At 68.0% G+C, this 109,621-nt stretch carries 112 protein-coding genes, 1 tRNA gene, 1 other RNA gene and 2 pseudogenes (1 of these 116 running past the window's edge); 68 read left to right on the forward strand and 48 right to left on the reverse strand.

What is annotated here, in order from left to right; genetic code table 11:
• Positions 1-36 precede the first annotated feature (36 nt).
• The 14 genes from ASC70_RS00275 to ASC70_RS00335 all read left to right on the forward strand — a co-directional run bounded on the left by ASC70_RS00275 (position 37) and on the right by ASC70_RS00335 (position 13,053).
• A complete protein-coding gene (locus ASC70_RS00275) occupies positions 37-930 on the forward strand; it encodes a DMT family transporter (protein WP_056045217.1) in 894 nt (297 codons plus the stop codon).
• Positions 927-1,655 carry an N-acetylmuramoyl-L-alanine amidase gene (locus ASC70_RS00280; RefSeq protein ID WP_056045220.1) on the forward strand — a complete coding sequence of 243 codons (729 nt, stop codon included), beginning with the start codon at positions 927-929 and terminating at the stop codon, positions 1,653-1,655. The genes ASC70_RS00275 and ASC70_RS00280 overlap by 4 nt, the downstream gene beginning before the upstream one ends.
• Positions 1,655-2,257 carry an FMN-binding negative transcriptional regulator gene (locus ASC70_RS00285; RefSeq protein WP_056045223.1) on the forward strand — a complete coding sequence of 201 codons (603 nt, stop codon included), beginning with the start codon at positions 1,655-1,657 and terminating at the stop codon, positions 2,255-2,257. Before ASC70_RS00280 ends, ASC70_RS00285 begins: the two co-directional genes overlap by 1 nt.
• Before the next feature lie 101 nt (positions 2,258-2,358).
• Positions 2,359-2,756, forward strand: an RNA gene (rnpB, locus tag ASC70_RS02540) — RNase P RNA component class A.
• Between the two features lie 358 nt (positions 2,757-3,114).
• Positions 3,115-3,582: a division/cell wall cluster transcriptional repressor MraZ gene (locus tag ASC70_RS00290; protein WP_056045226.1), complete on the forward strand. Its 468-nt coding sequence runs from the start codon at positions 3,115-3,117 to the stop codon at positions 3,580-3,582.
• Positions 3,579-4,514, forward strand: coding sequence for a 16S rRNA (cytosine(1402)-N(4))-methyltransferase RsmH (gene rsmH, locus ASC70_RS00295; protein ID WP_056045229.1), 936 nt, complete (start codon positions 3,579-3,581; stop codon positions 4,512-4,514). Before ASC70_RS00290 ends, rsmH begins: the two co-directional genes overlap by 4 nt.
• The gene (locus ASC70_RS00300; protein ID WP_056045232.1) at positions 4,511-4,966 is read left to right on the forward strand and encodes a hypothetical protein; all 456 of its coding nucleotides are present in this window, start codon (positions 4,511-4,513) and stop codon (positions 4,964-4,966) included. The genes rsmH and ASC70_RS00300 overlap by 4 nt, the downstream gene beginning before the upstream one ends.
• Positions 4,963-6,735 carry a penicillin-binding protein 2 gene (locus ASC70_RS00305; protein ID WP_056045235.1) on the forward strand — a complete coding sequence of 591 codons (1,773 nt, stop codon included), beginning with the start codon at positions 4,963-4,965 and terminating at the stop codon, positions 6,733-6,735. The genes ASC70_RS00300 and ASC70_RS00305 overlap by 4 nt, the downstream gene beginning before the upstream one ends.
• Positions 6,732-8,192 (forward strand): UDP-N-acetylmuramoyl-L-alanyl-D-glutamate--2,6-diaminopimelate ligase, encoded by a 1,461-nt coding sequence (locus tag ASC70_RS00310; RefSeq protein WP_056045240.1) that lies wholly within the window; start codon positions 6,732-6,734, stop codon positions 8,190-8,192. The genes ASC70_RS00305 and ASC70_RS00310 overlap by 4 nt, the downstream gene beginning before the upstream one ends.
• Positions 8,185-9,573 (forward strand): UDP-N-acetylmuramoyl-tripeptide--D-alanyl-D-alanine ligase, encoded by a 1,389-nt coding sequence (gene murF / locus ASC70_RS00315; protein ID WP_056045243.1) that lies wholly within the window; start codon positions 8,185-8,187, stop codon positions 9,571-9,573. The genes ASC70_RS00310 and murF overlap by 8 nt, the downstream gene beginning before the upstream one ends.
• Positions 9,573-10,685, forward strand: coding sequence for a phospho-N-acetylmuramoyl-pentapeptide-transferase (mraY, locus tag ASC70_RS00320; protein ID WP_047412412.1), 1,113 nt, complete (start codon positions 9,573-9,575; stop codon positions 10,683-10,685). Before murF ends, mraY begins: the two co-directional genes overlap by 1 nt.
• A gap of 13 nt (positions 10,686-10,698) precedes the next feature.
• Positions 10,699-12,114, forward strand: coding sequence for a UDP-N-acetylmuramoyl-L-alanine--D-glutamate ligase (murD, locus tag ASC70_RS00325; RefSeq protein WP_056045246.1), 1,416 nt, complete (start codon positions 10,699-10,701; stop codon positions 12,112-12,114).
• A gap of 178 nt (positions 12,115-12,292) precedes the next feature.
• The gene (locus ASC70_RS00330; protein ID WP_056045249.1) at positions 12,293-12,655 is read left to right on the forward strand and encodes a DUF805 domain-containing protein; all 363 of its coding nucleotides are present in this window, start codon (positions 12,293-12,295) and stop codon (positions 12,653-12,655) included.
• A gap of 92 nt (positions 12,656-12,747) precedes the next feature.
• Positions 12,748-13,053, forward strand: coding sequence for a hypothetical protein (locus tag ASC70_RS00335; protein ID WP_056045252.1), 306 nt, complete (start codon positions 12,748-12,750; stop codon positions 13,051-13,053).
• Between the two features lie 111 nt (positions 13,054-13,164).
• On the opposite strand, the gene ASC70_RS00340 is transcribed toward ASC70_RS00335, so the two are convergent.
• Positions 13,165-14,181, reverse strand: coding sequence for a sensor histidine kinase (locus tag ASC70_RS00340; RefSeq protein WP_056045254.1), 1,017 nt, complete (start codon positions 14,179-14,181; stop codon positions 13,165-13,167).
• Positions 14,182-14,315: 134 nt separating this feature from the next.
• Here ASC70_RS00340 and ASC70_RS00345 point away from each other — a divergent pair, with 134 nt between their 5' ends.
• Complete coding sequence (locus ASC70_RS00345) at positions 14,316-14,747, forward strand: thioredoxin domain-containing protein (protein ID WP_056045257.1); 432 nt, start codon at positions 14,316-14,318, stop codon at positions 14,745-14,747.
• Here the strand turns inward: ASC70_RS00345 and ASC70_RS00350 are convergent.
• Positions 14,744-15,628 (reverse strand): LysR family transcriptional regulator, encoded by an 885-nt coding sequence (locus ASC70_RS00350; RefSeq protein ID WP_056045260.1) that lies wholly within the window; start codon positions 15,626-15,628, stop codon positions 14,744-14,746. The two genes, ASC70_RS00345 and ASC70_RS00350, sit on opposite strands and share 4 nt — an antisense overlap.
• Positions 15,629-15,747: 119 nt before the next feature.
• Here ASC70_RS00350 and speB point away from each other — a divergent pair, with 119 nt between their 5' ends.
• Positions 15,748-16,566 (forward strand): agmatinase, encoded by an 819-nt coding sequence (gene speB / locus ASC70_RS00355; protein ID WP_056045266.1) that lies wholly within the window; start codon positions 15,748-15,750, stop codon positions 16,564-16,566.
• Here speB and ASC70_RS25770 read toward each other — a convergent pair.
• On the reverse strand, positions 16,563-16,694 hold the full coding sequence (locus ASC70_RS25770; protein ID WP_255354998.1) for a hypothetical protein: 132 nt from the start codon (positions 16,692-16,694) through the stop codon (positions 16,563-16,565). The genes speB and ASC70_RS25770 overlap by 4 nt on opposite strands.
• Before the next feature lies 1 nt (position 16,695).
• Positions 16,696-17,055, reverse strand: coding sequence for a DUF6481 family protein (locus tag ASC70_RS00360; RefSeq protein WP_056045269.1), 360 nt, complete (start codon positions 17,053-17,055; stop codon positions 16,696-16,698).
• Positions 17,056-17,294: 239 nt separating this feature from the next.
• Between ASC70_RS00360 and ASC70_RS00365 the strand changes: the two genes are divergently transcribed.
• The 3 genes from ASC70_RS00365 (at position 17,295) to murG (ending at position 19,940) form a co-directional block, all read left to right on the forward strand.
• A complete protein-coding gene (locus tag ASC70_RS00365; RefSeq protein ID WP_056046163.1) occupies positions 17,295-17,570 on the forward strand; it encodes a hypothetical protein in 276 nt (91 codons plus the stop codon).
• A 110-nt stretch (positions 17,571-17,680) separates the two neighbouring features.
• Positions 17,681-18,853, forward strand: a complete 1,173-nt coding sequence (gene ftsW / locus ASC70_RS00370; protein WP_047412435.1) for a putative lipid II flippase FtsW — start codon at positions 17,681-17,683, stop codon at positions 18,851-18,853.
• Between the two features lies 1 nt (position 18,854).
• Positions 18,855-19,940 carry an undecaprenyldiphospho-muramoylpentapeptide beta-N-acetylglucosaminyltransferase gene (murG, locus tag ASC70_RS00375; protein WP_056045273.1) on the forward strand — a complete coding sequence of 362 codons (1,086 nt, stop codon included), beginning with the start codon at positions 18,855-18,857 and terminating at the stop codon, positions 19,938-19,940.
• A 2-nt stretch (positions 19,941-19,942) separates the two neighbouring features.
• Here murG and ASC70_RS00380 read toward each other — a convergent pair whose 3' ends face one another.
• Positions 19,943-20,587: a DUF4145 domain-containing protein gene (locus tag ASC70_RS00380; protein ID WP_056045276.1), complete on the reverse strand. Its 645-nt coding sequence runs from the start codon at positions 20,585-20,587 to the stop codon at positions 19,943-19,945.
• A 328-nt stretch (positions 20,588-20,915) separates the two neighbouring features.
• On the opposite strand from ASC70_RS00380, the gene ASC70_RS00385 reads away from it, so the two are divergent.
• Positions 20,916-21,254, forward strand: coding sequence for a hypothetical protein (locus tag ASC70_RS00385; RefSeq protein ID WP_056045279.1), 339 nt, complete (start codon positions 20,916-20,918; stop codon positions 21,252-21,254).
• A gap of 34 nt (positions 21,255-21,288) precedes the next feature.
• On the opposite strand, the gene ASC70_RS00390 is transcribed toward ASC70_RS00385, so the two are convergent.
• From ASC70_RS00390 to ASC70_RS00405, 4 genes are all read right to left on the reverse strand, one after another.
• The gene (locus ASC70_RS00390) at positions 21,289-21,615 is read right to left on the reverse strand and encodes a type II toxin-antitoxin system RelE/ParE family toxin (protein ID WP_056045282.1); all 327 of its coding nucleotides are present in this window, start codon (positions 21,613-21,615) and stop codon (positions 21,289-21,291) included.
• Complete coding sequence (locus ASC70_RS00395) at positions 21,612-21,845, reverse strand: hypothetical protein (RefSeq protein ID WP_056045285.1); 234 nt, start codon at positions 21,843-21,845, stop codon at positions 21,612-21,614. Before ASC70_RS00395 ends, ASC70_RS00390 begins: the two co-directional genes overlap by 4 nt.
• A 158-nt stretch (positions 21,846-22,003) precedes the next feature.
• Positions 22,004-22,291 carry a hypothetical protein gene (locus ASC70_RS00400; protein WP_056045287.1) on the reverse strand — a complete coding sequence of 96 codons (288 nt, stop codon included), beginning with the start codon at positions 22,289-22,291 and terminating at the stop codon, positions 22,004-22,006.
• 110 nt (positions 22,292-22,401) lie between these two features.
• Positions 22,402-22,923, reverse strand: a complete 522-nt coding sequence (locus ASC70_RS00405) for a hypothetical protein (protein ID WP_056045289.1) — start codon at positions 22,921-22,923, stop codon at positions 22,402-22,404.
• Here ASC70_RS00405 and murC point away from each other — a divergent pair.
• The 4 genes from murC (at position 22,922) to ASC70_RS00425 (ending at position 27,139) form a co-directional block, all read left to right on the forward strand.
• Positions 22,922-24,340 carry a UDP-N-acetylmuramate--L-alanine ligase gene (murC, locus tag ASC70_RS00410; protein ID WP_056045291.1) on the forward strand — a complete coding sequence of 473 codons (1,419 nt, stop codon included), beginning with the start codon at positions 22,922-22,924 and terminating at the stop codon, positions 24,338-24,340. The two genes, ASC70_RS00405 and murC, sit on opposite strands and share 2 nt — an antisense overlap.
• Entirely contained in the window at positions 24,337-24,612 is a 276-nt protein-coding gene (locus ASC70_RS00415) for a hypothetical protein (RefSeq protein ID WP_056045292.1), read from the forward strand. Before murC ends, ASC70_RS00415 begins: the two co-directional genes overlap by 4 nt.
• Positions 24,613-24,621: 9 nt before the next feature.
• Positions 24,622-25,524: a UDP-N-acetylmuramate dehydrogenase gene (gene murB / locus ASC70_RS00420; RefSeq protein WP_056045293.1), complete on the forward strand. Its 903-nt coding sequence runs from the start codon at positions 24,622-24,624 to the stop codon at positions 25,522-25,524.
• 214 nt (positions 25,525-25,738) lie between these two features.
• The gene (locus ASC70_RS00425) at positions 25,739-27,139 is read left to right on the forward strand and encodes a M20/M25/M40 family metallo-hydrolase (protein WP_056045294.1); all 1,401 of its coding nucleotides are present in this window, start codon (positions 25,739-25,741) and stop codon (positions 27,137-27,139) included.
• 3 nt (positions 27,140-27,142) lie between these two features.
• Here the strand turns inward: ASC70_RS00425 and ASC70_RS25370 are convergent.
• Positions 27,143-27,284: pseudogene (locus tag ASC70_RS25370) on the reverse strand (hypothetical protein); the annotation flags it as partial.
• A gap of 60 nt (positions 27,285-27,344) precedes the next feature.
• Between ASC70_RS25370 and ASC70_RS00430 the strand changes: the two are divergent.
• The 5 genes and pseudogenes from ASC70_RS00430 to ftsZ all read left to right on the forward strand — a co-directional run bounded on the left by ASC70_RS00430 (position 27,345) and on the right by ftsZ (position 32,411).
• Positions 27,345-28,301 (forward strand): D-alanine--D-alanine ligase, encoded by a 957-nt coding sequence (locus tag ASC70_RS00430; protein WP_047412462.1) that lies wholly within the window; start codon positions 27,345-27,347, stop codon positions 28,299-28,301.
• On the forward strand, positions 28,270-29,178 hold the full coding sequence (gene ftsQ, locus ASC70_RS00435; RefSeq protein ID WP_056045299.1) for a cell division protein FtsQ: 909 nt from the start codon (positions 28,270-28,272) through the stop codon (positions 29,176-29,178). The genes ASC70_RS00430 and ftsQ overlap by 32 nt, the downstream gene beginning before the upstream one ends.
• A 28-nt stretch (positions 29,179-29,206) precedes the next feature.
• Positions 29,207-30,532 carry a cell division protein FtsA gene (ftsA, locus tag ASC70_RS00440; RefSeq protein WP_047412469.1) on the forward strand — a complete coding sequence of 442 codons (1,326 nt, stop codon included), beginning with the start codon at positions 29,207-29,209 and terminating at the stop codon, positions 30,530-30,532.
• Positions 30,533-30,774: 242 nt separating this feature from the next.
• Positions 30,775-30,841 (forward strand): annotated as a pseudogene (locus ASC70_RS25220) (hypothetical protein).
• 34 nt (positions 30,842-30,875) lie between these two features.
• Complete coding sequence (gene ftsZ, locus ASC70_RS00445; protein WP_056045303.1) at positions 30,876-32,411, forward strand: cell division protein FtsZ; 1,536 nt, start codon at positions 30,876-30,878, stop codon at positions 32,409-32,411.
• An 83-nt stretch (positions 32,412-32,494) separates the two neighbouring features.
• Here ftsZ and ASC70_RS00450 read toward each other — a convergent pair whose 3' ends face one another.
• On the reverse strand, positions 32,495-34,192 hold the full coding sequence (locus tag ASC70_RS00450) for an ATP-binding protein (protein WP_056045307.1): 1,698 nt from the start codon (positions 34,190-34,192) through the stop codon (positions 32,495-32,497).
• Between the two features lie 4 nt (positions 34,193-34,196).
• Positions 34,197-35,717, reverse strand: a complete 1,521-nt coding sequence (locus ASC70_RS00455; RefSeq protein WP_056045310.1) for an ATPase domain-containing protein — start codon at positions 35,715-35,717, stop codon at positions 34,197-34,199.
• Between the two features lie 260 nt (positions 35,718-35,977).
• On the opposite strand from ASC70_RS00455, the gene ASC70_RS00460 reads away from it, so the two are divergent.
• The 6 genes from ASC70_RS00460 to ASC70_RS00485 all read left to right on the forward strand — a co-directional run bounded on the left by ASC70_RS00460 (position 35,978) and on the right by ASC70_RS00485 (position 41,695).
• Entirely contained in the window at positions 35,978-36,448 is a 471-nt protein-coding gene (locus ASC70_RS00460) for an Lrp/AsnC family transcriptional regulator (protein WP_047412480.1), read from the forward strand.
• Positions 36,449-36,580: 132 nt separating this feature from the next.
• The gene (locus ASC70_RS00465; protein ID WP_056045313.1) at positions 36,581-37,768 is read left to right on the forward strand and encodes an amino acid aminotransferase; all 1,188 of its coding nucleotides are present in this window, start codon (positions 36,581-36,583) and stop codon (positions 37,766-37,768) included.
• Positions 37,765-38,838: a 4-hydroxyphenylpyruvate dioxygenase gene (hppD, locus tag ASC70_RS00470; RefSeq protein WP_056045316.1), complete on the forward strand. Its 1,074-nt coding sequence runs from the start codon at positions 37,765-37,767 to the stop codon at positions 38,836-38,838. The genes ASC70_RS00465 and hppD overlap by 4 nt, the downstream gene beginning before the upstream one ends.
• A gap of 165 nt (positions 38,839-39,003) precedes the next feature.
• Positions 39,004-40,275, forward strand: a complete 1,272-nt coding sequence (gene hmgA / locus ASC70_RS00475) for a homogentisate 1,2-dioxygenase (protein ID WP_082539786.1) — start codon at positions 39,004-39,006, stop codon at positions 40,273-40,275.
• Positions 40,276-40,301: 26 nt separating this feature from the next.
• Positions 40,302-41,309 (forward strand): fumarylacetoacetate hydrolase family protein, encoded by a 1,008-nt coding sequence (locus tag ASC70_RS00480; protein ID WP_056045321.1) that lies wholly within the window; start codon positions 40,302-40,304, stop codon positions 41,307-41,309.
• On the forward strand, positions 41,306-41,695 hold the full coding sequence (locus ASC70_RS00485) for a Rieske (2Fe-2S) protein (RefSeq protein ID WP_056045325.1): 390 nt from the start codon (positions 41,306-41,308) through the stop codon (positions 41,693-41,695). Before ASC70_RS00480 ends, ASC70_RS00485 begins: the two co-directional genes overlap by 4 nt.
• A gap of 411 nt (positions 41,696-42,106) precedes the next feature.
• On the opposite strand, the gene ASC70_RS00490 is transcribed toward ASC70_RS00485, so the two are convergent.
• From ASC70_RS00490 to ASC70_RS00510, 5 genes are all read right to left on the reverse strand, one after another.
• Entirely contained in the window at positions 42,107-42,502 is a 396-nt protein-coding gene (locus ASC70_RS00490; RefSeq protein WP_056045328.1) for an Ohr family peroxiredoxin, read from the reverse strand.
• 124 nt (positions 42,503-42,626) lie between these two features.
• The gene (locus ASC70_RS00495; protein ID WP_056045331.1) at positions 42,627-43,214 is read right to left on the reverse strand and encodes a cation transporter; all 588 of its coding nucleotides are present in this window, start codon (positions 43,212-43,214) and stop codon (positions 42,627-42,629) included.
• Positions 43,215-43,531: 317 nt separating this feature from the next.
• Positions 43,532-44,023 carry a RidA family protein gene (locus tag ASC70_RS00500; RefSeq protein WP_056045334.1) on the reverse strand — a complete coding sequence of 164 codons (492 nt, stop codon included), beginning with the start codon at positions 44,021-44,023 and terminating at the stop codon, positions 43,532-43,534.
• 42 nt (positions 44,024-44,065) lie between these two features.
• Entirely contained in the window at positions 44,066-44,458 is a 393-nt protein-coding gene (locus ASC70_RS00505) for a cytochrome c (protein ID WP_056046165.1), read from the reverse strand.
• A 75-nt stretch (positions 44,459-44,533) separates the two neighbouring features.
• On the reverse strand, positions 44,534-46,135 hold the full coding sequence (locus ASC70_RS00510; protein ID WP_056045336.1) for a flavin monoamine oxidase family protein: 1,602 nt from the start codon (positions 46,133-46,135) through the stop codon (positions 44,534-44,536).
• 271 nt (positions 46,136-46,406) lie between these two features.
• On the opposite strand from ASC70_RS00510, the gene ASC70_RS00515 reads away from it, so the two are divergent.
• Positions 46,407-46,958 carry a GNAT family N-acetyltransferase gene (locus ASC70_RS00515; protein ID WP_056045339.1) on the forward strand — a complete coding sequence of 184 codons (552 nt, stop codon included), beginning with the start codon at positions 46,407-46,409 and terminating at the stop codon, positions 46,956-46,958.
• Positions 46,959-47,171: 213 nt separating this feature from the next.
• Here the strand turns inward: ASC70_RS00515 and ASC70_RS00520 are convergent, their stop codons facing one another.
• Both ASC70_RS00520 and ASC70_RS00525 read right to left on the reverse strand, forming a co-directional pair.
• Complete coding sequence (locus ASC70_RS00520) at positions 47,172-49,697, reverse strand: TonB-dependent siderophore receptor (RefSeq protein WP_056045341.1); 2,526 nt, start codon at positions 49,695-49,697, stop codon at positions 47,172-47,174.
• A gap of 308 nt (positions 49,698-50,005) precedes the next feature.
• A complete protein-coding gene (locus ASC70_RS00525) occupies positions 50,006-50,356 on the reverse strand; it encodes a hypothetical protein (RefSeq protein ID WP_047412510.1) in 351 nt (116 codons plus the stop codon).
• Between the two features lie 99 nt (positions 50,357-50,455).
• On the opposite strand from ASC70_RS00525, the gene ASC70_RS00530 reads away from it, so the two are divergent.
• The 6 genes from ASC70_RS00530 (at position 50,456) to ASC70_RS00555 (ending at position 58,628) form a co-directional block, all read left to right on the forward strand.
• The gene (locus ASC70_RS00530) at positions 50,456-51,439 is read left to right on the forward strand and encodes a YafY family protein (protein WP_056045344.1); all 984 of its coding nucleotides are present in this window, start codon (positions 50,456-50,458) and stop codon (positions 51,437-51,439) included.
• A gap of 9 nt (positions 51,440-51,448) precedes the next feature.
• Positions 51,449-52,270, forward strand: a complete 822-nt coding sequence (gene rlmJ, locus ASC70_RS00535) for a 23S rRNA (adenine(2030)-N(6))-methyltransferase RlmJ (RefSeq protein ID WP_056045347.1) — start codon at positions 51,449-51,451, stop codon at positions 52,268-52,270.
• Position 52,271: 1 nt separating this feature from the next.
• Positions 52,272-53,555, forward strand: coding sequence for a chromate efflux transporter (gene chrA / locus ASC70_RS00540; protein WP_056045350.1), 1,284 nt, complete (start codon positions 52,272-52,274; stop codon positions 53,553-53,555).
• 90 nt (positions 53,556-53,645) lie between these two features.
• Positions 53,646-54,404 (forward strand): phasin PhaH, encoded by a 759-nt coding sequence (phaH, locus tag ASC70_RS00545; RefSeq protein ID WP_056045354.1) that lies wholly within the window; start codon positions 53,646-53,648, stop codon positions 54,402-54,404.
• Positions 54,405-54,732: 328 nt separating this feature from the next.
• On the forward strand, positions 54,733-57,762 hold the full coding sequence (locus tag ASC70_RS00550; protein ID WP_082539658.1) for a TonB-dependent siderophore receptor: 3,030 nt from the start codon (positions 54,733-54,735) through the stop codon (positions 57,760-57,762).
• Between the two features lie 80 nt (positions 57,763-57,842).
• Positions 57,843-58,628: a hypothetical protein gene (locus ASC70_RS00555; protein WP_056045357.1), complete on the forward strand. Its 786-nt coding sequence runs from the start codon at positions 57,843-57,845 to the stop codon at positions 58,626-58,628.
• A gap of 165 nt (positions 58,629-58,793) precedes the next feature.
• On the opposite strand, the gene ASC70_RS00560 is transcribed toward ASC70_RS00555, so the two are convergent.
• The gene (locus ASC70_RS00560) at positions 58,794-59,699 is read right to left on the reverse strand and encodes a 5'-methylthioadenosine/S-adenosylhomocysteine nucleosidase (protein ID WP_056045359.1); all 906 of its coding nucleotides are present in this window, start codon (positions 59,697-59,699) and stop codon (positions 58,794-58,796) included.
• 158 nt (positions 59,700-59,857) lie between these two features.
• Here ASC70_RS00560 and ASC70_RS00565 point away from each other — a divergent pair, with 158 nt between their 5' ends.
• Positions 59,858-61,918 (forward strand): ATP-binding protein, encoded by a 2,061-nt coding sequence (locus tag ASC70_RS00565; protein ID WP_056045361.1) that lies wholly within the window; start codon positions 59,858-59,860, stop codon positions 61,916-61,918.
• 94 nt (positions 61,919-62,012) lie between these two features.
• A complete protein-coding gene (locus ASC70_RS00570; protein ID WP_052196955.1) occupies positions 62,013-62,390 on the forward strand; it encodes a response regulator in 378 nt (125 codons plus the stop codon).
• A gap of 2 nt (positions 62,391-62,392) precedes the next feature.
• Here the strand turns inward: ASC70_RS00570 and ASC70_RS00575 are convergent, their stop codons facing one another.
• The 7 genes from ASC70_RS00575 to ASC70_RS00605 all read right to left on the reverse strand — a co-directional run bounded on the left by ASC70_RS00575 (position 62,393) and on the right by ASC70_RS00605 (position 68,599).
• A complete protein-coding gene (locus ASC70_RS00575; RefSeq protein ID WP_056045365.1) occupies positions 62,393-63,022 on the reverse strand; it encodes a hypothetical protein in 630 nt (209 codons plus the stop codon).
• A gap of 32 nt (positions 63,023-63,054) precedes the next feature.
• On the reverse strand, positions 63,055-64,332 hold the full coding sequence (locus ASC70_RS00580; RefSeq protein WP_056045368.1) for an amidohydrolase family protein: 1,278 nt from the start codon (positions 64,330-64,332) through the stop codon (positions 63,055-63,057).
• A 47-nt stretch (positions 64,333-64,379) separates the two neighbouring features.
• Positions 64,380-64,817, reverse strand: coding sequence for an acetyltransferase (locus ASC70_RS00585; protein WP_056045370.1), 438 nt, complete (start codon positions 64,815-64,817; stop codon positions 64,380-64,382).
• Between the two features lie 9 nt (positions 64,818-64,826).
• On the reverse strand, positions 64,827-65,663 hold the full coding sequence (locus tag ASC70_RS00590; RefSeq protein WP_056046167.1) for a helix-turn-helix domain-containing protein: 837 nt from the start codon (positions 65,661-65,663) through the stop codon (positions 64,827-64,829).
• A gap of 172 nt (positions 65,664-65,835) precedes the next feature.
• On the reverse strand, positions 65,836-67,332 hold the full coding sequence (locus tag ASC70_RS00595; RefSeq protein WP_056045373.1) for a phosphomannomutase/phosphoglucomutase: 1,497 nt from the start codon (positions 67,330-67,332) through the stop codon (positions 65,836-65,838).
• A gap of 98 nt (positions 67,333-67,430) precedes the next feature.
• Positions 67,431-68,387 carry an SIS domain-containing protein gene (locus tag ASC70_RS00600; protein WP_056045375.1) on the reverse strand — a complete coding sequence of 319 codons (957 nt, stop codon included), beginning with the start codon at positions 68,385-68,387 and terminating at the stop codon, positions 67,431-67,433.
• A complete protein-coding gene (locus tag ASC70_RS00605) occupies positions 68,384-68,599 on the reverse strand; it encodes a hypothetical protein (RefSeq protein ID WP_082009423.1) in 216 nt (71 codons plus the stop codon). Before ASC70_RS00605 ends, ASC70_RS00600 begins: the two co-directional genes overlap by 4 nt.
• 158 nt (positions 68,600-68,757) lie before the next feature.
• Between ASC70_RS00605 and gpmA the strand changes: the two genes are divergently transcribed.
• From gpmA to ASC70_RS00620, 3 genes are all read left to right on the forward strand, one after another.
• On the forward strand, positions 68,758-69,471 hold the full coding sequence (gene gpmA / locus ASC70_RS00610) for a 2,3-diphosphoglycerate-dependent phosphoglycerate mutase (RefSeq protein ID WP_056045378.1): 714 nt from the start codon (positions 68,758-68,760) through the stop codon (positions 69,469-69,471).
• Between the two features lie 94 nt (positions 69,472-69,565).
• The gene (locus ASC70_RS00615; RefSeq protein WP_056045379.1) at positions 69,566-70,825 is read left to right on the forward strand and encodes a pentapeptide repeat-containing protein; all 1,260 of its coding nucleotides are present in this window, start codon (positions 69,566-69,568) and stop codon (positions 70,823-70,825) included.
• 100 nt (positions 70,826-70,925) lie between these two features.
• Positions 70,926-72,191: a pentapeptide repeat-containing protein gene (locus ASC70_RS00620; RefSeq protein WP_047412555.1), complete on the forward strand. Its 1,266-nt coding sequence runs from the start codon at positions 70,926-70,928 to the stop codon at positions 72,189-72,191.
• A gap of 75 nt (positions 72,192-72,266) precedes the next feature.
• Here the strand turns inward: ASC70_RS00620 and ASC70_RS00625 are convergent, their stop codons facing one another.
• Positions 72,267-72,725 (reverse strand): Hsp20 family protein, encoded by a 459-nt coding sequence (locus ASC70_RS00625; protein WP_047412560.1) that lies wholly within the window; start codon positions 72,723-72,725, stop codon positions 72,267-72,269.
• A gap of 243 nt (positions 72,726-72,968) precedes the next feature.
• On the opposite strand from ASC70_RS00625, the gene ASC70_RS00630 reads away from it, so the two are divergent.
• The 5 genes from ASC70_RS00630 (at position 72,969) to ASC70_RS00650 (ending at position 76,828) form a co-directional block, all read left to right on the forward strand.
• On the forward strand, positions 72,969-73,811 hold the full coding sequence (locus tag ASC70_RS00630) for a class I SAM-dependent methyltransferase (RefSeq protein ID WP_056045382.1): 843 nt from the start codon (positions 72,969-72,971) through the stop codon (positions 73,809-73,811).
• Positions 73,812-73,886: 75 nt separating this feature from the next.
• Positions 73,887-74,780 (forward strand): class I SAM-dependent methyltransferase, encoded by an 894-nt coding sequence (locus tag ASC70_RS00635; RefSeq protein WP_056045384.1) that lies wholly within the window; start codon positions 73,887-73,889, stop codon positions 74,778-74,780.
• Entirely contained in the window at positions 74,777-75,424 is a 648-nt protein-coding gene (locus tag ASC70_RS00640) for a hypothetical protein (protein ID WP_056045386.1), read from the forward strand. The genes ASC70_RS00635 and ASC70_RS00640 overlap by 4 nt, the downstream gene beginning before the upstream one ends.
• 89 nt (positions 75,425-75,513) lie before the next feature.
• On the forward strand, positions 75,514-75,822 hold the full coding sequence (locus ASC70_RS00645) for an SCP2 sterol-binding domain-containing protein (protein ID WP_056045390.1): 309 nt from the start codon (positions 75,514-75,516) through the stop codon (positions 75,820-75,822).
• 7 nt (positions 75,823-75,829) lie between these two features.
• Positions 75,830-76,828 (forward strand): alpha/beta fold hydrolase, encoded by a 999-nt coding sequence (locus tag ASC70_RS00650; RefSeq protein ID WP_056045392.1) that lies wholly within the window; start codon positions 75,830-75,832, stop codon positions 76,826-76,828.
• Here the strand turns inward: ASC70_RS00650 and hisN are convergent.
• Positions 76,803-77,639 (reverse strand): histidinol-phosphatase, encoded by an 837-nt coding sequence (hisN, locus tag ASC70_RS00655; RefSeq protein ID WP_056045395.1) that lies wholly within the window; start codon positions 77,637-77,639, stop codon positions 76,803-76,805. The genes ASC70_RS00650 and hisN overlap by 26 nt on opposite strands.
• Before the next feature lie 46 nt (positions 77,640-77,685).
• A complete protein-coding gene (locus ASC70_RS00660) occupies positions 77,686-78,084 on the reverse strand; it encodes a helix-turn-helix domain-containing protein (RefSeq protein ID WP_047412577.1) in 399 nt (132 codons plus the stop codon).
• Positions 78,085-78,203: 119 nt separating this feature from the next.
• On the opposite strand from ASC70_RS00660, the gene ASC70_RS00665 reads away from it, so the two are divergent.
• Positions 78,204-79,145 (forward strand): lysophospholipid acyltransferase family protein, encoded by a 942-nt coding sequence (locus ASC70_RS00665; protein ID WP_056045397.1) that lies wholly within the window; start codon positions 78,204-78,206, stop codon positions 79,143-79,145.
• On the opposite strand, the gene ASC70_RS00670 is transcribed toward ASC70_RS00665, so the two are convergent.
• The 5 genes from ASC70_RS00670 to ASC70_RS00690 all read right to left on the reverse strand — a co-directional run bounded on the left by ASC70_RS00670 (position 79,142) and on the right by ASC70_RS00690 (position 83,023).
• Positions 79,142-79,660 (reverse strand): response regulator, encoded by a 519-nt coding sequence (locus ASC70_RS00670; RefSeq protein ID WP_047412582.1) that lies wholly within the window; start codon positions 79,658-79,660, stop codon positions 79,142-79,144. The two genes, ASC70_RS00665 and ASC70_RS00670, sit on opposite strands and share 4 nt — an antisense overlap.
• A 135-nt stretch (positions 79,661-79,795) precedes the next feature.
• Positions 79,796-80,653, reverse strand: coding sequence for a M23 family metallopeptidase (locus tag ASC70_RS00675; protein ID WP_056045402.1), 858 nt, complete (start codon positions 80,651-80,653; stop codon positions 79,796-79,798).
• The gene (locus tag ASC70_RS00680) at positions 80,638-80,853 is read right to left on the reverse strand and encodes a DUF2093 domain-containing protein (RefSeq protein ID WP_047412588.1); all 216 of its coding nucleotides are present in this window, start codon (positions 80,851-80,853) and stop codon (positions 80,638-80,640) included. Before ASC70_RS00680 ends, ASC70_RS00675 begins: the two co-directional genes overlap by 16 nt.
• Positions 80,854-80,881: 28 nt before the next feature.
• Positions 80,882-82,411 carry an exodeoxyribonuclease VII large subunit gene (gene xseA / locus ASC70_RS00685; RefSeq protein ID WP_056045405.1) on the reverse strand — a complete coding sequence of 510 codons (1,530 nt, stop codon included), beginning with the start codon at positions 82,409-82,411 and terminating at the stop codon, positions 80,882-80,884.
• Between the two features lie 93 nt (positions 82,412-82,504).
• Positions 82,505-83,023, reverse strand: coding sequence for a GcrA family cell cycle regulator (locus ASC70_RS00690; protein WP_056045407.1), 519 nt, complete (start codon positions 83,021-83,023; stop codon positions 82,505-82,507).
• 238 nt (positions 83,024-83,261) lie between these two features.
• Between ASC70_RS00690 and ASC70_RS00695 the strand changes: the two genes are divergently transcribed.
• From ASC70_RS00695 to ASC70_RS00710, 4 genes are all read left to right on the forward strand, one after another.
• Complete coding sequence (locus ASC70_RS00695; RefSeq protein WP_056045411.1) at positions 83,262-84,083, forward strand: ABC transporter permease; 822 nt, start codon at positions 83,262-83,264, stop codon at positions 84,081-84,083.
• Positions 84,084-84,252: 169 nt separating this feature from the next.
• The gene (locus ASC70_RS00700; RefSeq protein ID WP_056045415.1) at positions 84,253-85,467 is read left to right on the forward strand and encodes an aspartate aminotransferase family protein; all 1,215 of its coding nucleotides are present in this window, start codon (positions 84,253-84,255) and stop codon (positions 85,465-85,467) included.
• A 62-nt stretch (positions 85,468-85,529) separates the two neighbouring features.
• Positions 85,530-86,465 (forward strand): ornithine carbamoyltransferase, encoded by a 936-nt coding sequence (gene argF, locus ASC70_RS00705; RefSeq protein ID WP_056045418.1) that lies wholly within the window; start codon positions 85,530-85,532, stop codon positions 86,463-86,465.
• 197 nt (positions 86,466-86,662) lie between these two features.
• Positions 86,663-87,574 (forward strand): Hsp33 family molecular chaperone, encoded by a 912-nt coding sequence (locus tag ASC70_RS00710; RefSeq protein ID WP_056045421.1) that lies wholly within the window; start codon positions 86,663-86,665, stop codon positions 87,572-87,574.
• A gap of 43 nt (positions 87,575-87,617) precedes the next feature.
• On the opposite strand, the gene ASC70_RS00715 is transcribed toward ASC70_RS00710, so the two are convergent.
• The 7 genes from ASC70_RS00715 to metZ form a co-directional block, all read right to left on the reverse strand.
• The gene (locus ASC70_RS00715) at positions 87,618-88,469 is read right to left on the reverse strand and encodes a DUF4347 domain-containing protein (protein ID WP_056045423.1); all 852 of its coding nucleotides are present in this window, start codon (positions 88,467-88,469) and stop codon (positions 87,618-87,620) included.
• Positions 88,470-88,584: 115 nt separating this feature from the next.
• Positions 88,585-89,244 (reverse strand): hypothetical protein, encoded by a 660-nt coding sequence (locus tag ASC70_RS00720; protein ID WP_056045426.1) that lies wholly within the window; start codon positions 89,242-89,244, stop codon positions 88,585-88,587.
• A gap of 170 nt (positions 89,245-89,414) precedes the next feature.
• Positions 89,415-89,747: a helix-turn-helix domain-containing protein gene (locus tag ASC70_RS00725; protein ID WP_082539659.1), complete on the reverse strand. Its 333-nt coding sequence runs from the start codon at positions 89,745-89,747 to the stop codon at positions 89,415-89,417.
• Positions 89,748-89,963: 216 nt separating this feature from the next.
• On the reverse strand, positions 89,964-90,617 hold the full coding sequence (locus ASC70_RS00730) for a hypothetical protein (RefSeq protein ID WP_056045433.1): 654 nt from the start codon (positions 90,615-90,617) through the stop codon (positions 89,964-89,966).
• Positions 90,618-90,819: 202 nt separating this feature from the next.
• The gene (locus ASC70_RS00735; protein WP_235519191.1) at positions 90,820-91,266 is read right to left on the reverse strand and encodes a hypothetical protein; all 447 of its coding nucleotides are present in this window, start codon (positions 91,264-91,266) and stop codon (positions 90,820-90,822) included.
• Positions 91,267-91,329: 63 nt separating this feature from the next.
• On the reverse strand, positions 91,330-91,794 hold the full coding sequence (gene apaG / locus ASC70_RS00740) for a Co2+/Mg2+ efflux protein ApaG (protein WP_047412615.1): 465 nt from the start codon (positions 91,792-91,794) through the stop codon (positions 91,330-91,332).
• Positions 91,775-92,959, reverse strand: coding sequence for an O-succinylhomoserine sulfhydrylase (metZ, locus tag ASC70_RS00745; RefSeq protein WP_056045438.1), 1,185 nt, complete (start codon positions 92,957-92,959; stop codon positions 91,775-91,777). The genes apaG and metZ overlap by 20 nt, the downstream gene beginning before the upstream one ends.
• A gap of 176 nt (positions 92,960-93,135) precedes the next feature.
• On the opposite strand from metZ, the gene ASC70_RS00750 reads away from it, so the two are divergent.
• The 8 genes from ASC70_RS00750 (at position 93,136) to ASC70_RS00785 (ending at position 99,361) form a co-directional block, all read left to right on the forward strand.
• Positions 93,136-94,155: a 2'-deoxycytidine 5'-triphosphate deaminase gene (locus tag ASC70_RS00750; RefSeq protein ID WP_047412619.1), complete on the forward strand. Its 1,020-nt coding sequence runs from the start codon at positions 93,136-93,138 to the stop codon at positions 94,153-94,155.
• A 326-nt stretch (positions 94,156-94,481) separates the two neighbouring features.
• Positions 94,482-95,360 carry a TraB/GumN family protein gene (locus ASC70_RS00755; protein WP_235519192.1) on the forward strand — a complete coding sequence of 293 codons (879 nt, stop codon included), beginning with the start codon at positions 94,482-94,484 and terminating at the stop codon, positions 95,358-95,360.
• Between the two features lie 147 nt (positions 95,361-95,507).
• Positions 95,508-95,810, forward strand: a complete 303-nt coding sequence (locus ASC70_RS00760) for a hypothetical protein (protein WP_056045448.1) — start codon at positions 95,508-95,510, stop codon at positions 95,808-95,810.
• A gap of 126 nt (positions 95,811-95,936) precedes the next feature.
• Positions 95,937-96,521 carry a hypothetical protein gene (locus ASC70_RS00765; protein WP_056045451.1) on the forward strand — a complete coding sequence of 195 codons (585 nt, stop codon included), beginning with the start codon at positions 95,937-95,939 and terminating at the stop codon, positions 96,519-96,521.
• Positions 96,518-96,712 carry a helix-turn-helix transcriptional regulator gene (locus ASC70_RS00770; protein ID WP_056045453.1) on the forward strand — a complete coding sequence of 65 codons (195 nt, stop codon included), beginning with the start codon at positions 96,518-96,520 and terminating at the stop codon, positions 96,710-96,712. Before ASC70_RS00765 ends, ASC70_RS00770 begins: the two co-directional genes overlap by 4 nt.
• Before the next feature lie 27 nt (positions 96,713-96,739).
• Positions 96,740-97,417, forward strand: a complete 678-nt coding sequence (locus ASC70_RS00775) for a hypothetical protein (protein WP_056045455.1) — start codon at positions 96,740-96,742, stop codon at positions 97,415-97,417.
• Positions 97,418-97,501: 84 nt separating this feature from the next.
• Positions 97,502-98,392 carry an alpha/beta fold hydrolase gene (locus ASC70_RS00780; RefSeq protein ID WP_056045458.1) on the forward strand — a complete coding sequence of 297 codons (891 nt, stop codon included), beginning with the start codon at positions 97,502-97,504 and terminating at the stop codon, positions 98,390-98,392.
• Positions 98,393-98,470: 78 nt separating this feature from the next.
• Entirely contained in the window at positions 98,471-99,361 is an 891-nt protein-coding gene (locus ASC70_RS00785; protein WP_056045461.1) for a TraB/GumN family protein, read from the forward strand.
• Between the two features lie 125 nt (positions 99,362-99,486).
• Here the strand turns inward: ASC70_RS00785 and ASC70_RS00790 are convergent, their stop codons facing one another.
• Together ASC70_RS00790 and ASC70_RS00795 are read right to left on the reverse strand one after the other, a co-directional pair.
• Positions 99,487-100,092, reverse strand: coding sequence for an HD domain-containing protein (locus ASC70_RS00790; protein ID WP_056045462.1), 606 nt, complete (start codon positions 100,090-100,092; stop codon positions 99,487-99,489).
• 83 nt (positions 100,093-100,175) lie between these two features.
• Positions 100,176-100,250, reverse strand: a tRNA-Gly gene (locus ASC70_RS00795).
• Positions 100,251-100,375: 125 nt separating this feature from the next.
• Here ASC70_RS00795 and ASC70_RS00800 point away from each other — a divergent pair.
• Positions 100,376-102,358 carry a S9 family peptidase gene (locus tag ASC70_RS00800; RefSeq protein ID WP_082539660.1) on the forward strand — a complete coding sequence of 661 codons (1,983 nt, stop codon included), beginning with the start codon at positions 100,376-100,378 and terminating at the stop codon, positions 102,356-102,358.
• 181 nt (positions 102,359-102,539) lie between these two features.
• Here the strand turns inward: ASC70_RS00800 and ASC70_RS00805 are convergent, their stop codons facing one another.
• Positions 102,540-103,598, reverse strand: a complete 1,059-nt coding sequence (locus ASC70_RS00805) for a S41 family peptidase (RefSeq protein ID WP_056045465.1) — start codon at positions 103,596-103,598, stop codon at positions 102,540-102,542.
• A gap of 105 nt (positions 103,599-103,703) precedes the next feature.
• Between ASC70_RS00805 and ASC70_RS00810 the strand changes: the two genes are divergently transcribed.
• Positions 103,704-104,309: a winged helix-turn-helix domain-containing protein gene (locus tag ASC70_RS00810; protein WP_052196960.1), complete on the forward strand. Its 606-nt coding sequence runs from the start codon at positions 103,704-103,706 to the stop codon at positions 104,307-104,309.
• A gap of 10 nt (positions 104,310-104,319) precedes the next feature.
• On the opposite strand, the gene ASC70_RS00815 is transcribed toward ASC70_RS00810, so the two are convergent.
• Positions 104,320-106,182, reverse strand: coding sequence for a glycoside hydrolase family 9 protein (locus ASC70_RS00815; RefSeq protein WP_056045468.1), 1,863 nt, complete (start codon positions 106,180-106,182; stop codon positions 104,320-104,322).
• Between the two features lie 172 nt (positions 106,183-106,354).
• Here ASC70_RS00815 and ASC70_RS00820 point away from each other — a divergent pair, with 172 nt between their 5' ends.
• Positions 106,355-107,911 carry a DUF885 family protein gene (locus tag ASC70_RS00820; protein WP_056045469.1) on the forward strand — a complete coding sequence of 519 codons (1,557 nt, stop codon included), beginning with the start codon at positions 106,355-106,357 and terminating at the stop codon, positions 107,909-107,911.
• 58 nt (positions 107,912-107,969) lie between these two features.
• Here ASC70_RS00820 and ASC70_RS00825 read toward each other — a convergent pair whose 3' ends face one another.
• Positions 107,970-108,317, reverse strand: coding sequence for a calcium-binding protein (locus tag ASC70_RS00825; protein ID WP_056045472.1), 348 nt, complete (start codon positions 108,315-108,317; stop codon positions 107,970-107,972).
• Positions 108,318-108,441: 124 nt separating this feature from the next.
• Positions 108,442-109,621: the 3' portion of a TonB-dependent receptor gene (locus ASC70_RS00830; protein ID WP_056045475.1), read on the reverse strand. Its footprint extends 1,718 nt past the window's final position; 1,180 of the gene's 2,898 nt are visible here — the last part of the coding sequence; its start codon lies off the right edge, out of view; the stop codon is at positions 108,442-108,444.

Raw genomic sequence — 109,621 nt, forward strand, 5'->3', positions numbered from 1 at the left:
TGCGGACGGAAGAGGCGGGGGCTTAAGCGGTATTTCATGTCCCTTCGCGACTTCGGCGTCCTGGTCCTCGTCTGCCTGGTCTGGGCCAGCAACAACATCATCTCGAAGATCGTGGTCGCCCACTGGGGCGTGCCGCCGCTGTTCTACGCGGCGGTGCGCTTCTCGCTGGTCGCCCTGGCGACGCTGCCGTGGCTGCTGCCGGCCCCGAAGCCGACCTGGCGGATCGTGGTGGTGGCGCTGCTGATGGGGGCGGGCAACTTCGCCCTGCTATTCATGGGCTTCAAGACCGCCTCGCCATCGGCCGCCTCGGTGGTGATTCAGCTGGGCGTGCCGTTCACGACGCTGCTGTCGGTGCTGATGCTGGGCGAGACCATCCGCTGGCGGCGGGGCCTGGGCATGGCCCTGACCCTGGCCGGCGCGGTGACGGTGATGTGGAGCCCGCACGGCCTGGAGCTGTCGCCCGGTCTCTGGCTGATCGTCGCGGCCGCCTTCGCCGGGTCGCTGGGGGCGGTGATGATGAAGCAGGTCGAGGGCGTCAAGCCCTTACAGTTCCAAGCCTGGGTCGGCTTCTGCTCGCTCTGGCCGCTGGCGGCGATGAGCGCCGCGATCGAGCCGGGCCAGGTCGCGGCGGGGATCCACGCCGGCTGGCCGTTCGTGGCGGCGGTGGTGTTCTCGGCCCTGGTGGTTTCGGTCGTGGCCCATACGGCCTATTACGGGCTGATCCAGCGCTACGAGGCCAACCTGATCGCTCCGCTTACCCTGCTGACGCCGCTGTTCACCATCGGCCTGGGCGTCATGGTCACCCACGACCATTTCGACCTGCGGATGGGGGTCGGCGCCGGCCTGGCCTTGACCGGCGTTCTGATCATCGCGCTTCGGCGGAATCAGGTCATGCCGTTGCTGATGTCGATCCGGAACCGCGCCCAATGAGCGTCACCATCATCGAGGCCCCGTCGCCCAATTTCGACGCCCGCAAGGCGGTCCCGGACATGGTGGTGCTCCACTATACGGGCATGGAGACGGGAGAGGCCGCCGTCGAGCGGTTGCGCGATCCGGAAGCCAAGGTCTCGGCCCACTACTGCGTCGAAGAGGACGGCCGCATCTTCCGCCTCGTGCCGGAAGAGCGCCGGGCCTGGCACGCGGGCGCCGCCTTCTGGAAGGGCGTCAAGGACATCAACTCGGCCTCGATCGGCATTGAGATCGTCAATCCCGGCCACGAGTTCGGCTACCGGCCGTTCCCCGAGGCCCAGATCGCCGCGGTGATCAACCTGTTGGCCGACGTGCGCTCGCGCTGGATGATCCCCGACAGCCGCATCCTCGGCCATTCCGACGTCGCTCCGGCCCGCAAGATCGATCCGGGCGAGCTGTTCCCGTGGAAGCGCCTGGCGCAGAGCGGTCATGGCCTGTGGATCGAGCCGGCCCCGTCGCCCGGCGCGCCGCTGGGCCAGGGCGAGGAGGGGACCGGGGTCTTCGCCCTGCAGGCGGGCCTGACGCGCCTCGGCTTCGACTGCGCCCCCACCGGCAAGTACGACGAGTGGACCGCCACGGTCGTCTCGGCCTTCCAGCGTCACTGGCTGCAGAGCCGCTTCGATGGCATCGCCGACGGCGAGACCCGGGCGCGCCTCGTGGGCCTGCTGCGCGCGGCGGCCGACTGATGCACCCGGCCCAGGCCTTTCGGGTCGAGGACCGCGCGACCCTGCGGGATTTCATCAGCGCCCACCCGTTCGTGACCCTGGCCGCCAGCGTCGGCGGCCGGCCGATCCTGGCCCAGGCGCCGGTGGTGATCCGCGACCTGGACGGCGAGCTGGCCCTGGACTTCCACCTGTCGCGCGGCAACGCCTTGACGCCGCACCTGGTGCGAGGCTTCCGCGCCGTGATGCTGGCGACCGGCCCCGACGCCTATGTCAGCCCCGGCTGGTACGAAAGCGCCGACCAGGTCCCGACCTGGAACTACCTGTCGGTCGAAGCCGAGGGTTCGGTCGCGCCGCTGGACGAGGCGGAGCTGGTCGCCCTGCTGGACGACCTCTCGGCCCAGGAGGAGGCGCGTCTCCTTCCGAAGAAGCCCTGGACCCGTGGCAAGATGAGCGACGGCCGTTTCGAGGCCATGCTGCGCGGGATCGCCGGCGGGCGGCTGTTCGTCGAACGGCTGGAGGGGACGTTCAAGCTCTCGCAGAACAAGAGCGACGCCGATCGGCTGGGCGCGGTGAAAGGGCTGGGGGATCATCCGATTGCGGGGATGATGCAAAACCTCCCTTAAATCCGACCTCCCCGGAAAGGCCGGGGAGATCGGATGTTTATTGACGTTTCAACAGCGGGTTGTTGACGTTTCAACATCACCCCTTCAAACACCGTCCCGGACCAGATGGTCGGGCGGTCGCGGTCTTCGCAAGAAGGTCGAGGAAAGTCCGGGCTCCACGGTGACAAGGCGGTGGGTAACGCCCACCGGGAGTGATCCCAGGGATAGCGCCACAGAAAGCAAACCTCCTCCCTACGGGGCGGGAAGGGTGAAAGGGTGGGGTAAGAGCCCACCGCGGACCTGGCGACAGGGACGGCATGGCAAGCCCCGCCTGGAGCAAGACCGAATAGGGACCCCGCGCCGGCCTAGCGTCGGATAGGCCGTCACTGGCCGAGAGGGTCCGGGTAGGTCGCGAGAGCCGTCCAGCAATGGCCGGCCAAGAGGAATGATCGTCGCCGTCTCGCCCTTCTTCGGATCGGGAGAGGCGGAACAGAACCCGGCTTACAGACTGTCTGGTCTCTCTAGCTCCTCCCCCGCGATGCGGGGGAGGTGGCCCAGAGGGCCGGAGGGGGCAAGCTGGGCATGGGCCGCATTAGCTCCCTCAGTCGCTCCGTGACAGCTCCCCCGCATCACGGGGGAGCATCTTACTTTCCCACACCCAATGACGCCAACCGCCGCTCCGCTCGGGCTCCATTCAATCAGTTCTGTGTATGTTCTGTGGATTAACTATCACGCCCAGTGAAGAAGGGGTGCGACACCTTTGAAATCTCGATGAAACGGGCTTTGGTGTCATTGTCTCCCAGTTCATCCCATGTTAACCCAATTTGCGTCGGGGCGGGCTTAGCCGACCGACGTGGGTCTGGCGGGGTTCGGCTTTCGTGTTTCTCTCGACGTTCGAGAAACAGCTCGACAGCAAGCGGCGCATCGTTGTGCCGCAGGAATTCCGCGCGGCGGTCTCCGGCCTGTTCGACGGGATCTTCTGCTTCCCCGCGATCGAGGCCGATTGTCTGGAAGCTGGCGGAAAAGCCTTGTTCGACCGTTATTTGGACGTGATCGAGGAGCTGCCGTTCGGCGATCCGACGCGCTCGGCCCTGGAGGTCAGCATCCTGGGCGGCATGGCCAAGCTGTCGTTTGATACAGCTGGTCGCATTACGCTTCCCGACCAGCTGTGCGAAATGTGCGGTCTCACGGATTGGGTGACCGTCGTCGGTATGGGTGAGCGTTTTCAGATCTGGTCGCGCGAGGCCTTTCAGGCCCATCGCGCGGCGCAACGTGACCTGGCCCGGGAAGGCCTGGCGGCTCTGCGCACCCAGCAGCGCGCAGCCAAGCTGGGGAGCGCGTCGTGAGCGAAGCGCCGCACGTCTCGGTCCTGCTGGACGAAGTGGTCCAGGCCCTGGGCGCCAAGCCGGGCGAGACGATCATCGACGGAACCTTCGGCGCGGGCGGCTATACCCGCGCGATCCTGGCGACCGGCGCGACCGTCGTGGGTTTCGACCGCGATCCCACCGTTCAGCGCTTCGCCGAGGGTCTGCCGGCGGACCGCTTCCGCCTGATCCAGGACCGCTTCTCCCAGATGGCCGAGCACTTCGAGCCGCGGTCGGTCGACGGCGTGGTGCTGGATATCGGCGTGTCGTCCATGCAGCTGGACGAGGCCGAGCGCGGTTTCTCGTTCATGCGCGACGGCCCGCTGGACATGCGGATGAGCGACACCGGCCCGACCGCCGCCGACCTGGTCAACGAGCTGGACCACACCGAGCTGGCCCGCATCCTCTACGTCTATGGCGAGGAGCATGCCTCTCGCCGCATCGCCAGCTTCATCGTCAGGCGCCGCGAGGAGCGCAAGTTCGAGCGCACCCTGGACCTGGCTCACGTGATCGAGCGCGCGCTCGGCGGTCGCAAGGGCGCCAAGGTCCACCCGGCCACGCGCTCGTTCCAGGGGCTGCGCATCGCGGTCAATGACGAGCTGGGCGAGCTGGAGGCCGGCCTCGCCGCGGCCGAGCGCATCCTGAAGCCGGGCGGTCGTCTCGCAGTGGTCACGTTCCACTCGTTGGAAGACCGTATCGTCAAGAATTACCTGGCCGAGCGGGCCGGGCGCACGCCGGGCGGCTCGCGCCACCTGCCGCAAGCGCCCGCCGGCGCGCCCGCCAGCTTCCAGCTGATCGCCAACAAGGCCATCGCCCCGGGCGAGGCCGAGCTGGCCGTCAATCCCCGCGCGCGCTCGTCGAAGCTGCGCGCCGCCGTGCGCACCGAGGCGCCGGTCTGGGAGGCCGCGGCATGAGCGTCGCCGGCGTCTTCAACCGCCGCGTCCGTGGCTTCCGGGTCGTCGAGGTCGTGGGCCTTTGCATACTGATCAGCCTGGTCACCAGCGTCTATCTGGCCAAGACCTTCGCCGGCAGCGAGCGCCAGGAGATCGGCCGCATCGAGCAGGAGATCCAGGACGAGGCCGTCCGCAAGCGCCTGCTGGAGGCCGAGGTCGCCCACCTGGAGCAGCCGCGTCGCATCGAGCAGTTGGCGCAGATGATGCAGCTGAAGCCGATCGCGCCGGACCACGAGATCACCGAGGACGCGCTGATCGACGTCGCCCGTCGCCGTGAACTGCCGCGCGCTCCGGTCGCCGCCGTCCCGGTCGCGCCCGAGGCCCTGGCCACCGACGCGCCCGAGGCCCTGCCGGACGACGCTTCGGTCCCTCCGCCTCCGCCCCCTCCACCGCCGCAAGGGGGGCTGGAATGAGCCTCTCGAACCTGGGTCCGAACGGCTTCCAGCCCGCCGCCTGGCGCTGGCTGATCGAGCGGGTCTGGCGGCTGGAGCACGCGTTCGAGCGCTCGCGCGCCGCCGCCAAGCCCGAAGACGACACCCGCATCCGCATCTTCCTGGTGATGGCCTTCTTCAGCCTGTGCTTCGTCGGCGTGGCGCTGGGGGCGGGGTGGGCGGCGCTGTTCTCCCACGCGGGGCAGGGCACGGGCTATGCCCAGGGCGCGGACGGCGCGCGCGGCGACGTGGTCGACCGCAACGGCAAGCTGCTGGCCGTCGACCTGGCCCACTACGCCCTCTACATCGACCCGCGCGAGGTCTGGGACGGCAAGGAAACCCGCGTGGCGCTGGGCAAGGCCCTGCCGCAGGTGCCGGGCAAGCGCCTGGACAAGGCCGTGTTCGGCGACCACCGCGCCTTCGTGCTGGGCGGCCTGACCCCCGATGAAAAGGACGCGATCTTCAACCTCGGCCTGCCCGGCGTGTCGTTCGAGGAGCAGGAGCGACGCATGTATCCGCTGGGCGCGACGGCCGCGCACCTGATCGGCTTCGTCGACAGCGGCGGCAAGGGCCTGGCCGGCGCCGAACGCGCCCTGGACGATCCGATCCGCAAGGCCGCCGGCCTGGACGGCGGCGCGCCGACCCAGCTGTCGATCGACGTGCGCGTGCAGGCCGCTCTCGAGGACGAGCTGCGCAAGGCCGCCCAGGAGTTCACCCCGAAGGGCGCCGTGGGCCTGGTCACCAACGTCCACACCGGCGAGATCCTGGGCCTGGCCAGCTATCCCGACTACGACGCCAACAAGGCCGGCGACGCGACCGACGACCAGCGCCTGAACCGCGCCGCCGCCGCGGTCTACGAGATGGGCTCGACCTTCAAGGCCTTCACCGTGGCCATTGGCCTGGACACGGGCGTCGCTACCGCCTCCTCGACCTTCGATGCGCGCGAGCCGTTCAAGCTGGGCTACCGCACCATTCACGACTATCACGCGGCCAAGGCGATCCTGACCCTGGTCGAGGTGTTCAAGCACTCGTCGAACATCGGCACGGCCATGCTGGCCGAGCGGATCGGCGGCGAGCGCCTCAGCCAGTACTTCACCAATCTGGGCCTGACCAAGCCGGCCAAGGTCGAGCTGCCGGAGTCGGCGCGGCCCCTGACCCCGCGCAAGTGGGACCAGGACGCGGTGGCCTCCACCTCGTTCGGCCACGGCATGAACATCAGCCCGCTGGCCCTGGCCCAGGCGATGAACGCCATCGTGAACGGCGGCGAGCTGCTGCCCCTGACCATCAAGAAGATGCCGCCGGGCGTGCGTCCCGAAGGAAAGCAGGTGCTCTCGGAGAACACCTCGATGGAGATGCTGAAGATCATGCGCGCCAACGTCGTGCCCGGCGAGGGCGGCAGCGGCGGCAAGGCCGACGTGCCCGGCCTTTCGGTCGGCGGCAAGACCGGCACCGGCGAGAAGTACGACCCCTCGATCCGCGGCTACAACCACCAGCGCCAGGTTTCGTCGTTCGCGGCGGTGTTCCCGACCGACGGCGCGCTGGAGGCCGATCGCTACTTCGTGCTGATCCTGCTGGACGAGCCGCACGGCACGGCCAAGACCTTCGGCTTCTCGACCGGCGGCTGGGTCGCCGCGCCGGCCGCGGGCCGGGTGATCGAACGCATCGCGCCCTTCCTGGGCGTTCAACGCAAGACCGAGCTGGTGACCATCGCCAGCCCATCCAAGCCGGCTGCTCCGGAGGCGGGACTATGACCAGGCGTCTGTCGGAACTGTTCAACCGTCCGTTCGCCAGCGACCCGCTGATCGCCGGCGTCACCGCCGACAGCCGCAAGGTCACGGCTGGCTGGCTGTTCGCCGCCCTGCCGGGCACCAAGGTCGACGGCCGCGACTTCGCGCCGGGCGCGGTGTCCAAGGGCGCCGCCGCCGTCCTGGCCCCCGAGGACGGGCTGGAGGGCCTGGGCGTGCCGGTGGTCCGTTCCGAGGACGCCCGCCGCGCCTACGCCCTGGCCTCGGCCGCCTTCTGGGGCAAGCAGCCCGCCATGTGCGTGGCCGTCACCGGCACCAACGGCAAGACCTCGGTCGCCGGCTTCGCTCGCCAGATCTTCGCCCGCCTGGGTCACAAGGCCGCCAGCATGGGCACCCTGGGTGTGGTGGTCAGCGAAGCCGGCCAGCCCGACCAGCAGCTGACCCCGCCCGGCCTGACTACGCCGGACGCCGGCGACGTGGCCGAGATGGTCGCGCGCCTCGCCGAGATGGGCGTCACTCACCTGGCCCTGGAGGCCAGCTCGCACGGCGTCGACCAGCGCCGCGTCGACGGGGTCAAGTTGCACGCCGCCGGCTTCACCAACTTCACCCAGGACCACCTCGACTATCACGGCTCGATGGAGGCCTATCGCGCGGCCAAGCTGCGCCTGTTCGACACCCTGACGCCGACCGGCGGCACGGCGGTGCTGAACGCCGACAGCGAGGCCTTCCCGAACTTCGCCGCCGCCGCCGTCACTTCGGGCCAGAGCGTGTTCTCGGTGGGCGAGGACGGCCAGGGCCTGCGCCTGGTCACCCGCACCCCGACGCCGGAAGGCCAGCGCCTGCTGATCGAGGCACAAGGCGTCGCCTACGACATTGGCCTGCCGCTGGCCGGGGCCTTCCAGGCCTCGAACGTGCTGGTCGCGGCCGGCCTGTGCATCGCCGCCGGCGAGGACGTCGCCAAGGTGCTGAAGGCGCTGGAGACCCTGGAAGGCGCGGCCGGCCGTCTGCAGCGCGTCGGCCGTGGCCAACGCGGCGGCGAGGCCTATGTCGACTACGCCCATACGCCCGACGGGCTGGAGACGGTGCTGGAAGCCCTGCGCCCGCACACGGCCGGCAAGCTGATCGCCGTGTTCGGGGCCGGCGGCGACCGCGATCGCGGCAAGCGTCCCCTGATGGGCGCCATCGCCGCGCGCCTGGCGGACGTCGCCATCGTCACCGACGACAATCCGCGCTCGGAGGATCCCGCCTCGATCCGCGCCGCCATCCTGGACGCCGCGCCCGGCGCGCGCGAGATCGGCGACCGTCGCGCCGCCATCCGCGCCGGCGTCGAGCTGCTGCGCGAGGGCGACGTCCTCGTGATCGCCGGCAAGGGCCACGAGCAGGGCCAGGTCGTCGCCGGCGTCGTCCACCCGTTCGACGACGTGGCCGAGACCCTCGAAGCGTTGGAGGGCGTGGATGCCTGAAGCGCTGTGGACCGCTGACGAGATCGCGAAAGCCGTTGGCGGCGAGGTCGCCGGCGACTTCACCGTGACAGGCGTCTCGATCGACACCCGCTCGGTGGAGCCGGGCGACCTGTTCGTGCCGCTGGTCGGCGCGCGCGACGGGCATGAGTTCGTGCCGCAGGCCGTGGCGAGCGGCGCGACCGGCGTTCTGGCCGCCAAGGCTGTCGACGCTCCGGCCGTGATGGTCGCGGACACCTTCAAGGCGCTGGAAGCGCTCGGCGTCGCCGCTCGCGAGCGCGCGCCGCAGTGCAAGCGCGGGGCGGTGACCGGCTCGGTCGGCAAGACCAGCGTCACCCGCGCCGTCGAGGCGGGCCTGCGCTTGGCGGGCAAGGCCCACGCCTCGGTGAAGTCTTACAACAACCACATCGGCGTGCCCCTGACCCTGGCGCGGATGCCGCGCGACACCCAGCGCGCCGTGTTCGAGGTCGGCATGAACCACGCCGACGAGATCACCCCGCTCAGCCAGTTCGTCCGCCCGCACGCCGTGGTCATCACCACGGTCGGGCCGGTGCACCTCGAGAACTTCGCCGACGGCGAGGAGGGCGTCGCCCGCGCCAAGGCCGAGATCTTCGCGGGGCTGGAGCCGGGTGGCGTCGCGGTGCTGAACGCCGACAATCGCTGGTTCGACCTGCTGAAGGCCGGGGCCGAGAAGGCCGGCGCGCTGGTCTGGAGCTTCGGCGAGGCCGAAGGCGCGACCGCGCGCCTGACCGGGTTCGCCGTGGACGGCGAGGGCGCCACCGTCTCGGTCGATCTGCGCGGCGAAGCCCTCAGCTTCCCGATCCGCCAGACTGGCGTCCACTGGGGTCCCAACAGCCTCTGCGTCCTGCTGATGCTGGAAGCCCTGGACGTGCCGCGCGAGACCGCGTTGGCGGCCCTGGCGGCTTTCGCGCCGATCGAGGGGCGCGGGGCCGAGAAGACGGTCCGCATCGACGGCGGCGCCTTCACCCTGGTCGACGAGAGCTACAACGCCAACCCAGTCTCGATGCAGGCCGCGCTGAAGACCCTGGGGGCGCGCAAGGTCGCCGGCCGCCGGGTCGCGGTGCTGACCGACATGCTCGAATTGGGCGAGGGCAGTAGCCGTTTTCACGCCGAGCTTGCAGAGCCGATCGCGCGTGCAAACGTTGACGTGGTGTTTCTCGCAGGCGTCCACATGAAATCACTGTGGGAGGCGCTTCCGCCGACTCGGCGGGGCGGCTACGCGGAAGTTACCGAAAAGTTAACGACGGCGCTGGCGGGGGCGATCAAGCCCGGCGACGTGGTGATGGTGAAGGGGTCGAACGGCTCCAGGGCCGGCGTTCTCGCCGGCGCCTTGGCCGCGCTCGACCTTGGGGAACAGGGCTGATGCTGTACTTCCTGTACGAATGGCTGGCGCGCACGCAAGAGCACGTCCCGGCGCTGAACCTCTTGAAATACCTGACCTTCCGGTCGGGCATGGCCATGCTGACCGCCTATGTCGTCGCCGTGGCCATGGGCTCGCGCTTCATCCGCTGGATGAAGGCCAAGCAGGGCAAGGGCCAGCCGATCCGCACCGACGGCATCGCCCGCCACGTCACCGAGAAGGCCGGCACGCCCACCATGGGCGGCTTCATGATTCTGGCCGGCCTGTTCGTCGGCGCCCTGCTGTGGGCGGACCTGCGCAACATCCACGTCTGGGTCGTGCTGCTGGTCACCGGCAGCTACGGCGTGCTGGGCTTCATGGACGACTACGCCAAGGTCACCAAGCAAACCACGGCCGGCCTCTCCAGCGTCCAGAAGCTGATCGCCCAGTTCATCGTGGCCATCGCCGCCACCGTGATCCTGATCCTGTTCGCGCCCAAGTCGCCGATGACGCCGGGCATGGAGACCAGCGTGGTCTTCCCGATCTTCAAGGCGCTGGTGGTCAATCTGGGCTGGTTCTACGTCGTCTTCGCGGCCGTCACGATCGCCGGCTTCTCCAACGCCGTGAACCTGACGGACGGCCTGGACGGCCTGGCCATCGTGCCGGTGATGTTCGCCGCCTCGACCTTCGGCCTGATCGCCTACCTGGTGGGCAACTACAAGTTCGCCGACTATCTGAACCTGCACTTCGCGCCGGGTGTCGGCGAGCTGGCGGTGCTGTGCGGCGCGATCATCGGCGGCGGCATGGGCTTCCTCTGGTACAACGCCCCGCCGGCCAAGATCTTCATGGGCGACACCGGTTCGCTGGCCCTGGGCGGCGCGCTGGGCGCGATCGCCGTCTGCGCCAAGCACGAGCTGGTCTTGGGCATCGTCGGCGGCCTGTTCGTGGCCGAGGCGCTGAGCGTCATGATCCAGGTCGCCTACTTCAAGAAGACCGGCAAGCGGGTCTTCCTGATGGCGCCGATCCACCACCATTTCGAGAAGCTGGGCTGGGCTGAATCCACCGTCGTGATCCGGTTCTGGATCGTGGCGATGATGCTGTCCTTCGTCGGCCTCGCCACCCTGAAGCTGCGTTAGGAGACCCCGGAAGATGATCCCCGTCCGCGGATTCGAGGACAAGACCGTCGCGGTGTTCGGCCTGGGCCGGACCGGACTGACGGCCGCGCGCGCCTTGATCGCGGGAGGGGCCAGGGTCGCCCTGTGGGACGAGAAGCCGGCCAGTCGCGAGGCCGCCGCCGCCGAGGGCTTCCCCGTCGTGGACCTGGAAGCCGCCGACTGGACTCAGTTCGCGGCCCTGATGTTGTCGCCGGGCGTGCCGCTGACCCATCCCAAGCCGCACTGGACCGTCGACAAGGCCAAGGCGGCCGGCGTCGAGATCCTGGGCGACGTCGAGCTGTTCGCCCGCACGGTCAACGCCGCGCCGATCCACAAGCGCCCGAAGATCATCGCCATCACCGGCACCAACGGCAAGTCGACCACGACCGCCCTGATCGGCCATCTCTGCGCCTCGGCCGGTCGCGACACCCGGATCGGCGGCAATATCGGCCAGGGGGTCCTCGGCCTGGAGGACATGCACGGCGGCGCGGTCTATGTGCTGGAGCTGTCGTCGTACCAGCTGGACCTGACCTCCAGCCTGCACCCCGACGCGGTGGTGCTGCTGAACATCTCGCCCGACCACCTGGACCGCCACGGCGGCATGGACGGCTATATCGCCGCCAAGCGCCGGATCTTCCTGAACCAGGGCAAGGGCGACACGGCGATCATCGGGGTCGACGACGCCTGGTGCCAGCAGATCTGCACCGAGATCACCGCCGCCAACCGCCGGACCATCTGGCCGATCAGCGCCGGCAAGGCCATGGGCCGGGGCGTCTATGCTCTGCAGGGCGTGCTGTACGACGCCACCGGCGAGCGGGTCGTCGAGGTCGCCGACCTGCTTCGGGCCCGCAGCCTGCCCGGCCGCCACAACTGGCAGAACGCCGCCGCCGCCTACGCGGCCGCGCGGGCCATCGGCATTCCCATCCACGACGCGGTCGACGGCCTGATGAGCTTCCCGGGCCTGGCCCACCGGATGGAGACGGTCGGCAAGCTGGGCCGGGTCCGCTTCGTCAATGACAGCAAGGCCACCAACGCCGACGCCGCCCGCCAGGCGATGTCATCCTATCCCAAGTTCTACTGGATCGCCGGCGGCGTCGCCAAGGCTGGCGGCATCGAGGATCTCAAGGACCTCTTCCCACGCATCGCCAAGGCCTATCTGATCGGCGAGGCGGCCCAGCCGTTCTCCTGGACCCTGGCCGGCAAGGCCGAGGTCTCGCTGAGCGTCACCTTGGAGAAGGCCGTCCAACAAGCCTATGCCGACGCAGCCGCCAGCGGCGAGGACGCCATCGTCCTGCTCTCGCCCGCCTGCGCCTCGTTCGACCAGTTCAGCGATTTCGAGGCCCGGGGCGAGGCGTTCCGCGCGGCGGTGAACGGGCTGGCGGTGAGCGGCGGCAAGGTGGCGGTGGCTTAGAATCGCCCATCTCGCGAGGGTCGGTTTCCGGCGCGAGCGTCAATTTCTGGACCCGACCTAGGCGGGCATTGGTGTTGTGGCTCTCGCCACCCGTTGAAATGTCTCTACCACTACGGGAAGCGTGGCTATATGCATGCGCAAACGTTGCGGAGGGGGAATGGGGTTTCTACGCGGACGAATGAACCGTGCGACCTACTGGTGCTGCATCGCGTTCATGGCGGCAGTGGTTGGTGCTCTCTATGTCTTCGGTGGAATGCAGCCTCGCGTCAGCGAGGTCGTCCTCGTACTGCTGGCGGTTCCTCGCTTGCATGACATCGATCGATCTGGATGGATTGCTGTCGGCGTCTTTGCTTTGGAGATCACGATAGTTCTCGCGCTCTCGGTATGGCTTGATGATGAAGAGCTTGTTCTTGAAGGTCTCGGGTTTGTGGCACTGGCAATAGCTATGCTTCTCATCTGGCTCGGCCTCATCCCCGGCGATCAGTATGGAAATCGCTACGGAGAGGCGCCCAGGCCAGGCGTTTCGTTTGGTAGACGCTAACAGCTGGTGGAAGGCCGTCTAAGTCCGCTAACCACCCGTTGCGGAAATTGGTGGCCCGTGCTGCCTTCGCCTCCCTAGGGAGAGTAGTCAGCATGCATCGATATTCCTCCTTTGCAGGCCTGCGCAACGTCATCGTACAACTGCCGCCGAGCTTCAACTTTCCCTTGTTAGAGCCCATGCGAGACCCGATGCGTAATCTTGGCGCCTGGGGAGCGGTCATTCTCGCGCCCGTGGGCTTCGGCATGCTGCTCACTGCGCTGGGCGGCAAACGCCAGACGTCGCGACAATGGGCCGATGAAGTCGGCGTCGATCTCGCGACCTGGTGCGCGTTGGGAGGCATCTTCTTGGTCGGCGGTCTGGCGCTCTTGGCCATCATCCGTTGGTCCGACCGGAAATAGCACAGCGCCTTAGCATGCAGAGGGCAGCCGGCGACCATGGCGGCTTCCCACCCATAGCGGCCGTGCGGATCGTCCGATGTGGACGCGGATGAGTTCCCGCCCCGCCACCCCTCACCCCAGCGGCATGAACGCGTCGATCTTGTCCAGGGACGACAGCGGCGAGCGGATCGAGCAGCGCAGGCCTTCGGAGCGGTAGTCGACCGCCACGGCGCCGCCCAGCTCGTTGGGCAGGGCCAGTTCGACGATGCGGGAGCCGAAGCCGCGCCGTTCGGGCTTGCGCACCTCCGGTCCGCCGCGCTCGGCCCATTCGATATAGAGCTGGTCGTTGGACTCGACGTGCCAGCGGATGTCCACGTGGCCGCCGGGGGCCGAGAGGGCGCCGTACTTCAGGGCGTTGATCGCTAGTTCGTGGAAGGCCAGGGCCATGACCACGGCCGGCTTGGGCGAGACCTTCAGGTCCTGGCCGGTGATGGTCAGCTGGCCGGGATTGGAGCGGTAGGGCGTCACCGAGCCGTCGACGATCTGGCGCAGGCTGGCGGCCGACCAGTTCTGGTCCGTCAGCACGTTGTGGGTGGCGGCGATGGCCATCAGCCGGCCCTCCAGGGCGTCGCGCACCGAGATATCGACGCCGGCGTTGCGCAGCGACTGCTTGGCGATCGACTGCACGGTGGCCAGGGTGTTCTTCACCCGGTGGTTCAGCTCGTTGACCAGCAGCTGGCGGTGGCTTTCGGCCAGGCGCTCGCCGGTGACGTCGCGCGAGGTGGCCAGCACGCGGATGACGCGCTCGCCCTCGAGAATCGGCGAGACGGTGGTGTCCCACCAGCGCGGCGAGCCCTTGGCCGTGGGGCAGGCGGCGCGGAAGGCGACGGCGTGGCCGTCCAGGGCCGTCCGCAACGCCTGTTCGACGGTCTCGCGGCTCTCGGGCGGCCACATCTCGGGCCAGTAGCGACGCCGGTTGCGGCCGTCGAAATCCTCGATCTCGAACAGCGCCTGGCCTTGGGCGTTCATGTACTCGACGACGCCGTCGGCGCTGATCACGCGGATACAGTCCTGGCTGGCCTCGACGACGCTGAGGAAATAGGCCCCCGCGCCTTCCAGAACCGTTTTGTCAGAGCCTTCGTCAGCCACCAGTCGTCCCTGCCGCCGCGCCCATGATCACCGGCTGGCCGACGATTACAAGCCATGCGTCTCGTCTTATAGGGGAACGGCGTCCGAGGGGCGGGTGTTCGCCCTTCGGTGTTTGGCGGCGAAGGAGCCGGGTCATGTCCCAGATCGCCTGCGTGGCTTGCGGAGCGGGCAATCGCCTCCCGGAGGACCGCGATCCGCTCTCGGCCAAGTGCGGCCGCTGCAAGGCGATGCTGTTCACCGGCGCGCCCACGGCGGTGACCGGCGCGGCGCTGGACCGCCACCGCCGCCTGACCCGAGGCGTGGTGCTGCTGCTGGACGTCTGGGCGCCGTGGTGCGGGCCGTGCCGGACCATGGCCCCGCACTTCGAGGCCGCCGCGCGCCAGCTGGAGCCGACCGCGCGCCTGCTGAAGCTGGACTCCGAGGCCGAGCCCGCCGCCGCCGGCGCGCTGAACGTCAGCAGCATTCCCACCCTGATCCTGTTCAAGGACGGCGCGCCGGTCGCGCGCCAGGCGGGTGCGATGAGCACGGCCCAGATCGTCGACTGGACGAAGCGGGCCCTGGCCTAGGCGACCAGCGCCGCGATCAGCGCCTTGACCCGCGCCGTGTTCGCCAGGGTCGGACGGGTCACCGCCTGGATGCGGCGGGTCAGGGCGAGGTCGGCGACGGTCCGGCCGACGACGCCCTCCGCGCCCGAGAACGTGAAGGCCATCTCCGGGGCGAAGCCGACGCCCAGGCCCGCCGCCACCATCCGCAGCATCAGATCGTAGTCGTCGATGGTGTGGACGATGCGAGGCGAGAAACCGGCCAGGGCGCAGGCGCGTTCGGCCAGACGATGGTCATCCGACTGCCGCGAGCCGACGATCCAGTCTGCCCGGGCCAGGTCGCGCAGATCGACGGGACCTTCGCCGGGCCGATCGGCGGGCAGGGCCAGCAGGACCGGCTCCTCCAGAAGCGGAAAGGTCGATAGCCCAACGGCGTCGCCGCGCGGCGTCAGGTTGTAGGCGAAGTCGATGGCCAGGTCGCGGCGGCCCTCGCGCACGGCGTCCAGCGAGTCGATCGGCTCTTCCTCGCGGACCGTCACCTTCAGGCCCGGCCAGCGGGCGCGCAGGCGCAGCACGGCGGGCAGCAGCCGGGCCTTTGCGAAGCTGGGAAAGGTGGCGACCTCCAGGTCGCCGTCGGGGACTTCGCGAGCGCCGCGCAGGTCCAGTTCGGCCGCCTCGACAGCCTGCATGATGGTCTCGGCGTGGGCGGCCAACCTCTGGCCCTCGGCGGTCAAGCGCACACGGCGGCCGATCCGCTCCAGCAGCGGGGCCCGCGCCTCGCGCTCCAGGATGGCCAGTTGCTGCGACACGGCCGAGGAGGTCTGGCCCAGGACGTCGGCGACGGCGGTCATGGTCCCGAGGCGGGCGAGTTCGCGCAGCAGACGCAGGCGGGCAAGGTCGAGCATGGGGTATCTCGTAGGATAGCTTAGCAACATCATTAGCGCATTGAAGTGGAGCTAATAAAGCGCCGGCCCTACGAACGCCCTGCGGCCAAGGCCGCCCCGTTTCATTTCCGAGGCCGAAGATGACGAGCGTTTCCCTGCTGGGCGTGCCCCATGACGACTATTCCTCGCACCTGAAGGGCGCGGCCGGCGCGCCGGGGCCGATCCGCCAGGTGCTGTGGTCCGACGCCCACGGGCTGGTCAGCGAGACGCGGGTCGACCTGGGCGAGCCCGGGCGGCTGGTCGACCACGGCGACGTGGCCTTCGACGCGGCGACCGACCCTTGGGACGCGATCGAGGCGAAGGTGGGTCAGGTGCTGAAAGCGGGACATCCGCTGATCAGCCTGGGCGGCGACCATGCGGTCAGCCATCCGATCCTGCGCGCGACGCGCAAGCGCCATCCGCGCCTGACCATCGTGCACATCGACGCCCACAGCGATCTCTACGACGTCTATCAGGGCGATCGGCGGTCGCACGCCTGCCCGTTCGCGCGGATCATGGAGGAGGAACTGGCCGACCGGTTGATCCAGATCGGCATTCGCTGCGTGAACCCGCACCACGACGCCCAGATCGCCCGGTTCGGCGTGGAGGTGGTCGAGGCGCATCTCTGGCGCCGCAGCCTGCCGCTGAAGCTGGACACGCCCGTCTATGTGTCGCTGGACCTCGACGCGCTGGACCCGGCCTTCGCGCCGGGCGTCTCGCATCCCGAGCCGGGCGGTCTGTCGACGCGGCAGGTGATCGACATCATCCACACGATCGATCAGCCGATCGTCGGCGCCGACATCGTCGAGTACAATCCCGGCCGCGACGTGAACGGCCTGACCGCCGGGGTGGCGGCCAAGCTGCTCAAGGAGATCGCCGGCATGATGGTCCGGACTAGCTCCGGGGCTGGCCGAAGCTAGGCGTTCTCGTCCGAGGGTTGCTCGTCGCTGGCCGGGGGACGCTTGGCGGCGGCCTTCTCGGCGGCCTTGGCCGCCTTCTGGCGCTCGCGTTCCTTGCGTTCGAAATCGTAGTTGGGTTTACGGGCCATCTTAAGAGCGCGCCTTCCGTGCGGCGTAGCGCGCGTCGCGCTTGGCCTTGGCTTCGGCGTTCGAGAGCGCCTTGCGTTCCTTGCGCTCGCCGCGCTTGGCGGTCAACGCGTCGGCGGCGAGGGCGGCTTCGGCGTCGACCAGGGCCTGGGCGGTCTCGGCGGCGGCTTGGCGCACGGCGGCCTTGGCCACGGCCCGGTCCTCACGCACCTGGCTCAGTTCGGCGGTCCGCATCTCGGCGCGCTGGGCGAACTGAGGATCGGTGCTTGACGCGCGCGGCTTGAACTTGGCCAGCAGGGCCGCCTTTGCGTCGGCGGCGGTCTTCTGGCGTTGCGTGTGGCCGATGTCTTGCGATGCGTGCATGAGGTCTTTCGTGAAGCGCGGCTCTAGGCGAGCCACGAGATCGGGTCCCAAAAGGATTTGAGACAAGCCAAAGCCAAGCTTCAATGAATTGGCGAGAAGCCGGCGGCCCGATCGATTTCTGGAAAATCCACTATGCGCGAAGTTCTCACCAGGGCGCAATGTCTTTTTGAGTTTTATTTTTGCGGTGGCGGCGAAATTCGGAGTAATGATCGGTCTTTGAAGTTCTCGGTGTGTATTCCATGGCTTTCGGCAAGGTTTCCAAGCCGCCCCGCACGGGCGCTGGCGCATTGATCCTCGAGCGCGAGGAGCGGGCGGTGGCCTTCTCCGTGCTGTTCGCGGACGGCCAGGGCGCCAAGCGTGGCGGCAAGGGCAGCATCACCGCCGACGCCGAGGTGCTGCGCCAGGCCTTCCGCAGCGGCGAGTGCCGCCTGGTCCTGGACGACGGCGTCGCTCTGCGGATCGCGGTGATCGCCCACACCGACGGCGGCGACACGGCCTATTTCGAGCTGCGCTGAGGTCCAAGGCGGGAGGGGCCGGGGCGCGCTACGCGCTTTTCGCCGCATGTCCACGGACTTAGACTGGCCAAGCAAGATTTGATTAACCCTGCGGTCCGACTCTTCCCGCCATGGCCTCCAACGCGACACACGCCTTCGCCCGCACCGACCGCACCGCGCTCGGCATCTGGTGGTGGACGACTGATCGCTGGCTCCTTGGAGCCACGGCGCTGTTGGTCACCCTGGGCATGCTGCTGTCGTTCGCCTCGAGCCCGGCGGCGGCCCAGCGGATCGGCATCGGCGACCAGTTCCACTTCGCCCTGCGCCAGTGCGTGTTCGCCAGCGGCGCGGCGGTGATCCTGCTGACCACGTCGATGCTGTCGCCCAAGGGGATCCGGCGTTCGGCCTTCTTCATCTATATCGCGGCGATCGCCATCATGATCGCCTTGCCGTTCATCGGCCACAACGCCAAGGGCGCCACCCGCTGGCTGCAGTTCGGCGGCTTCACCCTGCAGCCGTCCGAGTTCATGAAGCCCGCCCTGATCGTGCTGGTGTCGTGGATGTTCTCGGAAGGCCAGAAGGGCGAGGGCGTGCCGGGCGTCTCGATCGCCTTCCTGCTGTATTTCATCGCCGTGGCCCTGCTATTGATCCAGCCGGACGTCGGCCAGACCGTGCTGATCACCATCGCCTTTGGCGCCGCCTTCTGGATGGCCGGGGTGCCGATCTCGTGGATCATGGGCCTGGGCGCGGTGGCGCTGGCGGGCCTGGGCTCGACCTATTTCCTGTTCGACCACGTGCACGCCCGGGTGCAGAAGTTCCTCAGCCCCGACCAGGCCGACACCCACCAGGTGACCCGCGCCGCCGAGGCCATTCGCGCCGGCGGCCTGTTCGGCCGCGGCCCGGGCGAGGGCGTCATGAAGCGCCACGTGCCCGACCTGCACACCGACTTCATCTATTCGGTCGCGGCCGAGGAATACGGCCTGATCTTCTCGTGGGCCCTGATCGGCCTGTTCGCCTTCGTGGTGGTGCGCGGATTGTTCAAGGCCATGAAGCTGAACGACTCGTTCGAGCAGGTCGCGGCCGCCGGCCTGTTCGTGCTGGTGGGCCAGCAAGCCATCATTAACATCGCGGTGAACTTGAACATGATCCCGACCAAGGGCATGACGCTCCCGTTCATCAGTTACGGGGGCTCTTCGATGCTCGCGATGGGTTTGACGCTGGGCATGGCCCTGGCCTTGGTGCGCAAGCGCCCCGGCGCCTATGGGGCCAGCGGCGAGTACGGCGCCGACGGTGCGTTCGCCTGACATGAGCAAGCTGGCTGTCGTCGCCGCCGGAGGAACCGGCGGCCACATGTTCCCCGCCCAGGCCCTCGCCGAGGCCTTGTCCGCCCGTGGCTGGCGCGTCGTTCTGGCCACGGACGATCGCGGCGCGCTCTACGCCGACAAGTTCCCGGCGCAGGAGCGGCTGGCCCTGTCGGCCGCCACCGCTAAGGCCAACGATCCGCTGGGCATGGTCAGGGCCGGCTTCGTGGTCATGCAGGGCGTGATGGAGGCCCGCGCGGCCTTCAAGCGCCTGGACCCGGCCGTGGTGGTCGGCTTCGGCGGCTATCCCGCCCTGCCAGCTCTGCTGGGTGCGCTCAGCCAGAAGCGCCCGACGGTGATCCACGAGCAGAACGCGGTGCTGGGCCGCGTGAACCGCTTCCTGGCGTCCAGGGTCGACGCGGTCGCCTGCGCCTTCCCGACCTTGCAGATGGCCAAGCTCGGGGTGAAGGCCAAGGCCCACGTGGTCGGCAACCCGATCCGCCCGCCGGTGCGCGCGCTCTACGACGTGCCCTACCTCGCGCCCGAGGTGCAGCTGCGCGTGCTGGTCACCGGCGGCAGCCAGGGCGCGCGCTTGCTGTCCGAGCTGATCCCCGAGGCGGTGGCCAAGCTGCCCGAGGACGTCCGTTCGCGGCTGAAGGTGTTCCAGCAGGCCCGCGCCGAGAGCATGGAAGGCGCGCGCAAGATCTATCGCAACGCCATGGTCGACTGCGAGGTCGCGCCGTTCTTCCGCGACATGGCCGGCTATTTGCGCCAGGCCCATCTGGTCATCGGCCGCTCGGGCGCCTCGACCTGCACCGAGCTGGCCGTGGCCGGCCGGCCGTCGATCCTGGTGCCGCTGAAGATCGCCGCCGACGACCACCAGCGCTTCAACGCCAAGCTCCTGGAAGAGGCGGGCGGCGCGGCCGTCTGCCTCGAGGACGAGCTGACCGTCGACGCCATGGCCGGGGCCCTGAACGCCCTGCTCAAGGATCCCGAGCGTCTGGAGCGGATGGCGGCCGGCGCACGCAGCGTGGCCAAGCCGAACGCGGCGGAAGAGCTGGCGGACCTGGTGGAGAAGACGGCGCGGTAGGATTACTGTTTCTTCATAGCCCGCATGCGCGCAACCAGACTGGTGTATTGATAAACTGCTTTGAGAAGCTCCTTGGCCAACTCAAGAGCCAAGGAGGCTTCTATCTCCGTGATGTCGTCATAGGATTTAGCTTCTATGTGCGCGGCGTCATTCCCGAGAAGGCGCAGCTCATGAGCTGCCTCGAAAAGTTCGGTAGGTATTATTACGCTCGATTTTAGGGCTTGAAGTCGAGCAAAGAGATCTTTGCCTGCGGCTTTCCTGTCCTCACAGAGTTCTTCAAGCACCCTCCGAACCATCAAGGCGGATGCTCGGTAGGCCCCGGCACCGTGACACAGAATAGCCTCTTCCAGCGATCTCAATATCGGCGCTGGGAGGCTGGAGGCATCGAAGTCTATCAGCTGGAGAGGATAGGTTTCGAGAATATCGTTAGCCTGAACAACTACGAACACGATTGCTCGGCAATCTGAATTTGGGCAAATCCTCACTCCAGCGTGCCGCAACGCAATGCTGCCGGAATTTGAGGATTTCCAGTTCAAGTCGGTTACATTCTGATGACCTGTAAAGACGCCGATCTGGCGGCAAGATGGGCATCTGAGGCTGACGGGGTAGGCGGAGGCGTGCTGACTTGGGCTTTCAAGATGTTGCATCACTCAACTCCTGCCGAATGATGATTGCTATCGCGAGTCGTCCTTCAAGCTGAGCAGCTACGATGAGTTTGCTCCAACCTGTCCTGCGGCTCCGCTCCCCGCCTCGATCAGCGGCCGCCTGATCCTCACCGCCTCCTCGACGCCTTCCGCCACAGGGAACTTGGCGCATGGATCATGTCCTCGCAGATCACCGCGGCCACAGACATCGTTTACGCTGTCCGATAAAAGCCGAGCGTGCGGGCGGTTATCGCTCGTGATCGGACGTCGGAGCTTTGCCCGAAACTCTCAAAATGTTGCTATTTTGTTCCATGTAGGTCAAGCATCCAGAATGACTGCGGAACATATTCGATTTTCCGAGCACACGGTCCGCTACATGGATCAAGACGGTCAAGAGCGTGAGTTCGCGATCGTTTTCGAGTTCGGTACAGACCATGACGTTGAGGTCGCTGGCGAAGTGATCACGACCATGCGAACCGGCCGCGCGCGCTTTGAATTTCTAGGCCAGAACTCATCGAGCCGAGCCTTGGGCGAGAATGAGGTACAGTTGGTCCATCGTCTAATGAAGATCTGCGGCAGCCAGTTATTGTGGTTGTCGAAAAACTCGGGTTTCGAACTCTACCAATACCAGCCCGGCGATGCGAAGGAGCCTCTAGACTTTTTCAAGTGATCGGATGGCGCGGCCGTGTGCTCGCGCCGGCCTCTCAGACGTCGTCTCCGGCCATCCAGGCCGGCAGGTCACTTGAAGCGTACAGCACACGCCAGACGTCGACGTGGTCTTCCCGGGGCGCGTAGAACACGACGTAGGGATAGCCGCGCAGGGGCCAGCTTCTTAGGCCGGGCAAGCCAAGTTCATGGGCGTAACGGGTCGCGCCCGCGTCCGGCCGTTCGCCGATCAGCCGGTAGGCGCGTTCCAGCGCGTCGATAAAGCCGACCGCGACCTTCTCCCCAGCCTTGGCGAGATAGAAGTCCAGCGCGTCATTGACGTCCTCCTCGGCCCGAGCTCTCGGGATGACGTCCCTGCGGTTCACGAACGGGTTCGCACGCGCGCCCGAAGGTCTTCGAAATAGCGAGCGTCCGCCTTGGCGCCCGGCGCGGATCCGGCGCCGTCCAGCAGCAGGCCGCGGAGACGCTGACGGTCCTGATCCTTACGGATCAGCTCGCGGATATATTCGCTGCTCGTGCCATAGCCTCGACCGGCGACCTGCTCGTCGACGAAGGTCTTGAGCGCGTCCGGCAGAGAAATGTTCATCGTCGTCATGGCGCGAGCATGAGGTTCTTGGCAAAAATTGGCAAGGAGCCGTCCGGACGAAACTACGGTTCAGCCCCTGTCTCGATCAGCGAACGGCGCGCGTGGCCAAGCCGCTGGAGCGGACGGCGCGTAGCGCGGACGGCCGAGCCGTCCGCGCCGGCTGGTCGCTATTGGCGGACCAGCTTCTCCATGTCCTCGGGTTTCACGGCTTGAGGCGCCGACTTGCTGGTCAGCGTGCCGTCCCACCAGGGGCAGCCTTCCGTGGTGTAGTACTCGAAGCACTCGTTCCACGCGGGCGAGAAGCGCGGGCCGACGGGATCGCACTTGGCCCAGCCCCACTGGATGCAGACCGGCGGCGGCGCGGCCATCGCCGGCTGGGCCAACAGGGGCAGGTTGAACAGGGTGATCGTCGCGACGGCGGCGCAGGCGGATTTCCAACGCAGGCTGGTCTTCATGTTCACTCCCTCCATCCTCGGCATGAGGATTGGCGGAAGCTTTCGCCTACGTCGCGCGATAGTCAATCTTAAGATGTAAAATGACCATTTCTATCTCAGGTCAAGCTTACTCAAGGCTCAGCCCCCGTCTCGATCAGCGGCCGCCCGATCCTCACCGCCTCTTCGACGCTTCCCGCCACCGCGACCTTGGCGAACGGCTTCCATCCATCACAGACGAGCTTGGCCACCGCCTCGTCCACGCCGCCCGCCGGCAGCGGCGCGGCCGGGCGCTGGTCGCCGGTGACCGGCCCCTCCCGACCACCGGCCCGGATGCTGCCGAAGCCCGCGTGGGCGATGGTGCGGGCGTCGCAGTCGATGACCTCGTGACGCCAGCCGCCCCAGAACTCGTCGGCCCCGGCCTTGAAGCCGCCCTCGGTGACCTGGAGGACGCGCAGCCGCGCGATCCGGCCGTTCCACTGGACGCTGCCCAGGTCGACGAAGGCCGCGAACCGGCCGACATCGGCCAGGCGCAGCTCAAGCGGGGCCAAGGGGGAGGCAGGCGAGGGGGCCTGGGCGAGGGCGGGCGCTGTCCACACCCCGAGCGCCAGGAGGGCGTTTCGCGTTGCGCGCAAATGGTCTAATCGGCTTTTCATGATCCAGCGTAGACGCCCCGTCCCCTTCGAACTCGGCCCCGTGCACTTCATCGGCATCGGCGGCATAGGCATGTCCGGCATCGCCGAGATCATGATCCGTATCGGCTACACCGTTCAGGGCAGCGACGCCAAGGCCAGCGCCAATACCGAGCGGCTGGAAAAGCTGGGCGCGCGGATCTTCATCGGCCACGAGGCCGGCCACGTCGAGGGCGCCTCGGCCATCGTCTATTCAACCGCCGTGAAGGCCGACAATCCCGAGATGGTCGCCGGCCGCGACAAGCGTCTGCCCCTCGTGCGGCGCGCCGAGATGCTGGCCGAACTGATGCGGCTGCAGTTCTCGGTGGCCGTGGGCGGCACCCACGGCAAGACCACCACGACCTCGATGGTCGCGGCCCTGCTGGACGCCGGCGGCCTGGACCCGACCGTGGTCAATGGCGGCATCATCAACGCCTACGGCACCAACGCGAAGGTCGGGGAGGGCGACTGGATCGTCGTCGAGGCCGACGAAAGCGATGGCAGCTTCCTGAAGCTGAAGTCCACCGTGGCCATCGTCACCAATATCGACGCCGAGCACCTGGACCACTGGGGCGACTTCGACGCGGTGAAGAAGGGCTTCCAGGCCTTCATCGAGAACATCCCGTTCTACGGCTTCGCGGCCGTCTGCACCGACCATCCGGAAGTCCAGGCCCTGACCTCGCGGATCGAGAACCGGCGCCTGGTGACCTACGGGACCAATCCGCAGGCCGAGGTGCGGGTCTCCAACATCGAGATGGGTCCCGAGGGCGCCAAGTTCGACATCGTCATCTCGCCGCGCGACGGCGAGGTCGTCCGCTACGACGGCCTGAAGATGCCGATGGCCGGCCACCACAACGTGCTGAACGCCACCGCCGCCGTCGCCGTGGCCCGCGAGCTGGGCCTCGACGCTGGATCGATCGCCAAGGGCCTGGCCGGTTTCGGCGGGGTCAAGCGCCGCTTCACCACCACGGGCGTGGCCAACGGCATCCGCGTCGTCGACGACTACGGCCACCACCCGGTCGAGATCGCCGCCGTGCTGAAGGCCGCCCGCGCGGTCTCGGCCGGCAAGGTGATCGCCGTGGTCCAGCCGCACCGCTTCACCCGCCTGCGCGACCTGATGACCGAGTTCAGCTCGTGCTTCAACGACGCCGACACGGTGATCGTGGCCGACGTCTATACGGCCGGCGAGCAGCCGATCGAGGGCGTCGACCGCGACCACCTGGTCGAGGGCCTCAAGAAATTCGGCCACCGCCGCGCCCTGCCGCTGGAGAGCCCGGCGGCCTTGCCGGCCCTGATCGCCGCCGAAGCGACCAGCGGCGACCTCGTCGTGCTGCTGGGCGCTGGCGACATCACCGCCTGGTCCTACGCCCTGCCGGGCCAGCTGGAAGCCTTGGCCAAGTGAAGATCGGCCGCTGGCTCGCGGCGAAGGCCGCGATCGTCGTCACGGTGATCGCGTACCTGGCCGGCAGCTGGTGGTTCACCGAGCTGCTGACCAAGCAACGTCCGGCGGCGCCGAGCGGCCGGTTCGTCACGCCGTTCAAGCAGCATGGCGGCGTGACCTATGTGACGCCGGTCGAACACGGGGTCCACATCGCCCTGATCGTCGTCGGCGTTCTGCTTGTCCTGGCCTGGTGGACGGTCGAGCACTTTGAGAAACGATCCAAGACGCGCTAGAGCCCTCGTATGAGCTGGAAAACCCATCTGCCCGCCGTGCGCGGCAAGTTGCTGATCGACGAGGCCCTGGCGCCGTTCACCTGGTTCCGGGTCGGCGGTCCGGCCGACGTGGTGTTCCTGCCGGCCGACGAACAGGACCTGGCCGACTTCCTGAAGGCCCTGGATCCGGCGGTTCCGGTGTTGGCCATCGGCGTCGGCTCCAACCTCCTGGTCCGCGACGGCGGCGTCGAGGGCGTGATCATCCGGCTGGGCAAGGGCTTCAGCGGCGTCGAGGCCCTCGGCGACAACCGCATCAAGGCCGGCAGCGCCGTGCCCGACGCCATCTTGGCCCGCAAGGCAGCCGAGGCGGGCATCGCCGGGCTGGAGTTCTACGCTGGCATTCCCGGCACGGTCGGCGGCGCCGTGATCATGAACGCCGGCTGCTACGGCTCCGAGACCGTCAACGTTATCAGGTCCGCGCGGGTGATGAACCGCGCCGGCCAGGTGTCCGAGATCGCCGGCGACGGCTTCGGCTACACCTATCGCCACAGCGCCCTGCAAGGCGCGGACCTGATCGTGCTGGACGCGATCTACGAAGGGACGTCCGACGCGCCCGAGGCGATCAAGGCCCGGATGGCCGAGATCACCAGCCGCCGCGAGACCACCCAGCCGATCCGCGAGAAGACCGGCGGCTCGACCTTCAAGAACCCGCCGGGCCATTCGTCGTGGAAGCTGGTCGACGAGGCCGGCTGGCGGGGCAAGCCCTTTGGCGGCGCGATGTTCAGCCCGCTGCACAGCAACTTCCTGATCAACACCGGCGAAGCCACCGCGGCCGACCTTGAAGGCCTGGGCGAGGCGGTCCGCGCCGACGTGCTGGCCAAGACCGGCGTCCAGCTGGACTGGGAGATCAAGCGGATCGGGCGAGGGAGCTAGCCGAACTCTGCTCCCCCCGCAATACGGGGGAGCTGTCGCGGAGCGACTGAGGGGGCTAGCTGGAGGTCGGCCGAGCTGGCCCTCTCCGGCCCTCCGAGCCACCTCCCCCGCATCGCGGGGGAGGAGAAAACAGGCGCCGCCCATACTTCGGCCCATTGCTGACTCCCCCTGGCGCGAACCGGTGCTATGACTCCCGCGCCATTGGGGAGAATCCTTGCTCATGTACCGTCGTCTTCTGGCCGCCTCCGCCACGCTCGCACTGATTTCGGGCGTCGCCCATGCCCAGGATGTCCGCACCGCCGAGACCCTGCGCGACAAGGCTCTGCTGGACCGCACCGCCTGGGAGATCACCGAGGATCTCACCACCACCATCGGTCCGCGCATCGTCGGCTCGCCGGCCATGGAGCGCGCCAAGGACTGGGGCGCGGCCAAGCTGAAGGCCATGGGCTTCACCAACGTCAAGATTGAGCAGTTCGCCAAGCCGTCGTGGACGCGCGGCGAGGAGAGCGCCTGGCTGGTCGGCCCCTATCCGCTGAAGCTGAACATCGTCGGCCTGGGCCGCACGATCCCGACCCCGCCCGAAGGCATCGAGGCCGAAGTGGCGCTGTTTCACACCTATGCCGACCTGATCGCCGCGCCGGAAGGCTCGTTGAAGGGCAAGATCGCGGTCATCACCCAGCCGATGGTCCGCGCCCAGGACGGCTACGGCTATGGTGTCGCCGGCGTCTCGCGCCGGGCCGGCCCGGTGGAAGCCGCCAAGCGCGGGGCCGTGGCCCTGCTGATCCGCTCGGTCTCGACCTCGGACTCGACCGTGCCGCACACCGGCGTCACCGGCTTCGGCCCCGACGTCGTCACCATCCCCGCCGCCGCCATGGGCGTGCCCGAGGCCGAGCAGCTGGAGCGCCTGGCCAAGAAGGGCCCGCTGCGCATCAAGCTGAAGCTGGCCTCGACCTCCGACGCCAATGACGTCGCCTGGAACATCTCGGGCGAGATCAAGGGCTCGGAGAAGCCGGACGAGGTGATCGTCATCGGCGGCCACCTGGACAGCTGGGACGTCGGCACCGGCGCCCTGGACGACGCCACCGGCGTGGCCATCACCACGGCCGCGGCCAAGCTGATCGGCGAGCTGCCCAAGCATCCCAAGCGCACCATCCGCGTGGTGATGTGGGGCTCGGAAGAGAGCGGCGGCTCGTCGGAAGCCTATGTCGCCGCCCACAAGGACGAGCTGGCCAAGATCGTGCTGGCGGGCGAGAGCGACACCGGCGCCGACCGGATCTATTCGCTGAAGCTGCCGGCGGGCGCCCAGAAGCACGCCATCGCCACCACGGCCGGCGATGTGCTGGCCCCGCTGAAGATCTACGTCAACCGCGACCCGTCCGCCCACGGTGGTTCGGACATCGAGGGCCTGGAGGCCGCCGGCGTGCCGTCGATCGAGCTGGAGCAGGACGCCTCGCGCTACTTCGACTACCACCACACCATGGACGACACCCTGAACAAGGTGCGTCCGGACGAACTGGCGCAGAACGTCGCCGCCTGGGCCAGCTTCCTCTACCTGGTGGCCGACAGCGACATCGACTTCCGCGCCATGAAGCCGGCGGCGGCGGCGGCGCACTAGCCTCCAAAATAACGTGTCATCCCGGAAGCCTCGCAGAGGCCGTCCGGGACCCAGGAGCCAAGCGCAGTGCGGCGGCCCCTGGGTCCCGGCTCTCCGCTGCGCTGCGGCCGGGATGACACGCTTTGTTTGGCAGGAGAGTTGGCAGGGTCCTCGCTGCTGACTAGGAGTGGCTCATCTCCAGCCTCTCCTAAGAGTCACCGCCTCCATGACCCAGCCCTTGTCAGGCCGCCACATCGCCGTGCTGCTCGGCGGCCCCTCGTCGGAGCGCGAGGTTAGCCTGGTCTCGGGCCGCGAGTGCGCCGACGCGCTGGAGCGGCTGGGCGCCAAGGTGACGCGGATCGACCCCGGCGCGGATGTCGCCCAGGTGCTGACCGCGACCAAGCCCGACCTCGTCTTCAACGCCCTGCACGGCGAGTGGGGCGAGGACGGCTGCGTCCAGGGCGTGCTGCAGACGCTGAAGCTGCCCTACACCCATTCGGGCGTGCTCGCCTCCGCCCTGGCCATGGACAAGGCCAAGGCCAAGGCCGTGCTGGCGGCGGCCGGCGTCATCGTCCCCGGGGGCGGCCTCTACAACCGACACGATGTCGCGCGCGACCATGTGTTGCAGCCGCCCTATGTGGTGAAGCCGAACGCGGAGGGATCCTCGGTCGGGGTGTTCATCATCAAGGAAGGCGCCAACCGTCCGCCGGAGGAATTAGCCTCGCCCGCCTGGACTTTTGGCGAGGAGGTGATGGTCGAGCCCTATATCCGCGGGCTGGAACTGGCCGTCGCCGTGCTCGGTGAGCCAAATGGTCCCAGGGCCATGGACGTCACGGAAATCCGTGCATCCACAGGTTTCTATGACTACGAGGCCAAGTACTCGGAGGGCGGTTCGATCCACGTGCTGCCGGCCCCAATCCCTGACGGCGTAAGGGATCGCGCCATGCGGATGGCCGAATTGGCGCACTCGGCTCTTGGTTGCCAAGGGGTGACTCGGTCCGACCTCCGTTATGACGACATTAACGACATTCTGGTCCTTCTAGAGGTCAACACACAGCCCGGCATGACGCCGACCTCGCTCGCTCCCGAGCAGGCCGCTCACGTCGGGATCTCGTTTGACCAGTTAGTTCTATGGATCGTGGAGGACGCTTATGCCCGCTGTAGTGCGGGGGGGACCGCCTAAGCCTAGGCGACCCCGGGCCGAAGCGCCCGCAAGTCCGAGCAAAGGTAAGCCGGCGCCCCGGGGGGCGCAGCCGGCCGCCAAGCTGCACGCCGCCAAGGGCGTGGGCCTCTCGCCCACGGTAGCCTTGACGGTGGCCGGCGCGGCCTTGGGCCTTGGGCTTGTGGTGATGTTGGCGACGGGTCACCGCGCCGAGCGCATCGGCGCGTCGGTGGCCCATGGCGTTGACAACAGCTTCGCCTCGGCGGGCTTCAAGCTGAAGACCGTACACATCAGCGGCGCGTCCTCGACCGCCCAGGCCGACATCCTGAAGGCCTCGGGCCTTTATCTGGACCAGCCGACCCTGGGCATGGACCTCGCCGACGTCCGCACGCGGGTGCAGGGCGTGGGCTGGGTTAAGGACGCCAAGGTGGTGCGCATGCTGCCCGACACCGTGCTGATCGCGGTGGAAGAGCGGCCGGCGCTGGCGGTCTGGCAAAACCAGGGCCGCATGAAGGTGATCGACGGCGAAGGCCGGGTGATCAGCGAGGCCGATCCGGCCCGCTTCCCCCAGCTGCCGCTGGTGGTGGGGCAGGGGGCGGACCAGGCCGCGGGCTTGATCTTGCCGGCGGTGGCCTCGCGGCCGCGCCTGCGCGACCGTCTGGAAGCGCTGGTGCGGGTGGACGACCGTCGCTGGGATTTGCGGCTGAAGGACGGCTCGCTGATCCAGCTGCCGGCCATTGACGAAGAATCCGCGCTGATTCAATTGGATCAGCTCGACCAACGGCAGCGAATCCTCGACATGGGTTTTGCGCGGATCGATCTGCGCGACCCCGAAATGGTGGCTGTGAGACCTCGCGACGCGGCGCTGCCTGGGCAGCCCGCGGCCGGCGGGGCGTAACGATTAGAGTGCTGAGGTGACGATAGCGATGTCGCGATTGGAGGAACGGAAGCAGGCTCGCGAGGGCCTGAAGGCCACGCTCGTGCGCCAGCCCGCCATCGCGGCCGTGGACCTGGGCGCGTCCAAGGTCACGTGCTTCATCATGAAGGCCGACGGCATCCACCGCGACAACCGCACCCTGACGACGGCCGGGGTCGGCTATGTCCAGTCGCGCGGCGTGCGCGGCGGGGCCATCGTCAACCTGGACGAGGCCGCTCAGGCCATCGCTCAGGCCGTCGAACGCGCCGAGACCGTGGCCGGCGTCAACGTCCAAGGCGTCAGCGTCTGCACCGCCGGCGGCCAGCTGGGCTCGAACCGCGTCCATACCCAGGTTTCGCTGGGCGCCCGCCCGATCGGGGACGGCGACCTGTCGCGCGCCATCGCCTCGGCCCTGGCCCAGGTTCGTATTCCGGGCCGCAAGCCGATCCACCTGCTGCCGATCGCCTGGTCGGTCGACGGCCAGCGCGGCATCCGCGACCCGCGCGCCATGTTCGGCCGCTCGCTGGGCCTGGAGCTGCTGGTGGTCTCGGTCAACGAGAACATCTTCCACACCCTGGCCCACTGCGTCGAACGCGCTCACCTCAGCTTCGAGGGCGTGGTCGCCGCGCCGTTCGCCTCGGCGCTGGCGGCCCTGGAAGAGGACGAGATGGACCTGGGCGCGGTCTGCATCGACATGGGCGGCGGCTCGACCTCGGTGGCCGTGTTCAACAACGGCGCCCTGTGCCACGTCGACAGCCTGGCCGTCGGCGGCGCGCACGTGACGCAAGACATCGCGCGCGGCCTGCAGACCTCGGTGGTCGGCGCCGAGCGCATCAAGACCCTGCACGGCAGCGCCATCGCTTCGGCCAACGAGGACCGCGAGATGATCGAGGCTCCGCCGCGCGGCGACGATCCCGGCGCCGGTCCGGTGATCGCCCCGCGCAGCCTGCTCAAGGGCATCATCCAGCCGCGTGTCGAGGAAACCCTGGAATTGCTGCGCGAGCGGCTGAAGGCCTCGGGCGCGCCGGTCGAGCCGGGCGCGGGCATCGTCCTGACCGGCGGCGCCAGCCAACTGGCCGGCGTCCGCGAAGTCGCCGTCCGTGTCTTCGATCGCCCCGTCCGCCTGGGCCGTCCGCGCCGGGTGCCGCACTTGGCCGACGCCGCCTCGGGGCCCGCCTTCTGCGCCGCCGCAGGCACCCTGCACCGCACCGCCTTCGGCCCGCGCGAGGCGGTCTCGTCCAAGGCCCTGGCCGGCGGTCCGGTCCGCAAGCGCCCGCTCGATCCCAACGCCAGCCCGATGGCCAAGGCGGCCGCCTGGCTGCGGGACAATCTTTAAGCGTGATTAACTCTACAGTTTAACTTTAAGGGCCCGGTCGAGCGTCTCGATCGGGCCTTTTGCTTTCCTGGCTAAGCTATATTCGCCAGAATTCGTGATCAGCGTCGTTCCGTCGCACGAGCCTGTGGATCTTCTCGGAACCCTTGGTTCGCTTGGAGATTCTGTTGATAGACCACAATTTATCCCACGGTCGCGCTCGACCAGACCACGACTCAGATTATGCAGTTAACCGCCGATTAACGATGGTGGTTGTTCTGTTAACCCGATCGTCGAGGCAATCTTCGGCGATTAGGTGTCGCCGAGGTCTAGTTTGACGATTTCGGCGTTAGGACGCGAGGGTCCCATGGCTATTTCTCTTTCCGCGCCGCGTACGACCGAGCTGAAGCCGCGTATCGTGGTGTTTGGTGTCGGTGGCGCTGGCGGCAACGCCGTGAACAACATGATCGAGGCTGGCCTCGAAGGTGTAGAGTTCGTGGTGGCCAACACCGACGCGCAGCAGCTCCAGTTCGCCAAGACGGACCGTCGCATACAGCTGGGCGTGCAGATCACGCAGGGCCTGGGCGCCGGCGCGCACCCCGAAGTGGGCATGAGCGCGGCCGAGGAGTCCTTCCCCGAGATCGGCGAGCACCTCGACGGCGCTCACATGGTCTTCATCACCGCCGGCATGGGCGGCGGCACCGGCACCGGCGCGGCCCCGATCATCGCCAAGTGCGCCCGTGAGCGCGGCATCCTGACCGTCGGCGTCGTGACCAAGCCCTTCCACTTCGAAGGCCGTCACCGCATGCGCCTGGCCGACAGCGGCATCCAGGAGCTGCAGCGCTACGTCGACACCCTGATCGTCATTCCGAACCAGAACCTGTTCCGCGTCGCCAACGAGCGCACGACCTTCGCCGAAGCCTTCGGTATGGCCGACCAGGTGCTGCACTCGGGCGTCCGCTCGATCACCGACCTGATGGTCCTGCCGGGCCTGATCAACCTCGACTTCGCCGACGTCCGCACGGTCATGACCGAGATGGGCAAGGCGATGATGGGCACCGGCGAAGGCGCTGGCGAAGACCGCGCCCTGATGGCCGCCCAGAACGCCATCGCCAACCCGCTGCTGGACGAAGTCTCGCTGAAGGGCGCCAAGGCCGTGCTGGTCAACGTGACCGGCGGCATGGACATGACCCTGCTGGAAGTCGACGAGGCGGCCAACGCCATCTCGGACCAAGTCGATCCGGAAGCCAACATCATCTTCGGCGCGGCTTTCGACCCGTCGCTGGAAGGCGTGATCCGCGTCTCGGTGGTCGCCACCGGCATGGACGGCGCCTCGATCGCCCAGATCGAGCCGAAGCCGGTCAGCCGCAATACCACGACCCAGCCGCTGATCGCCGACACCACCCGGCCGGCCCCGCAGCCGGAACCGCCGCGTCCGACCACCCGATACGAAGCGGCCCGTCCGGCCGAGCGTCCGTCTGCTTTCGCCGCCCAACAGGATGCTGCGCCGGCGCCCGAGCCCGAGATCGTCATGTCCGCGCCCCAGCCGGAGCCGGAAGCCGAACTCTATTACGACGCGCCCGTAGCTGAAGAACCGCGTATCGCCCAGCCGGCGCCCCGGCCGGTGACCCGCATCGTCGACCCGATGGTCGATGACGGCGCCAGCGAAGAGCCGCTGTTCCCCGAGAACAACTATTACGAAGAGCGTCGTCCCCAGAAGCAAGGCGGCTGGCTCTCGATGTTCGGCGGTGGTCGCCAGCGCTACGAGCAACCCTCGGCCCCGCAGCCGCAGGCCCGCTCGACCCAAAGCGCCCGCCCGCAGCTGCAGCCGATCGAGACGCCGCAAGCCGACGACGGCGAAGACCTCGAGATCCCGTCCTTCTTGCGCCGACTGGCCAACTGAAAGACGGACCCTAAGCGGGGACCCAAATGATCCGAAGCGCCCCGGGAGAGATCCCGGGGCGTTTTGCCGTGCGCGGTGTTCTGCTAAGCGCCCTGGGCTTCGGCCGGCCTCAGCCGGCCTAGCCCCGCCGCCAGTTGGTCGAGCCGGTAAGGCTTGGGCAGAACATAGACGCCCATCTCCTGCGCCGCCTCGACGGCCGCCTCGGCGTAGCCGCTGGTCAGCAGGATGGGGAGATGCGGGCGCCTGGCCTGGACCTCCTTGGCGAGGTCGACGCCACTCATCCCGCCCGGCATCATCACGTCGGAGAACACCAGGTCGAAGGCGCGATCATTGGCCAGGGCGCCGAGCGCGGCCGCGGCGCTAGCCACGCGAAAGACGTCGTAGCCCAGCTGGTCCAGCATCTCGTTGACCAGGGTGGCGACCTCGTCGTCGTCCTCGACCAGCAGCACGCGTCCCATGGTCTTTGGGTTTGGACGCTCGCCGCGCAGATCGATCAAGTGGCTGACCACGGGACTTGGCTGATCGGCCGATCGCGGCAGGAACAGGATGACCTCGGTGCCCTGATCGACCTTGCTGTCGATGCGGACGGTCCCTCCCGACTGGGTCGCGAAGCCGTACACCTGCGCTAGGCCAAGCCCGGAGCCTTTGCCGATATCCTTGGTGGTGAAGAACGGCTCGAAGACCCGGTCCTGAACCTCGGGCGGCATGCCCGTGCCGGTGTCGATCACCGAGAGCCGGACGAAGTTCCCGATACGACCGCCGATGCTCTCGCCCGGGGCGTTGCGGGCTGTGATCATGATCGTGCCGCCGTTCGGCATCGCGTCCCGCGCATTGACGGCCAGGTTGAGGACGACCAGCTCGAGTTCGCCGGGATCGACGTCGATCGGCCAAAGGTCGTCGGCGAACGACAGCTCGACATGGACGTCGCCTCGCAGGGTGCGGTCGAGCAGCTCCGACATGCCGCCGATCTGGCGCATCAGATCCACCGGCTCGGGCTCCAGCGGCTTGCGGCGCGAGAAGGCCAGCAACTGGCGGGTCAGGCTGGCGCCGCGCTGGGCCGCCTGATGCATTCCCTCCAGGATGCGTTTGCGCCGATCCGCGTCGGCCTGGCGCTCCAGCATGTCGAGGCCGCCCGAGATCACCATCAAGAGATTGTTGAAGTCGTGGGCCACCCCGCCGGTCAGCTGTCCGATCGCCTCGATCTTCTGGATCTGCCGCAAGCTCTCTTCGGCGCGGGCGCTGACTTCCATCTGGTTGTGCAGCTCTCGATTGGCCGCCGCCAGATCGACATTCGCCGTCTCGAGCGCCTGGGTGCGTTCGGCGACCAGTCCCTCCAGCGCCTGGGCGGCGCGGGCCTGTTCCTCGAGCAGGTCACGCACCTCGTACTGGCGTTGGCGCGCCCGCCGCGCCGCCTGTAGCGCGCTTGAAAGCGTGATGGTCTGCACCGGCCGCTCCAGCAGCGAGACGTTGCGCAGGATTTCGACGAGGCGCTTTCGCCAGGCGATGACGGCGGGCTGGTTCTGGCGGCTGGTCAGCACGACGAAGGGCAGATCCGACCACGCCGGCTGTCGCCGGACCCAGGCGCTCAAGGCCGTGAGGTCTTGGCCGAACAGCGCCTCCTCGGCGATGAAGATGGCCGCCGCGCCGGCGTCGGCGGTGGCGAGCAGGGTGGCCAAGTCCGCGCAGACCTTGGACTGTATGCCCACGCGCGCCAGCACCTCGGCCGTGGCCGTGGCGTCGCGACCCGTGGGCGCGTGGATGAGAACCGTCAGCCCGGCCATCGCTTTAGAGGTCGGCCCCGTCGGCCGCCATCAAGGGCCTGGCGTCACCGATATATTGCGGCGTGCCCGCGAAGATGCCGCTGAAATTGGTCAGGGGCGGTCCTAGTGTGATGCCCTCGTGGCTGAGGCGGTATTCGCGGATCGTGTGCTCGTGATTGCCGCTGCGCTTCTTGACCACGGACAGGGCGCGCCGGACCGTGCCGCCATATTCGAAATAGCGCAGCATCAGCACCGCATCGCTGAGATAGCTGAGGTCCAGCGGCGTCTCCATGGGGCCGACCAGCCCGTGCTGCGCCAGCACCAGAATGGTCAGCACGCCCTGCTGGGCCAGATAGCTCAGCAATTCGTGCATCTGCAGGATCAGGAAGCGCTCGTCCGGCATGGCGTTGAGATAGCCGTTGAGGCTGTCGATCACGACGACGCGGGCGCCATCCACCTCGACGCTATGGCGCACCAGGGCCGAGAACTCGCCGGGGGACAGCTCGGCGGGATCGATCTGCTGGTAATGCAAAAGCCCTGACTGCATCGCCTCCGGCAGCGCCAGACCCAGGGTCTCGCATCGCGCTTCCAGCGTCCCGCGCCCTTCGTCGAACGCGAAATAGGCCGACGTCTCGCCGCGCTGCGTCGCCGAGATCGCATAGGTGATCGCCAGCGACGACTTGCCGACCCCGGCCGCGCCGATGACCAGCGCATTGGTGCCTCGTTCCAGCCCGCCGCCGAGCAGTTGATCCAGTTCGGCGATGCCGCTGGCCGCGAACCCCTTCTCGAAGGCCGCGTGGTGCTCGTTGGCGACCAGGCGGGGATAGATCTCAAGGCCGCCGGTCTGGATGGTGAAGTCGTGATAGCCGCCGCGGAAGCGGATCCCGCGCATCTTCACCACCCGCAGCCGACGCCGCTCCGCGCCATAGTCCAGAGCGAGCTGCTCCAGCATCACCACGCCGTGCGAGATCGAGTGCAGCTGGACGTCGTGCTCCTGCGCCGACAGGTCGTCGAGCAGGATCACCGTGCAGGCGCGGCTGGTGAAGAAGTGCTTCAACGCCAGAACCTGCCGGCGATACCGCAAGGGGCTCTGGGCCAGGAGGCGCAGCTCCGAGAGGCTGTCGATCACGATCCGGGCGGGATTGATCTCGTTGACCTTGTCGAAGATCAGCTTGGTGGTCTCGTTCAGCTCCAGCTCGGCCGGGTGCAGGACCGTCAGTTCGAGCTCGGGATCGAGCGTCGTTTCCGGGGGCACCAGCTCGAAGATGTCGAGGCCGGTCAGCGACCACTTGTGTCGCTTGGCCACCAGCTGCAGCTCGCGCCGAGTTTCCGACAGCGTGATGTACAGCACCCGCTCGCCGCGGCGCACGCCTTCGAGCAGGAACTGCAGGGCGATCGTGGTCTTGCCCGATCCGGGGCGGCCTTCGTAGAGATACATCCGGTTGGCGTCGAGGCCGCCGCCGAGGATATCGTCCAAGCCGGCGCTTCCCGTGGAGACGCGCGGAGGATCCAGGTCGATATCGTCGCCACCGATGCTGTCGTTCATAGGCATCCCCCTTCAGCGTCGCACAATAGCCGGGCGCGGATCCGTCCCCGTCGGGGAGCGCGGAGACCATGCGCAAAGGCTGAGCTTGAACGCCTTTTCGTCGAAGGGAGTTCCTGACGCCGCGCCCGCCGCCGCCGTCCGCCCGCCGAACGGCTCGCGGCGGCCCGTAGACCGGACGGCGCGCGAGCGGCGCCTCGCTGTCGCCGGCGACTTGGGCTAGCTTGGCGCTTTCTGCCAACTTTCGCTGAAAACCGGTCACGATGAAGCTCACCCGCGCCGATCGGAAGATTCTCCAGATCCTGCAGGAGGACGGCAAGATCTCGAACGTCGACCTGGCCGAACGGGTGGGGCTGTCGCCCAGTCCGTGCCTGCGGCGGGTCAAGCAGCTGGAGGCCTCGGGCCTGATCAGCGGCTATGTCGCCCTGCTGGACCGGCGCAAGGCCAAGCTGGACGTGTTGGCCTATGTCGAGGTGCAGGTCGACCGCCACAGCGAGGAGGCGGCCGAAGCCTTCAAGCAGGCGGTGCTGCGCGAGCCCGAGGTGGTGGGCTGCTACGTGATGACCGGCGGCTTCGATTACCTGCTGAAGGTGGCCGTGCCGAACCTCGACGCCTATGCCGACTTCTCGATGAAGCGGCTCCTGAAGATGCCCGCCGTGAAGGACATCCGCTCGTCGTTCGTGCTGGACACCATCAAGGATTCCACGGCGCTGCCGATCGATCATCTGGATTGATCATATTTGAGCGTAATTGATCGAAGTCATTGGCATGATGTGACTGAAATTGAGCGATCTGTGGCCATCATCGCCACGTTCTGACCCCGGCGTCGCGATAAGCTGCCTTCCGTCGATCACCGGAACAGCGCCATGACCTTCTCCGTGTTCACCGGCCTCACGCCCCAGGCGCCGGACTCCCTGCTGTCGCTGATCGGCCTCTATCGCCGCGATCCGCGTCCCGAGAAGATCGACCTGGGGGTCGGCGTGTTCCGCGACAACCTGGGCGCGACGCCGGTGCTGGCGGCGGTCAAGGCCGCCGAGCAGGCGCTGCTGAACACCCAAGCCACCAAGTCCTATCTCGGCCCCGAAGGCGACATCGGCTTCCTGGACCTGCTGAAGCCGGTCATCTTCGGCGATCAGGTCAGCCACGAGGTGTTCGGCGTGCAGACGCCGGGCGGCACCGGCGCCATCCGCCTGGCCTGCGAGCTGCTGAAGGCCGCCAAGCCGGACCTCCGCGTCTTCATCGGCGCGCCGACCTGGCCCAACCACACCCAGATCCTGGACCAGCTGGGCATCGAGACCGTCACCTTCCGCCACTACGACCAGCGCGCCCAGCGCCTGGGCTTCGACGAGATGATGTCGGTGCTGGAGACCGCGCGGGCCGGCGACGCGGTCCTGCTGCACGGCTGCTGCCACAATCCGTCCGGCGCCGACTACAGCCTGGACCAGTGGCGCGCCATCGCCGAGCTGGTCGCGCGCAAGGGCCTGACGCCGCTGATCGACCTGGCCTATCAAGGGCTGGGCCTCGGGCTCGAGGCCGACGCGGCGGGCGGGCGCCTGGTGCTGGCGGCGGCCGACGACGGCCTGCTGGCCTATTCCTGCGACAAGAATTTCGGGCTCTACCGCGAGCGGGTCGGCGCGCTCTACACCCTGTCGCGCGACGCCGAGACCCTGGACCTGGCCGCCAGCAACATCCGGGCTCTCGCGCGCACCAACTGGTCGATGCCGCCCGACCATGGCGCGGCCACGGTGCGGGTCATCCTTGAATCCGAAGCCCTGACCGCCATCTGGAAGTCCGAATTGGACGCCATGCGTCGTCGCGTCGCCGACCTGCGCCAGCGCCTGGCCACGGCGGTTCCGGCTCTGGCCCCGCTGGCCGGCCAGCACGGCCTCTTCGGGTTGCTGCCGCTGTCCTCGGCCCAAGTGGCCCGGCTGCGCGAGGAGCACGGGATCTACATGGCCGGCTCGGGCCGCATCAATCTGGCCGGCCTGACCGTTGGCAACATCGACACATTCGCGCGGGCCTTCGAGGCCTGCTTGCAAGGAGAGCCCGCATGAGCCTCGTCAGCGACCAAAACCCGCTCGGCCTAGACGGCTTCGAGTTCGTCGAGTTCACCAGCCCCGACCCGGCCACGATGAAGGACCTGATCGAGCAGCTGGGTTTCGTCGCGGCCAGCCGACACCCGACCAAGCCGGCGACCCGCTACAAGCAGGGCCGCATCAACCTGATCGTCAACGAGGACACGAGCGGCCAGGTCGCCGACTTCCGCGCCGCCCACGGTCCGTCGGCGAACGGCATGGCCTTCCGCGTCGAGAACGTCGAGCACGCCTATGCCGAGGCCCTGAAGCGCGGCGCCAAGGCCGCCGACGCCTCGCGGTCCTTGCTGGGTTCGGACGCCAAGGTGCTGGAAGGCATCGGCGGGTCCTTGCTGTATCTGGTCGACCGCTACGGCGATGCGGGCACCATCTACGATAGCTGGGAGCAGGTTCCGGGCGCGGCCCTGGCCGAGGCCAAGAACAATGTCGGCCTGGATCTGCTCGACCACCTGACCCACAACGTCAAGCGCGGTCAGATGCGCACCTGGTCCAGCTTCTATCATCAGGTCTTCGGCTTCGAGGAGCAGAAGTACTTCGACATCAAGGGCCAGGCCACGGGCCTGTTCAGCCAGGCGATGATCGCGCCCGACAAGGCCATCCGCATCCCGCTGAACGAAAGCCAGGACGACAAGAGCCAGATCGAGGAGTTCATCCGCCAGTACAACGGCGAGGGCATTCAGCACCTGGCCCTGACCACCGAGAATATCTACGACACCGTCGAGAAGCTGCGCGCCCGGGGCGTCAAGCTGCAGGACACCATCGAGACCTACTACGAACTGGTCGACAAGCGCGTGCCCGGCCACGGCGAGGACCTGGAGCGGCTGAGAAAGAACCGCATCCTGCTGGACGGCAATGTCGGCGAGGAAGGCCTGCTGCTGCAGATCTTCACCGAGAACCTGTTCGGCCCGATCTTCTTCGAGATCATCCAGCGCAAGGGCAACCAGGGCTTCGGCAACGGCAACTTCCAGGCCCTGTTCGAAAGCATCGAGCTGGACCAGATCCGCCGCGGGGTGATCACGGTCGAGGGGTAGGCAACACTTGTGGACGGGACGGTGCGTCCCGTCCCACAATCCCGATCTCCCCGGCCAAGGCCGGGGCCCAGGTGAAGCCCACGAACCGCTCCGGATGAATCTGGGTCCCGGCCTTCGCCGGGAAAGTCGGGGTGGGGGAGGACGCACGTGACCGACACCGATACTTTGAAATACCAGACCGGCTTCGGTTCCCACTTCGCCACCGAGGCCGTGGCCGGCGCCTTGCCGGTCGGCCAGAACTCGCCGCAGCGGACGCCGTTTGGCCTCTATGCCGAGCAGCTGTCGGGCACCGCCTTCACCGCGCCGCGCCACGAGAACCGCCGGAGCTGGCTCTACCGCCTGCGGCCCAGCGCCGGCCATGGCCCGTACAAGCTCTACGCCCAGGCCAGGATCGCCGCGCCGGCCGACGGTCCGGTGACGCCCAACCGCCTACGCTGGGATCCGCTGCCGATCCCGGACGAGCCGACCGACTTCGTCGATGGCCTGGTCACCCTGGCCGGCAACGGCGACGTGGCCACGCAGGCCGGCGTCGGGATCCACCTCTATCTGGCCAACGCCTCGATGCAGAACCGGGTGTTCCAAGACGCCGACGGCGAGCTCCTGATCGTGCCGCAGCAGGGCGTGCTGACCCTGGTCACGGAGATGGGTGTGCTGAAGGCCGGGCCGGGCCACATCGCGGTGATCCCACGCGGCGTGCGGTTCCGGGTCGAGCTCGACGGCCGGTCGCGCGGCTATGTCTGCGAGAACCACGGCGCGGCGTTCAGGCTGCCGGACCTGGGGCCGATCGGCTCCAACGGCCTGGCCAACCCCCGCGACTTCGAGACGCCGGTGGCGGCGTTCGAGGACGTGGATGAGCTGACCCTGGTCATCCAGAAGTTCCAGGGATCGCTGTGGGCCGCCGAGTGGGACCACAGTCCGCTGGACGTCGTGGCCTGGCACGGCAACCTCGCGCCGTACCGCTATGACCTCTCGCGCTTCAACACGATCAACACGGTCAGTTTCGACCATCCCGACCCTTCGATCTTCACGGTTCTGACCTCGCCCAGCGAGATCCCGGGCACGGCCAATTGCGACTTCGTGATCTTCCCGCCGCGCTGGATGGTGGCCGAGCACACGTTCCGCCCGCCCTGGTTCCACCGCAACGTGATGAGCGAGTTCATGGGCCTGGTCCATGGGGCCTACGACGCCAAGGAAGGCGGCTTTTCGCCCGGCGGGGCATCCCTGCACAATGGCATGAGCGATCACGGCCCCGACGTGGCCAGCCATCGCAAGGCGACCGAGGCCGAACTCGCGCCCCACAAGATCGACGGAACCATGGCCTTCATGTTCGAAAGCCGCTGGGTGATCCGGCCGACGAAGTTCGCGCTGGAGACTTCCGCGCTTCAGGGTGACTATGACGCCTGCTGGACGGGCTTCCCCAAAGCGCGTCTGCCCTAACTAGAAGAAACACAGAGGAAGCGCCGATGAAGCTTGCGTCTCTCAAGGGCGGCCGCGACGGCCGGCTGGTGGTGGTCTCCAACGACCTGGCCTGGTTCACCGACGCCGGGACGGTCGCGCCCACCCTGCAGGCGGCGCTGGACGACTGGGGCCGCTGCGGGGCGCTGCTGCAAGGCCTGGCCGACAGCCTCGAACACGGCGCGGTGCCCAAGGAGCGCTTCCACGAGCACGACGCCCTCAGCCCGCTGCCGCGCGCCTATCAGTGGCTGGACGGCAGCGCCTATGTGAACCACGTGCAGCTGGTGCGGCAGGCGCGCGGCGCCGAGATGCCCGAGAGCTTCTGGACCGATCCCCTGATGTACCAGGGCGCGTCGGACGGCTTCCTGGGTCCGCGCGATACGATCCCGCTGGCCGACGCGGCCTGGGGTTGCGACTTTGAAGGCGAGGTCGCGGTGATCGTCGACGACGTGCCGCTGGGCGCCAGCCGCGAGGAGGCCCTCTCGGCCATCTGCCTGGTCATGCTGTGCAACGACGTATCGTTGCGCAACCTGATCCCGGGCGAACTGGCCAAGGGCTTCGGCTTCGTGCAGTCCAAGCCGGCCAGCGCCTTCTCGCCGGTGGCGGTGACGCCCGAGGCCCTGGGCGGCGCGTGGAAGGACGGCAAGCTGTCCGGCGCGCTGCTGGTCGAGCTGAACGGCGTCGATTTCGGCAAGGCCGACGCCGGCGTCGACATGACCTTCGACTTCGGGACCCTGGTGGCCCACGCGGCCAAGACGCGCGCCTTGAGCGCCGGCACCATCGTCGGCTCGGGCACGGTCAGCAACCGCGGCGCCGACGGCGGCCCCGGCAAGCAGGTCGCCGACGGCGGCGTCGGCTATTCTTGCCTGGCCGAGCTGCGCACGGTCGAGACCCTGCTGAGCGGCAAGGCCAAGACGCCGTTCCTGCTGGGCGACGACACTGTCCGCATCGAGATGAAGGACGCCAAGGGCCACACGATCTTCGGGGCCATCGAGCAGACGGTCGAGCGGGTTTGAGTTCAGAAGCGCCTGAAGAGGCCCCCGTCGCCGCCGGCCGTGTCTGGTCGACGCCGGCGGGGGTCAATCTCGGGCCGCTGGACCTGATCGCCGACGGCGGGGCGCGCAACTACGTGCTTCAGATTGGCGACAACCGCTTCCACGGCTTCGTGGTCCGCCAGGGGGAGGCGGTGTTCGGCTATGCCGACCGCTGCCCCCACGCCGGCCTGCCGCTGGCCCAGCAGCTGGACCAGTACCTGACCCCCGACGGCGGCCTGATCGCCTGCTCCTGGCACGGCGCGGTGTTCGCGGTGGAGACGGGCGCCTGCGTTGGTGGCCCCTGCGTCGGCGCCAGGCTGACGTCTTGGCCGGTCGAGGTCCGCGAGGGGCGGGTGGTTACGGCCTAGGGCCGGGCGGCCATTCGAGATCCCTCTCTCATAGAGAGAGGGAGGGGCCCATGCGCAGCATGGGAGGGTGAGAGGTTATAGTCTCACCGAATGAAGCTCTCCTTCTTCCGACCTCCCCGGCGAAAGCCGGGGCCCAGATCGAACCCGCCAACGACATCGATCTGGTCGAGACCCCAGGCGCGCCCGCCCCAGACTCTCCGGATGAATCTGGGCCCCGGCCTTTGCCAGGGGCGGAGATTTTGGGAACGAACCGAGGGCTTTCCGGTGAGGGTGAAACCTCTCACCCTCCCACCGCCTGTGGCGGCGGGCCCCTCCCTCTCTCTATGAGAGAGGGGTTTCGCATGCGACCCGCATGTCCGTTGTCACATCGGCAAGAGGCCCGCCCGCGAACGGGCGAGCCTAGACGTGTCCTCAGACCAGGTTCGTCACGACTTCGATATTGCCGTGCGTCGCCTTCGAGTACGGGCAGATCGTGTGGGCGGTGTCGATCAGGTCTCGCGCCACATCACGATCCAGACCCGGCAGGGCGACGTCGAAGCGGGCGCGCAGGAAGAACGCGCCGGCTTCGTTGAGCAGGTCGATGGTGGCGTCGACCGCGAGGTCGGCCGGCAGGGCCACCTTGCGCTGGGCGGCGACCAGGCCGATCGCGCCCATGTAGCAGGCCGACCAGGCCGCGCCGAATAGGTTTTCGGCGGCGGGATGGGGCTCGGGGATCTTGAGATCCAGGAACCCGTCGCTGCTGCGCGCGCCGCCGTCGCGGCCGGCGGTGTTGTGGGTCTTGCCGGTGAAAAGAACCTTCGCGGTCATGGGAACACCTTTCGTTTCGCTTGTGGATCAGAACCGATCTGATCGGATGCGATGTAATCTGGTGCGGGCGCTGGCGGCTTCAAGAGGTCCGATTAAATCGGATGCGATTTATTTCCCGAGGAGCTCAGGCGCGGGCTTCGCTGGCGTCCTTGCGGGCGGCGCGCCAGACGGCGCGGGCGGCGTCCAGGTTCATGATCGCGATGCCCAGCCCCGCGACGATGTCGGGCCAGATCGAGCGCGTCAGGGCGGTCAGCAGCCCCGCCGCGATAATGGCGATGTTGGCGATCGCATCGTTGCGCGCCGACAGGAAAGCGGCCTTCGACAGGCTGCCGGCCGCGGCGCGGTGACGGGCCAGGGCGAAGGCGCAGACGAGGTTGATCGCCAGGGCGCCCAGGCCCGTGACGCTCAGGGTCAGGGGTTCGGGCGGCGTGGGATCGCCCAGCTTGCGCCACAGGGTCCACAGGAACGCCACCGCCGGCGCCAGCAGGATCGCCGCCAGCACCGTACCGACCTTGGCGCGGCGCGTGGCGCTCCAGCCCAGCGCCGCGAGGATCAGGAAGTTGACGGCCGCGTCCTCGAAGAAGTCGACGCTGTCGGCGAGCAGCGACACCGAACCGATGCGCAGGGCTGCCGTCATCTCGACGGCGAAATAGGCGAGGTTCAGCAGGGCGACGAGGCGGATGGCCGACCGGAAGCTGGGCGAAGGGCTCATGGCCCGCCGACTAGCACGCGAGCCTTGTCGGCGATATCGCGGCGCCCGGACAAAAGAACGGCCGCCCTCCAGGAGAAGAGGGCGGCCGAGTCATTGGGAGGAAACGCCCGAAAGGGCTGAATTCCATATAGCCGTTTGAATTTTGTTTGACAACGTTGTCACGGAAAATATTTCGCGTAACGGTGAAATGCAGGCGGAAGCTAATTCGCTGTCATCCCGGAAGCCTCGCAGAGGCTATCCGGGACCGCCGGAAACGCTGAGCTTTCCGCGGTCCCGGCTCTCCGCTGCGCTACGGCCGGGATGACAGTTTGAACGGTCTACTTCTTCTTCGCCGCCTGGACTTCGATCTCGACCAGCATGCCTTCCTGGACCAGCGAGGTGATCTGGCTGGTGATGCGCGAGGGCTTGTTGGGCTGGGTGGCGGTGCCGAAATAGGTCTTGTAGCCCTCCATCATGCCCATGAAGTCCATCTTGCCCTCCTTGGCCGGGTCGCCGACCAGCAGGACGCGCATCATCACGACGTCGCCCATGGTCGCGCCCTGGGTCTTCAGCGCGGCTTCGATGCGGCCCAGCACGCCCAAGGTCTGGGTCTTGGTGTCGCCGAACTTGGCGACGCCGGTGGCCTTTTCGTCGATCACCGGCGGGGTCATGCCGCTGACATAGATGGTGTCGTAGCCGGCCGGCACGGTGACGACGCTGGCGATCGGCGACTTGGGATCGCCGCCGCGGACGATCTCCTGGGCATTGGCGGCGGTGGCGACGCCGGCGAGGGCGCAGAGGCCAGCGGCGAGGGCGACGAGGCGTTTCATGGGTCTCTCCGGTTCAGACTTTGGGTTCAGGATTCGAGTGGATCAGTGGGCCTGCAGGCCGCGCGACTTGGCGCCGGCCTTGGCGGCGACGCGGGCCTTGGCGACGTCGGCGGGCTTCACGGCCGAGGCCTTGTTGCCCCATGACGAACGGACATAGGTCAGGATGGCCGCCAGGTCGGCGTCGTTCAGGTCGTCCTTGAAGGCCGGCATGCCCGCGCGACCGTTCAGGACGGTGGTCATCACGATCTTCGGGTCGCCCTGCACGAAGGCCGAGCCGGCCAGGGCCGGGAAGGCGCCCTTGACGCCCTTGCCGGTGACCTGGTGGCAGGCCGAGCAGTTGTCCGCGAATAGCGACTTTCCATCGGCGAGCGCCAGCGCGGGCGCGGCGACGGCGGTGACGAGCGCCAGGGCGGCGAGACGGATAGCGAAGGTCATCGTTTCCTCGAAAGCTTTCATTTCTTTCGCGTGATGGTCGCCGAAATCGGCTTCCACTTTCGGCTATCACGCTTGCTAGGCCTGCTGCACGCGGGCGTGAATCTTGGCGATCTGTTGCCAGGCCGACTCGATGGCGCCGGCCTGCCAGCCGCCAAGGTAGCTGAGGTGTTCGCCGGCCAGATAGAGGCGACCGTCGGGCTGGCAGAGCAGGGGGTAGGAGTCCTTGCGGCCGTTCTCGCCCCATTCGGCCCAGCCGCCCAGATTGTACTGGGCCAGGTGCCAGCTGAAGGAGAAGGCGTTCTCGAAATTCTCGGCGTATTCCGGGAAGATCTTCTGGCCCGCCGCCACGGCGTAGGCCGCGCGGTCGGCCGGGCTCTTGGCGCTGATCCGCGCCGCCTCGCCGCCGAACCCGTAGTAACCCAGCAGCACGCCCTTCTGCCCCTGCCAGCCGCACGAGGGCAGGGTGATGGTGTTGATGCCCGGGATGTCATTGTAGACGTGGCCGCCGTAGATGTGGTGCTTCTCTTCCCAGAAGCGCGTCTTCATCTGCAGGCCGATCTTGTTGACCGGCGCGTACGAGACGCCCTCCATCGCCGCCTTGAACGGGGCCGAGGCGTCGAGGTCGATCTGCTTCAGCACGCTGAGCGGGATGGTGCAGACGCAGTAGTCGGCGGTGATCTCGCCCGGCTTGCCGTCGGCCCCCTTGAACGAGACCGTCACGCCGCTGGGCGACTGCTTGATCTTCTCGACCACGGTCGAATAGCGGATCATCGAACCGACGTGCTTTTCGAACCCCTTGGCGATCTGGTCCATGCCGCCGATCGGCTGCAGCATGGTGCGCTGCTGCTCGAAGCCGGTGACCGAGCTGAGGACCCGCCAGGCGTTGCTGTCCAGCACGTCCTTGAAGGCGAACGGCGGCAGCTCCTTCCCGGGGCCCGGATCGACGCCGGCCCCGGGATGGATCGAGAAGCCGCGCCCCTCGGTGCCCTTGTAGGCCAGGTCCTTGGACAGCCGGCCTTCATTGACCAGGTAGGCGACGAACTTCTCGCGGTCGATCCCCGACAACGGCGCGTCCAGCTGGCCCTGGCTGGCGGCCTTGGCGACCAGTTCGGCGGTGTAGCCACGGATGTCGGCGGCGATCTCGCCCTTGCGCACCGGCTTGCCGGCTAGCGGCCCCGACGCCTTCTCGAAATAGACGTAGGAGGCGTCGTTGTCGTTGACGAAGCTCTCCAGCGGCACGCTGAACAGCTTGGTGTAGTGCAGGGTCGAGCGGTGGTGATACGGGATCCGCCACGGGCCGTGGTTGATGTAGTGGCCCTCGTCGAACTCGCAGGTCTGTTCGTGGCCGATCAGGTCGGTGTGCTTGAAGCCCTTACGCGCCGTCTGGCAACGGCCGCCGGCGAACGAACGCGCCTCCAGCACCTGCACCTGATAGCCGGCCTTGCTGAGCTCATAGGCGGCGGTCATGCCGGCCAGGCCCGCGCCCAGGACAATGATCTTGGTCCCCTTGGCGCCGCCGGTCAGTTCCGGCGGCAGCTCGGTGGCCGAGGCCATGCCGAAGCCCAGCGCTTCCATGCCCGAGAGCACCAGCGACATGCCGCCGACCGCGGCCAGGCTTTCGAAGAAACGACGGCGTGTGAGTACGCCACCCGTCGCAGACGCGTCCAATCCACTCATGCAATCCCCGCCGTCCTTGTTGATCAGCCGGCGTCGCCTTGGCGCTGGCTTGGCTCCGGCGATCGTGTCGCGCCGGACGGAAGACATCTCCAAATTCCGATCACGGCGACGCAATCCGTTTTCGGTCAAGGTCGAGCCTGACATGTTAGACGCCTCGGCATTGGGCGCCTGGGACAGGCTTTGAGCGATCGGTGGGCGGGGTCGAAAGATCGCCGCCGACTCGGCGAATCCCTGTTTTTCTCGCCCGCCGCGACGGCGTCATGGAGCCCTTATGAATTCGTCCGCATCCCCCCTCAATCTCCGCTTGCGCCCGGCGCGACCCGAGGACATGCCCGTCCTGTCGGCGCTGATGGACCGCGCGATCGGCGAGCTGCTCCAGGCCTTCCTGCCGCCCGAAGGGGTAAAGGCCTCGTTCGAGATCATGGGCCTCGACACCCAGCTGATCGCCGACGGCACCTACTTCGTGGTGGAAGACGGAGAAGAGATCGCCGGCTGTGGCGGCTGGTCCCGGCGCGCCACCCTGTTCGGCGGTGACCACTCGGCCGGACGCGACGCGGCGCTGCTGGACCCGGCCAAGGACGCGGCGCGGGTGCGGGCGATGTACACCCATCCCGATCACACCCGCAAAGGCGTCGGTCGGATGGTGCTGGACGCCTGCGAGGCGGCGGCGCGGGCCGAGGGCTTCTCCCGCGTTGAGATGGCCGCGACCGTCGGCGGAGTTCCGCTCTACCGGGCCTGCGGCTACCACGACATCGAACCGTTCGAGGCGGTGACCTCGACGGGGTATCGGGTGCCATTGGTGCGGATGGGGAAGGGGCTGTAGCTCTCCTCCCCCTCCGGGGGAGGGGGACCGCCGAACGGCGGTGGAGGGGCCCTGCGAGGCGGTGGACGCATGACCCGCTTCGCGGACCCCCTCCGTCTCGATGCGTATTCGCATCGATCCACCTCCCCCTGAGGGGGAGGAGAGTTCGCCACGAAAAGCAAAAGGGGCGAACCTCGCGGTCCGCCCCTTCGCGTCTCAGCCTGTGATCCCGCCTTAGAAGGCTACGCTCAGTCGGCCGTAGTAGTAGCCGCCGTTGATGCCGTACGGCGAGAACGAGGTGTATTGGGCCACGCAGCCGCTGCCGGAGGCGATGCAGGCGGCCTGGAAGGCGGCCGTGAACTTGTCCGGATACTTGTTGAACACGTTGTTGGCCCCGATCGCGGCGGTGACGCCCATCGGGAACTTGTAGGACAGCTCGGCGTCGGTGATCGCCGCCGCGCTGGCCTGGGTGTTCAGCAGCGGGCCGCTGCCGGGGTCGGACAGGGCCTCGGCCTTGCCGTAGAAGGTCTCGGTCAGCGACAGCGAGGCCTTGCCGTAGGTGTAGAGGCCGTTCAGGCCGATCTTGTACTTCGGCGAGCCTTTCTCGAGCAGCGAGGCGGCGTTGCCGGCGAACAGGATCTGACCGGTCGGGAAGGCGGCGCTGGTGGTCGCCAGCGGCGCCGGGGGAGCCTTGACCTTGGTGATCTTGGTCTTGTTGAAGTTGCCGCTCAGCGTCCAGTCGATATGGCCGTAGTCGCCCAGGCTGACGGGATAGGCGACGACGAAGTCCAGGCCGCGGGTGCGGCTGTCCAGGCCGTTCGAGAAGATGTTGATGCCGGTGCTGGTCACCGTGCTGTCCAGCACGTTGCCATTGGCGGCGATGGCGGCGTTGACGTTGCTGTTGACCACCACCCCGTTGCGGATGCCGAAGATCGAGCTGGAGCCGAAGATCCGGTTCTTGAGGTTGATCTGGTAGATGTCGATCGTGGCCGTCATCTTCGGGATCGGGTGGGCCACGACGCCCAGGCTGTAGTTCTTCGACTTCTCGGGCTTCAGCGTGTCGATGCCCAGCAGGCGGGCGGCGCTGGAGTTCGGGGCCAGCTGGACGAAGGCGCTGGTCGGCGAGACGTTGGTCGCCGAGTAGTACGACTCCGCCAGGGTCGGGGCGCGGAAGCCGGTCGAGACCGTGCCGCGGACCGCGAACATCTCGTTGAAGTCATAGCGACTGGTCAGCTTGGCGACCGTGGTGTCGCCGAAGTCGCTGAACTTCTCGTAGCGGACGGCCGCGTCGATCTTCCACGCCTCGACCGGCGTGGCGGCGACGTCGCCGTACACGGCCCAGCTGGTGCGGGCGTGGCCGCCGGCGTCGGTCTTCGAGAAGCCCGGATACGACTGCGAGCCTTCCTTGTAGGTCGAGGCCGCGTCGCCCTGGCCGATCCGGTAGGTGTCGCGGCGCTGCTCGTAGCCGACGGCGACGTCCAGCGGGGCCGAGAAGCCGACGTCGAAGCCGCGACGCAGGTCGAGGTTGTTGGTCCACTGGGTGGTGCGCCAGCTGCCGGCGTGGAACGAGGTCGGGGTGAAGCCCTTGGTCGTCAGGGTCGAGCTGTCGGCATAGAGGCTGGCGTTGGCCGAGTCCTCGACGCGGACCTCGATATCGTCCTTGCCGTAGGTCGACGACAGGTCGAGATCCCAGCCGGCCAGCTTGCCCGACACGCCCAGGGTCATGGCGTAGTCGTCTTCGATGATGCGCTCGCGCGGGCTGAAGCCCAGCGGGAAGGGCCGGTCGGCCGCGCCCTGCTTGCCCTGGATGCGGTTGTAGCGGCGGTAGTTCTCGTAGGCCGAGGCGTCCTTGTGGCCCAAGGTGCCGAACGAATAGACCTCGAAGTCCATCGGCAGCTCGATGCCGGCGTTATAGACCAGGTTGTTCAGGCGGTACTCGGCGTCGCCCGAGATCAGGTTCAGGTTCGGATAGCCGGGGATCTTGCTTTCGATGGCGTTGTTGGCGGCCGAATAGCTGGGGCTGGCCGGGTTGAAGATCCGCTGATCGGGCAGGCCGCGGTTGCTGAAGCCGTGATATTTGCTCTCGACCGTGATGTTCAGATAGCTGTTTTCGGTCGGCGACATGCCGATATTGATCGAGCCGCCGGCCGTCTTGCCGCCGCCGTCGAAGTATTCGCCGCCGGTGGCCGAGATCGAGCCGCCCGAGCCGTTCTTCTTCAGGATGATGTTGACGACGCCGGCGATGGCGTCGGTGCCGTACTGGGCCGCGGCGCCGTCGGTCAGCACTTCGATGCGGCCGATGCCGGCCATCGGGATGAAGCCCAGGTCAGCCGCGGCGGCGCCTTGATAGACGCCCGAGAGCACGGCGAGGTTGCCCGTGGTGTGGCGGCGCTTGCCGTTGACCAGCACCAGGGCCTGGTTGGGCGAAAGGCCGCGCAGGCGGGCCGAAAGGGTCAGGTTGGCGGTGTCGCCGCCGAACGCCTGGGCGTTGAACGAGGGCACCAGGTTGGCGAGGCCGACGCGCAGGTCGACCGCGCCCGTGCGCTCCAGCGTGCTGGTGTCGACGACTTGGACGGGGGCGGGGCTGTCGATGACACGCAGGCCCGTCTGGCGCGTGCCGGTGACGATGACGGTATCGACTTCAGTCTGGTCGGGCGGCGTGGCCGCAGTGTCGGCGGCGAAGGCGGATGCAGAGTATCCGATAGTAATGGACAATGCCGAAATGCCCGCCAGCAGTGCGGGTTTGAAACGTCGAGTCATTAATAACCCCCTCATTTTGTTTATTGACGCGTGGCGAATGCTCCATCCATGGCGTTTTTCTCCCGACGATTATATTTTTTGACGCACGCACGAAAAATCTATCGGAAACTTTCCGATTTATTCATGGGGGAGAAGGTCTCGGCGTTCGGCAATGGCGGGGTGTCAGGAAACCGCCACAACCGCGCCGACGCCCGGCGGGCGCCGTTTTGCGCGGCGGCGGATATCGGATTTTAGGCAGATACACGCCAGCCGGGCGCTCGCGGAGGTCGCGTCGATCGCCTCATAGACGTCCTGGAGGACGGCTTGGCCTAGGCGACGAGGCGCATCGGTTCGGCCATTTCGTCGGTGTCTTCGGTCTCGAACAGCTCGAACGCTTCCTCCCAGGCGGCCATTCGGGAATCGCGCAGTTCGGCGTCGTCGGTGACCCGGACGATCTGGTCCTCGCGGTCGTTCCAGACCAGGCCGATATCGGTGACGCGCTCGACGTCGCGGCCCAGCAGCAGGAACATGTCGGCCTTGGCGGCGCGCTCGTGGCTGATCCGGCGCAGGGTGCGTCCGCCGCCCAGGTCGCGATGGATGTCGGCGAAGTCCAGCACGGCCGAGATCATGGCCTGGTTGACGGGGGCGGCGGCCCAGGGGGAGCAGGCGAAGCGCGACATCAAGGGCCTCCTTTGAAGGGTCTCCAGTCTCGACTTCCGCAGAATGTGCGGGCGTTGCGACAGAAACGGTCGTAAGGTGTCCGTCTGCTTGAGGAACGCATGAGACACGAGAAAGCCACCCGCCTGCTGGACCTGGCCCGGATGCTGGCCGGATCCGCCGAAGGCCTGACCCTCGATGAGATGGCCCAAAACCTGGACGTCGGCCGCCGCACCGCCGAGCGGATGCGCGACGCCGTCTGGGCCGCCTTTCCCCAGATGGAGGCGATCGACGATCCGCCGACCAAGCGCTTCCGGATCCCGTCGGGGCTGGACGGCCTGTTTCAGACCCCGACCGCCGAGGAGCTGGCCGCTCTGCGCACGGCCGCCGACTCCTATAAGGCGTCCGGAGCCGAGGCCCGCGCCGCCTCGCTGTACGCCTTGGAAGCCAAGCTGCTGTCGGCCCTGCGCGGCTCGGCCCGCCGGCGCGTCGCCCCCGACGTCGAGGCCCTGGTCCAGGCCGAGACCATCGCCGTCCACGCCGGCCCCCGGCCGTTCGAGGACCAGGCGCTGCTGGCCGCCATTCGCCAGGCGATCAAGGGGCTGTCGGCCCTGTCCTTCCGCTACGCGGGCGGCAGCACGCCGGGCCGGACGCGGGAGGTGACGCCGCTGGGCGTCCTGTTCGGCCGCAGCAACTATCTGGTGGCGCTTGAGGGCAAGGACGGCCGGCCGCGCTCCTGGCGCCTGGACCGGATGAGCGACATCAAGGTGCTCGACAAGCCCGCCCCGCCGCCCGAGGACTTCTCGCTGCAGGCCTTCGCCGACGAGAGCTTCGGCATCTATCACGACGAGATCCAGGACGTGGTCCTGCGCATCAAGAAGGAGCGGGCCGACGACGCCCTGCGCTGGCGCTTCCACGCGACCCAGCAGGTGACCCAGGAGCCGGACGGCTCGGTGTTGGTCACCTTCCGCGCCGGCGGCATGCGCGAGCTGTCCTGGCACCTGTTCACCTGGGCCGACGCGGTCGAGATCGTCGCGCCGCCATCCCTCAAGGAGATGATGGTCGAGGAACTGCGCGTGGCTGGCCGCGCCCACGGGGCGTGGTAGGGACGCGGGATGAATTACCGCCACGCCTTTCACGCCGGCAACTTCGCCGACCTCCACAAGCACGCGATCCTGCTGGCCATGCTGTCGGCTCTGCAGGGCGAGAGCGACGCCTTGTCGGTGATCGACACCCATGCGGGGGCGGGCGGCTATGACCTGTCGGGCGAGATGGCCCGCCGCTCGGGCGAGGCCCAGGCGGGGATCTTCCGGCTGAAGGCGGCGAGCGACGCTCCGCCGGTGTTCGGTCCGCTGCTGAAGGCGGTGGCCCACATGAACGGCGGAAAGGAAGGCGACCTCTATCCCGGCTCGCCGCTGCTGCTGGCGAGGGCCCTGCGCAAGACCGACCGCTACGTCGGCTGCGAGCTGCGGCCCGACGACGCCCGGCTGCTGCGCGAGACCCTTGCCCCCTATGCCAGCGCGCAGGCTCTGGAGGCCGACGGCTTCGTCACGGCCGTGCAGCAGGCCGGGCGCGGCGGTCGGCCCTTCGTGGCCATCGATCCGCCGTTCGAGCGACCCGACGACTATGCCCGCATCGTCGAGACCACCCGCGCCGTGCTGGCTCGCGCCAAGGACGCCGCCCTGGCCGTTTGGCTGCCGATCAAGGATCTCGAGACTTTCGACGCCTTCCTGCGCGCGATGGAAACCGTCACGAACGATCTGCTAGTCGCCGAGCTCCGCCTCCGCCCCCTGACGGATCCCATGAAGATGAACGGCTGCGCGATGGTGATGATCGGCGCGCCGGCGGCCGTCGACGGCGCGGCGGCGCAAGCTGGCGACTGGATCGCGGCGCGACTGGGCGAGACCGGTGGCCGCTCGCGCGTCTGGCGGACCTGACTTGACGCGAAAGCTTCCCACTTTCGCCGAGGCCCTGCCGGTCTGGCTGAAGATCGGCCTGCTGGGCTTTGGCGGACCGGCCGGGCAGATCGCCCTGCTGCATCGGGAAGTGGTCGAGACCCGCGACTGGGTCGATGACGACGAGTTCACCCGCGCGCTCAGCTTCTGCATGTTGCTGCCCGGTCCCGAGGCGCAGCAACTGGCCACCTGGCTGGGCTGGCGGCTGCACGGGATCCGGGGCGGGCTGGCGGCGGGTCTGCTGTTCGTGCTGCCCGGCCTCGCGGTCATGCTGGCCCTGTCGGCGCTGTACGTCGTCCATGGCCGCTCGGACTGGGCCGCGCCAGTGCTGCTGGGCCTGAAGGCGGCGGTGGTGGCCCTGGTGCTGCAGGCCCTGCTGAAGATCGGCCAGCGGGCGATCAAGGATCGTATGGCCGCTATTGTCTGCGGCGCGGCCTTCGCCTTGCTGGCCTTCACCACCGTGCCGTTCCCTCTGGTCGTGCTGGGCGCGGGCGTGCTGGGCTGGGCGACGACCAAGGGCGGGGAGGGCGTTTCCGGCGTCGAGCCCGCGCCGCTGAAGGGGCAGGGCAGGACCGCCCTGGCGTGCCTGGCCCTGTGGCTGGCCCCGATCGCCCTGGCCTGGATCGTCGCGCCGGGCTCTACCCTGGCCTGGATGGGTCTGTCGTTCGGCGGGTTGGCGGCGATCAGCTTCGGCGGCGCCTATGCGGCCCTGGCCTATATCGGTCAGGCGGCCTCGGCGCTGGGCTGGCTGTCGGCGACCCAGATGCTGGACGGCCTGGGCCTGGCCGAGACCACGCCGGGGCCGCTGATCCTGGTCTTCGTCTTCGTCGGCTTCGTCGGCGCCTTCCAGACCGCCGCGCCGGAATGGGCCTGGGCGCTGGGCCTGCTGGGCGGGCTGATGGCGGCCTGGACCACCTTCGCGCCGTCGTTCCTGTGGATCTTCGCCGGCGGGCCGCTGTTCGAGCGTTGGGGCCGGCGGCCGCGCCCGTCGCGGGCCCTGGCCCTGATCTCGGCGGCCTCGGTGGGCGTGATCGGCCAGCTGGCCCTGTGGTTCGCCATCCACCTACTGTTCCGCAGCGGCCAGACGATGGAGGTCGCCGGCCTAGTGCGGGTCATGCTGCCGGACGTCGCCACCCTGGACTATGGCGCGTTGGGCCTGACGGTTCTGGCCCTGATGCTCGTCTTCGCCACCCGCCTGCCGATGCTGGCCATGATCGCGGTCCTGGTGGGCGCCGGCCTGCTTTTGAAGGCGTTCGGACTGAGTTGATCGAAGTCGGCACTTTTGCGCTTGCGAACGCGTTTTCCGTGTTATGCTGCGCTGCAATAAATCGCGGTTGTCAGCCCAACGGAGCGCGCCATGGTTTCGATCTTCTCCTTCCTGCCCGAGTACAAGACCGACGAGGCCGAGGCGCGGGCCGCGCCGCACCTGGCGATCGGCGCGGCTTCGCCGCTGTGGCTGATGTTCGGCGGCGCGGCCGCCGCCGGGGCCACCTATTGGTGGTGGGCTTCGCGCTGGCGTGAGGCCGTAAACCTCGAAGCCTTGATGGCCCTGACGCCGGAGCCGGTCGCGCCGCCCGTCGAGGCCGTGGCCGAGCTTGAGGCCGCGCCGCCCTTGACCGAAGCGCTCGTCGAGCCGGCCGTCGGCGCCGTCGCCCTGGCCGTCCAGACCACCGAGACGGTGCTGGACGCCGCCCAGGAGATCGTCGAGGCCGCGGCCGAGCCGCTGGTCGGGACCGCCGCCGCCAACGAGGATGTCGCCGAAGCGGTGGTCGAACCCATCGTCGAGGCCGAGCCGGTAGTCGCCGTGGCGGCCGAAGCCGTCGCCGAGGCGCCCGTCCAACTCGCCGAGACGGCCGCTCCGGTGGTGGAAACCGCCGCCGCGACGGTCGAAGCCAACATCCAAACCGCAGGCGACGACCTGACCCGCCTGGTCGGGGTCGGGCCGAAGCTGGCCGCCTCGCTGGCCGAGCTGGGCGTGACGACCTTCAGCCAGATCGCCGCCTGGACGCCGGACGAGCTGGCCTCCTACGACCAGCTGCTGAACCTGAAGGGCCGCGCCGAGCGCGACGCCTGGATCGCCCAGGCCAAGCGCTTCGCCGCGCCTGACGAAGCCTGATCCTCCCCTCCGGGAATCAGAGAGGCCGCCGAGGAGTCTCGGCGGCCTTTTTCTTTGGGCGATACCTGAGCCACATCGCGAAATGTGGCGACCGAGTTCGCTTTCCCTGCGCGTAAACGGTTAAAAAGACTTCGCAATATGGCTTTCGAAGCACGAACTGCGTGCCGTCTGCCACAGTTCGCCTGAAATGCGACAATTCGCTGACGGTAAGATTGCAGTCCCGTCGCGAAGCAGATTGGGTGGCCGCAGCGGTAAATCGTCGCGCGCCAGCGGGGGCTTGGCGGGGGGGCGTGCCGCGGTGTCCGTAATCCAAGGCGAAAATCCTCCAATGCTCATTCATCGCAGACATCTTCTGGCCTCGACCATCATCGCGGGGCTGGCGGCAGGCGTGGCGCTCCCGGCCCTGGCCCAGACGGCCGCTCCGCCGCCGACCGCCCAAGACACCGCCAAGCCCTCGGACAATGCCGAGGTCGAGGCCGTCGTCGTTACGGGCTCGCGCATCAAGCGCAGCGCGTTCAACAGCCCCGACCCGATCCAAGTCATCTCGGCCGAGCAAGGCCAACTGCGCGGCATCGCCAGCGCCACGGGCCTTCTGCAGTCGTCGACGATCGCCTCGGGCTCGCCCCAGGTGACGTCCGCGATCTCCAGCGCCTTCGTCACGGACGGCGGTCCCGGCTCGGAAACCGTGTCGCTGCGCGGCCTAGGCCCGAACCGCACCCTGGTGCTGCTGAACGGCCGCCGGGCTGGTCCGGCCGGCACCCGCGGCGGCGTCTCGGCCTTCGACCTGAACGTCCTGCCGCTGTCGGTGATCGACCACGTCGACATCCTCAAGGACGGCGCGTCTTCGATCTACGGCTCCGACGCCGTGGCCGGCGTGGTCAACATCATCACCAAGCGCGACACCGACGGCATCGACGCCGAGATGTTCTACAGCCAGCCGCAGAAGCACGGCGGCGAGCAGTACTCGGCCAGCGCCAGCTGGGCCAAGACCTTCGACCGCGGCTTCCTCAGCATCTCGTACGAGTACTTCAAGAAGGCCGAGCAGACGAACGGCCAGCGGCCCTACACCAACTGCGGCCGCTCCTACATCACGGACTCCAACGGCAAGCGAAAGGACTCGATCGATCCGCGCACCGGCCAGATCCAGTGCCGTGACCTGCTGTACGATCAGATCTGGCTCTACGACTTCAACTTCTCCGGCTTGGACGGCAAGTTGCAGTACGATTACACCGGCAAGATCAAGGGCCTGATCCCGCAGGTTCCGCCTGGCGGCGGCTATCCGGGCATGCCGGCCGGCTTCTACACCGTCGGCTACAGCACCGACCCGCAGGCCCCCGACAACGGCGTGCTGGACTACACCAGCCCGTTCTACCTAGCCTCTTCCCTGACGCCGCGCACCGAGCGCAACACCGTGTTCGCCCAGGGCGCCTTCAAGATCACCGACAGCGTCGAGGCGTATGGCGAGGTCCTACTGAACCGCCGGGCGACCAAGACCAACGGCTATCGCCAGTTCTGGAGCTACCAGTACACCGGCGACTACGATCCGTTCTCCGCCGGCTTCACGGGAGACTACATCCTGTCGCCGACCCCGGTGACCAACCGTTACCGCTCGGGCCAGCGCGTCGATTATCAGCGCTACCTCGGCGGGCTTCGCGGCGACTTCGGCAAGATCGATTTCCTGAAGAGCTGGGACTGGGACATCTTCACCCAGTACAGCCACAGCAAGGGCCTCTATTCGCACGACGTGCTCCTGCAGGACGCCGTCGACAGCGCCGATGGACGACGAGACGGCGATCCCAGCGACCCGAGCAGCTGGGCGACCGGGCTTGGCGCTCGCGGCAATTCGATCATCCGTCCGACCGCCTCCTGCGTCGGCTACGTCACGCCGATCAGCAAGCGGCCCTGCGTCGACGTCTCGTGGGTCACGCCGGACTTCCTGGCCGGCAAGTACACGCCGCAGGAAGAAGCCTTCCTGTTCGACACCGAGACCGGCAAGACGGTCTACAAGCAGCTGATCATCGAGGGCTCGGTCTCGGGCAACCTGTTCTCGCTGCCGGCGGGCAAGGTTGGCCTCGCCGTGGGCTTCCACTACCGCAAGGACTCGATCAACGACGTCCCGGGCCCGATCACCCTGGCCGGCAACATCTGGGGCGACTCGGCCTCGGGGGTCACCAAGGGCGACGACCTGGCGCGTGAAGTGTTCGGCGAACTCAGCATCCCGATCTTCAAGGACATGTTCCTGGCCAAGAACGTCGAGCTGTCGCTGTCGGGCCGCCACACCAAGGTCAATTCCTACGGTGAGGACGACACCTACAAGATCGGCCTGAACTGGCAGATCGTCCCGTCGCTGCGTCTTCGGGCCACCCGTGGCACCTCGTTCCGCGCGCCGGCCTTGTTCGAGCTGTACAAGAACGCTGAGACGTCCTTCGCCAACCAACGCACGATCGATCCCTGCGTTCGCTGGGGTCAGAACCTGACGCAGGGCAACATCACCCAGCGCGTCGCCGACAATTGCCGGGCGGACGGCGTGCCGGACAACTATACGGGCTCGGGCGCCCAGGCGACCGTGACCTCGTCGGGCGGCAAGGGTACGCTCGAGGCCGAAACCTCGCTGGCCAAGACCTATGGCGTGATCTGGACGCCGAAATTCGCCGACCTGCAGGTCGCGGTCGACTACTTCGACATCGACGTGAAGAACGAAGTGACGCAACTGGGCGCGCAGACGATCGTCAACCAGTGCTACAAGTCGTTGAGTTTCCCTAAGGACCGGCTCTGCGGCCTGTTCACCCGGAACGCCGGTTCGCACCTGATCACGACGGTCACCAACAACTACATCAACATCGCCGAGCAGATTAACCGCGGCATTGACCTGACCGTCCAGTACGGCGTCGACCTGCCGTGGGACATCCGCATGACGACCGAGCTGCAGTCGACCTGGCAGCTGAAGGACACCGAGGCCAAGTTCGCCGACAACGTCGTCGACCTGAACGGCTTCGTCGGTGATCCCGACTGGAGCGGCCAGCTGAACCTGAGCTTCCGGAAGGGCGACTGGACCGGTTTCTGGGGCGTCGACATGGTCGGCAAGGCCTCGGACGCCGAGACCGAGGTGGACACGAACCCGACGGGGACCTTGTTCTACAAGATCCACACCGAGTTCACGGCGTACCACAACGTCTCGCTGCGCAAGCAGTTCGAGGGCTGGTCGATTACCGGCGGCGTCTCGAACCTGTTCGACGAGCAGCCGCCGGCCGTGACCCTCGCTCAAGGCAAGTACAACACGGTGGGGACCTCGGTCCTGTCGTCGCAGTACGATTACCTGGGCCGTCGCGCCTTCCTGAACATCAAGGCGCACTTCTAGTCGCGACCTGATCCTCTAAGATGACGGCGGCGGAGCGATCCGCCGCCGTTTTTCTGTCCGCTTCTTTTCAAGGCCCTCGCGTGAACGCCATCATCCGCGGCAAGCCCGACAATCTCGACGCGATCGGCGAGCGTTTCGACCGCGCGCGCCTGTCCCAGCCGGTTTTCCTGAACAGCGTGCCCAAGGCCGGCACGCACCTGATCCGCAACATCCTGCGGATGTTCGTCGACCCCGAGCAGCATTGGCGGCGCGAATACATCCAGCACGCCCTGCTGTCGCGCAGCCGCGACGCGTTCCTGGCCGACAAGCCGATGATCAGCTGGGGCCACATGCTGTTCTCGGACGAGTCGGCCGTGGCCTTGCGCGACGTGCGCCACCTCGTCTTGGTCCGCGATCCCTATGACTGGGTGCTGGCCCGGGCGCGGTTCTACCTGTCGGATGAGTTCCAGGGCGGGCTGGAGCATATCAAGAACGGCGGCGCGACGATCGAGGACGTCATCATGATGATGATCCTGGGCGCGCACGGCCGCGTGCCGGACCTGAAGGACATCTTCAGCATGAACGCCGTGGCCTGGCTGGGCTCCAACGCGGTGCTCGTCCGCTACGAGGACATCGTCGAGGCCCTGAACGATCTGGGCTCCCGCCGCGCCGAGGCCTTCTTCGGCCAGCTGCTGGCCGACTGCGGCCTCGACCTGCCCGTCGACTGGCGCGACCGCGTCGAGGCCGGCGCCGACCGCCGCGAGAGCCGCACGGCCAGCGAGAACCTGAAGGTCACCGCCGAGGTGCCCAAGGTGCTGTCCGACACCCACAAGCGGGTGGTGGACTTCCACGCGCCGGGGCTGCGGGCGTTGTTGGGGTACCGGTGACGAGCCCGAATTCCTCTCCCCAAATCCGCCGACGCCGCAGGGCCCCCACCTGACCACGCATCGCGTGGTCGTCCGCCCCCGAAAGGGGTGGAAGGTGTGCCCCTTCTTCCCCCTCCGGGGGAGGAGCGCGGCAGCGCGGAGGGGGCAAGTCAGACGCAGAGAGGATCAGGGCAGCGCCTTGACGAACGCCTTCACCACCGTCGCCGAATTGTCCGAGGCCAGGGCCATGAAGGTGTGCATCTCGTTGGCGCCCGCGCCGCCGCCGGCCAGGTCCGACAGGCTGCGGAAGGCGACGAACGGGGTCTTGTTGACCAGGGCCACGTGGGCGACGGCGGCGCTTTCCATATCGACGACGCGGGCCTCGAACGTGGCGCGCAGATATTTGCGGTAAGCGGCGTTGTCGAGGAACACCGGGGCCGAGACGCCGTTGCCGCCCACGACCACCTTGGGCGGGTGAACCAGGCACTTGTCGGCCGCGCAGCGTTGCAGGGCGACCTTGGCGGCGACCTTGCGGGCGGTGTCGAGCAGGGCCGGATCGGTCGGGAACCAGACCCGGGCGGGCGTCCCGAGCGTGTCGCCGGGCATGTGGATCCCCCGCGGATAGATCATGCCGAAATTGGCCAGCGGCGTGGTGCGGATGCTGGGCGCGACGTCGAAGCCCTTGTCGGTCTCGCGAGCGAAGGCGCTTTCCAGGTTCTGGGCCCACTGGTCGGCGACCACGACGTCGCCGATGTCGAGGCTCTCGTCGACCCCCCCGGCGATGCCGGAGAAGACGATGCGGGTGATGTTGAAGCGGTCCAGCGCCATCTGGGTGGTCATGGCCGCGTTGACCATCGAGACGCCGCTCAGGAACACCACCACCGGCTTGCCCTCCAGCCGACCCGTCGTGAACGCCACGCCGTGGACGTCGAAGGTCTTCTGCTCGCTCGTCGCCGCGTTCAGGGCGCCGATCTCGGGCGGAAAGGCCGAGATGACGGCGACGCGGGGCGTCTCGTCCAGCCGCTGGGCCAGCGCGAGGGCCGGCGAGACGGCGAGGAACAGGCAGGCCAGGACGAGGGCGGGCAGGCGCATGGCGACTCCTTGGAACGGCACGGCCTGCTTAGCCGTCGCGGGGCGCGGACCCAAGCGGCTTGGCGCGTCCGGCCCCGGACTTCTCTCGAGGTGATCAAGAGCACAGCCGATCCCGTCTTTAATTGCTAAGCTGGGTACGATTGGCACTGTGGACGACGATGGACGACCGCTCCGATTCCCGATCTGGCGTAGACCGGCCCGGTCCTGGCCGGCCCGGTCCAAGCCGCCTCGGCGCGCTGGCCGCCGCGCTCGGACTGGGTCTGGCCGTCTTCGCCCTGGCCTATGTCTGCATCGAGCTGCCGCGACGGTTCGGCCACAACGCGCCGATCTGGCTGGCCAACGCCCTGGTGCTGACGGTGCTGCTGCGCACCGAGGCGCGGCGCTGGCCGCTGCTGGTCGCGGGCGCGGCGGCGGGCACCTTTCTGGCCAGCCTCTATCTGAAGTCCAGGCTGGGCCTGGCTGCGGGCCTGATGGTCGCCAACGTTACAGAATACCTGTTCTGCGCCTGGGCCCTGCGCCGGACGGTGGGGCGCGAGATCGTCATCGGCCGACCGCGCGACCTGGGCTTGCTCGCGCTATTCGGCGTGTGCGGGCCGGTTCTCTCGAGCGTCATCTCCACGGCCACTTTCGCCGCGCTCGGCTGGGGCGGTCTGCCGATGCGGGCGATGAGCTGGATCCTCTCGAACGCCCTGGGCCTGATGGCGCTGGTTCCGTGCCTGCTAGCCCTCAGCCAAGCCGGCGACCTGCTGGCCGAGCGGCCTCTGACGCGGCGCGGCTGGCTGGCCCTGGCCGCGCTGGACGCCGCCGCCCTGCTGGTGTTCGGCCAGAACCGCTATCCGCTGCTGTTCCTGATTCCGCCGGTGCTGGCCTTCGTGGCCCTGGAGCTGGAAGTGCTGGGGGCTGCCATCGGCGTGGTCATGGTCGGGGCGGTGGCGGTGGTGTTCACGGCGCTCGATTCCGGCCCTATCGGCCTGGTCAGCGGCGACCTGACCGAGCGCGCCCTGTTCCTGCAGCTCTTCCTGGTGGTGGCGATCTTCTCGGCCCTGCCCCTGGCCTCGACCAGCGCCCAGCGCCGCCGTCTGAAGGTCCAGGCCGAGGAGGCCGCCCACGTGAAGTCCGAGTTCCTGGCCAATATGAGCCACGAGCTGCGCACCCCGCTGACCGCCGTGCTGGGCTTCACCCAGCTGGTCGAGGATCAGCCCGAGCTCAGCGACGAGACCCGCGGCTACGTCCAGCGGGTGGCCAACGCCGGCAAGGCGCTGCGGGCGACCGTCAACGATATCCTCGACTTCTCCAAGCTCGAGGCGGGGCAGGTCGACATCAAGCCCCAGCCGATGTCGGCCGCCGACCTGACCCGTGAGACGGCCGAACTGTTCGCCGCCCAGGCGCGAGACAAGGGCGTGGCGCTGCGCGTCTCGGGCCTGGCCGAGCTGCCGCCGCTGGTCGAGGCCGATCCGGATCGTCTGCGCCAGATCCTGCTGAACCTGATCGGCAACGCGGTGAAGTTCACCGAAAGCGGGACGGTGATCGTCACCACCCGGTTCGCGGCCCAGCGGCTGTCGTTCGAGGTCTCCGACACCGGCCCGGGCATCGCCGCCGAACAGGCGGGCCAGCTGTTCCAGCGCTTCTCGCAGGTCGATGGCGCCTCGACCCGCAAGTCGGGCGGCACCGGCCTGGGCCTGGCCATCTGCAAGGGTCTGGTCGACGCCATGGGCGGGCAGATCGGGGTCGAGAGCGCGCCGGGCGCGGGCTCGCGCTTCTGGTTCGAGATCCCGGCCCGCATGGCCGAAGCCGCCGCCGAGGACGCCGCGCCCCGGGCGCGGATCGGCCTGCCGGCGGGCTGTCGCGTGCTGGTGGTCGACGACAATGCCGCCAACCGCCACCTGGTCCGCGCCATCCTCGGTCCGTTCGGCGTGGCGCTGACCGAGGCGTCCGACGGCGACGAGGGGATCGTCGAGGCCGAGACCCAGGCGTTCGACGTCATCCTGATGGACCTGCGCATGCCGCGGGTCGATGGCCGCACCGCCGCGACCCGCATCCGTGAAGGGCAGGGACCGAATCGTCGGCAGCCGATCCTGGTGTTCTCGGCCGACGCCTCGGCCCTGCCGGACGACCCGCTGTTCGCCGGCCATGTGGCCAAGCCGCTTTCCGCCCTCGGATTGATCGAAGCGATGGCGATGGCGATCGCTCACCCCGAAACGGTGTCGCCGACGGCCTGAAACCGGGTCCGGCGTTTGACGCCTTAACCATCTTAGGCTTCATACCCCCTCGAACACTGTTCGCCGCCGAGTGGTTCAAGGCCTTTTGCAATCGATGTCCAAGCGCGTTCCCCTGATCTATGTGGCCGATGACGACGCGCCGACGCTGGAACTGGTCGCTACCTTCCTGGAGCGCGACGGCCTCGAGGTGGTGGGGTTTCCCGGCGCGGACCGGCTGATCGCCGCCATCCCGCTGCGCCGTCCCGACGCGATCCTGCTGGACGTCCGCATCCCCGGCCAGAGCGGCCTCGACGCCTTGAAGGCGCTGAAGGAGTCGGAGGCGGCCGACATTCCCGTGCTGATGCTGACCGGCGACGGGCGGCTGGACCGCATCGTCCAGGCCATGCAGCTGGGCGCCAAGGGCTATGTGATGAAGCCGTTCGACGGTCCCAAGCTGGTCGGCGAAGTGCGGGCGATGCTGAAGCCCGCCTGAGCTCAGCCGACCAGACTCTTGAACCAGGCCAAGACTCCGTCCCACCAGGCCAGGAAGTTCTCGAACAGGCTCGCCTGCTTGGGCGGCGGGGGCGGCTTGATCTCGACGGGGACGAACCAGCTGGGCGCGGCCGGCGGGGCGCAGTTCATCCGCATGCCGACGCCCTTCAGATAGCCGCGCCGCACGGCCCCCGCCTCGACGGCCTTGCGCACCGCCTTGTCGTGCCGGGCCGCGCCGGTCAGCTTGCGGATCCAGCCCCGGAACGGCAGCACGTCCCGGGTCGTGTCGCGCACCCCGGCCACGCCGACGTCGTAGGTCGCGTCGGCGACCTTCTTGCCGCGCGAGCGGGTGTCGGGCGGCGGGGCCTCGTCCAGGTCGGGACCCAAAGCCGCGTCCAGTCGGCCGATCTCGGCGGCGATCGGCTCGCAGCGGGTCAGGCCGGTCATGTCGTAGGGATCGGCGACGGCCCGTTGCAGCACGGGTGGGATCGAGGTCTGCTTGAGGTTCAGGTCCTCCAGCGGCGCGGTGGCGGCGTCGCGGAAGGTGTCATGCCGCTGCATCGTCCCTGGATCGGTCTGGGCCAGGGCCGGAGCGGCGGCGGCGAGCAACAGCAGGGGCAGGGCAAGACGCATGGGCCCAGAACGCCTTGTCCCGAAGCTTCGCGTCAAGGCCGCCGAACGACCTGGCCGCCCTTCATCACGAAGACCACGTCGCGGGTCGCCTCGATCGCCCGGGTCGGATCGCCCGTCACCGCGACGATGTCGGCGAGATAGCCGGGCTTCAGCTGGCCCAGGTCGCCCGCCCGGCCCAGAACCTTGGCGTCGACGGCGGTGGCGGCCAGCAGGGCCTGGGCGGGGCTCATGCCCTCCTTGACCAGCCAGACCAGCTCGCGGGCGTTGTCGCCGTGCCGGAACACGCCGACGTCGCTGCCCATGCCGATGGTGACGCCGTTCTTCACGGCCAGCTTGAAGGCCCGATCGGCGTTGATCATGGCCGCGGTCGGCGGCGTCTTGCCGGCGACATAGCCGCCGAAATAGGCCGAGGTGCTCTCGACCGCCGTCAGGGTCGGGAAGAACACCACGCCCTTCTCGGCCATCAGCTTGAAGGTGGCGTCGCTGCCGCCATAGCCGTGCTCGATGGTGTCGACCCCGGCCAGCACGGCCCGGCGCATACCCTCGTCGCTGGAGGCGTGGGCCGAGACCGGCCGGCCGCCGGAATGGGCCGCCTCGACCAGGGCCTTCAACTCCTCGAGGCTGAAGGTCGGCTGGGTCGAGCCGTCGGGGCCGACCCGGTAGTCGGCATAGACCTTGATCCAGTCGGCCCCGGCCCCGGCCTGCTCGCGCACGGCCTTGATGACCTCGGGGACGCCGCTGGTTTCCTGGGCGCCCTGGGGCAGGTCGGCCTCGGGATTGTAGTTCCGACGGGCAGGGCCATAAGCCCCGGTGGCCACGATCGCCCTGGTCGCCACGAACAGGCGCGGACCCGGAATCAGGCCGTCATTGATCGCCTTCTTCAGCGGCGCGTCGGCGGCGCCGACCCCCTCTGTGCCCAGATCGCGTAGCGTGGTGAAGCCCGCCTCCAAGGTCGCCTTGGCCTGCACCGCCGCCCGCAAGGTGCGATAGGTCGGCGTCTCCTTCAGCACCTGATCGTCCCACAGCGTCTCGTTGTACGGATGCAGGAAGAGGTGGCTGTGCAGGTCCATCAGGCCCGGGATCACCGTGGCGCCCGGTAGATCGATGACTTCGGCGCCCGTCGCGTCGACCTGGGCGGCCGGGCCGACGGCGGCGATCTTGCCGTCCTTGACCCGCACGGCCCAGCCCTCGTGCGGCGGGCCGGCGTTCTCGGCCGTCCAGACCCGGGCGGGCTTGAGCAAGACCGGCTGGGCGGCGGACGCCAGGCCAGGGGCCAAGATCAGGGCGAGGGCGGTGAGCAGGCGGCGCATGAGGCGACTCGGGCGATGGAACACCGCCAGCTAAACCGAAAACCGCCTCAGACGCCAAAGCGCAGATGGATCAGCGGGTAGGGCCGGCCTCGGCCGTCGGTGGCCGACCAGCCGATGCGCTCGAAACCCATGTGCTCGTAGAAGCCCACGGCCTGATCGTTCTGTTCGTTGACGTCCGTACTCAGGGTCGGGTGCACGGCCAGCGCATAGTCGATGAACAGTCGCCCGACACCCGCGCCGCGATGCTCGGGATCGATGAACAGCGCCTCCATGTGGCCGTCGATTATCAGCATGAAGCCCAGCGGGCGGTCGCGGCCGTCGACCGCCAGCATCAGCGGCGCGGTCGGCAGGAAGGCTCGCACCTCCTCGCCGATCACCACGCGATCTTCGGCCGAGAGGAAATCATGGGTGGCGTCGACGGCGGCGCGCCAGATCTCGAGGGCGCGGTCGCCGTCTTCGGGGCGGGAGGGGCGAAGCCTGATCATCCCGGCGCTTTAGCCCGCCGCCGCCTCCCGCGCCAGCCGGGCGCAGACCTCGGCGGTGTGGGCGTCGGCGGGGAAGGCGCACTCGATCCGCAGCTCGTCCAGGGTCACGTCGCGCGGCGCGGCGAAGGTGGTGATGGTCTCGAAGAACCTCAGGTTCCCCAGATCGCTGCGGAAGATGAGGTTCAGCACCGGCGCGGGCTCGGTCTCCACGTCGCGGAACCGCCAGCGGGCCGGCACGTCGGGATAGGCCAGCACCTCGTCCAGCAAGGCCTGGGCGGTCTTGTCCGAGGGGGCGGCGGCGATGTCGGCGTGCAGGTGGCGCAGGAACTTCTGGGCGACCTCGGGCCAGTTGACGATCACCGCGCGGAAGTCGTCGGGGTCGAACACCTGGCGCAGCAGGTTGCTGTGCGGGCTCTGCTTGCCGCGCATCAGCAGGGCGTTGATCCGCTGGGCGGCCGCGTTGGCCATCAGCACGTCGAAGTGGCGATTGATGACGAAGGCGGGATAGGGCTCCTGGTGGGCGATGATCAGCTCGATCGCCTCGCGCATCCGCTCCAGGGCGGGGGTGACCAGGGTGTTCTCCGAATACTGCGGCGCATAGCCGGCGGCCAGCAGCAGCGTGTTACGCTCGCGCAGCGGCATGGCCAGGGCGTCGGCGAGGCGGAAAAGGGTGTCGCGGCTGGGCTGGGCCTTGCCCGTCTCGATGCAGCTCAGGTGGCGGGTCGAGACGCCGGTTTCCAGCGACAGGTCCAATTGGCTCAGCCGCCGCGCCGCCCGCCATTCGCGCAGCAGCGCGCCGACCGGGGGATGAGCGCTTCTTTGCCGCGCCGCGTTGGGAGGGGTCATGACCATCGCCTAGCGTTCCATCCCTGCACCGGTCATCACGCCGGTCACGTCCTTGAGAAGGATATAGTGGCCAGCTGCGCCGTTGCGAGCCGTCGCCCCGCGCCGCGATGTCTGAAACGAAAAAGGCCGGGGATCGCGCCCCGGCCTTTCGTCCAAATCGGCTGTAGCCGGCTCAGATTTCCTGGTTGTACTTGCCGACGCGGGCGCCCAGGCGCGGCTTCACTTCCTCGCGGAACAGGGCGCGCATGTCGTCTTCCGACCGGGTGCTCTCGACCACGACCACGACTTCGGGCTTGTTCGACGAGGCGCGGACCAGGACCCACGAACCGTCTTCCAGGTGGACGCGCACGCCGTTGACCGTGATCACCTCGATGATCTTGCGGCCCAGGATCGAGCCGCCGGCGGCGAACAGGTCTTCGTATTCCTTCACCACCTCGGCGACGACGCCGTACTTCTTCTCGTCGTCGCAGTGGGGGCTCATGGTCAGCGAGGTGAAGGCCACCGGCAGGGCCTTGCGCAGATCGCTGAGCTTCTTGTCCGGGTTGCGGTCCAGCATGGCCAGCACGGCGGCGGCGGCGGTCAGGCCGCAGTCGTAGCCGTAGCCCAGCTCGCCGTTCATGAAGAAGTGGCCGCTCTTCTCGAAGCCGGCCAGGGCGTTCAGCTCGGCGCTCTTGCGCTTGATGTAGCTGTGGCCGGTTTTCCAGTAGACGACCTTGCAGCCGTACTGGGCCAGGATCGGGTCGGTGGCGTAGAGGCCGGTCGACTTGACGTCGACCACGAAGGTCGCGCCGGGGTGCAGCGGGGCCAGGTCGCGGGCCAGCATCAGGCCGATCTTGTCGGCGAAGATCTCCTCGCCCTCGTCGTCCACGACGCCGCAGCGGTCGCCGTCGCCGTCGAAACCGAAGGCCAGGTCGGCCTTGTGCTCACGGACGGCGTTGGCCATCTCGTGCAGCATCTCGGCGTCTTCCGGGTTCGGATTGTACTTCGGGAAGTTGAAGTCGAGGTCGGTGTCCATCGGCACCAGGTCGGCGACGCCCATCTTGGTCAGGGCCTCGACCACGAAAGCGCCGGCCGTGCCGTTGCCGCAGGCGGCGACCACCTTCAGCGGACGCTTGAGGCTGGCGCGCTTGGCGACGTCGTCGATATAGCGCTGGGCCTCGCCCTTCACGCGGATCAGCTTGCCGCCCTCGCGCTCGACGAACTTGGCGCCCAGGACGATCTCCTTCAGGCGGCCCATCTCGTCCGGACCGAAGGTCAGCGGGCGCTGGGCGCCCATCTTCACGCCGGTCCAACCGTTCTCGTTGTGGCTGGCGGTGACCATGGCCACGCAGGGGATGTCGAGGTCGAACTGGGCGAAATAGGCGGTGGGCGACAGGGCCAGGCCGATGTCGTGGACCTCGCAGCCGGCGCTCAGCAGACCCAGGATCAGGGCGTTCTTGATCGAGGTCGAGTACGAGCGGAAGTCGTGGCCGACCACGATCTTCGACTGGCCCAGCTCGTGGATGTAGGTGCCCAGACCCAGGCCCAGGGCCTGGATGCCCAGCAGGTTGATCTCGGGGCCGAACAGCCAGCGCGCGTCGTACTCGCGGAAGCCGGTCGCCTTGACCAGCGGCTCGTTTTCGTAGGCGGCGGTATTCGGAACCAGATCGGCGCGGGGTGCGGAGAACATCTAGGGCTCGCTTCAGTTTCGAGGAGGTCGCTTTAGCCGCCTCTTGGTCGGACGGCTAGCGCGATCACATGACAAGGTTCGGTAAATCCGGATGTGACCTAGATCACGCCGGCCCGGAGTAGATCGTGGACATGCAGGACGCCGACCGGGCGTTCGGCCTCGACCACGAACAGGACGGTGATCCGGCGCTCGTTCATGATCTTCAGCGCTTCGGCCGCCAGGGCGCCGGGCGCGATGGTCAGCGGCGCGCGGGTCATGACCTCGCCGGCCGTGTGCTGAAGAAGTCCGTCCATGTGCCGGCGCAGGTCCCCGTCGGTGATCAGGCCGGTGAGCCGGCCTGAGCCGTCGACAACGCCGACCGCGCCGAAACGTTTCTCGCTCATCACCAGCAGGGCGTCGGGCATGGCGGCCTCGGCGTCGATCAGCGGCAGCTCGTCCTCGCCATGCATCAGGTCGCCGACCGTGCGCAGCATGGCGCCGAGCTTGCCGCCCGGATGGAAGACGCGGAAATCGCTGGCCGTGAAGCCGCGCCGCTCCAGCAGGGCCACCGCGATGGCGTCGCCCAGGGCCATCTGCAGGGTGGTGGAGGTGGTCGGCGCATTGACCTCGGCCGTGCCCTCGGGCGCGTCGGGCAACAGCAACACGATGTCGCCGCCGCGGCCCAGCTGGCTATCGGCGAACGCGGTCATGGCGATCAGCGGGATCGAGAACCGCTTGGCGTAGGCGATGACGTCGGACAGCTCGCGCGCCTCGCCAGACTTCGACAGGGCCAGGATCACGTCGTCCGAACCGATCATGCCGAGGTCGCCGTGCGAGGCCTCGGCCGGGTGGACGAACATCGCCTGGGCGCCGGTCGAGGCCAGGGTGGCGGCGATCTTGCGGGCCACGTGGCCCGACTTGCCGATGCCGGTGCAGACGACGCGGCCCTTGGCGTCGAACAGGGTCTCGACGGCGCGGGTGAAGGGCTCGCCCAGCGACTCAGCCATCGTCCGCAGGGCGTCGGCCTGGATGCTCAGCACGCGGCGACCGACGTCGACGGCGTCGAAAGCGCTCATTGCGGCATTTGCCCGACGGCCTCGACGGCCTTCTTGGCGGCGGCGTCGCGGCGGGCCGCGGCGTCCTTCTCGCGCTGGATCCTGGCCTTCATCTCGGGCGTCTGCTGCACCGGCGTATGGCCGAACGGTCCCCACGACCGGTCGCCTTCGCCTTGCGGCCAGACGAGGGAGAAGGCGATCAGCGCCGCGGCGACCAGGCCCATCAAGGGCATGAAGATGCGATCAGGCATGGCCCGCCTATAGCACGGGCGGCGGCGCGGGGGAGGGGAAACGAAAGGGGGCTGCGCCGGCGATAGGCGGTTCGGCGCTTGACGCTGGGGCCGCCTGGCCTTAGCCCGCGCTGACATTCCCGACACTCGAAGGTAGCCCGATGCCGACCCTCGTCCTGCTTCGCCACGGCCAGAGCCAGTGGAACCTGGAAAACCGCTTCACGGGCTGGGTCGACGTCGACCTGACCGCCGAGGGCGAAGCCCAGGCCAGGAAGGGCGGCGAGCTGATCAAGGACGCCGGCATCCAGATCGACCACGCCTTCACCTCGGTCCAGACCCGCGCCATCCGCACCGGCAACCTGGCCCTGGACGCCGCCAAGCAGAGCTTCGTGCCGGTGACCAAGGACTGGCGCCTGAACGAGCGCCACTACGGCGGCCTGACCGGCCTGAACAAGGCCGAGACCGCCGAGAAGCACGGCGAGGCCCAGGTGACGATCTGGCGTCGCTCCTACGACGTGCCGCCGCCGGAACTGGCCCCGGGCGGCGAGTACGACTTCAGCAAGGACCGCCGCTACAAGGGCGCGAACCTGCCGTCGACCGAGAGCCTGGCGACCACCTTGGTCCGCGTGCTGCCGTATTGGGAGAGCGACATCGCGCCGCACCTGAAGGCCGGCGAGACCCTGCTGATCGCCGCCCACGGCAATTCGCTGCGCGCGATCGTCAAGCACCTGTTCAACGTGCCGGACGACAAAATCGTGGGTGTCGAGATCCCGACAGGCAATCCGCTGGTCATCGAGCTGGACTCCCAGTTGAGGCCGACTAGCGCCCGCTACCTGGACGAAAGCCGCGCCGAGGCCCTGCCGTCGGTCGGTTGAGGCCTCCGGCAAGCTTCACCAGAAGCTGTTGGAAACACGGCGTTAATTATGCTCTGCGCATGGTGAATCCTCACTCTAGGATTCCATGCGAACCATGAGCGCCGCCGCGCCGTCGACACAGGAATACAAGCGCCTGACGCAGTATGACGTGGACGTCATCTGCGCCAAGCACGACCGCCTGTGGTCCGCCCGGATGGGCGGGGCGCGGGCGGTTTTCGCATTCTGCGATCTGTCTGGCCTGTCGATGACGGGCCGCAATCTCTGCGACGCCGACTTCACCGGCGCGATGATGGTCGGCTGCGACCTGCGCAAGACCAAGATGGACAATGCCAACTGCTACGGCGCCGACATGCAGGGAGCGGACCTGACGGACGCTTCTTTGCGCCGGGCCGACTTGCGCGGCTCCAGCCTGCGCGGCGCCAACCTGACCGGCGCCGACATGTTCGAGGCCGACCTGCGCGAAGGCACGATCGCGGCCGCCGACCGCAAGGAAGGCTACCGCGTCATCGAGCAGATCCAGCGCGAGGCCTACGCCGCCGGCACGAACCTCAGCGGCGCCAATCTCGAACGCTCGCGACTGTCGGGCATCGTGGCCACCAAGGCCGACTTCAGCGACGCGATCCTGAAGGACGCCAAGCTGGTCCGCGCCAACCTCAAGCAGGCCAATTTCAACGGCGCCAACCTGGCCGGCGCCGACCTGTCGGGCGCGAACCTCGCCGGGGCCGACCTGCGCAACACGGTCCTGGTCGGCGCCAAGACCATGTCGTGGAACATCAGCGACACCAATCTGGACGGCGCCCTGACCGACAAGGCGTCGGGCACCAACGTCTCCGACATGCCCTACGAGCAGATGATCGCCGACCATGCGAGGTGGTGCGAGACGGGCGGCGGCGAGGGCAAGCCCTCGGTGTTCGACAAGGCCGACTTGCGCAATCTGCGCTCGATCCGGGGTTTCAACCTGACGGCCCTCTCGGCCAAGGGCGCGGTGTTCTACGGCCTCGACATGGAAGGCGTGCAGATGCAGGGCGCCCAGCTCGACGGCGCCGACCTGCGGGCCTGCAACCTGCGCCGGGCCGACCTGCGCGGCGCGCGGCTGAAGGGGGCCAAGCTCTCGGGCTCGGACCTGCGCGACGCCCAGCTTGGACCCTTGCTGATTGCCGCCGACCGCGTGCTGCCCGTCGACTTGACGGGCGCTATCCTGGCCAACGCCGACCTGGCCCGCGCCGACCTCCGCCAGGCGCGGATGGCCGGGGCGGACGTCTCGCGCGCCAACTTCACCGGCGCGCAATTGAAAGACGTCGACCTGACCGGCGCGGTCCGCCTCGCGGCGCGCGGCCTGGATGATGTCATCTGAGAAATATTTCGCGACGGACAGGCGCCAGCTTAACGGTTCGCTCGTCCATCGCCGCTACAGTCCGCGTAACCTATAAAAGAGACCAAACGGGGAAAGCGTTATGGACGCCGCGCAAAGCGTGGCCGGGCGTCGTCGCCTGAGCCAAGCCGAGCTCGACATGATCGTAACGGCGCACGAGAAATTCGTTACCGGCAAGCAGGGCGGCAAGCGGGCCTCCCTACGCTTCATGCAGCTGTCGGGCCTTGATCTGTCGTTCCGAAACCTGACCGACGCGGACCTGTCCGCCTCGATCCTCGACGGCTGTCGCATGGTGCGCACCAAGCTGGATCGCGCCAGCCTGTTCGGCTGCGACCTGCGCAAGACCGACATGCGCCAGGCCTCCCTCGTCCGGGCCGACCTGCGCGGCGCTTGCCTGCGCGGCGCCAACCTGGCCCAGGCCGACCTGACGCAGGCCGACTTCCGCGAAGGCCAGATCTCCATTCCCCATCCTCGCAAGGGTCTCGAAACCCTGCGCCACGAGACCCGCCAGGGCGAGGTCGACGAGGTCAACTTCTCGGGCGCGACGCTGGACGGTTCGCAATTCACCGGCGTCTCGGCGTTCAAGGCCGACTTCAGCGACTGCTCGCTACGCGGCGCCAAGCTGTCGGGCGCCAATCTCAAGGAAGCCAACCTCTCCGGAGCGATCCTCGACGGGGCCGACGTCAAGGGCTGCAATCTGGAGGGCGCCAACCTGTCGGGCGCGGTGATGGCCGGCGTCGACACGTCCACGGCCCGCGTCAGCGGCGCGAGCATGGTCGGCGCCGTCAAGACCTCGACGCGTGAGGCGCTGTCCAAGGCCGAGGAACTCTACAAGCGCTGCCTCGACAACCAGCGCTGGTGCCAGACCGGCGGCAAGGAAGGCCAGGCGGCCCGCCTCGACGGCGAGGACCTGCGTCCGCTGGGTGACCGGCTGAAGGGCCTGCGCCTGACCGCGATGAGCGCCAAGGGCGCCTGCATGGTCGGCATCGATCTCTCCGGCGCCCAGCTGCAAGGCGCCAACCTGCAGAACGCCGACCTACGCGCGGCCAACCTGCGCGGCGCCGATCTGCGCGGGGCCAAGCTGGCCGGCGCGAACCTGACCAAGGCCGACCTGCGCCAGGCGTTCCTGTCGCCGCTGCCGCTGGGTCCGGAACGGCGGACCCAGACCAACCTGCAGTCGGCCCGGATGCGCTATGCGATGGTCCAGACGGCGGACCTCAGCGAGGCGGTGCTGGACGGCGCGGACCTGCGCGGCTCGGACTTCACCGGCGCGCGCGTGGTCAAGGCCAGCTTCCGCGACGTGGACCTGAACCAGGTCCAGGGCCTGGATCTCTCGGCCCCGGGCTGAACACGAAAAAGGCGGCGCATCGCTGCGCCGCCCAAGTTCAGAGGGGATTAGGGGAGACTACGAAGAGGCCGTCGCTTAGGCGGCCTTTTCGCCTTCGATCAGGGTCGACGGGGCCGCCGCCTTGATCTCCACCGTGCGGGGCTTCAGGGCTTCCGGCAGTTCACGCTTCAGCGCGATCGACAGCAGGCCGTTCGAGAGATCGGCGTCGACCACCACCAGGTAGTCGGTCAGCTGGAACTTGCGCTCGAAGTTACGCTCGGCGAGCCCGCGGTGCAGGTACTGCTTGGCGTCGTCGTTGGCCGCCTTGCGGCCGGTGACGGTCAGCAGGTTTTCCTTCACCTCGACGTTCAGTTCTTCGGGCTTGAAACCGGCCACCGCGATCTCGATGCGGTAGTCGTTCTCGCCGGTGCGTTCGATATTGTAGGGGGGATAGCCCGAGGCCGCTTCGTTACGGGCCGCGGCGTCCAGCTGGGCGGCGAGGCGGTCGAAACCGACGAGCGAGCGGTACAGGGGCGAAAGGTCGATCGTACGCATAGATTTAGATCCTTCTCATCAAGCAAGGTCTTGTTGGGTTCGTCCCTTTGGCGACCCGAAATCGGCGTCGCCCTTGGTCCGGAAGGCCCGGGTACCCAGCGCCTTCGTTGAAATAGTTGGTGAGCCGATTTTCCGGTTCAAGGGGCCACAACTCGTCGAACGTGAATCGTTTGACGCCCTGGCGGCCCCGGTTAAGGTCGCGCCTCCATTCCCGTCGCCAAACTCGTCGAAGGACACGTCCCCATGCCGCTTCGTCGTCACGTTCTGCTGCTCGCCGCCGCCCTGACCCTTTCCGCGCCCGCCGCCTTCGCCGCGACGGACGCGGCGCTGAAGGCCGCGATCGCGTCGCCGACCCGACCGGCCGGAGACGTCGCCCGCGACGGCGCGCGCCATCCTTACGAGAGCCTGGCGTTCTGGGGGCTGAAGCCCAAGCAGACGGTGATCGAGATCTCGCCGGGCACGGGCTACTGGACCGAGATCCTGGCGCCCTACGCCAAGGCCACCGGCGGGACCTATGTCGCCGGCGTCACCGACCTCTCGAACCCTAAGATCTCCGAAGGCGCCAAAAAGGGGCGCGCCGACTTCGAGGCGCGCTTCGCCGACCCCGCCAAGTACGGCAAGCCGCAGTTCGTCAATTTCGGGGCTCAGTCCGGCCCGCTGGGCGCGCCCGGTTCGGCCGACCTCGTCATCACCTGCCGCAACGTCCACAACTGGACCCAGGCGCCGGGCATGGCCGACAAGGTGTTCGCCGACTTCTTCGCCGTGCTGAAGCCGGGCGGCGTGCTGGCGGTCGAGGACCATCGCGCCGATCCGCGCTCCGAGAAGGCTGCCGGCGCCGATGGCTATCTGAACACCGCCACGGTGATCGCCATCGCCGAGAAGGCTGGCTTCAAGCTGGACGCCCAGTCCGAGATCAACGCCAATCCCAAGGACACCAAGGACCACCCGTTCGGCGTCTGGACCCTGCCGCCCACCCGGCGCACGGCCCCGGCGGGGCAGCCGGCCGATCCGAACTTCGACCGCACCAAGTACGAGGCCATCGGCGAGAGCGACCGCATGACCCTGCGCTTCCGCAAGCCCGCTTGATTTTGACCCATTTGATTGGGGGGCCTGACTTTGGCCAAGGTCGGCTGCGAATTTGGCGGGCGCTACGGGGGAACGATGGATCCAATACAGCAATGGTCGCGGCGAGGCGTTCTGGCGAGCGTGGGCGCGCTGGGGCTCGCCGCGTGCGGTAAGAAGAACGACCCGGCCAAGACCGAGACCAAGGCGGCGGCTAAGGCGGGACCCGACACGATCGAGGCCGCGGTGGCCGGCGACTGGCGCCTGCCCGCCGACCGCGCCCGAGACCTCTGGCGCCACCCGGTCGAGAGCCTGAAGTTCTGGGAGCTGAAGCCCGGCCAGACCGTGGTCGAGTTCTGGCCCGGGGCGGGCTGGTACACCGATATTCTGGCGCCGTTCCTGGCCGACACTCACGGCAAGCTCTACGAGGCCGTGCTGCAGACCAACGACCCGTCCGACCCGGCCGCCGCCGAGATCGTCGAGGGCTATCGCCGCAAGCTGACCGAGAAGAAGAAGGTCTATGGCGAGGTGACCTTCACCGCCTTCGGTCCGACCAGCGGTCCGGTGGCGCCGGCGGGAACGGCCGACCTCGTGCTATTCCTGCGCAACCTGCACAACTGGATGGCCGGCGGCATCGCCGAGAAGGCCTTCAAGGACGCCCTGGCGGCCCTGAAGCCCGGCGGTATCCTCGGCGTCGAGGAGCATCGGGGCGAGCCGGGCCGGGTGCAGGACATCCTGGCCGCCGACGGCTACGTCCAGCAGGACTACGTGATCCAGATGGCCAAGGAAGCCGGTTTCGTGCTGGCCGGGACCAGCGAAATCAACGCCAATCCCAAGGACACCAAGGACCACCCGTTCGGCGTCTGGACCCTGCCGCCCACCCGCCTGTCGTCGCCGCGCGGCGAGCCGGCCGAGCCGGGCTTCGACCACGCCAAGTACGACGCCATCGGAGAGAGCGACCGCATGACCCTCAAGTTCGTGAAGCCGAAATGAGGAGAGCGCTGATCCTCGCCGCCGTCCTGGCGGCCGCCGCTACGCCTGCTCTCGCCGAGAAGACCGCGCCCGCGAACAAGGTGCTGTCTTATCTGGACAAGTACCTGAAGATCCCGCCGGGCGAGCGCACGCGCGTGCGGGTGGCCTATGCGATCCGGCATGACGACAAGCCCATCCCGAACCTGAAGGTGACCCTGGTCGAGAAGAACGGCGTGCGTACGCCGCTGCCGGTCAATGCCAACGGGTTTTTCGAGCGCCTGCCGAGCCTCGCTCAGCTGCAGGGCGACCCCGACCTGGTGTTCGACGTCCCGGCCGACTGGAAGATGGGCACGGTGTTGGATATCCAGACCCAGCTGAAGCCGGCCACCGAGTACGACGTCCGTGACCTGACGGCCACCGTCGACGAGGGCAACGCCGTCGTCGGCAAGGCGGCCGGCGTAGCCAGCTTCATGGTTCCGAAGATGTCCGGGATCGCCTTCCTGAAGGCGGAGAGCGGAGTGGTGGTCTTCGCCGACGGCCGCACCGCGCCGCTGCCCTTGGCGAAGGAAATGCCGTATTTCCGTCCCGCCGATCATCAGGGCGCCGTACGGGTAAAGTTGACAAAAACCCCGACTAGGGTCGCCTTCTATCAGGGAAAGAAATAGGTCCTCGGGTCGTCTGAACGGTGTTTACTTAACCGGACGGCCCGGTCTAGCTATCCGCAACACATATCGCGCAGAGGGAGATCGCGCTCATGGCCACGCTTCAAGAAATCACCGATCGCATCAAGGGCGCCGTGGGCGACGACAGCGGCCTCGGCAAGAGCCTCAAGTTCGACCTGAAGGACGCCGGCATCATCCACATCGACGGCGGTTCGGTGACCAACGAAGACAAGCCGGCCGACCTGACCATGACGCTCAGCCTGGACGACCTGCTGGCCATCGGCGCCGGCGCGCTGGATCCGACCATGGCCGTGATGACCGGCAAGCTGAAGCTGTCGGACATGGGCGCGGCGATGGCGCTGCAGCCCAAGATGGGCGCGCTGTTCGCCAAGATGCGCTAAGCCGAAGATGACGGAAGAGCCGGCGTTTCTGGTCTCGACTCCCGAGGCTCCGGTTCCCGACTACGGCCCAAATTCCACTGGGGCCGAATGGTTTCGCGGCGCGGATGGGGCGACCCTCCGCGCCGCGACCTTTTTCCCGCCGGGGCCCGCGCGCGGTTCGGTGGTGCTCAGCCCCGGACGCACCGAGCCGATCGAGAAGTATTTCGAAGTCATCGAGGACCTGCTGGCGCGTGGCTTCGCGGTGCTGGTCCACGACTGGCGAGGGCAGGGGCTGTCGGCCCGCGACCTTCCCGACCGGCTGAGGGGGCACGCCCGGGGCTTCAAGACTTTCCTGTCCGACTACAGGGCGCTGCTCGACACGTTCGAGGCGCGGATGCCCAAGCCGTGGATCGCCATGGCCCACTCGATGGGCGGCTGCCTGGTCATGCTGGCCTTGGCCCATGGCGAGACGCGGTTCTCGGCCGCCGTGCTGTCCGCGCCGATGTTGGGACTGAACAGCGGCGGCATCCCGCCCTGGCTGGCGACGTCGCTGGCCTGGACCCTGTCCCGCGTCGGCTTCACCGGCGAATACGTCCAGGGCGGCCAGTACGACCCGCTGGCCCAGACCTTCGCCGGCGACGCCCTGACCCACGACGAGGCGCGCTACGACCGCTACCAGGCGCAGCTGCGCGCCGATCCTCGCATCGCCCTGGGGGGCATGACCTGGGGCTGGGCCGATTTCGCCATCTCGGCTTGCGCCTGGCTGCGCCGCAGCCGGGGCGTCGAGGCGATCAAGATTCCGGTGACGATCTGCGCCGCCGAGCTCGACAACCGGGTGCTCAATCCCGACCAGAAACTGATCGCGGCGCGCATCCCGCAGGGGCGCTATGTCGAGGTTCCCGGCGCCTACCACGAGATCCTGATCGAGACCGACCCGCGCCGCGCCGTCTTCTGGCAGGCGTTCGACGAGACGGTCGATCCCGTCGCGCCGCGTGAGCCGCTTATTTCGCCGAACGCCTTAGACTGACCAGAGCTTCGTCCAGCGGACGGCGATCGCCAGAGATGACCATCTGACCGCCGTTTTGGCCGACGGGCTCGCCGCGCCAGTTGGTGACCAGGCCGCCGGCGCCCTCGATCAGGGGGATGGCGGCCTCGATGTCCCAGGACTTCAAGCCGGCCTCGATCACCATGTCCATCTTGCCCATGGCGACCATGGCGTAGGCATAGGCGTCGCAGCCCAGGCGGGCCAGCTTGGCGGCCGCCCGCACCTGCAGCCAGGCGCCGCGCTCGGCCCCGTCGAAGCAGGCGTCGGCGTCGGTGGTGGCGATGACGGCGTCGGTCAGGTTCGCGCATTCGCGGACCTTGATCGGCGTTTCCTGGCCGCGCGCCAGCAGGCGCGCGCCGCCGGCATGGCCGACGAACAGCTCGCCGACATAGGGCTGGCCGATGGAGCCCAGCACCGGGCGCCCCTGATGGCGCAGGCCGATCAGGGTGGTCCACAGCGGCAGGCCCGAGATGAAGGCGCGCGTGCCGTCGATCGGATCCAGCACCCAGACGAACTCGGCGTCCGGGCGGTCTTCGCCGTACTCTTCGCCAATCACGCCGTGTTCGGGATAGCGCTCCGAAATCAGCTTTCGGATCGCCGCTTCCGCGCCGCGGTCGGCCTCGGTCACCGGGTCGAACGCCGCGTGGCTGTCACGCGGCAGGTTCTTGCCCGCCCCCTTGTCCTCCAGGCCGTGGTCGGCCCGGAAAAGCGGCAAGATCACCTCGGCGGAAGCCCGGTTGAGGTCGATGATGAAGGCGTCGAGCGCCGCGAGCCGATCAGCGGAGAGCGTCATGGGGCGGGGTTTAACGCCCCCGCCCTAGGTACGCTACCGTAGATCGTTACGCGTCGGCGTGTTCCGGACCGCCGCCGTTCAGCGACTTGGCCAGGTCCAGCAGACGACGGCGCGGACGCTCGCCCAGCAGGTAGTACGCGCGGATCAGATCCAGCGTCTCCTTGCGAGCGAACATTTCTCCCCCCTCGGCCGCTTCGCCGGCCATGTCGCGACGCGCGTCCGACAGGCCGTCGTAGAAGTAGCCCACCGGCACTTCGAGAGCCTCGGACAGTTGCCACAACCGTGCGGCGGAGATGCGGTTGGCGCCGCACTCGTACTTCTGAATTTGTTGGAAACGCACGCCAACAGTGCCGGCCAGTTGCTGCTGAGTCAGACCCAGCAGACGACGGCGGCGACGCAGGCGTCTGCCAAGATGAACGTCGATGTCGTTGCCCATGGAAGCCATGCCCCCCCTAGTTTTCCCGACCCGTCCCGAAACGGAACGGCCTGGGCCGGCAGCCGCAAGTCGCGTGCCGGGCGAGGGCGCCGTTGCGCGAGAGGTGCGGCAGAGCCTAGTAAAGGGTCATGTCGGATACGCGTCGGCCTTGGGTCCAGGACCTGTTGTGGCGGTTGGAAGCCTTGGGCTTCGACCTGTTTATCGGGGCCGTGCGCCTGATGGGCGTGGACCGCGCCTCGGACTTCGGCGGCTGGCTGGGTCGCACGTTCGGGCCGATGAGCGGCGCGCACAAGGTCGCCGTGCGCAACCTGAAGCTCGCCTTTCCCGACAAGGACGCCGCCTGGCACGCCCAGATCCTGGGCGAGCAGTGGGAGGGCCTGGGCCGCTCGTTCGCCGAGTTCCCGCTGATGGACAAGATCCTGCCGTCGACCGGCAGGGTCGAGGTCGTCAACAAGGAACGCCTGGCCGAGATCGCCGAGAAAAGGATCCCGGTCGTGTTCGTGTCAGGGCACCTGTCGAACTGGGAGGTGATGCCCGCGGCCATCGTCGACAGCGGCGTGACCTGCGAGATGACCTATCGCGCGGCCAACAATCCCTATGTCGACAAGCGCATCCGGGACAGCCGGTTCCGCTACGGCGTGCGCCTGTTCGCGCCCAAGGGCGGCGACGGGTCGCGCGAACTGCTGAAGGGTATGATGGAGGGACGGTCGGTCGCCCTGATGAACGACCAGAAGTTCAACAGCGGCGTGGCCGCTCCGTTCTTCGGCCACGATTCGCGCACCGCGCCGGCCCCGACGCGCCTGGCGATCCGTTTTGGCACGGTGCTGCAGCCGATGTCGGTGCAGCGCCTGAAGGGCGCGCGGTTCCGGGCCGTGGTGCACGAACCGATCGTCCCGCCCAACACTGGCAATCGCACCGCCGATATCGAGGCCGGTGTCCGGATGATCAACGCCTTCCTGGAAGAGCGCATCCGCGGGCGGCCGGCCGAGTGGTTCTGGGTTCACCGTCGCTGGCCGAACGAGGTCTATGCGGCGCTGGCCGAGCGGGAGCGGGCCGAGACGCCGCGCTAGATTTCGAGCTTGTCGACGGACCCGTCCGGCTCGCCCATGCGGCGGAACGGCCCCTTGTGGTGCGGATCGACGCGACGGCGACGGCAGGGGCCGAAATAGTCGGGTGAGCGGATGAACGGCCGCGGGTGGAAGATCACGGTGTTGATCCGGTCCAGCAGCGAGCGGGCCGTCACCGGCTTGACCACCACCTCGGTCACGCCGGCGTCGCGGGCCTCGAACACGCGGTGACGCTCGGCGAAGCCGGTCAGCATGATGATCGGCAGGAACGGATCGACGCTGTCGGGCGAATTGCGGACCAACTGGGTGAACTGCACCCCGTCCAGCGGGCTCATCTTGAAGTCGACGATGGCGATGTCGGTCTGCCAGTCACGCAGGATCTGCAGGCCTTCGGCCCCGTCCATGGCCTCGCGGATGTGCTTGACGCCCACGCCCTTCAGGATCGCCGAGACGATCGACCGAATGTGCTGGTTGTCGTCCACCAGCAGAAAGCGCAGATTTTCCAGCGCCGCCGACATGCGGGAGCCGCCTCCTCAACTATCTCGCGGGAACACCGGAACACGTGGCCGCTTCCCCCAGCGACCCCTCGCTCCGATAACGGCGGCATAGCTAACGAATGATTGAAACTCGCGCCAGCGGCGAATTTCAGGAATTCAGGCGCGGAAGGGGCCCGCGCCGACCAAAAGCGACGGATCCAGGTTCCGACCGCGCCATTTCATCCGCCAGCACAGGTGCGGGCCGGTCGCGCGGCCTTCCTTGCCGGTCTCGGCGATCAGCTGGCCCTGCTGTACGTAAGTTCCCGCCGGAACGAGGATTTTCGACAGATGCAGATAGGCGGTGATCAGGCCTTGGCCATGATCGACCAGCACCAGGCCGCCCTCGTAATGCAGTCCGGTCTCGGCGAAGGCGACCAGGCCGGCGGCGGGCGCGCGCACCGGCGTGCCGACGGGGGTCGCCAGGTCAACCCCATAATGGGGACGCTTGGGCTCGCCGTTCAGGATCCGCTGACCGCCGAACCGGGCCGAACGGCGCGCGCCCACGACGGGCAGGATGAAGCCGTCGCGGAAACCCTCAATGTCGGCCTGACTCGCGAAGCCGGCGGCCTTGCGGAGGTTCTCGGCGGTGATGCGCTCCAGCAGGATCGGATCGGTCGGCGTGACCTGTTCGGGCGGCAGGCCGTCGATGCGCTGGATGTCGAAGTCGCCGGCCGCGATCGTCGCCGCGTGGGCGGCCGAGCCGTCGGGCGTGCTCACAGTCAGGGTGCTGGCAGGCGGCGCGTCGCGGTCGAAACCGGCCACGAACCAGCCGTTCGCCGAGGCGGTGGTCAGCACCTGGCCGTCGACGTCGACCACGGCGCGTGGAGCGGTGCGGCCGATGGCCCAGCCGCCCTGGACATATTTGCCCGACAGCGACAGGCCAGGCGCGGCGGCGCTCGCCAAGCCCGGTCCGATCAAGCTGGTGGAAAGCGGCAGCGCGGCGAGGACCGCGCGGCGGCTCAGGCCTGTTGCCAACGGTTCAACGCCTCGGCGGGGCCGGCATAGGCTTCCTGGTGCTCGGGGCTCCAGTAGCGCAGGGCTTCCAGCGGAATTTGCTTGTTGGTGATCGCGCACAGCACGAAGCGGCCGGGGCTGAGCACGGCGTACTCGCCGTCGCCATAGTGCAGGACGGCCAGGCCGTCGGACTTTCCAAGATCACGGTCGAAAGCGTTCATGGCGCTTACTCTACGCCAGACCGGCGTCTCAGAACAGATCGCCCTGCTCGGTCTTTGGCGGAACGGGCTTGGGGCGCGGCGGCGGAGCCGGGCGGACCGGCGCCGAAGGCGGAGTTAAGGGCGGCGCGCCCTCGTTGCCGATCACCGCCTCCCGCTCGCCGTCGGCGAACTGCAGGGCCACGTGGTCGCCCAGGCTCAAGGCGCCAGACGAGCGGATGATGGTTCCGTCGGCCTTGCGCACCAGGGCGAAACCCAGCTCCAGCGGCCGGCGCGGATTGAACGACTGGCGCAGCTTTTCCAGGTTGGCGAGTTGATCGCCGGCGCGGGTCAGCCGGCGCTGGGCGGCGGAGTCCATGCGGGCCCACAGCAGCGGCAGGCGCGCATGGGTCGCGGCGCGTTCCGGCGCGCGAACCCCGCAGGCGTTCAGGCGGCGGGAGAGGTCCGCCAGCCGCTCGGCCTTGATCGCCCGCTGGCGGGTCAGCACCTCCGGCGTCAGGCGCGCGGTGGTCTTCAGCAGGTCCTGGGCGTGGACGGTGGTGTTGCGATGCAGGGCCGCGTCGAGGCGGCCCGAGGCGATGTCGAACCGCTGCTGGGCCAGGGCCAGCAGGTCGGCGGGCCGGGGCAGGCCGCGCGCGGCGCTGACCAGGCGCGTGCGCCGCTCTTCCAGGGTGCGCGAGCCGCAGCGGTTGAGACGGCGGTCGAAATCCGAGATCAGGGCCCGCAGCTCGGCCAGCACGGGCGTCGCCATCTCGGCGGCGGCCGTGGGGGTCGGCGCGCGGCGATCCGAGACGAAGTCGATCAGGGTGGTGTCGGTCTCGTGGCCCACCGCCGAGATCAGCGGGATGGTCCCTTCGACCACGGCGCGGGCCAGGCTCTCGTCGTTGAAGGCCCAGAGGTCCTCGACCGAACCACCGCCGCGGGCGACGATCAGGATGTCCGGACGCGGCACGGGGCCGCCTGGGATGATCGCGTTGAAGCCTCGGATCGCGGCGCTGACCTGGGCGGCGGCCTGGTCGCCTTGCACGACGACGGGCCAGACCAGCACCTGGCAGGGCCAGCGGTCGCGGATGCGGTGCAGGATGTCGCGGATCACCGCGCCGGTCGGGCTGGTGATCACCCCGATCACGGACGGCATAGAGGGCAGGGGACGCTTGCGTTCCGGCGCGAACAGGCCCTCGGCCGCCAGCTTGGCCTTCAGCCGCTCCAGCTGGGCCAGCAGCGCGCCGACCCCGGCGGCCTCCATGCTGTCGATGATGATCTGATAGCGCGAGCCGGCCGGATAGGTGGTGATCTTGCCGGTGACGATGACCTCGAGCCCATGCTCGGGCCGTACGCCCAGGCCGCGGACGCTGCCCTTCCAGACGACGCCGTCGATCGCGGCCTTGTCGTCCTTGATGGTCAGATAGACGTGGCCGTTGCCGTGATGGGTGACCTTGGACAGCTCGCCGCGCAGCCGCACGAAGCCGTAGCGGTCCTCCAGCGTTCGCTTCAGGGCGAAGGCCAGCTCGGAGACCGAATAGGGCAGAGCGTTGGAATCGGTCGGCGCGAGGTCCGTCATGGCCCTTATCTAGAGCCTCCCCCCAAAATGGAAAATCCCGGACAGTCGCGAGACTGTCCGGGATCCGCCGCCTGAGAGACTTTGTTGTTCTTCTTAGATGTAGCGGCGAAGCGAACGGGCGAGCTCGGTGGCGCCGCCCTTCTTCTTGGTCTGCTGCGGCTGGTAGGCCACCCGGGCGTGCTCGACGCAGTAGGGACCTTCCGACGAGCGGCGGCCGCAGAAGGTGAAGCCTTCCGACGACGGATCGCCGATCGGCCACTTGCACATGTGCGCGCCCAGGGTCAGCACGGTGGCCGAGCCAGGCTCTTCGTGCCGGAAGGCCGGCAGCGACGGCGGGACCGAAGCCATCGGAACCGACGGCGTCTCGACCGGCGCCACGCGACGCGGCGCTGACGGCATGGCCTGAGCAGCCGGACGCGCCGGACGCGGAGCCTTGAAGGCCGGACGCGCCGGTTGCGAGGGGGCCGCGCGGCCCGAGAGGCCCAGGCGGTGCACCTTGCCGATGACGGCGTTGCGCGTGACGCCGCCCAATTGCTTGGCGATCTGGCTGGCGGACAGGCCGTCCAGCCAGAGCTTCTTCAAGGTCGAGACCCGTTCGTCGGTCCAGCTCATAACCCGTCTCCGCCGGTTCGATGAGGCGGAGAGCGTCCCCACGCTCGCCACCCCATATTTGGTGATCAAACCGCCCCGCCGGCGGTCGTCCTACTAGATATCGTAAAGAATGTGTTAAAACGCACAATGGGCGCCATCGACTCTGTCCACAGAAACAAGATGTTGATTCAGGCAAGCCCAAGCTTGCGGAAAGCCCCCCCAAGGCGCACATGGCCAAGCAGAACAACGGGTTGAGCCTATGAGAGACATGGCCGAGAGCGTCATTCCGCCGCAGCCGCGCGACTATCACGGCTGGAACTGGAGCGGCTTCGTCACGCTCTATCAGCGCGAAATCCGCCGGTTCTGGAAGGTCGGCACCCAGACGGTGGCCGCGCCGGTGGTCACGACTCTGCTCTACATGCTGGTTTTCGTGGTCGCCGTGGGCGGCAGCCGGCCGGCCGTGGGCGGGGTGACCTTCGGCCATTTCGTGGCTCCCGGCCTGATCATGATGGCGATCCTGAACAACGCCTTCGCCAACTCCTCGTCCTCGCTGATCCAGGCCAAGATGATGGGCCTGACGCCGGACTTCCTGACCCCGCCGCTGTCGGCTCTCGAGCAGGTGCTGGGCTTCGCCCTGGGCGCGGCGACGCGCGGGGTGGTGGTCGGGGCGGTCACCGCCGCCGTCATCAGCGTGCTGCCGGGCGCGGGCCTGTCGTTCGCCCACCCCTGGGCGATCGTCTATTTCGCGGTCGCCGCCTCGCTGATCCTGGGCCTGGCCGGCGTGCTGGCGGGCTTGTGGGCCGAGAAGTTCGACCAGCTGGCCGCCGTCACCAACTTCCTGATCATGCCCATGACCTTCCTGTCGGGCACCTTCTACCTGGTCGACAAGCTGCCCGAGCCGTTCCGTTCGGCCAGCCACTACAACCCGTTCTTCTATCTGATCGACGGCTTCCGCTACGGCTTTATCGGCCACGCCGACGGCTCGATCGCGATCGGGGTCATCAGCATGGGCGTGCTGACCGTTGGGCTGTTCCTGTGGTGCTGGCGGCTGTTCGTCACCGGCTATCGCCTGAAGAGCTGACACCGGTGACCGCTGGGCTCACCTGTGACCCGCGCGACAAAATCGCCGGATTTGACAGGTCTTTCACGGCCCTTTGATTGACAGGACGCGGTTCCACGGCGACAACCTGCGGCCTTCCGGTCCCCGTGCGAACAGCGCGGGGGCTTCTTTCCTTTTAGGAGGGCCGGTCTTGAGCACCGCGACGTCGTCCAACTCCTCGCAGAACCACATCATGGGCGTGTACAACCGCGCTCCGCTGGCGTTCGACCGAGGCCGAGGCGCGCGCCTGTTCTCGACGGACGGCGGCGAATATCTGGACTGCGTGGCCGGCATCGCCACCTGCGGCCTGGGCCACGCCCACCCCGTTCTGGTCGACGCGCTGAAGACCCAGGGCGAGAAGCTCTGGCACGTCTCCAACATCTACACGATCCCCGAGCAGGAAGTGCTGGCCGACAAGCTGTGCGCCAACACCTTCGCCGACGTGGTGTTCTTCACCAACTCGGGCACCGAGGCGATCGAGTGCGCCCTGAAGGCCGCGCGCCGCTATCACGTGGTCAACGGCCAGGCCGAGCGCGTGGACATCATCGGCTTCGACGGCTCGTTCCACGGCCGCTCGTACGCGGCGGTCAACGCCTCGGGCAACGCCGGCTATCTGGACGGCTTCGGCCCGCGCCTGCCGGGCTACAGCCAGCTGCCGTTCGGCGATCTGGAGGCCCTGAAGGCCGCCATGAACGAGACGACGGCCGCCGTGATCATCGAACCCGTGCAGGGCGAAGGCGGGGCGCGGTCGCTGACCGAGGCCCAGCTGGACGAGCTGCGCCAGATCACCCGCGACGCCGGCGTCCTGCTGATCTTCGACGAAGTGCAGAGTGGCATGGGCCGGACCGGCAAGCTGTTCGCCTACGAATGGGCCAGCGACGCCGCGCCGGACATCATGTGCGTGGCCAAGGCCCTGGGCGGCGGCTTCCCGGTCGGCGCCTGCCTGGCGTCGAACGAGGCGGCGCGCGGCATGACGCCGGGCGTCCACGGTTCGACCTACGGCGGCAACCCGCTGGCCATGGCGGTCGGCAAGGCGGCGTTCGACGCGATCAACTCGCCCGAGCTGCTGGACAACGTGAAGACCGTCGCCGGCTACTTCACCCAGCAGCTGAACGGCCTCAAGGACCGCTTCCCGGACGTCATCGTCGACATCCGCGGCAAGGGCCTGCTGATCGGCGTCAAGGTCGTGCCGAACAACCGCGAATTCATGGTCATGGCCCGCGATCAGAAGCTGCTGATCGCCGGCGGCGGCGACAACTGCGTGCGCCTGCTGCCGCCGCTGAACCTGACCATCGAGGAAGCCAGCGAGGCGATCTCCAAGCTCGAGAAGGCTTGCGAGACCGCGCGCGCCAAGGCCGCCGTCTAACCAACTGAACCTTTGAAAGCCCCGCTCTGGCCGCGCCAGGGCGGGCGCTAGGGATTTGGCCCATGACCGCTCCCCGCCACTTCATCGACCTGTGGAAGCTGGACGGCCCGACGCTGCGCTTGCTGCTCGAGGACGCCAAGGCCCGCAAGACCGCCCGCAAGGGCTGGCCGCAAGGCAAGGTCGACGCCGACGCGCCGGCCAAGGACCGCGTGCTGTCGATGATCTTCCAGAAGAACTCGACCCGCACCCGCTTCTCGTTCGACGCGGCCATGCGGCAGCTGGGCGGCGATGCGATTATCTCGACCTCGTCGGACATGCAGCTGGGCCGGGGCGAGACCATCGAGGATACCGCCAAGGTGCTGTCGCGCATGGTCGACGCGGTGATGATCCGCGCCAACAGCCACGCCGACGTCGAACGCTTCGCCCAGGTCTCGACCGTGCCGGTGATCAACGGCCTGACCGACAAGAGCCACCCGTGCCAGATCATGGCCGACCTGCTGACCATCGAGGAGCGCTTCGGCGACGTCGGCGGCAAGACAATCGCCTGGGTCGGCGACGGCAACAACGTCTGCTCCAGCTTCATCCACGCCGCGCCGCTGCTGGGTTTCGAGCTGAAGATCGCCTGCCCGGCGGTCTATCACGCCGACCTGCACGACCTGGCCCGGGCCGAGAGCCTGCAGGGCAAGGTCAGCATGACCACCGACGCCAAGGAAGCCGTACGCGGCGCCGACGTGGTGGTGGCCGACACCTGGGTCTCGATGGGCGACACCGACCATGACGAGCGCCTGGCCGCGCTGGAGCCCTATCAGGTCGACGACGCCCTGATGGACCTGGCCAAGCCCGAAGGCGTCTTCCTGCACTGCCTGCCGGCCCACCGCGGCGAGGAAGTCACCGACGCGGTCCTGGACGGCCCCCGTTCGCTGGTCTGGGACGAGGCCGAGAACCGCATCCACGCCCAGAAGTCCGTGTTGGCCTGGGTGTTCGGGGCGATCGGGTAGGGGGGCTTATCATCTCTCCTCCCCTCTGGGGGAGGGGGACCGCCGAACGGCGGTGGAGGGGCCTGCCGCATGCGCGGCCCTACGCTTCGCGACCCCCTCCGTCACGGCGCGTATTCGCACCGCGCCACCTCCCCCTAATGGGGAGGAGAAATGGTCACCCTCGCAATTGTCGCCCCGCCGTCCTATCTAACCGCGCCATGACCGACATCGCCCCCAATCCAGGCGTCCTCGACGACGTCGTTTCCGCATTCCAGATCGAAGGCCTGCCCGTGCGCGGCCGGGTCGTCCGTCTCGGCGCCGCCGTCGACGAGGTGCTGACGCGCCACGACTATCCCGAGCCGGTCGCCAACCTGCTGGGCGAGGCCTGCGCCCTGGCCGCCCTGGTCGGCTCCAGCCTGAAGTTCGAGGGCCGACTGATCATCCAGGCCCAGGGCGACGGCCCGGTGCGCTATGTCGTGGTCGACTACGACACCTCGGGCGGGCTGCGCGGCTATTGCCGGTTCGATCCGGAAGAGGTCGCCAAGGCCTCGGAAGGTTTCGCGCGTCCGGGCGCCAAGAGCTTGCTGGGCGGCGGCGTGTTCATCATGACCCTGGACCAGGGTCCCGACATGGACCGCTATCAGGGCGTGACGCCGATCGAGGGCGAGACCCTGGCCCTGTGCGCCGAGCAGTACTTCGCCCAGTCGGAACAGACCCCGACCCGCGTGCGCCTTGCCGTCGGCCAGGTCGACACCGGCGAGGGGCCGAAATGGCGGGCCGGTGGGATCTTGATCCAGGTCATCGCGGGCGACCAGGCCCGGGGCGACACCCAGGACGCCTGGACCCACGTCCAGGCCCTGTTCGAAACCACGGGCGAGGACGAACTGATCGACCCGACGGTCACGACCCCGACTCTGCTGTGGCGGCTGTTCAACGAGGACGGCGTGCGCCTGCTGGACGAAAAGCCGCTGCGGGCCTTCTGCCGCTGCTCGGAGGATCGGATCGGCGTGGTGCTGGACTCGTTCTCGACCGAGGAAGTCGCCGAGATGGTCGAGCCCGACGGCAAGATCCATGTCACCTGCGAGTACTGCTCGCGGATCTACAAGCTGGATGCGCCGGCTGTGGCGTGACGAGAAGGGCGTGGAGACGGTCGCGAGGCGACCGTCTCCGGTTCTACTTCTTGCCCAGCAGCTCGCGGAACCGCGGCGTGACGGGATAATAGTTGTTGCCGTCCTTCAGCACATGGTGCGCGAGGACATGGAGCGACCGTTTGATGACCACGTCTTCGATCTCGGCGGTGATCTGGATATGGCCGGTGATCTTCGCGCCGGGTTCGTCGTCGGTCGTGAACGGTTGATCCCAGACCACTTCGGCGGCCAAGTCCATCGACAGTTCGACCGTGAAAGACCCTTTGCCGTAGGGTGTATAGACCGCCGACACGATCTTCGCCGGTCCCTTGGCGCCCGGAACGTGAAGCTCGGCCTTGCCCATGGATGAACCCGTCTGGGTCTGCGTCGGCGGATTGATCGGCGCCGGCTGTTTGGACGGAGTGGCGGTCTGCCAGACCGCGCCCGAGTGCAGGTAGAAATCACCCTGTGGGGTACAATAGATCAGACCCGTCGGCGCCGAAACCGGGGCGTTGACCGTCTTGGCGAGGTCGAACAGCAGCTTGGCGCCTTCCTGGCCGGCCCCGACCGTGCAACCGAACAGGAACAGCTCCTGAACGGTCCCGGCTAGGGTCGCCATGTCCGTCTTCCAATCGCTGTCATTGTCGAAACGGATGCACTGACCGGCGGCCTTGCCGGTGTCGATGTCGCCTTCGCAGCCATGGCCGACGAGGTTGGCGGGGCCAGGCGCCTTCTGCTGCTTTTCGCAGTTGAGCAGATTGCTGGCGGCCTGATTTGTGGTCGCGTTGGCCTTGGCGCGCGGATTGCCGGTGCGCGCATTTTCGAGATAGGGGTCCGGCGTCGTGGAATCGATCGTCGTGCAGCCGGTCAGCGGGGATTTCATGTCGGGGGTGGACATAGTCCGCTCCTGTAAATGTCGTGAAAGGGCGCAAGGCGGGCCATCGGGTGGGCGACGACCCGCCCGCCGTGCGGCGAGGGCGGAGCAAGCGGTGGGGGGCGGCTCCGCCGCGCCGTCAGCTGTAGCTGACCGAGAAGGCGCCGTTGGCGCTCTGGATCACCGTGGCGGTGTTGAAGGTCGATCCGGTGAAGTCGATGGCGGCGGTGGCGTTGGACGCCGTCGTCACGGCCATGATTTCGCCTTCGGTGAAGTCGCCGTCGGTGACGTAGAACTTCACGATCGGCGTCAGGTTGTACTTCTCGTTCGGCGCGGCTTGGAATGTGGCGATCGGCGACGGAATGCCGCTGCCATTGTCGCTGGCCAGGCCGAAGGCGAAGCCGCTGGCTGGCGTGAAGTCCGTGGTGGTGAGGATCTCGAACGACCCGCCCTGCGCCGTGCCGGGGCTGACCATGTCGATGAAGCCCCGCGCACCGGCGTCGACGCCGCTGACGAAGGACACGGTGTCCTGGGTGCCGGTGTTCATCAGCAGGGCGCCGCCGGAGTCGACGGTGACGCCCGGGCTCAGGCTGGGCTGCTGGGCCCAGTAGGCGTAGGTGTTCTCGTTGTAGATGACGGTGTCCCAGCCGCCGTTGGTGACCTTGTTGAAGGTGCGCCAGGCGTTGGTGAAGATTTGCGGAGAGGCGCCGTTCGCCGTGACGATCGGCGGCTGGAGGGTAACGACATAGGATTTGTCGAGTGTCGATTGATTAGAGACTCGAATGGTATAGGTAGCCATCGACTGATTTCCTTTTAGGTAAAAGTTTGCGTTCATCGAATGAAGGTGGTTGAATTTATCTATTCATACTCAACCTTATCGATAATTGATCTTGTTACGATCATGGGCTTTAAACCAGGCGTGGCGACTTGCTTGGCGGGGAAGTCGGAAAGCTAAAATTTGCACTGAGCTCAAGGCGACTGGGTCACGTCGTCGAGCAGGGCCAGCAGATGCATCAGAGCGGAGCGCCGCAGTTTGCGGACGATCTGGACGAGCTCGAACTCTTCCGCCGCCAGGGTCTCGGCCGAGTGGGCGTCCATCTCGCCTCGGCCCAGCACCAGCCAGTCCAGCGAGATGTCCAGGACCTCGGAGATGCGCGCGGCGTTCTCGAGCGACATGGGGCCGCCCTTGCGCCAGCGGCTGATGGCGCTCTCGTGCACGTCGAGATCCAGCGCCAAGGCCATCATCTTGGAAATGCCGCGTCCCTTGATGGCGCGGCTTAGCCGATCCCCCCTGGACTCCATCACTCGGCTCACTCAAAGGGCGGGGCCGTACTGAGCCCCACCCACCCGAAGCGAAAGATAGACAACCGTAATCAGTATTCGGTTTGGGTTTATCCTATGGTTGTATTACCGATCGCGCTCGCTGAAACACGGGGCGCGCGAATTTCTCTGCGGTCGGAACGTCGGGGAAGGGACTGAGCGGCTCGACCCGGCGAGTCGTGAATGGGCCGGCCAGGATCAGCTGTAGGTGACCGTGAAGGCGCCGTTGGGCCCATGGGCGACCGTGGCGGTGGTTTGTGGCTGGCCGGTGAAGTCGATCGCCGCGCAGGTGTCGGATATGGCCGGGACGTCGATCACCTGGCCGGGCGTGTACAGGCCGTCGGCGACGTAGAACTTCACCACGGGCGTAATGTTGTAGGTCTCATTGGGTTGGGCCTGGAAACAGGCGGTGGGGGCTGGAACGACGCCGCCATTGTGGCTGGCCAGGCCGAACACGAAACTGTTCGCAGGCGTGAAGTCCGGCGGACTGGTGATCGAAAACGAGCCGTTCTGCGCCGGGTCAGGGCTGGCGACGCTGGTGAAACCGGTCGCGCCGGTGTTCGAGAAGGTCACCGCGTTCCCGGTGGCGGTGTTTACCGGCATGGCCCCGCCGGAGTCCAGGACAGCGCCCGGCGTCAGCGCCGCGTTCGCTGGCGCCCAGTAGGCGTAGGTGGTGTCGGAATATTCGACCGTGTCCCAACTGCCGTTGGTGACGTTCTCGAACGTGGCCCAGGCGTTGGTATAGATCGGGGGCGTTCCGCCGCTGGCGCTGACGACCGGCGGCTGCATGAAGACCACGTAGCTCTTGTTGGCCAGGGACTGGTTGTAGATGCGGATCGTGTAGGTCGCCATCGGTTCACTCCTGTGACCGTGTGAGAGGCGCACGACAAGCCAGTCCGCGGCGCGGCGCCGACGGCGATGGAGCGAACAAGGGACGTCTTCATGCGCCTGCTTCCTCCGAAGCGGCGCCATTAAGGCGGGAAGTTCAGCCTCAATGCAACCTATGCTGAAATCGTGTCGGCGAACGCCTCACGCGGGCATTCGCCTGGAGCGATCAAAACCCGCAGCCGGTGCTCTTCCAACCGGCCCGGAAGGCTTGGCTGTTATCGGCCGTTTCGAGCGTGGCGATGGTGGGCCGCGCCATGAAGCGACGCTTTTCGGTTTCGCCCGACGCGGCGATGCTGTCGACCACGCCGCAAACGATCATGGCCTTCTCGTAGCGGCCGGTGCGCAGGCCTTTGAGCTCGGCCGAGTCCGGGTTGGCCAGTTGGACCGCGATGGCCTTCTCGATTTGCGGCATGAGCCTTTGGACGCGCGCCTGTTGAGCGCTGGTCTGGAAGTCCACGCGTCCGCGGCCGATCTCGACCGTTGGTGTCGGTCGGGATTCCGACGCGGGATCGAAGAAGGGATGGTTGGGCTGCTGGGCGATGGCCTGCGGGGCCAGTACGGCGGCGCCGATCAAGGCGCAGAGGGCAGTCTTGGCGAGCATGGCGATCTCCAACAGAAAGCTGTCCGCCGAAGCTCAACCTCTACGGTCGCTTTGTCAATCCGCGCGCGGCGGGCGTCAGTTCAGCTTCAGCGCCGCGCCGGGCAGGTGCAGCGAGAATTCCGGGATCTCGACGTCGAACAGCTCGCCGTCGGCGGTGACCATCGCATAGCTGCCCCGCATCGCGCCCGAGGGCGTGGGCAGGGGGCAGTTGGAGATGTAACGGAACGCCTCGCGGGGCTTCAGTTCCGGCTGCTCGCCGACCACGCCGCTGCCCTCGACGTCGCTGACGCGGTTGAAGGCGTCGATGATCGTCCAGCGCCGCGAGACCAGGGTCACCGTCTCGCCGCCGTGGTTCTCGATCTCCACCGTGTAGGACCACAGATAGAGGCCCTGTTCGGGCGAGGATTCCTCGGCCGCATAGGCGGGGAAGACCCGCACGACGATGTCGCGCGTGCGCGCCTGATAGGCCGCGCCGTCCTGGCCCCGGCGGCGGCGCATCCTCTGCAGCGAGGGCGAGGTCTCACGCCTGATCGAGCGCACGGGTCACATCTCGCGTCAGATCGCCGAGGGCCTCGAGCCCAACCGACAGGCGCACGCCGCCTTCGGTCACGCCCAGCAGCGGACGCTGCTCTTCCGGCACCGAGCGGTGGGTGGTGGTCGGCGGGTGGGTCGCCATCGACTTGGCGTCGCCCAGGTTGTTGGAGATGTCGACGATCTCCAGGGCGTTCAGAAACTTGAAGGCCGCCGCGCGCGAGCCGAGGTCCAGGGCGATCACGGTGCCGCCGCCGGTCATCTGCTTCTTGGCGATGTTGTGGCCCGGATGGTCGTGACGGAAAGGATAGAGAACCGTCTGAACCTTCTTGTGCTCGGCCATGACATTGGCCAGGGCGAAGGCGGTGTCGGTCTGGCGGCGCACGCGCAGGTCCAGGGTCTCGAGGCCCTTCAGCATCACCCAGGCGTTGAACGGCGACAGCGACGGGCCGGTGTGGCGCAGGGCGTCGCGGTAGAATTCCTCGTTGATCGCCTCGCTGGTCAGGATGGCCCCGCCCAGCACCCGGCCCTGGCCGTCGATGTGCTTGGTGGCCGAATAGACGACGACGTCGGCGCCCAGCTCCAGCGGCTTCTGGAAGATCGGCGTGGCGAAGACGTTGTCGACGATGACCTTTGCGCCGACCGCGTGGGCCATCTCGGCCACGGCGGCGATGTCGGTGATCTCGAGGACCGGGTTCGAGGGCGTCTCGATCAGCACCGCCTTGGTGTTGGGACGGATCGCCGCCTCCCAGGCCTTGGGATCGGTGGCGTCGACGAAGGTCGTCTCGACCCCGAAGCGCGGCAGCCATTCGGAGACGATCCAGCGGCACGAGCCGAACAGGGCGCGGCCGGCCACCACGTGGTCGCCGGCGCGGACCAGACCCATCAGGGCGGCGTGGATCGAAGCCATGCCGGTGGCCTGGGCGCGGCACACTTCGGCGCCTTCGAGCAGCGCCAGGCGGTCCTCGAACATCTTCACGGTCGGATTGTTGAACCGCGAATAGACGAAGCCGGGATCCTCGCCCGAGAAGCGGCGGTCGGCGCCCTCGGCGCTGTCGTAGGTGAAGCCCTGGGTGAGATAGAGCGCCTCGGCGGTCTCCATGAACTGCGAGCGCGCGATCCCCCCACGAATGAGCTTCGTCGCGACATCCCAGTCTTTTGGATCCTCGGCCACGGGCCTGCCTCCTTACGCGTAAACCGCCGGCATAAAGGGTTGGGGCGGCTGCACGGTCAAGGGTGATCGCCTTTTTCTCAAGGAGAGAATTGTCACGCGCGAAAAGCGGATTGTCACGGGCGAGTTCCTCAGACCGAGCCTTGCCTTTGGGGCGAGGTTTCGCGAGTGTCGCGCCGATGACCGACGCCCACGCAGCGGGGATTCTGCCCTGCCAGACCATCGAGGAACTGATCACCGAAGAGGCGATCACCTCGGCCACGCCGTTCGACACCGACCAGGTGCAACCCGCCAGTCTCGACCTGCGGCTGGGCGCGCGCGCCTGGCGCGTGCGCGCGTCCTTCTTGCCAGGCCTGCACAGAAAGGTGCCCGACCGTCTGAAGGACGTGGCCATGCACGAGCTGGACCTGACCAAGGGCGCGGTGCTGGAAAAGGGCTGCGTCTACATCGCCGAGATCCAGGAACGCCTGACCCTGCCGATGACCATCTCGGCGCGCGGCAATCCCAAGAGTTCGACCGGCCGGGTGGACGTGTTCGTCCGCCTGCTGACCGACCACAGCCGCGCCTTCGACGACGTCGACGCCGGCTATACCGGCCCGCTCTATATCGAGATCGCGCCGCAGACCTTCTCGGTGCTGGTGCGCGCCGGCACCCGCCTGAACCAACTGCGCCTCAAGCGCGGCGAGCCGGCCAAGCTGGCCACCCGCAGCGTCGGGGTCGACCTGACGCCAGGTGTCGTGGGTTTCCGCGGCCGCCGCCATGCCGGGGTCGTCGACCTGGACCACGAGGACGGCCACGACCCGCGCGACTACTGGGAGCCGCTGGAGGCCCGCCACGGCGAGCTGCTGCTGGATCCGGGCGAGTTCTATATCCTGGCCTCCAAGGACGACATCGAGATCCCGGTGCTGGAAGCGGCCGAGATGACCCCGATCGATCCGTCGGTCGGCGAGTTCCGCGTCCACTATGCCGGCTTCTTCGATCCCGGCTTCGGCACTGAGGAGGCGGCGGCGGTCGGCTCCAAGGGCGTGCTGGAAGTGCGCAGCCACGAGACGCCGTTCCTGCTGGAGGACGGCCAGACCGTGGCGCGGCTGGTCTACGAGCCCCTGACGGCGCGTCCGGTGCGGCTGTACGGCGAGGGCGGTTCGCACTACCAGCGCCAGGGTCTGAAATTGTCCAAGCATTTCAAGGCCTGGTCGTAGGTCGGAGTTAGAGCCGATCGACATTCACTGAGCGTTGAATTTACCCGCCTTCCTGGGCCTTGTGCCCAGGACCCAGGGTTCAGCTTTAACAGAGCTGAGGCTGAGTTCACGGTGTTTCGGCCGCGCGGACCTTAGAGAGTCCACGCCTGCCTCGAACATGGGTCCTGGGCACAAGGCCCAGGAAGGCAGCGGGATTTGCTCCAGATGAATGGCGATTGGCCCTGCCTGGGGCGTTAGGTCGCGGGCCGCGTTCACTTCTGGCTCGCTAGACTCGCGCTTATCTCAGGGCTCGGTTTCGGTCGGGCTTTGCAGTGATGTTTCGTGGCGTGTTGAGACGCCTGTCGCGCGGGGCGATCGCGGCGGGTCTGGTTTGGGCGGCCCTTAGCGGCGCGGCCAGCGCTGCGCCCGCCATGTGGGAAGTCCGCGACAAGGACTCCGTCGTCTATCTGTTCGGCTCAATGCACGTGCTGCGCCCGGACGTCCGCTGGCGCACGGCCGCGTTCGACCGCGTCTATGCCGCCGCCGACCGCGTCTGGTTCGAGACCCGCGCCGACCTGCCCCCTGACGAGGTGAAGGCCCTGGTCGACCGCTACGGCGTCGATCCCGACCGCTCCCTGACCCAGAAACTGTCGCCGACCGCCCTGGCCACCCTGCGGCCGGTGCTGGATCGCGACGGCGTGCCGCTGGAACGCGTCGAGCGCCTGCGGCCCTGGGCGGCGGCGATGATGCTGTCGGTCGCGCCGATGGCCAAGGCCGGCGGCAGCGTCGCCAGCGGCGTCGACTCGGCCACCACCCGCCGCGCCCGGACCGCCGACAAGCCGATCGCCATCTTCGAGACCTTCGAACAGCAACTGCGCATCTTCGCCGACCTGCCCGAACAGGCCGAGCTGGCCTATCTGGACGACGTCGCCCGCGAACAGCTGTCGCCGCCGCGCGACGGCGTGGCCTTGGAGCGCGCCTGGCTGAAGGGCGACATGGGGCGGCTGGGAACGCGTCTGGTCGACCGCATGAAGACCGAGCGCCCGGCGCTCTACGACGCCCTCCTGCAACGCCGGAACCTGGCCTGGGCCGACCGCCTGGACGCCGAGATGCGGCAGGGCAGGGGAACCGAATTGGTCGTCGTCGGCGCCCTGCACATGGCCGGCGCCGAGGGGCTGCCGGCGCTGATGAAGGCGCGCGGCTATGCGGTCCGAAGGGTCCAGTGATCTGTCGCAGGGCCTGTCGCGCGGCAACCCGCCGCACCACATCTGGTGGACACTCAGTGCGAATACACAAATTCTAGCCCCTGTCCTCCTGAGGCGCGACTCAGTCCCGCCCGACGCGGAGGAAGCGGAAAGTTCACGGAGGCCATCTTGGCCCGCACTGCTCAAGATCCGTTCCTGATCCTGCAAGGCCGCGTCGAGGCCTGGGAGCGGTGCGCGCGCATCCCCGGCTGCGACAAGGCCGTCTGGCGCCAGGACGGCCAGGGGCGGGTGATCCGCTGGTCCGACTTCCGCGACCGTTTCTCCCGCTATGGCTGGGAGGTGGTGAGCCGGCCGCGCCCCGGCGTCCTGGGACGCGCCTTGGCCGTCAAGCAACAGGAAGCCGTCCACTGGCGCGGCGTGACGGGCGACGTCGCCGCGGCGGATCCGTTTTCGGGTCGCAAGGCCGCCTAGCGCCAACTCCAACGTCAAGCGTCTCTGTCGTTTAGTCGCTATGACCAGACAAAATGACAACCTTGCTTGACATATCTGCACCCTAATGTGACAAGTATCCTTGTCAAATTGAGAGGGGTGCTTGTCATGGAAGACACAAAGCCTGTGTGGCCCAAGTGGGCCTTGTTCTTTGTCGGCGTGCTGGCGCTGGTGGCGGTCGGCTACGGCATGGGTTTCGTGCCGCTGTTCAGGGGACCGCTGGGCTATGTCGCGCTGTTCGTCTGGTTCATGGTGTTCCTGGCCTACACCTATTTCGGCAGCGCGCGCCTGAAGGCCGACCGGCTCGGTCCGATCATGAAGCGCTACCGTCGTCGCCTGGCCATCGCGATGATCAGCTACTGCGTCGTCCTGTTGGGCTCGCTTGGCCTGCTGCGCGGCTCGAGGCTGTCGGGGGTGCTGCTGTGGATCGTGGCCGCCGCGCCGGCTATCCCGATCCTGGGGGTGCTGGTCGTGATGGGCCTCTATCTGAAAGAAGAGCCCGACGAGTTCGAACGCGCGGTCCATGTCGAGTCGATGCTCTGGGGCCTGGGCGCCGTGCTGGCGGTCACCACCGTCTGGGGCTTCCTGAGCAATGCCAGCGTCATCCCGCAGCCGCCGCTGTTCCTGGTCTTTCCGCTGTTCTGCCTGTCCTGGGGCGTCAGCCAGCCGTTGATCCGCAGGCGGTACCAATGAAGAACCGCCTGAAGGTCCTCCGCGCCGAGCGGGACTGGAGCCAGGCCGACCTCGCCGAGAAGCTTCAAGTCTCCCGCCAGACCATCAACGCCCTGGAGACAGGCAAGTACGACCCCAGCCTGCCGCTGGCCTTCAAGATCGCCCGCCTGTTCGGGCAATCCATCGAGACGATCTTCCAGGACGAGGCCTGAGGGCCCGCCTGCTTCGAGGACACCACAATGACTCTCTCTTCCAAATCCCCCACGCCGCTCGGTTCGAGCCGCGCCGCCCGCGCCCTGGTCTTCGCCGTCGTCGGCGCGCCGCTCGGCTATCTGGTTGGCAAGTATCTGGCTCGGCTGGAGGACGCCGGTGTCTGGACCGCGCCCGTCCTGGGCTGGTCGGATGTGCTGGCCCTCTTTCTGGCCCTGCTGCTGCTGGGCGTCGGCGCGATCACCATCATCGTCAGCGCCAGCCGCGAGACTCTGGGCCGTAAGATCGATCCGGAGGGCGGCCGTCCGGCCACCTCGGTCCAGGCGCTTTTCTACGCCCGGAACGGCGGGGTGCTGGCCCTGGCCGGCCTGATGCTGGCCGCGCCGGTGATCGTCCGGGCCGTCCTGGATCCAGTCCCGCCCTTGATCGCCTCGGCGACCATGATCGGCCTCTTGGCCCTCCTCCTCGTCCAGATCGCCAGCAACATCACCGTCTGGATCCAGAGTGACGAGCTGATGCGCCGGGCGACCGCCGAGATCTCGGCCGTGACCTTCGTCATCCTGCTGGGCGCGCTGTTCCTGTGGGCGGCGGGGGAGAAGCTGGGCCTGCTGCCGGTCCTGACCCTGTGGGACGCCGCCACCGTGATGATGACCGCCTACCTCGTGATCGCCGGCGTCGTCATCTGGCGTCGCGGCCTGGCCAGCTAGACCTCCGATCGTCTTCCAACCCTTGAAATCCGCTCGGCGCCCGTCGCCGAACCCTTCCGCACGCCTTCATTCAAGGAAAACCTCATGCGTAGACCCACGCCTCGTTTCCGCCTCTTCGCCATCTTCATCGCCGTCCTCGCCGCCATCGGCGTGTTCGGCGGGAACCACGCCCACGCCGCTGACCGGATCAGCGTCACCGTCACCGGCAAGGGGCCCGACGTCGTCCTGATCCCCGGCCTGGCCTCGTCGGGCGCGGTCTGGGACGCCACCGTCAAGCAGCTGTCGGCCACGCACCGCGTCCACGTCGTGCAAGTGGCGGGCTTCGCCGGCGCGCCGGTCGCCGGCAATGCCGAAGGACCCGTGGTCGAGCCGCTGGTCGAGGCGGTTGACGGCTACATCAAGTCGGCGCATCTGAAGGCGCCGGTGGTGATCGGCCACTCGATGGGCGGCTTCACCGGCCTGCTGCTGGCCCGCCGCCATCCCGAGGACGTCAGCCGCCTGATGATCGTCGACAGCTTGCCGTTCTTCTCGGTGCTGTTCTCGCCGGCCGCCACGGCGGAAAGCGTCAAGCCGCAGGCCGCGGCCATGCGCGACGCGACGATCGCCCTGAGCCCGGAGGCCTTCGCCAGCCAGCAGGCCATGACGTTGCCGCGCATGATCAAGTCGCCCGAAGGCCAGAAGCTGGCGCTGGAGTGGTCGAAAGCCTCGTCCCAGTCGGTCGTCGGCCGCGCCATGTACGACCTGCTGACGACCGACGTCCGCGGCGAGCTGGCCGCCATCAAGACCCCGACCACGCTGCTCTATCCCTATGACCCGGCGATGGGCGCGCCGACGGCGATGATCGACAAGACCTATGCCGACGCCTACGCGGCCCTGCCGGGCGTGGCCCTGAAGCGGATCGACGACAGCCGCCACTTCATCATGCTGGACCAGCCCAAGGCCTTCGCCGACGCGGTCGACGCCTTCCTGAAGTAGCCCCCCGAAGCCGCCGACGGCGCTTGCGTCCGTCGGCGGCGCGCTTCAAATCTAAACCGCAAGTCGAACGGGGATCTCATGCTGCGCAATTTTGGTCGGTCGGTTCGTCGCGTCGCGGCGGGCCTGGTTTCGGTCCTGGCGCTCGGCTTCGCCGGGACGGCCCTGGCGGAACCCGCGCTATGGGCGGTCAAGGACAAGGACTCGACCCTCTATCTGTTCGGTACGATCCACGTGCTGAAGCCCGACACCCAATGGCGCTCGGCCAAGATCGACCAGGCCCTGAAGGCCAGCGGCGACCTGACCCTGGAGATCATCGGCGCCGACGATCCCGCGACCATGCAGCCGCTGGTCCTGAAGTACGGCCTCGACCCGGCCCACCCGCTGTCGACCAAGATCGCGGCCGACAAGTTCCAGCACGCCAGCGCGCTGGCCCAGGGCGGCGGCGTGCCGCCCCAGATGCTGGACATGATGCGGCCGTGGCTGGCGGCGGTGTCGCTGGCGATGCTGCCCGTGATCAAGGCCGGCTATGATCCCAAGAGCGGGGTCGAGCAGGTGCTGACGAAGGAGGTCAAGGCCGCCGGCAAACCAGAGCAAGCCTTCGAGACCCCCGAGCAGCAGATCCGCTTCTTCGCCGACCTGCCGGCCAAGACCGAGGCCGACTTCTTGAGCGCGACCCTGGACGACGTCGACGAGGGCGTGGGCAAGATCGACAAGATGGTCGTCGCCTGGGCCGCCGGCGACACGGCCGAGCTGGAGCGCGAGTTCATCTCGGAAATGAAGGGCGAGTATCCCGAGCTCTACGAGCTCCTGATCGTGAAGCGGAACCAGGACTGGGCGCAGCAGCTGAAAACCAAGCTGGCCGGCTCGGGCGTCAGCTTCGTGGCCGTCGGCTCGGGCCATCTGGTGGGGCCGGACAGCGTCCAGGCGCAGCTGGCCAAGCTGGGGATCAAGGCCGAGCGGGTGGAGTGATTGTGATCCTCCCCCGCGTAGCGGGGGAGGTGGCCCGGAGGGCCGGAGGGGGCTAACGCGGCATGTGTCCAGCGGGCCCCCTCAGTCGCTTCGCGACAGCTCCCCCGCATCGCGGGGAGCATCCTTTACTCCGCTGCCGCCGCGGCCCGCGCCGGCATGTAGATCGAGCGCTTCGGCGTGCTCATCACCCGTTGCAACATCGGCTCGAAAGCCTCCAGCGGCATCGACTTGAAGCTGGGATCGAAGGCTTCCTGGTCGTAGACGTGGCAGAACTTGGCCGTGTGCTCGAAGTCCGGATGGCCGCGGAACTGGTCGCGCATGTCGCGATCCAGGCCCAGGTGGTGGAAGAAGTAATAGCCCTGGAAAATGGCGTGATGGGCCACCATCCAGTGGTTCCGCTCCGACACGAAGGGCTGCAGGATCGCCGCGCCGATGTCGGCGTGATTGCGTGGGCCCAGGATGTCGCCGATGTCGTGCAGCAGGGCGCAGACGACATATTCCTCGTCCTCGCCGGCCTGGTGGGCGCGGGTCGCGGTCTGCAAGCTGTGCTCCAGCCGGTCGATGGCGAAGCCGCCGCAGTCGCCGCGCAGCAGGCCCAGGTGGGCGATCAGCCGGGTCGGCAGCTCGCGGCCGAACTCCACCGAAGCCCCGGCGATGATCGCCCAGTCCTGCGGCGTGCCGTCGACCATGGCGTGGAACTGGGCGCGCGGATGATCCTCGCCGTCGGCCATGGCGTTCTCTCCCCAACGTCTGTTTGAGCGATCGTGCGCCGGAAGCAGGGAGGCGTCAACGCAGAGGAGGAGGGAAGAGACCTTGGAGCGGGCGGGGGGAATCGAACCCCCGACATTCAGCTTGGGAAGCTGACGTTCTACCTCTGAACTACGCCCGCCAAAGGGACGCACCGTTTAGCCCGCCTCGGGCGGCTACTCAAGCGGCCGATGCGGCGTCTTGATTTTCGCGGCAAGCTTGACCTCTAGTGGCGCGTATCGGGGCGCCAATTTCAGGTAGAGTCGCATGTCGAGAGTTTCGTACGGGCTGGTCGCGGGACTGGCCTTCTCAGCGTTGGCGCCGGCCGTCCAGGCGGAGCCGTCCGCGGCCGCCAAGGCCTTCGGCGCGCGCGAGAGGGTGGTGGACGCCAGCATGTCGCCCGACGGCAAGTCGGTCGCCCTGGTGCAGGCCCTGGCGAACGGACAGGCCACCGCGCTGTTCGTGGCCCCGCTCGACGGGTCGAGCCAGCCCAAGCCGATCCTGACGTCGAGCGGCAATCCCGATCGGGTCACCGATTGCGGCTGGGTTTCGAACACGCGCCTGGCCTGCAACATTTACATGCTGCTGGTGCGTGACGCCCGCAAGCTGGGTTTCTCGCGCCTGGCGGCCCTCAATGCCGACGGAAGCAAGGTGGTGGAGCTGAGCGCCCGCACCCGCAATTTCGCCTGGAGTTATCAGCAGTCCGGCGGCGGCGTGATCGACTGGCTCGCCGACGACGCTTCCGGCGCGGTGCTGATGACCCGCAACTATGCCGAGGAGGGCACCACCGGAACGCTGCTGGGCAACCAGCGCGAGGGCGTGGGCGTGGAGCGGGTCGACAGCACCACCTTGGCCCGCACGCCGGTGGAGCCGCCGCGCGGCGACGCGGTGGAGTTCATCTCCGACCAGCATGGCGCGGTCCGGATCGTCGGCCAGCAGCCCAGGACCAATGTCGGCTACAGCACCGCGCGGGTGAACTATTCCTATCGTCCCGCCGGCGGTGGGGCGTGGACCGCGCTCAGCACCTATGATGACGACGCCCACACCGGCTTCGCGCCCGTCGCCGTCGACCGTGACCTCAACGCCGCCTACGGCTACGAGTGGGTGAACGGCCGCCAGGCGGTGGTGCGCGTCAGCCTGGATGGAACGCTGAAGCGCGAAGTGCTGCTCGCCCGCGACGACGTGGATGTCGACAGGCTGATCCGCATCGGCCGCGACCGGCGCGTGGTCGGGGCCAGCTACGCCACCGAGAAGCGCCAAGCGGTGTTCTTCGACCCGGCGCTGCAAGGATTGGCCAACGCCTTGTCGAAAGCGCTGCCGGGTCATCCCGGCGTTCACTTCGTCGACGCCAGCCAGGACGGCGCGCGCCTGCTGCTGTGGGCCGGCAGCGACGTCGATCCCGGCCGCTACTACCTGTTCGACAAGACCGCCAAGAAGCTCAGCGAGGTCATGCCCGACCGACCCGAGCTGGACGCGTTCAAGCTCTCGCCGGTGCAGCCGGTCAGCTACAAGGCCGCCGACGGGACCATGGTGCCGGCCTATCTGACCCTGCCGCCGGGAAGCGACGGCAAGAACCTGCCGGCGATCGTGTTGCCGCACGGCGGACCCAGTTCGCGCGACGAGTGGGGCTTCGACTGGCTGGCCCAGTTCTTCGCCCACCAGGGCTATGCGGTCCTGCAGCCCAACTATCGGGGCTCGAGCGGCTATGGCGAGGCCTGGTTCCAGAAGAACGGCTTCCAGTCCTGGAAGACGGCCATTGGCGACGTCAACGACGCCGGCCGCTGGCTGACGGCCCAGGGCATCGCCGCGCCGGGCAAGCTGGCCATCGTCGGCTGGTCGTACGGCGGCTACGCGGCGCTGCAGTCGTCGGTGCTGGACCCGGATCTCTTCAAGGCCATCGTCGCCGTGGCGCCGGTTACCGACCTCGACGCGCTGCGGGAAGAGCGGCGGGTGTTCACGGACTACAAGATCACCGACGCCTTCATCGGACGGGGCTCGCACGTGAAGGAGGGCTCGCCGGCCCAGAACGCGGACCGGATCAAGGCGCCGGTGCTGATGTTCCACGGCGACGACGATTCAAACGTCCGCATCGGCGAGTCTCGCCTGATGCTCTCACGGCTGAAGGCGGCGGGTCGCAAGGCCGAGCTCGTCGAGTTCCCGGGCCTGGATCATCAGCTGAACGACGCCGCCGCCCGCGCGACCCTGCTCGACAGGGCCGACGCGTTCCTGAAGGCGGCGCTCGGGCTCTAGGGTCGTACTCAACTAAAGTTTTGAGATCCCAAATCAGTGTCATCCCGGAAGCCTCGCAGAGGCTATCCGGGACCCAGGGGCCAAGCGCAATGCGGCGGCCCCTGGGTCCCGGCTCTACGGCCCGCTATGCGGTCCTTCGGCCGGGATGACACCGAAAATTTGCTGCAATTGAGTCCGGTTCCTAGCCCTTCGCCAACTCCAACGCCTTGTCCAGCGCCTGCTCCGCCGGCACGGCGACGTCGGGCTGAATGCCGACGCCTTCCCAATCCCAGTCGGTGTCCGGGTCGAAGGTCCGGCCGACGGGGATGAAGGCGGCCAGGCCCGCGCCCAGGGATTCGAAGCCGCCGAAGTGGTTGGCCCCGCCGGTGTGCTCGCCGACCAGGGTGGCGCGGTGGGTGCGCTTGAAGGCCAGGGCCAAGTGCTCGGCGGCCGAGCCGGTGCGGGTCGAGGTGAGATAGAACACCTTGGCGTCGCGCAGGCGGGTCTCGGCGTTCGGCGTCACCCAGTGCTCGCGGCGATGCACGCCCTTGGGCGCGCTGACCGGACGCATGTTGGGATCTTCCCGCGTCGGGTCGCCTCGGGCGTCGACGACGGACTGGGCCATGTCCATGCCGACCAGCCGCGTTGGCTGGGCGTAGAGGTAGGGCAGGATGACGTTCATCTCGGCCGGGCCGCCGCCGCGATGGGTGCGGGCGTCGAAGATGATCGCCTTGGCGTCCACATGTTCCTTCATGAAGGTGTCCAGCGTCGCCAAGGTCTCGGGCGAGCCGTCGAACATGTTGAACTTGATGTAGGCGACGCCGTCGGCGAGCCACTTGGGATCCTCGATCGCGGGCGGCCGCGGCCCGCCGCCAGGACCGGGACCCGGGCCGATGCGCATGCGCCGGGGACCCGCGCCGGGTCCGCCCTCGGGACCGCCCGGCGCCACCCGCAGATGGTTGTCCGGATGCACCGCCCTCAGGTCGTCGGTCAGGCGCTTGGCCAGAACGGCGGGGTCGGTGATCTGGGCGTAGGCGGCCTTGTTGGCCCGCAGCATCGCCGCGTATTGCTTGCCGTACGCCGGCTCGACATAGGCGGTCTCCAGCTTGCCAGCCAGGCTATCGACCGCCGCCGCGTAGTCGGCCGGCGAGGCGGTGGCCGGCGCGAGGGCAGGCGGCGGGGCCGGCTCCTGGGCCACGGCCAGGTGGAATGGGGCGAGGGCCAGGCTAGCCCCGATCGCGATGACCAAATTGCGCCGCACAGTTCATCTCCTTATGCGTGAACGGACGCATGGGGAGACGATCGGCGCGTGGAAGTCCTGACGGAAAGCTCTCGGAAAGCTGAACTATGCCGACCCCGTCCCCGGATGGCGTTCGGCGAGGTGTCGATCGACGTCGAGAGCCGTCGTGTCCGGGCCCCTTCGGGGGCCAGCAACCTGGAGCCGCGCGTCTTCGACCTGCTGCTGACCCTGGTCGAGCGGCCCGGCCTGACCGCCTCGCGTGATCACCTGATCGAGACGGTGTGGGGCGAGGTCGATGGCTCCGACGAGGCGCTGAGCCAGGCGGTGGCCAAGCTGCGCCGCGCCCTGGGCGACGACGCCCGCGCGCCGCGCTTCATCGAGACCGTGCCCAAGCTGGGCTATCGCTGGATCTTCGAGGAGCCGCCCGGCTCCAGTCCGCCCGCGCCGCGATGGGCGCTGGGGCCGGCCTGGGTGGCGGCCAGCGCCGCTCTGGCCATCGTCGTCGGCGGGGCGGGCGGCGTCGGCGCCTATGCCTGGGTCAAGGCGGCCGAGCCGCGCAAGTTCGAGATCCGCAAGATCCGCATGCAGCGTACGGCCGACGGCCGCTGCTTGAAGCAGGTCCAGGTGATCCGCGGCGAGGGCAAACCCTCGCCGGCCCAGGAGGCGCCGCCCAAGCCGTCGTCGCCCGGCTGCGCGCCGCCCGAGATCCCGCGGGAGTTCGTCCAGCGCTGAGGCCGCGAGCCTACCGCGCCGTGTCGTCGAGGAAGGCCGACGCCCAGACCAGCGGGGCGTTCCAGTTGATCGCCACCTCGTTCTGGGTGAAGGCGCGGTAGTCGTCGGTCCAGCAGGTCTGGGGCCGGCACGCGCCCTTCATGTCCTTGGCCACCGTATCGCCCATGCTGGTCGAGTTGGGGCCGCCCGAGAGCACGCCGGCCGGCGGTTCGGGATAGGCCGGATCGGCCTGATGCGCCCAGAAGCGATGGTGCGGATGGCGCATCGCCCGCGCGCCGAAGCCGGTGACGTAGGAGCGGTCCAGCGGATTGCGGCCCAGGACATAGTCCATGGCGTCCACCGCGCCGTAGCGGTAGGCGATCTCGCCGGTGAAGTCGTGGGCCAGGCCCAGCACCAGGACCCGGTTCAGCACCGACGCGTTCGAGCCCCACGGATAGCCGGGCGAGGCATAGGGCAGGGCGTAGCCCTGGCTGATGTCGTCGGACAGGTACTTGCCGGCGCTGGCCGTGAGGTTGGCGCGAGCTTCCGCGACCTCCGCCGGTTTCAAGCCGTTGGGCGCGAGGGCCAGGGTGATCGTGCCCAGGGCGCCGACCGAGCCCCAACTGATGTCGCCGGTCGGCCGCGCGCCGGCGGTCGGCGAGGCCAGGAACAGCGGCGAGGCGCGCAGGGCCTTCTCGTACGGGGCCTCGCTGGTCGTGGCGTAGAGCTCGGCGGCGGCCCAGTAGGCCTCGTCCGTCAGCTCGCCGTCGCCATAGCCGCCGCTGCCGGTGAACGGGCCGATGGCGTAGATGTCGGGATGGGCCTGCGCGGCGGCGAAGGCGCGGCGGGCGGCGTCCAGGCATTTGGCCGAGAAGGCCGGGTCGATGGTCTTCCACACCCGCGCGGCCTGAGCGGCGACGGCGGCCAGGTTCAGGGTCGCGCCGGTGGTCGGATAGTAGAGATAGCGCACCTGCTTGTCGTCGGCCGGGGCGGTCGGCAGGCCGGTCCAGTAACGGTCGGCGATCTTCTGGTGGGCCATGCCCGAGGCGTCGATCGGCGTGAGTTTCAGCTTGCCGCCCGAGGGCGTCTGCTTGCCGACGGGAACCTGCAGCGTCTTGCCCTGCGGGATCTGCATGGCCAGCAGGAAGGTCAGCTCGAAGCGGGCCTCGTCCAGGATGTCGGGAACGCCGTTGGCGTTTTCCGGCAGGGCTTGCGAGCCGTCCCCCAGAGCCTTCAGCGCCGCCTGGCGCTTGAGCACGGCGGCGCGCTCATAGGCGTTGACCAGGGTCCAGACCGAGATCCCGCCGTTGACGACGTACTTGCCGTGGTCGCCGGCGTCGTACCAGCCGGCGCTGGCGTCCAGCATGTAGTCGCAGCCCGGCCAGACCTGGCCGCGCTCGTCGGCCTGGTCGAAGCAGGTGGCCTTGTCCGGAGCGTGACCGGCGGGGCGGGCCAGGTTCGGGCGCTCGACGAAGCGCGCCTCGATCGGGACGCTGGCGCGCTGCTGGTAGAAGAACGAGAGGGCCGCGCGGGTCAGCTTGCCGTCCGGCTTGGCGCGCAGGGCGAAGGGGCGGCTCTCGGCCGCGCCGACCTTCAGGCGATAGCCGTCGCCGGCCGCACGGAAGCTCGAGAAGTCGATCTGGTGGACGTGCTCACCCGAGGCGGCGTCGTCGCCGAACACCTTCGTCTTGCCTTGAGCGGCCACGGCGCCTGACGCGTTCAGCAGGGTCCAGTCCAGCGGCGTGGTCGAAGGATCGGCCAGCACGGCGCGCTTGGGGCCCACGGCCTCGAGGCCCGTCTGGTTCAGGCGGATCTGGCGAGGCGCGTCGTCGGCGTAGGCGGCGCTGGTCAGGGCCAGCAGCGAAACAAGGGACAGAGCGGCCGGACGGATCATCAAGGTTTCCTCGCCGGCGCGTCGGACGCGCGCCTTGGTCGTGAAGCTAGCGGCAAGAAGACAGCGTTGTCACTAGCTTTGTTACCGTTATCTTTTAGGCGTCGCCGCTGTCGTCTGGACACCGGTGTCAGGCGGCGTAAGACAAGACAAACGAGAATTCCGGGAGGATGCCATGCTCAACCGCCGCCAAGCCCTGAGAGGCGTCGCCGCCGGCGGTGCGCTGCTGGCGGCCGGTCCGGTCCTGGCGCGAGACGGAGGGGATGCGGCGCTCAAAACCTTGCTGGATAAGCTGGCCAAGGGCGGTCCGGCGGCCGAACGGCTGGCGGCGCTGAAGACCTTTCCCGCCGAGGGCCTGTCGCCGAACGCGCGCCTGGACCGCGACTCGGTTCTCCAGGCCTTCGAGACCGAGGCCGAGATCGTCCGCCGCTTCCCGTTCGGAGCAGGGCCGGGCTCACCCTATGTCGTCACCACCCGCGCCGGAGCGTGGCTGAAGACCGCCGATGCCGTGAAGGCCGGCGGCGACGCTCCGTCCGCCCTGGTCGCCAAGCTGGACGCCGAAACCGACAAGCTCCGCGCCGACGCCGCCCTGGGCGTCATCCCGCCGGCCTTCGTGATCGACAAGGTCGCGGCGGGCCTGGCCAAGGCGGCCGCAGGCGCGCCGGCTGACCTCGGCGCGGCTTTGGGCCGCCAGAGCCAGGCGTTGGTCGCCCTCAGGCCCAAGGCTGGCGAAGGCGCGGGCGTGCGCTTCAAGGACGCCCAGGCCTACTACGAACTGGTGCTGAAGCTGAACCTCGGCATGGCGATCACGCCGGCCGAGGCGCACGCGCGCGGCCTGGAGGCCGCCCGGATGTTCAGCGCGCGGGCCGACAGGCTGCTACGAGCGCGGGGGCTGACGAAAGGCGCGGTCGGCGCCCGGCTGGCGGTGCTGTCGCGTGATCCGCGCTGGCTCTACAGCGACGACGACGCCGGCCGCGACAGGCTGGTGGCCGACATGAACGTCTGGCTGGAGAAGGCCAAGGCGCGGCTTCCCCGGTCGTTCGGCGCGGTTCCGCCCGGGACGCTGACGGCCCGGATCTCGCGGATGTCGCGGGCCGACGAGGCGGCCGCCCGCCAGGGCTATCGCGACGCGCCCAGCTTCGACGGCAAGCGGCCGGGGGCCTATTTCGTCGACCTCGCCGCCATTCGCAGCCGGCCCAGCTGGACCCTGCCCAGCGTCGTCCATCATGAGAGCGTGCCCGGCCACATGCTGCAGATCCCGATGGAGGAAGGCTCCGGCGCGCATCCGCTGCGCAGTCGAGTGGCCTGTCCCGGCTTCGTCGAGGGCTGGGCGATCTATGCCGAGCAGGTCGCCGACGAGGAGGGCGCCTTCGCCGGCGATCCGCTGTCGGAGCTGGGATACGTGCAGTGGATGCTGTTCCGCGCCGGCCGCCTGACAGTCGACACGGGGATGCACGCCAAGGGCTGGACGCGCGCCAAGGCCGAGGCCTGGTTCGCCGACCTGCAAGGTCCGCCGCCGGTGTTCGCGCCGATCGCCCAGGACGTCGAACGCGCCGCGATCGGCCCGGGCGGCCAGGCCGGCCAGGGGCTGGCCTGGCTGGAGCTGGTCCGCCTGCGCGAAGCGGCCCGCCGGCGCCAGGGCCACGACTTCGACCTCAAGGCCTTCCACGACACGGTGCTGTGGCCGGGGACCCTGCCGCTGGCGACGCAGCGCGCCCGAGTGCTCGGCTGAAACGAAAAACGCCGCCCGAGACGATCGGGCGGCGTTCGAAGCGGCTCCTAGGGAGCGCCTAGTTTTGCGGCGGGGCGCCTTCCGGCGGCGGGGAGCCTCCGGGGGGCGGGAAGCCTTGCTGCATGCGACGGGCGCGCATCTGTTCGAAGGCCGTCTTCAGCTCCGCGATCGTGATCTTGCCGTCCTTGTCGGCGTCGATCATGGCGAAGCGATCTTCCGGACGGCCAGCGCCGGTCCATTCGGCCTTGTCGACGACGCCGTCGGCATTGGTGTCCCAGCGCTTGAGCATGTCTTCCGGCGACGGCATCTGGCGCGGCGCGCCGGGCGGCGGGCCTTCCTGGGCCAGGGCGGCGCCGGCGGCCAGCGTGGTGAGGCAAGCGAGCGCGACGATGAGCGTGCGGCGCATAGAGGGGTTTCCTTCCGGGGTGATGTCCCTGATCGCCTCTTCGGCCCGAATTGTTGCGGGCTGATTTCGCGATTGCGGCGGGAACGGGCGGGCCCCCGATCGGAGGAGCCCGCCCTTCGCCAGGCTAGAACTTGTACTGCAGGCCCAGGCTGAACTGCCGGCCGGTGTGGGTGTAGACGAAGGTGCTGTCCCGGTCGGAGTCGATGAACTGCCGGTTGAAGCGGTCGAAGATGTTCAGGCCTTCCAGCGACAGCTTGAAGTGGTCGCTGATCTGGTACGAGGCGGCCATGTCGAAGGTCAGGTTCGGCGAATAGCCTTCCAGGTCCTGCAGCGGATTGTTGGCCGGCAGGGCGACGATCGACTTGTCGCGGTACGAGGCCGAGACGCGGGCGCTGAACTTGCTGTCCTCGTAGTAGAGCGTGGCGTTGTAGGCGTTCTTGGACAGGCCGATCAGGTCGTTGGTGGTCAGGCCGCCGGCGGCCAGGAAGTAGTCGATCTGGCTGTCGACATAGGTGTAGTTGAACAGCGCGCCCGTGTGGCTCAGCAGGCCCGGCAGGAAGGTGAAGGCCTGCTGGTAGTTGATCTCGAAGCCCTTCAGCGGGCCGCCCGGGGTGTTCAGCGGCCGGGTGACGGTGATCGGCGTGTTGTCCGGATCGACGCCCGACGAGCCCAGCAGCGCCATCGGCAGGCCCGTCTGGCGGAAGGTCAGCTGCTGGGACTGGTTCTGAACATAGGTCTCGATGTCCTTGTAGAACAGGCCCACGCCGAGGATCGCGCCGGGGGCGAAGTACCATTCGGCGCCGACGTCGGCCGTCCAGGCGCGGATCGGGTCCAGGGTCGGGTTGCCCGAGGTGATCGACGGGGTGCCGGTCAGGTTCAGGCTACCGCCGGGTGTCAGGAAGCCCAGCTCCGGCCGCGACACGGTCTTGGCGCCCGAGAAGCGCAGGACCAAGTCGGGGGTGGCGTTCACCGAGATATTCAGCGACGGCAGGACATCGGTGTAGCTGTGCTCGGCGGTGACCTGCTGCGGCGTCAGGCCGATCTGGTAGCCGCGCGACTCCAGCTCGGTCTTGGCGATGCGGAAGCCGACGTCGCCGCGCACGGGGACGCCGCCGATCTCGGTCTTCAGGTCGGCCTGCAGGTAGCCCGAGGTGACCTTCTCGTCGACGCGCCGGATGCCGCCGTAGTTGTTGACCAGGTTGTAGAGACCGGTCTTGCCGTAAAGGTTCTGGTTCCCGACGAACTTGTCGTAGTCGATGGTCGCCCAGGCGCTGGGGAACACGCCGGCGTCGATGCCGTGGCCG

The sequence above is a fragment of the Caulobacter sp. Root343 genome, assembly GCF_001425745.1.
Taxonomy (GTDB): domain Bacteria; phylum Pseudomonadota; class Alphaproteobacteria; order Caulobacterales; family Caulobacteraceae; genus Caulobacter.

Excerpts from the sequence above, each read along its gene's own strand:
- ASC70_RS00480 (WP_056045321.1), top strand. The coding sequence starts at position 40,302 with ATGAAGCTTGCGTCTCTCAAGGGCGGCCGCGACGGCCGGCTGGTGGTG.
- ASC70_RS00365 (WP_056046163.1), top strand. The coding sequence starts at position 17,295 with ATGGCTTTCGGCAAGGTTTCCAAGCCGCCCCGCACGGGCGCTGGCGCA.
- murC (WP_056045291.1), top strand. The coding sequence starts at position 22,922 with ATGATCCAGCGTAGACGCCCCGTCCCCTTCGAACTCGGCCCCGTGCAC.
- ASC70_RS00585 (WP_056045370.1), bottom strand. The coding sequence starts at position 64,817 with ATGATCAGGCTTCGCCCCTCCCGCCCCGAAGACGGCGACCGCGCCCTC.
- ASC70_RS00380 (WP_056045276.1), bottom strand. The coding sequence starts at position 20,587 with ATGCAACATCTTGAAAGCCCAAGTCAGCACGCCTCCGCCTACCCCGTC.
- ASC70_RS00400 (WP_056045287.1), bottom strand. The coding sequence starts at position 22,291 with ATGAAGACCAGCCTGCGTTGGAAATCCGCCTGCGCCGCCGTCGCGACG.
- ASC70_RS00350 (WP_056045260.1), bottom strand. The coding sequence starts at position 15,628 with ATGCTCGACCTTGCCCGCCTGCGTCTGCTGCGCGAACTCGCCCGCCTC.
- ASC70_RS00785 (WP_056045461.1), top strand. The coding sequence starts at position 98,471 with ATGCTGCGCAATTTTGGTCGGTCGGTTCGTCGCGTCGCGGCGGGCCTG.
- ASC70_RS00595 (WP_056045373.1), bottom strand. The coding sequence starts at position 67,332 with ATGTTCTCCGCACCCCGCGCCGATCTGGTTCCGAATACCGCCGCCTAC.
- ftsW (WP_047412435.1), top strand. The coding sequence starts at position 17,681 with ATGGCCTCCAACGCGACACACGCCTTCGCCCGCACCGACCGCACCGCG.
- ASC70_RS00360 (WP_056045269.1), bottom strand. The coding sequence starts at position 17,055 with ATGCACGCATCGCAAGACATCGGCCACACGCAACGCCAGAAGACCGCC.
- ASC70_RS00495 (WP_056045331.1), bottom strand. The coding sequence starts at position 43,214 with ATGAGCCCTTCGCCCAGCTTCCGGTCGGCCATCCGCCTCGTCGCCCTG.
- ASC70_RS00645 (WP_056045390.1), top strand. The coding sequence starts at position 75,514 with ATGGCCACGCTTCAAGAAATCACCGATCGCATCAAGGGCGCCGTGGGC.
- ASC70_RS00820 (WP_056045469.1), top strand. The coding sequence starts at position 106,355 with ATGCTCAACCGCCGCCAAGCCCTGAGAGGCGTCGCCGCCGGCGGTGCG.
- ASC70_RS00640 (WP_056045386.1), top strand. The coding sequence starts at position 74,777 with ATGAGGAGAGCGCTGATCCTCGCCGCCGTCCTGGCGGCCGCCGCTACG.
- ASC70_RS00525 (WP_047412510.1), bottom strand. The coding sequence starts at position 50,356 with ATGTCGCGCTTCGCCTGCTCCCCCTGGGCCGCCGCCCCCGTCAACCAG.
- ASC70_RS00530 (WP_056045344.1), top strand. The coding sequence starts at position 50,456 with ATGAGACACGAGAAAGCCACCCGCCTGCTGGACCTGGCCCGGATGCTG.
- hppD (WP_056045316.1), top strand. The coding sequence starts at position 37,765 with ATGAGCCTCGTCAGCGACCAAAACCCGCTCGGCCTAGACGGCTTCGAG.
- ASC70_RS00790 (WP_056045462.1), bottom strand. The coding sequence starts at position 100,092 with ATGGCCGACGGCGAGGATCATCCGCGCGCCCAGTTCCACGCCATGGTC.
- ASC70_RS00330 (WP_056045249.1), top strand. The coding sequence starts at position 12,293 with ATGAACCGTGCGACCTACTGGTGCTGCATCGCGTTCATGGCGGCAGTG.
- murF (WP_056045243.1), top strand. The coding sequence starts at position 8,185 with ATGCCTGAAGCGCTGTGGACCGCTGACGAGATCGCGAAAGCCGTTGGC.
- ASC70_RS00385 (WP_056045279.1), top strand. The coding sequence starts at position 20,916 with ATGACTGCGGAACATATTCGATTTTCCGAGCACACGGTCCGCTACATG.
- ASC70_RS00455 (WP_056045310.1), bottom strand. The coding sequence starts at position 35,717 with ATGAACGACAGCATCGGTGGCGACGATATCGACCTGGATCCTCCGCGC.
- ASC70_RS00635 (WP_056045384.1), top strand. The coding sequence starts at position 73,887 with ATGGATCCAATACAGCAATGGTCGCGGCGAGGCGTTCTGGCGAGCGTG.
- ASC70_RS00490 (WP_056045328.1), bottom strand. The coding sequence starts at position 42,502 with ATGACCGCGAAGGTTCTTTTCACCGGCAAGACCCACAACACCGCCGGC.
- ASC70_RS00570 (WP_052196955.1), top strand. The coding sequence starts at position 62,013 with ATGTCCAAGCGCGTTCCCCTGATCTATGTGGCCGATGACGACGCGCCG.
- ASC70_RS00500 (WP_056045334.1), bottom strand. The coding sequence starts at position 44,023 with ATGAAACGCCTCGTCGCCCTCGCCGCTGGCCTCTGCGCCCTCGCCGGC.
- ASC70_RS00750 (WP_047412619.1), top strand. The coding sequence starts at position 93,136 with ATGACCGACGCCCACGCAGCGGGGATTCTGCCCTGCCAGACCATCGAG.
- ASC70_RS00310 (WP_056045240.1), top strand. The coding sequence starts at position 6,732 with ATGACCAGGCGTCTGTCGGAACTGTTCAACCGTCCGTTCGCCAGCGAC.
- ftsA (WP_047412469.1), top strand. The coding sequence starts at position 29,207 with ATGTCGCGATTGGAGGAACGGAAGCAGGCTCGCGAGGGCCTGAAGGCC.
- ASC70_RS00460 (WP_047412480.1), top strand. The coding sequence starts at position 35,978 with ATGAAGCTCACCCGCGCCGATCGGAAGATTCTCCAGATCCTGCAGGAG.
- ASC70_RS00615 (WP_056045379.1), top strand. The coding sequence starts at position 69,566 with ATGAGCGCCGCCGCGCCGTCGACACAGGAATACAAGCGCCTGACGCAG.
- murB (WP_056045293.1), top strand. The coding sequence starts at position 24,622 with ATGAGCTGGAAAACCCATCTGCCCGCCGTGCGCGGCAAGTTGCTGATC.
- ASC70_RS00765 (WP_056045451.1), top strand. The coding sequence starts at position 95,937 with ATGGAAGACACAAAGCCTGTGTGGCCCAAGTGGGCCTTGTTCTTTGTC.
- ASC70_RS00650 (WP_056045392.1), top strand. The coding sequence starts at position 75,830 with ATGACGGAAGAGCCGGCGTTTCTGGTCTCGACTCCCGAGGCTCCGGTT.
- ASC70_RS00395 (WP_056045285.1), bottom strand. The coding sequence starts at position 21,845 with ATGACGACGATGAACATTTCTCTGCCGGACGCGCTCAAGACCTTCGTC.
- ASC70_RS00505 (WP_056046165.1), bottom strand. The coding sequence starts at position 44,458 with ATGACCTTCGCTATCCGTCTCGCCGCCCTGGCGCTCGTCACCGCCGTC.
- ASC70_RS00770 (WP_056045453.1), top strand. The coding sequence starts at position 96,518 with ATGAAGAACCGCCTGAAGGTCCTCCGCGCCGAGCGGGACTGGAGCCAG.
- argF (WP_056045418.1), top strand. The coding sequence starts at position 85,530 with ATGACCGCTCCCCGCCACTTCATCGACCTGTGGAAGCTGGACGGCCCG.
- speB (WP_056045266.1), top strand. The coding sequence starts at position 15,748 with ATGACGAGCGTTTCCCTGCTGGGCGTGCCCCATGACGACTATTCCTCG.
- ASC70_RS00630 (WP_056045382.1), top strand. The coding sequence starts at position 72,969 with ATGCCGCTTCGTCGTCACGTTCTGCTGCTCGCCGCCGCCCTGACCCTT.
- ASC70_RS00520 (WP_056045341.1), bottom strand. The coding sequence starts at position 49,697 with ATGACTCGACGTTTCAAACCCGCACTGCTGGCGGGCATTTCGGCATTG.
- ASC70_RS00665 (WP_056045397.1), top strand. The coding sequence starts at position 78,204 with ATGTCGGATACGCGTCGGCCTTGGGTCCAGGACCTGTTGTGGCGGTTG.
- hisN (WP_056045395.1), bottom strand. The coding sequence starts at position 77,639 with ATGACGCTCTCCGCTGATCGGCTCGCGGCGCTCGACGCCTTCATCATC.
- ASC70_RS00600 (WP_056045375.1), bottom strand. The coding sequence starts at position 68,387 with ATGAGCGCTTTCGACGCCGTCGACGTCGGTCGCCGCGTGCTGAGCATC.
- rlmJ (WP_056045347.1), top strand. The coding sequence starts at position 51,449 with ATGAATTACCGCCACGCCTTTCACGCCGGCAACTTCGCCGACCTCCAC.
- ASC70_RS00690 (WP_056045407.1), bottom strand. The coding sequence starts at position 83,023 with ATGAGCTGGACCGACGAACGGGTCTCGACCTTGAAGAAGCTCTGGCTG.
- phaH (WP_056045354.1), top strand. The coding sequence starts at position 53,646 with ATGGTTTCGATCTTCTCCTTCCTGCCCGAGTACAAGACCGACGAGGCC.
- ASC70_RS25770 (WP_255354998.1), bottom strand. The coding sequence starts at position 16,694 with ATGGCCCGTAAACCCAACTACGATTTCGAACGCAAGGAACGCGAGCGC.
- murG (WP_056045273.1), top strand. The coding sequence starts at position 18,855 with ATGAGCAAGCTGGCTGTCGTCGCCGCCGGAGGAACCGGCGGCCACATG.
- ASC70_RS00670 (WP_047412582.1), bottom strand. The coding sequence starts at position 79,660 with ATGTCGGCGGCGCTGGAAAATCTGCGCTTTCTGCTGGTGGACGACAAC.
- ASC70_RS00275 (WP_056045217.1), top strand. The coding sequence starts at position 37 with ATGTCCCTTCGCGACTTCGGCGTCCTGGTCCTCGTCTGCCTGGTCTGG.
- ASC70_RS00280 (WP_056045220.1), top strand. The coding sequence starts at position 927 with ATGAGCGTCACCATCATCGAGGCCCCGTCGCCCAATTTCGACGCCCGC.
- ASC70_RS00465 (WP_056045313.1), top strand. The coding sequence starts at position 36,581 with ATGACCTTCTCCGTGTTCACCGGCCTCACGCCCCAGGCGCCGGACTCC.
- ASC70_RS00450 (WP_056045307.1), bottom strand. The coding sequence starts at position 34,192 with ATGGCCGGGCTGACGGTTCTCATCCACGCGCCCACGGGTCGCGACGCC.
- ASC70_RS00625 (WP_047412560.1), bottom strand. The coding sequence starts at position 72,725 with ATGCGTACGATCGACCTTTCGCCCCTGTACCGCTCGCTCGTCGGTTTC.
- ASC70_RS00605 (WP_082009423.1), bottom strand. The coding sequence starts at position 68,599 with ATGCCCTTGATGGGCCTGGTCGCCGCGGCGCTGATCGCCTTCTCCCTC.
- ASC70_RS00715 (WP_056045423.1), bottom strand. The coding sequence starts at position 88,469 with ATGTCCACCCCCGACATGAAATCCCCGCTGACCGGCTGCACGACGATC.
- ASC70_RS00730 (WP_056045433.1), bottom strand. The coding sequence starts at position 90,617 with ATGGCGACCTACACGATCCGCATCTACAACCAGTCCCTGGCCAACAAG.
- ASC70_RS00725 (WP_082539659.1), bottom strand. The coding sequence starts at position 89,747 with ATGGAGTCCAGGGGGGATCGGCTAAGCCGCGCCATCAAGGGACGCGGC.
- ASC70_RS00285 (WP_056045223.1), top strand. The coding sequence starts at position 1,655 with ATGCACCCGGCCCAGGCCTTTCGGGTCGAGGACCGCGCGACCCTGCGG.
- ASC70_RS00810 (WP_052196960.1), top strand. The coding sequence starts at position 103,704 with ATGGCGTTCGGCGAGGTGTCGATCGACGTCGAGAGCCGTCGTGTCCGG.
- ASC70_RS00720 (WP_056045426.1), bottom strand. The coding sequence starts at position 89,244 with ATGGCTACCTATACCATTCGAGTCTCTAATCAATCGACACTCGACAAA.
- ftsQ (WP_056045299.1), top strand. The coding sequence starts at position 28,270 with ATGCCCGCTGTAGTGCGGGGGGGACCGCCTAAGCCTAGGCGACCCCGG.
- ASC70_RS00515 (WP_056045339.1), top strand. The coding sequence starts at position 46,407 with ATGAATTCGTCCGCATCCCCCCTCAATCTCCGCTTGCGCCCGGCGCGA.
- ASC70_RS00620 (WP_047412555.1), top strand. The coding sequence starts at position 70,926 with ATGGACGCCGCGCAAAGCGTGGCCGGGCGTCGTCGCCTGAGCCAAGCC.
- ASC70_RS00345 (WP_056045257.1), top strand. The coding sequence starts at position 14,316 with ATGTCCCAGATCGCCTGCGTGGCTTGCGGAGCGGGCAATCGCCTCCCG.
- murD (WP_056045246.1), top strand. The coding sequence starts at position 10,699 with ATGATCCCCGTCCGCGGATTCGAGGACAAGACCGTCGCGGTGTTCGGC.
- ASC70_RS00815 (WP_056045468.1), bottom strand. The coding sequence starts at position 106,182 with ATGATCCGTCCGGCCGCTCTGTCCCTTGTTTCGCTGCTGGCCCTGACC.
- ASC70_RS00575 (WP_056045365.1), bottom strand. The coding sequence starts at position 63,022 with ATGCGTCTTGCCCTGCCCCTGCTGTTGCTCGCCGCCGCCGCTCCGGCC.
- ASC70_RS00780 (WP_056045458.1), top strand. The coding sequence starts at position 97,502 with ATGCGTAGACCCACGCCTCGTTTCCGCCTCTTCGCCATCTTCATCGCC.
- ASC70_RS00825 (WP_056045472.1), bottom strand. The coding sequence starts at position 108,317 with ATGCGCCGCACGCTCATCGTCGCGCTCGCTTGCCTCACCACGCTGGCC.
- ASC70_RS00510 (WP_056045336.1), bottom strand. The coding sequence starts at position 46,135 with ATGAGTGGATTGGACGCGTCTGCGACGGGTGGCGTACTCACACGCCGT.
- xseA (WP_056045405.1), bottom strand. The coding sequence starts at position 82,411 with ATGACGGACCTCGCGCCGACCGATTCCAACGCTCTGCCCTATTCGGTC.
- ASC70_RS00775 (WP_056045455.1), top strand. The coding sequence starts at position 96,740 with ATGACTCTCTCTTCCAAATCCCCCACGCCGCTCGGTTCGAGCCGCGCC.
- ftsZ (WP_056045303.1), top strand. The coding sequence starts at position 30,876 with ATGGCTATTTCTCTTTCCGCGCCGCGTACGACCGAGCTGAAGCCGCGT.
- ASC70_RS00695 (WP_056045411.1), top strand. The coding sequence starts at position 83,262 with ATGAGAGACATGGCCGAGAGCGTCATTCCGCCGCAGCCGCGCGACTAT.
- ASC70_RS00300 (WP_056045232.1), top strand. The coding sequence starts at position 4,511 with ATGAGCGTCGCCGGCGTCTTCAACCGCCGCGTCCGTGGCTTCCGGGTC.
- ASC70_RS00680 (WP_047412588.1), bottom strand. The coding sequence starts at position 80,853 with ATGAACGCTTTCGACCGTGATCTTGGAAAGTCCGACGGCCTGGCCGTC.
- ASC70_RS00405 (WP_056045289.1), bottom strand. The coding sequence starts at position 22,923 with ATGAAAAGCCGATTAGACCATTTGCGCGCAACGCGAAACGCCCTCCTG.
- ASC70_RS00800 (WP_082539660.1), top strand. The coding sequence starts at position 100,376 with ATGTCGAGAGTTTCGTACGGGCTGGTCGCGGGACTGGCCTTCTCAGCG.
- ASC70_RS00305 (WP_056045235.1), top strand. The coding sequence starts at position 4,963 with ATGAGCCTCTCGAACCTGGGTCCGAACGGCTTCCAGCCCGCCGCCTGG.
- ASC70_RS00710 (WP_056045421.1), top strand. The coding sequence starts at position 86,663 with ATGACCGACATCGCCCCCAATCCAGGCGTCCTCGACGACGTCGTTTCC.
- ASC70_RS00560 (WP_056045359.1), bottom strand. The coding sequence starts at position 59,699 with ATGCGCCTGCCCGCCCTCGTCCTGGCCTGCCTGTTCCTCGCCGTCTCG.
- gpmA (WP_056045378.1), top strand. The coding sequence starts at position 68,758 with ATGCCGACCCTCGTCCTGCTTCGCCACGGCCAGAGCCAGTGGAACCTG.
- ASC70_RS00660 (WP_047412577.1), bottom strand. The coding sequence starts at position 78,084 with ATGGCTTCCATGGGCAACGACATCGACGTTCATCTTGGCAGACGCCTG.
- mraY (WP_047412412.1), top strand. The coding sequence starts at position 9,573 with ATGCTGTACTTCCTGTACGAATGGCTGGCGCGCACGCAAGAGCACGTC.
- ASC70_RS00590 (WP_056046167.1), bottom strand. The coding sequence starts at position 65,663 with ATGACCCCTCCCAACGCGGCGCGGCAAAGAAGCGCTCATCCCCCGGTC.
- ASC70_RS00565 (WP_056045361.1), top strand. The coding sequence starts at position 59,858 with ATGGACGACCGCTCCGATTCCCGATCTGGCGTAGACCGGCCCGGTCCT.
- ASC70_RS00335 (WP_056045252.1), top strand. The coding sequence starts at position 12,748 with ATGCATCGATATTCCTCCTTTGCAGGCCTGCGCAACGTCATCGTACAA.
- ASC70_RS00580 (WP_056045368.1), bottom strand. The coding sequence starts at position 64,332 with ATGCGCCGCCTGCTCACCGCCCTCGCCCTGATCTTGGCCCCTGGCCTG.
- ASC70_RS00430 (WP_047412462.1), top strand. The coding sequence starts at position 27,345 with ATGACCCAGCCCTTGTCAGGCCGCCACATCGCCGTGCTGCTCGGCGGC.
- ASC70_RS00550 (WP_082539658.1), top strand. The coding sequence starts at position 54,733 with ATGCTCATTCATCGCAGACATCTTCTGGCCTCGACCATCATCGCGGGG.